Annotated in this window: 73 protein-coding genes and 1 pseudogene; 39 read left to right on the top strand and 35 right to left on the bottom strand. The window is 46.0% G+C overall.

The window, feature by feature from the left end:
• The first annotated feature begins 273 nt into the window (after nt 1–273).
• A complete protein-coding gene (locus tag QUB77_RS24700; RefSeq protein WP_333170330.1) occupies nt 274–654 on the top strand; it encodes a hypothetical protein in 381 nt (126 codons plus the stop codon).
• A 117-nt stretch (nt 655–771) separates the two neighbouring features.
• Here the strand turns inward: QUB77_RS24700 and QUB77_RS24695 are convergent, their stop codons facing one another.
• Both QUB77_RS24695 and QUB77_RS24690 read right to left on the bottom strand, forming a co-directional pair.
• Complete coding sequence (locus tag QUB77_RS24695) at nt 772–2,130, bottom strand: FAD-binding oxidoreductase (protein ID WP_333170329.1); 1,359 nt, start codon at nt 2,128–2,130, stop codon at nt 772–774.
• A 145-nt stretch (nt 2,131–2,275) separates the two neighbouring features.
• On the bottom strand, nt 2,276–3,025 hold the full coding sequence (locus tag QUB77_RS24690) for a class I SAM-dependent methyltransferase (RefSeq protein ID WP_333170328.1): 750 nt from the start codon (nt 3,023–3,025) through the stop codon (nt 2,276–2,278).
• Nucleotides 3,026–3,471: 446 nt separating this feature from the next.
• Here QUB77_RS24690 and QUB77_RS24685 point away from each other — a divergent pair, with 446 nt between their 5' ends.
• From QUB77_RS24685 to QUB77_RS24660, 6 genes are all read left to right on the top strand, one after another.
• Complete coding sequence (locus QUB77_RS24685) at nt 3,472–4,941, top strand: adenylate/guanylate cyclase domain-containing protein (protein WP_333170327.1); 1,470 nt, start codon at nt 3,472–3,474, stop codon at nt 4,939–4,941.
• Nucleotides 4,942–5,325: 384 nt separating this feature from the next.
• A complete protein-coding gene (locus QUB77_RS24680; RefSeq protein ID WP_333170326.1) occupies nt 5,326–6,738 on the top strand; it encodes an adenylate/guanylate cyclase domain-containing protein in 1,413 nt (470 codons plus the stop codon).
• 215 nt (nt 6,739–6,953) lie between these two features.
• Nucleotides 6,954–8,258 (top strand): adenosylmethionine--8-amino-7-oxononanoate transaminase, encoded by a 1,305-nt coding sequence (gene bioA / locus QUB77_RS24675; protein ID WP_333170325.1) that lies wholly within the window; start codon nt 6,954–6,956, stop codon nt 8,256–8,258.
• 17 nt (nt 8,259–8,275) lie between these two features.
• A complete protein-coding gene (gene bioB, locus QUB77_RS24670) occupies nt 8,276–9,319 on the top strand; it encodes a biotin synthase BioB (protein WP_333170324.1) in 1,044 nt (347 codons plus the stop codon).
• 219 nt (nt 9,320–9,538) lie between these two features.
• Nucleotides 9,539–10,150, top strand: coding sequence for a class I SAM-dependent methyltransferase (locus tag QUB77_RS24665; protein ID WP_333170323.1), 612 nt, complete (start codon nt 9,539–9,541; stop codon nt 10,148–10,150).
• Nucleotides 10,151–10,309: 159 nt separating this feature from the next.
• Nucleotides 10,310–10,984, top strand: coding sequence for an SDR family oxidoreductase (locus tag QUB77_RS24660; protein ID WP_333170322.1), 675 nt, complete (start codon nt 10,310–10,312; stop codon nt 10,982–10,984).
• Between the two features lie 190 nt (nt 10,985–11,174).
• Here the strand turns inward: QUB77_RS24660 and QUB77_RS24655 are convergent, their stop codons facing one another.
• Nucleotides 11,175–11,654 (bottom strand): hypothetical protein, encoded by a 480-nt coding sequence (locus QUB77_RS24655; RefSeq protein WP_333170321.1) that lies wholly within the window; start codon nt 11,652–11,654, stop codon nt 11,175–11,177.
• An 82-nt stretch (nt 11,655–11,736) separates the two neighbouring features.
• Here QUB77_RS24655 and petN point away from each other — a divergent pair, with 82 nt between their 5' ends.
• The 4 genes from petN to QUB77_RS24635 all read left to right on the top strand — a co-directional run bounded on the left by petN (nt 11,737) and on the right by QUB77_RS24635 (nt 13,030).
• Nucleotides 11,737–11,826 carry a cytochrome b6-f complex subunit PetN gene (gene petN, locus QUB77_RS24650; protein WP_071883976.1) on the top strand — a complete coding sequence of 30 codons (90 nt, stop codon included), beginning with the start codon at nt 11,737–11,739 and terminating at the stop codon, nt 11,824–11,826.
• A gap of 91 nt (nt 11,827–11,917) precedes the next feature.
• Complete coding sequence (locus QUB77_RS24645) at nt 11,918–12,517, top strand: DJ-1/PfpI family protein (protein ID WP_333170320.1); 600 nt, start codon at nt 11,918–11,920, stop codon at nt 12,515–12,517.
• A complete protein-coding gene (locus QUB77_RS24640; RefSeq protein WP_333170319.1) occupies nt 12,514–12,756 on the top strand; it encodes a DUF167 domain-containing protein in 243 nt (80 codons plus the stop codon). The genes QUB77_RS24645 and QUB77_RS24640 overlap by 4 nt, the downstream gene beginning before the upstream one ends.
• 85 nt (nt 12,757–12,841) lie before the next feature.
• The gene (locus QUB77_RS24635) at nt 12,842–13,030 is read left to right on the top strand and encodes a CsbD family protein (protein WP_333025464.1); all 189 of its coding nucleotides are present in this window, start codon (nt 12,842–12,844) and stop codon (nt 13,028–13,030) included.
• A gap of 247 nt (nt 13,031–13,277) precedes the next feature.
• On the opposite strand, the gene QUB77_RS24630 is transcribed toward QUB77_RS24635, so the two are convergent.
• The 4 genes from QUB77_RS24630 to QUB77_RS24615 all read right to left on the bottom strand — a co-directional run bounded on the left by QUB77_RS24630 (nt 13,278) and on the right by QUB77_RS24615 (nt 17,755).
• Nucleotides 13,278–13,532 (bottom strand): DUF4926 domain-containing protein, encoded by a 255-nt coding sequence (locus QUB77_RS24630; protein ID WP_333170318.1) that lies wholly within the window; start codon nt 13,530–13,532, stop codon nt 13,278–13,280.
• Nucleotides 13,533–13,542: 10 nt separating this feature from the next.
• Complete coding sequence (locus QUB77_RS24625; protein WP_333170476.1) at nt 13,543–13,815, bottom strand: DUF6883 domain-containing protein; 273 nt, start codon at nt 13,813–13,815, stop codon at nt 13,543–13,545.
• 360 nt (nt 13,816–14,175) lie between these two features.
• Complete coding sequence (locus tag QUB77_RS24620; protein WP_333170317.1) at nt 14,176–16,158, bottom strand: calcium-binding protein; 1,983 nt, start codon at nt 16,156–16,158, stop codon at nt 14,176–14,178.
• A 463-nt stretch (nt 16,159–16,621) separates the two neighbouring features.
• Nucleotides 16,622–17,755: a cob(I)yrinic acid a,c-diamide adenosyltransferase gene (locus tag QUB77_RS24615; RefSeq protein WP_333170316.1), complete on the bottom strand. Its 1,134-nt coding sequence runs from the start codon at nt 17,753–17,755 to the stop codon at nt 16,622–16,624.
• A 227-nt stretch (nt 17,756–17,982) separates the two neighbouring features.
• Here QUB77_RS24615 and fraC point away from each other — a divergent pair, with 227 nt between their 5' ends.
• From fraC to larE, 5 genes are all read left to right on the top strand, one after another.
• A complete protein-coding gene (fraC, locus tag QUB77_RS24610; RefSeq protein WP_333170315.1) occupies nt 17,983–18,501 on the top strand; it encodes a filament integrity protein FraC in 519 nt (172 codons plus the stop codon).
• Nucleotides 18,502–18,506: 5 nt separating this feature from the next.
• A complete protein-coding gene (locus tag QUB77_RS24605; protein WP_333170314.1) occupies nt 18,507–19,505 on the top strand; it encodes a DUF5357 family protein in 999 nt (332 codons plus the stop codon).
• Between the two features lie 246 nt (nt 19,506–19,751).
• On the top strand, nt 19,752–20,525 hold the full coding sequence (locus tag QUB77_RS24600) for an ABC transporter permease (protein ID WP_333170313.1): 774 nt from the start codon (nt 19,752–19,754) through the stop codon (nt 20,523–20,525).
• 161 nt (nt 20,526–20,686) lie between these two features.
• Nucleotides 20,687–21,508: a Uma2 family endonuclease gene (locus QUB77_RS24595; RefSeq protein WP_333170312.1), complete on the top strand. Its 822-nt coding sequence runs from the start codon at nt 20,687–20,689 to the stop codon at nt 21,506–21,508.
• Between the two features lie 137 nt (nt 21,509–21,645).
• Nucleotides 21,646–22,473, top strand: a complete 828-nt coding sequence (gene larE, locus QUB77_RS24590; RefSeq protein ID WP_333170311.1) for an ATP-dependent sacrificial sulfur transferase LarE — start codon at nt 21,646–21,648, stop codon at nt 22,471–22,473.
• A 243-nt stretch (nt 22,474–22,716) separates the two neighbouring features.
• Here the strand turns inward: larE and QUB77_RS24585 are convergent, their stop codons facing one another.
• Nucleotides 22,717–24,549 (bottom strand): polysaccharide biosynthesis/export family protein, encoded by a 1,833-nt coding sequence (locus QUB77_RS24585; protein WP_333170310.1) that lies wholly within the window; start codon nt 24,547–24,549, stop codon nt 22,717–22,719.
• A gap of 333 nt (nt 24,550–24,882) precedes the next feature.
• Between QUB77_RS24585 and QUB77_RS24580 the strand changes: the two genes are divergently transcribed.
• Nucleotides 24,883–25,578 (top strand): class I SAM-dependent methyltransferase, encoded by a 696-nt coding sequence (locus QUB77_RS24580; protein ID WP_333170309.1) that lies wholly within the window; start codon nt 24,883–24,885, stop codon nt 25,576–25,578.
• 16 nt (nt 25,579–25,594) lie between these two features.
• Here QUB77_RS24580 and QUB77_RS24575 read toward each other — a convergent pair whose 3' ends face one another.
• On the bottom strand, nt 25,595–25,948 hold the full coding sequence (locus QUB77_RS24575) for a DUF4864 domain-containing protein (RefSeq protein ID WP_333170308.1): 354 nt from the start codon (nt 25,946–25,948) through the stop codon (nt 25,595–25,597).
• 182 nt (nt 25,949–26,130) lie between these two features.
• Between QUB77_RS24575 and QUB77_RS24570 the strand changes: the two genes are divergently transcribed.
• From QUB77_RS24570 to QUB77_RS24560, 3 genes are all read left to right on the top strand, one after another.
• The gene (locus tag QUB77_RS24570; RefSeq protein WP_333323576.1) at nt 26,131–27,261 is read left to right on the top strand and encodes an endonuclease NucS domain-containing protein; all 1,131 of its coding nucleotides are present in this window, start codon (nt 26,131–26,133) and stop codon (nt 27,259–27,261) included.
• Between the two features lie 174 nt (nt 27,262–27,435).
• Nucleotides 27,436–28,074, top strand: coding sequence for a histidine phosphatase family protein (locus QUB77_RS24565; RefSeq protein WP_333170305.1), 639 nt, complete (start codon nt 27,436–27,438; stop codon nt 28,072–28,074).
• Between the two features lie 115 nt (nt 28,075–28,189).
• On the top strand, nt 28,190–28,957 hold the full coding sequence (locus tag QUB77_RS24560; protein ID WP_333170304.1) for a YebC/PmpR family DNA-binding transcriptional regulator: 768 nt from the start codon (nt 28,190–28,192) through the stop codon (nt 28,955–28,957).
• A gap of 9 nt (nt 28,958–28,966) precedes the next feature.
• Here QUB77_RS24560 and QUB77_RS24555 read toward each other — a convergent pair whose 3' ends face one another.
• From QUB77_RS24555 to QUB77_RS24520, 8 genes are all read right to left on the bottom strand, one after another.
• The gene (locus QUB77_RS24555) at nt 28,967–29,569 is read right to left on the bottom strand and encodes a Uma2 family endonuclease (RefSeq protein WP_333170303.1); all 603 of its coding nucleotides are present in this window, start codon (nt 29,567–29,569) and stop codon (nt 28,967–28,969) included.
• Between the two features lie 287 nt (nt 29,570–29,856).
• Nucleotides 29,857–31,731 (bottom strand): adenylate/guanylate cyclase domain-containing protein, encoded by a 1,875-nt coding sequence (locus QUB77_RS24550; RefSeq protein WP_333323574.1) that lies wholly within the window; start codon nt 31,729–31,731, stop codon nt 29,857–29,859.
• 133 nt (nt 31,732–31,864) lie between these two features.
• On the bottom strand, nt 31,865–33,298 hold the full coding sequence (locus tag QUB77_RS24545; protein WP_333323572.1) for a transposase: 1,434 nt from the start codon (nt 33,296–33,298) through the stop codon (nt 31,865–31,867).
• Between the two features lie 241 nt (nt 33,299–33,539).
• Nucleotides 33,540–36,848 (bottom strand): PAS domain S-box protein, encoded by a 3,309-nt coding sequence (locus tag QUB77_RS24540; protein WP_333170300.1) that lies wholly within the window; start codon nt 36,846–36,848, stop codon nt 33,540–33,542.
• Between the two features lie 377 nt (nt 36,849–37,225).
• A complete protein-coding gene (locus QUB77_RS24535; RefSeq protein ID WP_333170299.1) occupies nt 37,226–40,345 on the bottom strand; it encodes an SMC family ATPase in 3,120 nt (1,039 codons plus the stop codon).
• Between the two features lie 64 nt (nt 40,346–40,409).
• The gene (locus QUB77_RS24530) at nt 40,410–40,751 is read right to left on the bottom strand and encodes a type II toxin-antitoxin system PemK/MazF family toxin (protein WP_333170298.1); all 342 of its coding nucleotides are present in this window, start codon (nt 40,749–40,751) and stop codon (nt 40,410–40,412) included.
• The gene (locus tag QUB77_RS24525) at nt 40,744–41,019 is read right to left on the bottom strand and encodes a hypothetical protein (RefSeq protein WP_333170297.1); all 276 of its coding nucleotides are present in this window, start codon (nt 41,017–41,019) and stop codon (nt 40,744–40,746) included. The genes QUB77_RS24530 and QUB77_RS24525 overlap by 8 nt, the downstream gene beginning before the upstream one ends.
• Before the next feature lie 232 nt (nt 41,020–41,251).
• Nucleotides 41,252–42,361 carry a hypothetical protein gene (locus QUB77_RS24520; RefSeq protein WP_333170296.1) on the bottom strand — a complete coding sequence of 370 codons (1,110 nt, stop codon included), beginning with the start codon at nt 42,359–42,361 and terminating at the stop codon, nt 41,252–41,254.
• Between the two features lie 658 nt (nt 42,362–43,019).
• Here QUB77_RS24520 and QUB77_RS24515 point away from each other — a divergent pair.
• Nucleotides 43,020–43,559: a cyclic nucleotide-binding domain-containing protein gene (locus QUB77_RS24515; RefSeq protein ID WP_333170295.1), complete on the top strand. Its 540-nt coding sequence runs from the start codon at nt 43,020–43,022 to the stop codon at nt 43,557–43,559.
• A 135-nt stretch (nt 43,560–43,694) separates the two neighbouring features.
• Here the strand turns inward: QUB77_RS24515 and QUB77_RS24510 are convergent, their stop codons facing one another.
• Nucleotides 43,695–44,108 (bottom strand): hypothetical protein, encoded by a 414-nt coding sequence (locus QUB77_RS24510; RefSeq protein WP_333170294.1) that lies wholly within the window; start codon nt 44,106–44,108, stop codon nt 43,695–43,697.
• An 84-nt stretch (nt 44,109–44,192) separates the two neighbouring features.
• Complete coding sequence (locus QUB77_RS24505; RefSeq protein ID WP_333170293.1) at nt 44,193–45,053, bottom strand: FAD-binding domain-containing protein; 861 nt, start codon at nt 45,051–45,053, stop codon at nt 44,193–44,195.
• A 193-nt stretch (nt 45,054–45,246) separates the two neighbouring features.
• On the opposite strand from QUB77_RS24505, the gene ribD reads away from it, so the two are divergent.
• Together ribD and QUB77_RS24495 are read left to right on the top strand one after the other, a co-directional pair.
• Nucleotides 45,247–46,422, top strand: coding sequence for a bifunctional diaminohydroxyphosphoribosylaminopyrimidine deaminase/5-amino-6-(5-phosphoribosylamino)uracil reductase RibD (ribD, locus tag QUB77_RS24500; protein WP_333170292.1), 1,176 nt, complete (start codon nt 45,247–45,249; stop codon nt 46,420–46,422).
• Between the two features lie 52 nt (nt 46,423–46,474).
• Nucleotides 46,475–47,071, top strand: coding sequence for a hypothetical protein (locus QUB77_RS24495; protein WP_333170291.1), 597 nt, complete (start codon nt 46,475–46,477; stop codon nt 47,069–47,071).
• A gap of 415 nt (nt 47,072–47,486) precedes the next feature.
• Here the strand turns inward: QUB77_RS24495 and QUB77_RS24490 are convergent, their stop codons facing one another.
• On the bottom strand, nt 47,487–48,398 hold the full coding sequence (locus tag QUB77_RS24490) for a PPC domain-containing protein (RefSeq protein ID WP_333170290.1): 912 nt from the start codon (nt 48,396–48,398) through the stop codon (nt 47,487–47,489).
• Nucleotides 48,399–48,491: 93 nt separating this feature from the next.
• Here QUB77_RS24490 and QUB77_RS24485 point away from each other — a divergent pair, with 93 nt between their 5' ends.
• Nucleotides 48,492–50,195 carry an NAD(P)/FAD-dependent oxidoreductase gene (locus tag QUB77_RS24485; RefSeq protein ID WP_333170289.1) on the top strand — a complete coding sequence of 568 codons (1,704 nt, stop codon included), beginning with the start codon at nt 48,492–48,494 and terminating at the stop codon, nt 50,193–50,195.
• A gap of 48 nt (nt 50,196–50,243) precedes the next feature.
• Here QUB77_RS24485 and QUB77_RS24480 read toward each other — a convergent pair whose 3' ends face one another.
• On the bottom strand, nt 50,244–50,999 hold the full coding sequence (locus tag QUB77_RS24480; protein ID WP_333170288.1) for a Uma2 family endonuclease: 756 nt from the start codon (nt 50,997–50,999) through the stop codon (nt 50,244–50,246).
• Nucleotides 51,000–51,244: 245 nt separating this feature from the next.
• Here QUB77_RS24480 and QUB77_RS24475 point away from each other — a divergent pair, with 245 nt between their 5' ends.
• Nucleotides 51,245–51,727, top strand: coding sequence for an FxLYD domain-containing protein (locus tag QUB77_RS24475; RefSeq protein ID WP_333170287.1), 483 nt, complete (start codon nt 51,245–51,247; stop codon nt 51,725–51,727).
• A gap of 307 nt (nt 51,728–52,034) precedes the next feature.
• On the top strand, nt 52,035–53,762 hold the full coding sequence (locus QUB77_RS24470; RefSeq protein ID WP_333170286.1) for an ABC transporter ATP-binding protein: 1,728 nt from the start codon (nt 52,035–52,037) through the stop codon (nt 53,760–53,762).
• A gap of 119 nt (nt 53,763–53,881) precedes the next feature.
• Here the strand turns inward: QUB77_RS24470 and QUB77_RS24465 are convergent, their stop codons facing one another.
• Nucleotides 53,882–54,118, bottom strand: a complete 237-nt coding sequence (locus QUB77_RS24465) for a hypothetical protein (protein WP_333170285.1) — start codon at nt 54,116–54,118, stop codon at nt 53,882–53,884.
• Nucleotides 54,119–54,137: 19 nt separating this feature from the next.
• A complete protein-coding gene (locus QUB77_RS24460) occupies nt 54,138–58,631 on the bottom strand; it encodes a WD40 domain-containing protein (RefSeq protein ID WP_333170284.1) in 4,494 nt (1,497 codons plus the stop codon).
• Between the two features lie 455 nt (nt 58,632–59,086).
• Here QUB77_RS24460 and QUB77_RS24455 point away from each other — a divergent pair, with 455 nt between their 5' ends.
• Complete coding sequence (locus tag QUB77_RS24455; protein ID WP_190740317.1) at nt 59,087–59,443, top strand: hypothetical protein; 357 nt, start codon at nt 59,087–59,089, stop codon at nt 59,441–59,443.
• A gap of 52 nt (nt 59,444–59,495) precedes the next feature.
• Here the strand turns inward: QUB77_RS24455 and QUB77_RS24450 are convergent, their stop codons facing one another.
• From QUB77_RS24450 to QUB77_RS24440, 3 genes are all read right to left on the bottom strand, one after another.
• The gene (locus tag QUB77_RS24450) at nt 59,496–60,464 is read right to left on the bottom strand and encodes a YegS/Rv2252/BmrU family lipid kinase (RefSeq protein WP_333170283.1); all 969 of its coding nucleotides are present in this window, start codon (nt 60,462–60,464) and stop codon (nt 59,496–59,498) included.
• Nucleotides 60,465–60,632: 168 nt separating this feature from the next.
• The gene (locus QUB77_RS24445) at nt 60,633–61,409 is read right to left on the bottom strand and encodes a DUF3891 family protein (protein ID WP_333296101.1); all 777 of its coding nucleotides are present in this window, start codon (nt 61,407–61,409) and stop codon (nt 60,633–60,635) included.
• Nucleotides 61,410–61,507: 98 nt separating this feature from the next.
• On the bottom strand, nt 61,508–63,109 hold the full coding sequence (locus QUB77_RS24440) for a metallophosphoesterase (protein ID WP_333170281.1): 1,602 nt from the start codon (nt 63,107–63,109) through the stop codon (nt 61,508–61,510).
• A gap of 286 nt (nt 63,110–63,395) precedes the next feature.
• On the opposite strand from QUB77_RS24440, the gene QUB77_RS24435 reads away from it, so the two are divergent.
• A complete protein-coding gene (locus QUB77_RS24435) occupies nt 63,396–64,568 on the top strand; it encodes a DNA cytosine methyltransferase (protein ID WP_333170280.1) in 1,173 nt (390 codons plus the stop codon).
• A gap of 18 nt (nt 64,569–64,586) precedes the next feature.
• Here QUB77_RS24435 and QUB77_RS24430 read toward each other — a convergent pair whose 3' ends face one another.
• A complete protein-coding gene (locus QUB77_RS24430) occupies nt 64,587–65,165 on the bottom strand; it encodes a PIN domain-containing protein (RefSeq protein WP_333170279.1) in 579 nt (192 codons plus the stop codon).
• Nucleotides 65,166–65,184: 19 nt separating this feature from the next.
• Nucleotides 65,185–65,631: a helix-turn-helix domain-containing protein gene (locus QUB77_RS24425; RefSeq protein WP_333170278.1), complete on the bottom strand. Its 447-nt coding sequence runs from the start codon at nt 65,629–65,631 to the stop codon at nt 65,185–65,187.
• Between the two features lie 344 nt (nt 65,632–65,975).
• Here QUB77_RS24425 and purB point away from each other — a divergent pair, with 344 nt between their 5' ends.
• Both purB and QUB77_RS24415 read left to right on the top strand, forming a co-directional pair.
• Nucleotides 65,976–67,271, top strand: coding sequence for an adenylosuccinate lyase (purB, locus tag QUB77_RS24420; protein WP_333170475.1), 1,296 nt, complete (start codon nt 65,976–65,978; stop codon nt 67,269–67,271).
• A 300-nt stretch (nt 67,272–67,571) separates the two neighbouring features.
• Nucleotides 67,572–68,297, top strand: coding sequence for a M15 family metallopeptidase (locus QUB77_RS24415; RefSeq protein WP_333170277.1), 726 nt, complete (start codon nt 67,572–67,574; stop codon nt 68,295–68,297).
• Between the two features lie 73 nt (nt 68,298–68,370).
• Here QUB77_RS24415 and QUB77_RS24410 read toward each other — a convergent pair whose 3' ends face one another.
• Nucleotides 68,371–69,210 carry an SH3 domain-containing protein gene (locus QUB77_RS24410; protein ID WP_333170276.1) on the bottom strand — a complete coding sequence of 280 codons (840 nt, stop codon included), beginning with the start codon at nt 69,208–69,210 and terminating at the stop codon, nt 68,371–68,373.
• 245 nt (nt 69,211–69,455) lie between these two features.
• Here QUB77_RS24410 and QUB77_RS24405 point away from each other — a divergent pair, with 245 nt between their 5' ends.
• Both QUB77_RS24405 and QUB77_RS24400 read left to right on the top strand, forming a co-directional pair.
• Complete coding sequence (locus QUB77_RS24405; RefSeq protein ID WP_333170275.1) at nt 69,456–70,823, top strand: NACHT domain-containing protein; 1,368 nt, start codon at nt 69,456–69,458, stop codon at nt 70,821–70,823.
• A complete protein-coding gene (locus tag QUB77_RS24400) occupies nt 70,824–71,150 on the top strand; it encodes a hypothetical protein (RefSeq protein ID WP_333170274.1) in 327 nt (108 codons plus the stop codon).
• Between the two features lie 24 nt (nt 71,151–71,174).
• Here QUB77_RS24400 and QUB77_RS24395 read toward each other — a convergent pair whose 3' ends face one another.
• Nucleotides 71,175–71,750: a Uma2 family endonuclease gene (locus QUB77_RS24395; RefSeq protein ID WP_333170273.1), complete on the bottom strand. Its 576-nt coding sequence runs from the start codon at nt 71,748–71,750 to the stop codon at nt 71,175–71,177.
• A 194-nt stretch (nt 71,751–71,944) separates the two neighbouring features.
• Here QUB77_RS24395 and QUB77_RS24390 point away from each other — a divergent pair, with 194 nt between their 5' ends.
• From QUB77_RS24390 to QUB77_RS24375, 4 genes are all read left to right on the top strand, one after another.
• Nucleotides 71,945–72,928 carry an alpha-ketoacid dehydrogenase subunit beta gene (locus QUB77_RS24390; RefSeq protein ID WP_333170272.1) on the top strand — a complete coding sequence of 328 codons (984 nt, stop codon included), beginning with the start codon at nt 71,945–71,947 and terminating at the stop codon, nt 72,926–72,928.
• A gap of 151 nt (nt 72,929–73,079) precedes the next feature.
• The gene (gene secD / locus QUB77_RS24385) at nt 73,080–74,477 is read left to right on the top strand and encodes a protein translocase subunit SecD (RefSeq protein WP_333170271.1); all 1,398 of its coding nucleotides are present in this window, start codon (nt 73,080–73,082) and stop codon (nt 74,475–74,477) included.
• 188 nt (nt 74,478–74,665) lie between these two features.
• Complete coding sequence (gene secF, locus QUB77_RS24380) at nt 74,666–75,634, top strand: protein translocase subunit SecF (protein WP_333170270.1); 969 nt, start codon at nt 74,666–74,668, stop codon at nt 75,632–75,634.
• A 123-nt stretch (nt 75,635–75,757) separates the two neighbouring features.
• The gene (locus tag QUB77_RS24375; protein ID WP_333170269.1) at nt 75,758–76,138 is read left to right on the top strand and encodes a hypothetical protein; all 381 of its coding nucleotides are present in this window, start codon (nt 75,758–75,760) and stop codon (nt 76,136–76,138) included.
• A gap of 239 nt (nt 76,139–76,377) precedes the next feature.
• Here QUB77_RS24375 and QUB77_RS24370 read toward each other — a convergent pair whose 3' ends face one another.
• From QUB77_RS24370 to QUB77_RS24360, 3 genes are all read right to left on the bottom strand, one after another.
• Entirely contained in the window at nt 76,378–77,862 is a 1,485-nt protein-coding gene (locus tag QUB77_RS24370; RefSeq protein ID WP_333170268.1) for an ATP-binding protein, read from the bottom strand.
• Nucleotides 77,863–78,455: 593 nt separating this feature from the next.
• Complete coding sequence (locus QUB77_RS24365) at nt 78,456–78,578, bottom strand: hypothetical protein (protein WP_333170267.1); 123 nt, start codon at nt 78,576–78,578, stop codon at nt 78,456–78,458.
• A 191-nt stretch (nt 78,579–78,769) separates the two neighbouring features.
• Nucleotides 78,770–78,895, bottom strand: coding sequence for a hypothetical protein (locus tag QUB77_RS24360; RefSeq protein WP_333170266.1), 126 nt, complete (start codon nt 78,893–78,895; stop codon nt 78,770–78,772).
• A 398-nt stretch (nt 78,896–79,293) separates the two neighbouring features.
• Here QUB77_RS24360 and QUB77_RS24355 point away from each other — a divergent pair, with 398 nt between their 5' ends.
• Complete coding sequence (locus tag QUB77_RS24355; protein ID WP_333170265.1) at nt 79,294–79,692, top strand: DUF4342 domain-containing protein; 399 nt, start codon at nt 79,294–79,296, stop codon at nt 79,690–79,692.
• 157 nt (nt 79,693–79,849) lie between these two features.
• Here the strand turns inward: QUB77_RS24355 and QUB77_RS24350 are convergent, their stop codons facing one another.
• A complete protein-coding gene (locus tag QUB77_RS24350; RefSeq protein ID WP_333323570.1) occupies nt 79,850–79,984 on the bottom strand; it encodes a hypothetical protein in 135 nt (44 codons plus the stop codon).
• A 459-nt stretch (nt 79,985–80,443) separates the two neighbouring features.
• Between QUB77_RS24350 and QUB77_RS24345 the strand changes: the two genes are divergently transcribed.
• Nucleotides 80,444–81,286, top strand: a complete 843-nt coding sequence (locus QUB77_RS24345; protein WP_333170264.1) for a hypothetical protein — start codon at nt 80,444–80,446, stop codon at nt 81,284–81,286.
• A gap of 500 nt (nt 81,287–81,786) precedes the next feature.
• Here the strand turns inward: QUB77_RS24345 and QUB77_RS24340 are convergent, their stop codons facing one another.
• Nucleotides 81,787–82,239, bottom strand: a complete 453-nt coding sequence (locus QUB77_RS24340; RefSeq protein ID WP_333170263.1) for a transposase — start codon at nt 82,237–82,239, stop codon at nt 81,787–81,789.
• A 150-nt stretch (nt 82,240–82,389) separates the two neighbouring features.
• On the opposite strand from QUB77_RS24340, the pseudogene QUB77_RS24335 reads away from it, so the two are divergent.
• Nucleotides 82,390–82,891: pseudogene (locus QUB77_RS24335) on the top strand (ISKra4 family transposase); the annotation flags it as partial.
• Nucleotides 82,892–82,954 lie beyond the last annotated feature (63 nt).

Raw genomic sequence — 82,954 nt, 5'->3', positions numbered from 1 at the left:
GCTGGAGAAAACTGCTCAATCTCTTGGGTTTGAGCTCGTTTCTCAACCTCCGCAGTTAGATTGAGTTTCTGAGGAGGGCTTTCGCTATGAGACAGGGAATTCATTCCCGCTTAGGACTGCCGGGTGAGTGGCAGGAGTGGCGGACTAAAAGCTTAAGTTGACACCAATAGGCATTGCCGTGTCCTTAGCCCCAGCGAAGTAATATAATATTTACTCACAAGTCAGAATATTGTGTAGAGAGAATTGTTTTTTTGAAAGTTCAACTCATAAATTATGAACACCAAAACTTCCAAATCCGGCAAATTGATGATGGGGATTGCTGCAAGCGCGATCGCATCCTGTGCTCTGTTATCCCCTCAAGCAAGCTTCGCTCAAGCCAGCGGTTTAAATAATGCCCAACCGCTGCAAGACTTTCAAACTCAAGACAATACCGACCCATTTTCCGGCCGCAGCAGCGGCAGCGGAATATTTGATTTAATTCACAGATCCCAATTGGGAGGCGGCCGCAGCATGGAAGAATTTAATAGCGAACAGCGCCAAAATTTGAACGATGCGGCCGCAGAATTTCGGAACAAACAGCGCCTACTACTGGAAAAGCAAGCTGTACCTTCTGAAGGGGCGGCACCAGCAGAAATTACCGCACCCGTCCCTTAAATTTACAACTGCTGTTTGCTCATTTCTCAGTCCGCGTGAGCGAAGCCAGCGCTTAGGCGGACTTCGTTTCTCTAGCAGCGATTTCAAGATCCGAATCTTATCTAAAAACCATCGCCCTTAATCCCGTTCCAACCACGCCCGCATTTTACCCGGATTAAGCAAACCGTAACGATCGACCAACTCTTTAAACTGCAACTGTTCCACATTAATACTTTTCATCCCTCCATCTTCCAATATATAAGTGTGAGGATTAGCAATCAGTGCGCCTTGCTCTTCGTGATGGCGAATAATTTCATTGAGCCGTGATTCCGTAGTGTAGCGAACTATTTGCAAAGCTGCGGCGATCGCCCTCCCGTTCATCCGCAAAAACTCCAAGTGCATCATCACCTCATCCCCATAATAATTGTACAGTTCCTCAATTAACTTCAAACCTTTATCTGGGGGAAAAATCGTCTGCAAATAAGTCAGAGACGGGTCAGCACTGCGAGCGTGCAGAGTTGTATGATTCCAAGTAAATTCAGCAATTGCTGCGCCTTTGCTCGCTGCTTGCGCGTTTTTTTGATAGCAAATTGTGCCGCCATATTCGCGCACCAAATCTTGTAGCGGTTCCAGACAAGATTCAGCTACCATTAACAAAGCGCAGTGCTTACCTTCAGGAATTGCATCGCCGAAAGCAGCAAAATAAGCAGGAATCGGCCAAGCACAAACACAAATTAGTTTTTTGATAATTCCGTCAGCATCGCCCAAAGCTTGACCGAAGTTTGCCGATGTCATAAAATCGTCAAAAGCGACAATGATTTCCGCCCAAGGATAAGCAGGGGCCAGGGGAATTTCTAACTCGGTAATAATCCCATTTGTGCCGTAAGCGTGATTGACTTTTTGCACTTCATCGCCGCGCAATTCGATGACGCGGGGATCGTCTTCCATTGTAACGACTCGAACGGCATGAAGATTTCCCCGATCGCGCAATTGCCCGTAAGTTATCGAACCAATTCCCCCGCTACCGCCGCCAATAAATCCCCCAATCGTTGCGGTGCGATAGGTTGAGGGAACCATCCGCAATTCCCAACCGATTTCTCTGGCTTGTTTGTCGAAAACCGACATTTTCACCCCCGGTTCTACGCAAGCTAAACCCGGTTTGATCCAGCGGATACTGTTCATTTTGGTGGTATCTAAAATGACGCCGCCCTTGAGGGGAATGCACTGCCCGTAATTGCCCGTTCCTGCACCTCTAACAGTTAGCGGAATTTTGGATTTGACGCAGGCTGCTGCAACCCGCAAAACTTCGGCTTCGCTGGCGGGACGAACTACTAAATCTCCTGTTTTATCACTTAAGAGAGGTTGCAAAACTGGACTGAAGTGATAATAGTCTTGAGATAGCTTGACAACTTGCGTGCGATCGCTAATTATTTCAATTCCCGATAGTTCCGACGAAAAAGCATCCCAGTCAATACTTTGAATCGCAGTTGCAGTCATTTTGTTTACTCCATGTTGGCAGTATTATATATTTTCTCAAACATAACTTAGTAACATAAAATACTAACAGCAATGTTTCTTTAAGCAGTAAGGCGCTTATTCGCGCACCCTACACATAGAAGTTCTGCCTCCTAGACTGCTTTTCTCAATTAACAAATCCCCCAAACACCGCCATACCGTAGTATTTCCAAGGCACTGCAACAGTCTCAAATCCCGATGAAACCAGCATTTCCAAATGTGCCGAAAGTGTAGCTAGGCGATCGGGATTAGAATACCCGTAAGAGACACTCGTCCCCACATTTGCGCGAATTTGTGCTAAGGTTTCCCCCTGATTTCGCGCCCAATCTTCTCGCGCCGCTTGATAAATATCTTTCATGACTGCTGATTCTGCTAAAAGAGGATCGGCATTCCAAAAACAGCCCCCAGCATTTAAACTTTCGCGAATCCGTTGAAACAATTTCAGCTTCATCTCGTCCTCAAGATGGTGAATTGCCAGAGATGAAATGCAAGCATTGAATTTATCGCCCAAGCCTGATAAATTTGGATTGTTCGCCCATTCTCCAAAATCCATTTCTATGCCAGTCCACCGGGCTGCGTATCCTGCCGACTCTATTTTGGCGCGGGCAAAATCAAGCATTCGTGGCGAGTAATCGACAGCAACTATTTCCGCAGACGGGTAGCGTTGGAGAACTTTTAAACTCAGTTCTCCCGTACCGCAGCCGAGTTCTAAAATGCGGTGGTTTGTGTTAGCAATGCAGCGTGCTACTACATCCAGCATTTCGTCATATTTAGGTAAAAGTCGCCGAATGCCGGGATCAAAATCCGCAGTATTGACGAAAACTTCTCCCGGAAAAATTTCGTTGTTAGGAGGTGAGACAGTAGAGTCAGAATTCACGATCGCCAACCATAGACTACAATTGCTATCCTAACCGAAATAGAACAAAAAATGCGTGAGCTAGGAACACGGTACTACCGTGTCCTTACTCGATCATCTGTACTTCACTCAACAGAAAACCACTATCAAGTTATGCGTATTCTTACGGATAAGCGAAACACTCGCGGTAAACAATAATTAACCCTCCCTTGCACTCTCCAGTCTGGCTTTACCCCTGACAAGCGAATTTCAAAGGTGGTACCCGCCACCTGATTTATCCGTGGAATCAATCCCAAATCGAAAATCTCAAATCCTCAAGCCCCCGCATTTATCCGTGGGGTCGCCTCTAAAATCTAAAATCTAAAATCGCGCAATCGATTGACTCCAGCAAAACAGTCTGAACAACCAGTGTTATGTTAGTAGTGCATAAATTGAAATAAAGATTAAACCTCATACTTGAGGATACCATGCGCCAGTTGATTTCTCGCAGTCGGGCTGCCATCAGCCAATTAATTTACAAGCGAATTCTCCTTGCGGTTACAATTTTATTTTGTGTAGGTGTAGGAGTAGCGATGGCAAATATGTCTCGTCTTTCCTCCACCCTAATCGAATCGCAAGCCCTCCAAAATGCCACCCTCTATGCCCAAGCTATTAAAGAAGCCCGCACCCTTTACAGTTCCGATGTTGTCAATCCTCTTAACACCGCTAAAATAATTAACTTTACCCACGACTACAAACCGACAAAAGTAACAATTCCCGTACCGGCCACTTTCTTAATAGAACTCGGCCAAAATATCACCAATAAAAATCCCGAAGTATCAGTTCGTCTCTACAGCGACTACCCGTTTCCCTGGCGGCAAGAAGAAGGCGGCGTCCGAGACGATTTTGAACGGCAAGCTATTACCTATTTGACTAGAAATCCGACAAAAAATTTTTTCCGAGTTGATAATTATCGCGGCAAGCCAGCCTTTCGATATGCCGAGGCAGATATTCTAAGCTCTAGCTGCGTTAACTGTCACAATACTCACCGCGACAGTCCTAAAACTGATTGGAAAGTGGGAGATGTGCGGGGGATATTAGAAATCACTCAACCTCTCGATACCATCACTCAAAATACTCAAAGTGAACTTAAAAACCTGTTTTTACTGTTAGTAGGACTTTCATTTTTAGGCGTTACAGGATTAACTTTAGCTATCAGCCGCTTGCGCCAAAATGCTAAACAATTAGAACAGCGCGTCAGGGAACGCACAGCACAATTGCAAGAAACTAATGTAGAATTGCTGAAAGAACAGGAAAAGAGCGATCGCCTGCTGCTCAATATTTTACCCGAGTCCATTGCTGCCAAGCTAAAAGACGGTCAAAGCAGTATTGCTGACGGCTTCGCAGAAGTCACGATATTGTTTGCGGATATCGTAGGCTTTACTGTACTTTCAGCACAAATATCTCCCGAAGAATTGCTCGATTTTCTCAACGAAATTTTTTCAGCCTTCGATGGTTTGACGGAAAAGTACGGCTTGGAAAAAATCAAAACAATTGGAGATGCTTACATGGTAGTGGGAGGTTTGCCAAATCCCAGCACCAACCACGCCGAAAGCATTGCGGAAATGGCTTTAGATATGCAGGAGGAATTAGCCAAATTTAATGCCAAACATCATGCAGGAATTAACATTCGCATCGGCATCAATACCGGGCCTGCCATTGCCGGGGTTATTGGTACTAAAAAATTCATTTACGACCTCTGGGGCGATGCCGTCAATACAGCAGCCCGCATGGAATCCCACGGGATTGCCGGCGCGATTCAAGTCACACAATCAACTTACGATATTTTGCAAAATAAGTATTTGTTTGAAGACAGAGGAATTATCGACATCAAAGGCAAGGGCGAGATGAATACTTATCTGCTTGCAGGCAGGCGAGTCAGCGCACTTTCGGTTTAAGTTGTTTATTATATTATTAAGGGGTCTGCTAGTTAGTCCGAAGTCAGTCAATTTTAGATTTTAGATTTTAGATTTTAGATTTACTGCACAGGTGAATCTGGGAGCTTGAACTTTGGCCTAAAATTTTTATATCTCCACGAGTTAAGTCGGGGGCTGGTATCCGTTTTTGGGTGGGTCATCAGTCATTAGCCGTTAGTGCTTAGCCAAGAAGTAACGCTTAATGGCTGCTGGCTATTGACTGCTGACAATTACAGGAATTACACAGGGGATGTGAGAAACGCGGTTTCTGCGCGGTTGCTTCGTTGACCCACCCTAAATTGATTGCGAGAAACCGGGTTGATTTTCCTATGTCCTACATTAGCCATTTGCCAAATAGTAAATCTTATGTTATTGCGGATTTTATCATTTTTGAAATTTTTCAAATCTCGCTTGTCTAGGCAAATAGCTTTGTGGGTATTTGCTAGCATTCTTGTCATAGAGGGAATTATTTTAGTTCCCTCTTATTTTAGGCGAGAAAATGAACTTTTAAGCCAACTGGAACAGGTATCTCGGGCGACTGTTGATTCCCTAGAGTTTTTGCTACAGCAAGATATTTCCGATCGCACTTTCTTGCAAGAAGAAGTAAAAAATATTACTAAGGATTCTCAAGTAGTGTTAGGACTGTCTATTTACCAAGCTAACGGTGAGCTAATATATACACTTGGCGAACCGCCAGAAATTAGTTTAGAGCAACTAAAAAAAGCTCGTATAGTTCACCATCACAATTTCGATGGCAAGCGCTACGATATTGCTTGGACGGAGCGACATTTTGGAGGCGAGTACATCTTAATTGTGCGCCACGATGCTTCCACGGTTCAACCGGAACTGTACGCATTTATCGGACGCGTTGCTGTTTTAGTCATCATTATATCAGCCTTTGTCACTTCTGTGACTATGTTCTTTTTAGGGGTGACAGTAATTGTACCTATATTGAGATTGCGCGATGACTTGATCGCTGCTGGAGACGCTTTGAGCAAAGATCGAGAACAACCTGATTTCTACTCTCTGTCTGTCAAGCGCGATGACGAGTTAGGAGAACTCATGGTGGCATTCAATCAAATGTTTCACCGAGTTTACAAGGAAATTGCACAGCGGAAGCAAGCTGAGGAAGTATTGCGCGCCGAACAAGAAAAGTCGGAACGTTTATTACTAAATATATTACCAGTAATGATTGCCGATCGCTTAAAACAAGGTCAGATAAATATTGCGGACGGATTTGCCGAGGTTACTGTTTTGTTTGCTGATATTGTGGGATTTACCGAAATATCTTCGCGCACGTCTCCTGAAGAATTAGTCAAGTTGCTTAACAAAATATTTTCATGTTTCGATAGCTTGAGCGAGCAATACGGCTTAGAAAAAATTAAGACGATAGGCGACAATTATATGGTAGCAGGCGGTTTGCCACTTCCCTGTACAAATCACGCCGAATCTATTGCCGAAATGGCGCTGGAAATGCAGCAAGAAATTATGAAATTCCGCGACGAATGCGGTCAACCTCTCAATATCCGCATTGGCATTAATACTGGGCCTGTTGTAGCAGGTGTCATCGGCACTAAAAAGTTTATTTACGATTTGTGGGGAGATGCTGTGAATACAGCAAGCCGCATGGAGTCGCAGGGACTTCCGGGTAAAATTCAAGTTAGCAACTCAACTTATGAGTTGCTGTGCGATAAGTATTTGTTGGAAAAGCGCGGTAAAATTAATGTTAAAGGCAAAGGATCTATGACGACTTATTTGCTCAAAGGCAGAAAATTGTAACTGACAATTTTAACCATCGCCCGCGAATACGTGGTATGGGGGCTGACGTTTCCAGGCAGCGCCCATCGACACCAAACTAGATTTTTTGTGAACGAACCGCGAAGACGCTAAGGACACGAAGGAAGAGGAGAAGAAAGAATTAAAAATAAAAAGTTCATAAGTGAGTTAAAATTGCTATATTAAAAGGGGAGTTGATATTAGTTACATGGGTAAAAATGACGGCGAATCAGGAACATAATTCTGCAATTTCACCGATTTGGCAGCCCTTCACGCAAATGAAAACGGCTGCCCCGCCGCTGAAGGTAATTCGCGGCAAAGGATCGGTGCTGGAATTGGCAGACGGGCGGCAAATTCTCGACTGCATTTCTAGTTGGTGGGTGACTGTTCACGGGCACAGCCATCCGGTTTTGGCGGAGGCTCTTTACGCACAAGCTCAAAATTTAGAACACGTAATATTTGCGGGGTTTACTCACGAACCTGCTGAGAAACTTGCAAGTAAATTGCTAACTCATACGCCTGCTTCTTTAACGCGGATATTCTTTTCTGATAACGGATCGACTGCTGTTGAAGTTGCTCTGAAAATGGCATTTCAATATTGGCAAAATATCGGAGAAACTAACCGCACTAGCTTTATTAGTTTTGAGGGAGGTTATCATGGCGATACTGTGGGCGCGATGTCGGCTGGCAGAAGTTCGCTGTGGTGGGAATCTTTTGCACCTTTAATGTTTGCTGGGGATGTTGTTCCTTTTCCGGCGACTTTTGACGGCGATGAGGAGGTGGAAAGCAAGGAGGCCGCGAGTTTAGAGAAATTGGAGTTTTTGTTAAAGCAGGGCGGCTATGCGGGAATTTTTATCGAACCTTTGGTGCAAGGTTCTGGGGGGATGCGAATGTGCCGCCCTGAGTTTTTGCAGGATCTCGCACAACTTGCCCGCCAGTTTAATGTATTGTTGATTTACGATGAAGTAATGACGGGTTTTGGTCGCACGGGCGAACTGTTTGCCTCTGTTAAATCTGGAACTTCACCGGATATCCTGTGTTTGTCTAAAGGATTGTCTGGTGGCTGTTTGCCAATTGCTGTCACAATGGCGTCGGAGGATATTTATCAAGCTTTCTGGCGAGATGAATGGGACAAAGCTTTTTTTCACGGTCATTCTTACACCGGAAATCCCTTAGCTTGTGCGGTGAGTGTAGCATCGATGGAGCTTTTGGAGCAAAACCCAAATGTGTATCAAGGGATGGAAAAACTCCACCACAAATATCTGAATCAATGGCTGAGAAATCATCCTAAACTCGAACGGATTCGGACTTGCGGCACCATCGCAGCAATGGATGTGAAAACGGAAAGCGTTTCCGGTTATTTTAATGACATTGCTCCTGTATTGAAAGCCAGATTTCTCGAAGCGGGTTTTTTGCTACGCCCCTTGGGAAATACGCTTTACTTGATGCCTCCCTACTGCATTTCTCCTGATGAACTAGAATCGATTTATCGGGTAATTCGTCAGGTTTTGGATACTCTGTAAACCCTTTAATTTTAGTAATGAATTTACCCAATTGGAACGATTTGGCTGACGAGGCGCTGGCGGGCAAATGTCTCTCTCGCGAGCAATCTTTAGCCGTATTGCGCGCACCGGATGAGGTTTTGCTGGAACAACTAAACGCAGCTTATCGGGTGCGCCACCACTACTGGGGAAACCGAGTCAGGCTGCACTATTTGTTAAATGCTCAAAGTGGCCTTTGTCCTGAAGATTGCCATTATTGTTCTCAGTCAAAAATTTCGACTGCGGAAATTGAAAAATATCCGCTTTTAGCTAAGGAGAAAATTCTGGATGCCGCCCAACGCGCAGCAGATTTAAAAGCAGGTACGTTTTGTTTGGTGATTTCTGGCCGCCAACCCAGCGCATCTACTTTCGATCGCGTTGTGGATGCTGTTGAGACTGTGAAGGCAAATTATAACCTAAAAATTTGCGCTTGTTTGGGATTGTTGAGCCAGGAGCAAACTCACCGGCTGGCTAAAGCTGGAGTCGATCGCGTAAATCACAATCTCAATACTTCCGAATCATATCACTCGGACATTTGCACGACTCACACTTTTGGCGATCGGGTGGAAACCGTCGAACACGTAAAAGCAGCGGGAATCACAACTTGTTCCGGCGGAATTTTGGGGATGGGCGAATCGGATGATGATGCGATCGATTTAGCGCTTTCGCTTCGCAACTTGGGCGTTACCAGCGTGCCGGTCAACTTTTTCATTCCGATTCCCGGGACGCCATTTGCAGATGTGAACAGGTTAACTCCCCGCCAATGTTTGCGAATTCTCTGTTTGTTCCGATTTTTGCTTCCCAGTCAAGAAATTCGGATTGCTGGGGGACGGGAGGTGCATTTGCGATCGCTGCAACCTCTGGGACTTTACCCTGCTAATTCTATCTTTGTTGGGGATTATCTGACAACGCCCGGACAAGCTGCCCATCAAGATTGGGACATGATTCGAGATGCGGGATTTGCGATCGAATCCCCCGAAGGTTCTCTCTTAGAAGTTGATTCAGCAGTTACCAAATCCGAACAAAAAACCCTGGTTGTTTAACTCTTATACCAGAAATAGAGTAGGACACGGCACAGCCGTGTCCCTACCCAATATCTATATTTCACGTTTACGCATGGGAAGAGAAACCGGATTTCTGAGGTAGCAAATGCGTCAGCCGTAAGTTCTTAGATTGTAGTCAGAAACCCTTATTCTCCGGTTGACATTCTTCAATCTAAAATCTAAAATCTAAAATCTAAAATCATACAAGGGGGGGAAATTGTGGACAAACGCGAAGAAATTACGATCGCAGAATACCAGCTAACTGCCGAATCTTTCCGAGAAGGAACTTGGCATCACGACGTATCCCAAAATCGCTCCGCATTGACCGCTGCCATGCCCCGCAATCCCGGTAAAATTCTCGATATAGGATGCGGGCCGGGACGAGATTTAGTAGCGTTCAAGAGCCAAGGACACACAGTTGTAGGCTTAGATGCAACTCCCGCTTTTGTAGAAATAGCAAAAGAGTTGTCGGGATGCGAAGTTTGGCAGCAATCTTTTCTGAATCTCGACTTGCCCAAGGCAGAATTTGACGGTATTTTTGCCAATGCTTCCCTGATTCACGTTCCCAGCAATGAGATGGTAAAAGTGCTGCAAAATTTGCACAAAACCTTAGTTGTTAACGGGGCAATTGTCATGTCAATGTGCCGGGGAAATTGGGAAGGATACGACGAGCGGCCGACGGGAAAACGCTATACTGCCGGATGGGAATATGAAACTTTAGCGCCTTGTTTGGAACAAGCAGGATTTGCAATTGTCGATCGCTACTATCGCCCCCCCGGCTTACCCCGCGAAGCTCAATCTTGGGTAGTAATGGTGGGTAAAAAAATCTAACGTAAATGGGACATGGAGAATCGGTAATTGTGAATCATTCTCCTCTCTTCCTCAGCGCCCTCAGCGGCTTCTGCGGTTAATAAAAAAACTGATTCACCAATTAACAGAAGATTGTTGTATAATTACCCTGTCAAATAAACCACTTAAATTCCAATTAATATGACCGAGAAATTCCACATTTTTTTAGCGGGTGCTAGTCGAGGAGTAGGCTTAGAAATCGCGAAATGTCTGATAGCACAAAATATGCAAGTAACTGCACTTTTGCGATCGCCCGCAACCAGCACCGAATTAGAAGCAATGGGCATCAAAGTCGTGACTGGCGATGCTTTGGATGCTGCGGCTATGGAAGCTGCGATGGCTGGCGGTGAGTCAATTTATGCCGTAATCAGCACAATTGGCGGCTTGCCAAAAGATGGAGAAAGAGCCGATTATTTGGGCAACAAAAACTTGATTGATGCGGCTGTCAAAGCAGGCGTGCCAAAATTTATTTTAGTTTCATCAATCGGCAGCGGTAATAGTGTGGGCGCTTTGCCGCCCCAAGCTTTAGAAACTTTGCGCCCGGTTTTAATTGAGAAAGAAAAAGCCGAAAATCATTTGATAGCAAGCGGGATGATTTATACAGTGATTCGTCCGGGCGGACTCAAATCGGAACCTGCAACAGGCAACGGTATCTTAACAGAAGATTGTCGAGTTGCTGGAACTATTCACCGGGCGGATGTAGCCCAGCTAGTTTGTCAGTGTTTAGTTTCTGATGCTGCTAACAATAAAGTTGTGTCGGCGGTAGACAGGCAAATGCTTTACGGCAATCCCGAATTTGAGGAATTAAATTTCTAAGGGCGGGTTTTACCAACAATAATTGCCTAAAACCGATAATCTCGTAAACCCGCCCCCACTTGGGCGGCGATCGCGCGGGGTGGGGCGGGTTTTTGAGTCTTTGGGTATCCTTTGAAACTATTGGTGAACCAGCCCCTACAAGTTTTTGACGGAGGGCGATCGTAAACCTGTCCCCAACCAACGGCAAATCTCAAGAATCAAAGGGCTTAATCCACGATCGCCCGATCGCCCAATCCAAAACCAAACCCGCGATCGCAAACAATACCACACTCTCCACACCGCGAACCGCAAACGGCAATAACTCCTGTAGTGCGGGCATCTTTCCGCGTTCAAAAAACAATCCAGCATCCAACTGTCCAAAAGCCCGCACCAACCCAAAAGCCAACACCGCACCCGATTTAAGCTGCGGGTTAACATCTCGGCGAATCGCATAGCGGTAAGTCACGCCGAACAAAAAACCGCCCAAAAGTGCGATCGCGCCTCTAAAGGCAAAATTTAGGTCAATTTCCCTTATCTGCAAACTCGCCAGAGAATCGAACCTAGGCGCCAGAATTAAGCTATTACCAAGGGCGATCGCCCCAAAACCCAGCAAACAAGAAAAAGCAGCAACACTCCCTGCCTTCAAAGATTCTACCCGTTCAGCCGCACTAAAATTTGACGAATCCTTCACTGTGCCCTCATTTCAAAAATGGCTCAAATTGACTTATCATATGGTTTGGAGTCACTTTGTACAGTTTGTTCAATAAATAGCTATGGATATTTTGTCACTCGGTTGGGTTTCGGTGCTAGTTCTGTTCTCCTTCTCAATTTCAATGGTCATTTGGGGACGCAACGGTTTCTAGATTCCAGAATAGCTTGCGGGGCAGGCTTTTTAACTGTCCCGCATTTTTTTTAATCCTATTTAACCCAATCAAAATAACAGGAGTTGTCAACATGAGTGCCAAAAAAATCTTAATGTTAGTCGGCGACTTTGTAGAAGACTACGAAGTAATGGTTCCCTTCCAAGCACTGCAAATGGTAGGTCATACCGTCCACGCAGTCTGCCCGGACAAAGCAGCAGGCCAAACAATTCGCACCGCAATTCACGACTTTGAAGGCGATCAAACCTACAGCGAAAAACCAGGTCACAACTTCACTTTAAACGCGACTTTTGACGAAATCAACCCGGCAGACTACGACGCTTTGATTATCCCCGGAGGACGCGCCCCAGAATACATCCGCCTCAACGAACAAGTGCTGCAAATTACCCGCTACTTTGCCAACAGCAAAAAGCCGATCGCATCTATTTGTCACGGCTTACAGGTTCTAACAGCAGCAGGCGTACTCGAAGGCAAACGCTGCACCGCATACCCCGCTTGCAGCCCCGACGTACTCCGGGCCGGCGGCAAATATACAGAAGTTCCAGTTACCGAAGCCGTAGTCGATGGCAATTTAGTCACCGCCCCCGCGTGGCCAGCACATCCTAACTGGCTGGCCCAATTCCTGAAAGTTTTGGGAACGAAGATCGAACATTCAGAGAAAGTCGAAGTGTGACTATTTTCACAGTCAAAGTTAAACCGAATTCCAAACAGCAAAGCATCGAAGAGCAACCAGACGGCAGCCTCACAATACATCTCAAGTCGCCGCCAGTCGATGGTAAAGCCAATCAAGAATTAATCATGCTGTTGGCGAAGAAGTTTAAAGTGCCGAAATCTGCGATCGGCATTAAATCCGGTTTTTCTTCGAGAAATAAACTTGTGGAAATTCCAATGGAACTTTTTACAGACAAATAAAGGTAATAACAAATCTATCTAAAGAGGGATATAGACTCAACTTTAAAAGTATATATTAATAGTTGTAGAGTTAGAATAAAAAATTATGAGCATTGAAAATAGAGTCGAAGCCACAGCGAAGAATATTGAAGGCAAAATCCAAGAAGCTGCTAGCGAAGTTACCGGGAATCAGAAAGATAAATTAGAAGGTCAAGCCAAACAGGATGAAGCATCAGCAATTCACCTGAAAGAAGACCTCAAAGATAAAGCAAAAGAGATTGTAGACCGAGCTTAGTAACAGTATTCGCTACAAGTTTCCTGCCTACTAAATCCCGCAAATTATGTGTTTGCGGGATTTTTTTATTATGTAGGGGCGGGTTTTACCAACCATAATTGCCAAAAATCAACTATCTCATAAACCCGCCCCCACCCCGCCCAAAATTCCGAATTAATTGAATTAAACGCTTGGGCGACGATGCTGAATCGGGCTTATTCGTTGGCTGAGGGCGGGTTTATCAACATTATTGGTAGCGTGGCAAAATTCATCGGCGAACCGCCCCTACAGATTCTAGTAATTCATAATGCAAAAGCATTAATTTTGTGGCTGCAATTGTTTCCCTTGCATAAGTTGTGCCATCTTGATGAGAAAATTCTACCTCAAAAGCACTGCCATCAAATTCCATCACGACTGTTCCTACTTGTCCTTTATATAATTTAATGATTTGTTGGGTTTCAAAATGGGTTGCTTCTAAATCTTCAGTTAAAGCCACAATATCTAGGTCTTTAATTGTTTTCATTGTTTTTACCTCACTTTTTGACGGGATAACAACTTGTTAATCTGGGTAAAGTTTCACCTGAGCGGACGATCCAAGCTGCTAGAATCAGAAATTCACCTACTGCGGTTTTTAGCCAGAATTTCATGTTGTAATGTGTTGCGTATTCAGTGTTTTTTTGAATAACAACATCTTCGTTGATAGCAGCTTCTTTTAAAGCCTGTTTGAGCATTTCAGCATTTTTTAGGGTAATGCCTAACATACTGGCCAACAAAATAGCTTTATTTTTTCCTTCTTGGTGATTCAGATTTAGAGAATATTATTCTATTTTATTGCCTAAATCTGCTAAATGACCATTGGGCAGTTTCACTATTGATAACTTTTTTTGAAGGACAAAATAGAATATTAGTCTGCTACGATAATCGACTTTTACTCATCTGTCAATTATATGGTCTTTGAGTTGGGGGCGGGTTTATCAAGATTAATGGTGGGTGGCAAAATTCATCGGCTAACGGCCCCTTCCTTTCAATGCCCAATGCCCAATCCCCAATTCCCAATGCCAATAAAAAAGCCAGGGATGGATATCCCCAGCTCGAAACATACCACAATTAGTTTTGAGAGTTGGTAGGGCGATGTTTCAGAATCGACCCCACCCACTTTTACCAAATTAAATCAGGGTAATGTCAGCAGCCGTAATGCCCGGTCTGCCATTCAGAATTGCCAGCGTAACGCCTGGGTTAGAACCAGCAATACCGTCAGGGTCAAATCCTAGTCGTCCGTCTGCATTCTGATAAAAGACGAACGGCTCTGTCGCGCCCGCCCCGGCTGGAGCAAACTGGCTAGTGTAAGTCCCACTCTCAAGCGCCAAGAACGCCTGCGAAGAAAGTCGATTCGTATTTGGCACTCCCCTCAAGTTGGGGAAGCCGTTGGAGCCATTGACTTGGAAGATAAACTTGTCTTGTCCGATCGTAAAATCGCCGATTTGGTCTGGGTCAGTACCCACGGCGCCCTCGCCGAAGTTGTTGTAGTAGAAGCTGTCATTACCCGATCCGCCAATCAGCGTGTCAGCACCAGGCCCGCCGCCAAGAGAGTCGTTACCGTCGCCGCCGATCAAATAGTCCTTCCCAAAGCCGCCCAGCATCGTGTCGTTTCCGGCACTGGCATTTAAGGTATCGTCCCCGGCTCCTCCAGCGGCGTCGGTAGCATTGGATGAGTCGCCGAACAGGATGTCATCCCCGTTACCAGTAGTGATCACATCAGTGCCGTTGCCACCAATAATGAAGTTGCTGCCTAAGGTATCAGTAATCAAGTTTGGCGCTGTAAAACCGGTAAAGCTGACGCCGCTAGCGTAGGAGATGAAGTCGTTACCCGCAACGTTGCCAATCACGCGATCGCGCGGAGTGCCAAAGATCAGGGTGTCACTTCCCTCGCTACCGTTAAAGAGGTTGGTGACGGTGAAACTGCTGAGAGCAGGATTGGTGTAGCCAATTAACGAATCGTTGCCCAGCCCGCCTTCGAGAGTAATCAAAGCAGTACCAGTACCAGCAAAACGGGCAGCCGTAGCATTGATAGTATCGTTGCCATCTCCACCGGCTGCGTTAGTAAAGGTACCGCTCAGGTTGTCGTTGCCTTCGCCGCCGATCATTGTATCAGTCGCAAAAGCTGCAACGATCGTGTCATTGCCTACTCCGCCGTCGAGCAAGTTGCGACCCGCGAAGCCTCCAAATGAACTCTGGGCACCTCCGCTCAAAGTTACATTCACCGTCGTCCCTGACGAGATGAAGTCGTCGCCGGCACCTCCCAACGCGGTATCCTGCGTAGCAAAAACCGTGATCGTGTCGTTGCCGTCGCCGCCGTCCAAGAAGTTTTTGCCGGCCTCAAACTCGGCGATACCGCCGACGAGAGAATCGTCGCCGGCACCGCCGAGCAAGGTGGTTTTCTCAACGCCAATGGTGACCAAGCTGCCTGGAGCAAACTGGTTCGGCTGGCTAGAGTTGCGAATGACTAAAGTATCGTTGTCAAGGTCGCCGGACAGATAGCTGTTGCTGGCCACACCGTACAGTGTGTCGTTGCCTTTACCGCCGAACAGAGTATCTTTTTGATTGATACCTACAACGTAGTCGTCGCCCAAGTCGCCCCGCAAGAAGTTGCTACCTGCATTGCCACCGGCGCTTGCCCCGACGGGAATACCGAGGTTGTTGCCGCCGCCGGAGATGAAGAAGCCGAGGGAGTCATTGTCCTTGCCGCCGTAGAGCGAGTCTCTTCCGAGGGCGCCTCCGAGCATCGTATCGGTGCCCTCATTACCAAACATGAGGTTGCCATCTACTGTACCTTGGAGCAAGTCTTCTCCCGCACCGCCGTACAGGGTCGTATTCCGGCTTTGAGCGATTACGGTGTCACTGCCTGCATCGCCAAACATCAAAGCCCGCTCGCGCTGGGCTACTAATGAATCTTCGTCCTCGCCGCCGTACAGAGTATCGTTGGGGCCGACGGAAGTCAGAGTATCGTTATCGCCTTGGCCAAATATTAAACTGCCGCCGAGGGTAGAAGTTGTAATTAAATCCGCCCCAGCTCCAGCGAAGATTGTATCCGGGCCCAGTCCCGGAGTGTTTAAATTAGTTTGATCGGAATTGTCAGTTAACGTTGTCATAAAGCTTCACTCCTCTACTTGTTGGTCATCGCTGGTGCGACTACAGACACTGCCTAGAACACCGAATGTTTGGATTCCGCTGTAGTTTAACCTGTTTGCCAGCCGCAAGTCTAGCCTACTGGCGTTAACCCTGTCTAGACTTTCTCCCTCGCGGATTTTTTGCTTGTAAGCTTTTATATTCAATGTCTTCACCCTTTAATAATCCTGGTGCACTGTCTCAGGTGCTCACGCTCAATAAGACGCGGCTCATATTCTTAATGTTCCATTCTGGATTGGCGGTCGGGGATCGCGTCCAGGGGAGGAAATTAAAGATTAAAAAAGGCAGATCTGGGTGATCGGGAAGACAAGGGAAATTGGGAGATTTGTTACTTGGTAACAAGGCTTTGTGGCAATTTCCGGTTTTCCAGGCAGGGTCGTCATTTAATAATTCTGGCCCCGATCGAACCGAGTACCGCTCCGGGCTTTAAAAGTCTACGCCCCGCTTTAGTTCTACGCCCCGATCGCCGTAGTGTTTGTGACAGTATACCTCGGAGTGTACGCTTGCCAAGTCAAAGTAAGCGTGGGGTTTGTGGCAGCGCCCGGTGATAATAATTTCTGTATCCCGCGGCTTGCGTAGCAGGGCTTCGACGATCTGCTCTACCGGCAGCAGTTCTAAGTCTACTGTGGGATTGAGTTCGTCGAGAATAATCGTTTTGTACCAGCCGCTGGCGATCGCACATTTGGCGATTTCCCAGCCGCGTTCTGCTTCTATGCAGTCTAGCTCTTGCTGTTGCCCCCGCCAAACTATAGCATCTCGGCCGCACCGCTGGTGGTCTACTAGCTGCGGGTAGCTTTGGCGCAAAGCTGCGATCGCCGCATCTTCTGTATAACCGGTGCCACCTTTTAGCCACTGCACGATTAACACTCGGTGAGATTGGTCTTGACTGATACCCCTACCTATTGCCTGCAAAGCTTTGCCCAAAGCGCTTGTAGACTTGCCTTTCCCCGCTCCGGTGTATATTTCGATACCCGAAATATGATGCTCTGCCGCTGCGGGGTGATAGTGGGGCTTCATTTCTGAATGCAAGTCGGCAATCTCCAGCAAAGCTTCCGGGGCCGCTCGGCCTGTGGCGATGACTTCTAAATATTCTGGTTTGTTTTTGAGGGTTTGGACTACTTCGTCAACTGGCAGCAAACCCAAGTCCAATACGGGGTTTAGTTCGTCTAGTACCACGACGGAATAGAGTTCGCTGGCGATCGCTCCTTTGGCGATATCCCAGCCTCGCTGAGCTTCGGCGCGATCGAAGCGGGTGATTGCTTCGGTCCCAAAATATTCGGCTCTGCCGGTACGCACTTGGTCGATCAAGTGGGGAAACGCCCGTTGCAAGGCTTCTATTGCCCCGTCTTCGTCGTAGGAGCGGCCGGGGCCTTTGAGAAAGCGCAGCAACAAGACTCGCGTGGGCGAGTCTGAATTGATACCCAGCCCGATCGACCGCAACACTACTCCCAAAGCTGCTTGAGACTTGCCTTTACCAGCGCCGTCGTAGACGTGAATCTGACCCGCGGCCCGTTCCGACCGGGATGAGGCTGTCCGAATACCAATGCCATTCCTTACCATAATCAGCAGTTGTTTGAGTCTGTATCGGGGTGGGTATTCGATCGCGCGCCTTGAATGTTTAATTTTTCCATTCTGTTGGCGGATCTCAACCGATTATACGATAAGTTCTAACACCCAATCTTTTAAGCAGCGATTTAACGCAATCAGGTGTTCAAACCTCCGGTTAAGATTATTGCGTTTGTGCTGTACAATTAAAATTTAACACGGACTGATATACCTAAAGGCTTATGATTGCGAGTGTTTTCCCATTTCGGACTGTTTTGGTTCAAATTTTAATTATGTTTTTGGCGATCGCGATCGAATCGTGGTTTTTGCAAAAACTACTTAAACTCGGTCCCAAAACCAGCATTGAATATACAGCCATCCTCAATCTATCTTGCACTTGCGTAGGCTGGTTAGTTTTCTTCGGGATTGAAAGCGTTCTTAGCAAAGAATTGCGGGAACAGCTTATCGGTTATATTTTATTAGGACGTGGGGATAATGTTTACGCTCCAATAACTCTGATAGCACTCTCAGTATTAGCAGTAACTTTTCTAGCTAAATGGCAGGGATTAGAATTCATAGAAAACATGGTTTCCGGCAATAAAAAAGCTTCCAAACCTCAGTTTTTAGGACCACAAACCCTCACCCGCCGTGCCCCCAAAAGAACTTTTCAGGTAACTACCCAGTTTGGGGGAATTTTAATCGCCCACACTGTTAGCAATGTCGTTATTTTAACCGTGTTGTTTTTGCAAAGCGTCTATTGAAATTTATGATGAAGCAATTTTTTGATGTCACTCAGCAACTCACTAAGCTGACGAACAACCTTTGGGAAACCAATAAAAAAATCCAAAAGGCGATGATTCCGCCTAAAGTTGTTCACTGGAAGACTCCTTTACTACTCAGCATCTTTTTAGCTTTGCTGACAGTGGCGGCAGTCACTGACTGGCGGACGAGAACTCTGCTTTTTGATATGAGCTGGTTATTTTTTACACTTTCAATGGGTTTGCTGACCAGTCAGCAACCTTTTGTGATTAAAGGAGTAAGTCTGAGTCCGTGGGTGACAAGCATCTTAATTGGCTTGTGGTTGCTGGTAAGATTGCCGTCAGATAGGAAGGAAATAGCGTGGATATCCGGCCCACTGATAGCAGTAGTAGTTCTTGCTATAATAGAGGTTTGGAATAGCGAGTCAAAACGGGAAGGTATCAGGTCGTTGGTACGCCCTCAGTTTTTGATCATTACTCTAGTTCACCTGCTATTTTCCTGTTGGTTTGCTTTTCACTTTTTAATTCAAGGTTGGATACGACAGTATCCGAGCGTTTTATCTCAGGATTTGAGGCAAAGCGATTATGTGGTGACATTTCAACGGCCAACTATTAATCGCTCCCGAGGAGTTGTTATCCTCAATGCAATGGAGGGATACTTGCGAAATGAAGCCCGCACAAAACCGTGGGCGCAGGTAGAACAGATGTTAATAGATATTGACAACGAGCGATTTTTTCTGCGGAATCAAGCCTTAATAACAACTGGGGTAGTCGCAGAAGATGCGAGGTGGGATGTCAAAACTTCGATCGTCCAAGGAGATTCCCGCTATCAGTTAGAGATGCAGGCAACTTGGCTGGGGCTGGTTTTTAGACCGGAAATATATTCGTTTACCAAATCTTGCGAGGTGTTCAATATAGGCAATAGGGCGACTGTAACCTGCGATGCGATCAAACGCTCTCAACCCGGACAGAAAAAAGATGGAACGGCGGGGGACAGTCAAGTTTAATTCTGTCTCTGTTAACTAATTGCGATCGGTATAGCGGGAGAGTGGGAGAGCCTGAGAGTGGCAGCGTCTGAGAGTCTGAGATGGAAAATAATCCTCTTTCTTCCCTCTCCCTTCTTTCCTCTTCCTTCTTCCTTCTTCCTTCTTCCCTCTTCCCTCTTCCTTCTTCCCTCTTCCTTCTTCCCTCTTCCTTCTTCCCTCTTCCTTACACTAAAGTATGGCGAAAGTTTTCAGCGGGTTAATAACTAGATGAATTTGAGAAGAATCTTGACAGTTGCGACCAATGTATTTTGGGAAGTAATTCGCGATCGCATCCTTTACTTAATTATTATTTTTGCTCTGTTGATGGGCGCATCGGTACGGTTGATACCGGAATTGGCGGCGACAACCGAGAAGAAAATCATCTTAGATATCGGTTTGGCTGCTATGAGCCTCCTCGGTCTAATTGCCACAGTCTTTGTGGCTACCGGACTGGTCAACAAAGAAATTGAAAAGCGGACTGTTTATCTGTTAGTTGCTAAGCCGATAAGTCGGGCGGAGTTAATTGTGGGCAAGCACTTAGGGCTGTCGGCGGTGCTGGCGGTGCTTGTAGCAGCAATGACTGTTATCTATCTGGCTATTCTGAGTTTGAGCCGCATTCCTTTCCCTTTGGAAAGCATTTTAATCGCTTCGTTGTTTGTCTGGTTTGAGCTCTGTCTCATGGCTGGTGTCGGGATATTATTTGGGGTTTTTAGCAGTTCGCTGCTGGGAACTTTACTGACATTTGGCGTTTATTTAATGGGACATTCGACGCGGGATTTAGTGGCTTTGGGTAAGTTAACTAAAAATCCTGGCCTTGAACAATTGATGATGGGACTTTATCTGGTTTTGCCGGATTTAGCCAGATTCAATTTGAGAAACGATGCTGTTTACGGACAAGTTCCTTACTTGGCAGGTTTGATTACAGATGCTGGCTACGGTTTGCTGTATGTGGTGCTGCTGCTGTCAATTGCGATCGGCATATTTTCCCGTAGGGAATTTTAAAAAGCGCATTCCGCACCTTCAGGGTAATTGTTTGTAGTGAAGACTAAAATCCTCACTACAAACAATTTTATTATCGACTTAGCGCGCTAAGATATAGAGAAGGTAATCGAGTACCAATCTCGACTAAAACTATAATTTTTATTGGTAAAATGAGGTGACTTATGAATACTGTAATTCACAAACCGATATCGCAGCTCAAGATTACTTGGCCGCTGCTACCCGATGATTTCATCCTACCAGACGACCCCGTGGAAAATATAGAACATCCTTTAATCTCTAACGCTTTGCGCCAGTCGGTAGTGGATTCCCCGGAACTAATGCAAGACGCACTAATAGTTTCTAATTTTGCTTTGTGCGCTGCAGTGGACGATCGCACTATTTGCAAAGCCCCAGACTGGATGTACGTGCAGCCGGTGCAACCTTGGCCTCACAACTATCCCCGCCGCAGTTACACCCCTCATACCGAAGGAACAGTCCCTTTTGTAGTGATGGAATTTCTATCAGCTACTTACGGCGATGAATACTCTGTAGAACACACAGAAGAAATCGGCAAGTGGTTTTTTTACGAACAAGTAATCAAAGTTCCTCGCTATGTCATTTTTCGCCCGCATACAGGCCGAATAGAAGTTTATGCGCTTGAATCAGATCGTTATGACAATCAAAATCCTGATGAAAACGGCCGTTATTTAATACCTGGATTAAATCTATTTTTGGGTGTGTGGCAGGGAACTCGCGAAGGTAGAACGGGATATTGGCTGCGCTGGTGGACGGCGGCCGGAGAACTGCTTTTGTGGCCGGAAGAAAGGGCAGAAAATGAACGCCAGCGGGCAGAAAATGAACGCCAGCGAGCAGAAAATGAACGCCAGCGAGCCGATCGCCAACAGCAAGACAAAGAGTTAGCCGAGACGCTGCTGGAACAGGAAAGACAGCGAAATCAAGAACTTTTGGCTCGATTGGCAGCCCTCGGTATCGATCCAGAATAGCATTAGAAGTCCGATGTCCGTCGGAAGAAGGAACAGGTTCAAGGGAAGAAGGGAAGCCGATCGAGATATGCTTTCTTCATCCTTGCTTTCTTTAGTTTGCTTTCTTACTTCTCTGTTGGTAACAAAAAGTTGAAATTATGTTAGTAGAAAAACTCGAACAATTAAAAGATATTTTCGCACAGATGGAACGGGCTTTGATTGCCTACTCCGGCGGAATTGACAGCACTTTGGTGGCAAAAATCGCTTTTGATGTGTTGGGCGATCGCGCTTTGGCAGTTACTGCTGTTTCCCCGTCTTTACTGCCAGAAGATTTAGAAGATGCCCGCATTCAAGCAGCAGAAATTGGCATTGCCCATCAGGAAGTAGAAACTCAGGAAATGGCAAATCCCAATTACACTTCTAACCCGGTTAACCGCTGCTATTTCTGCAAAAGCGAACTGCACGATACTTTGAAACCCCTAGCACTAGCAAAGGGTTATCCTTACGTGGTGGATGGGGTTAATGGTGATGATTTAAAGGATTACCGTCCCGGAATTCAGGCTGCGAAGGAACGCGGCGCGCGATCGCCATTAGCCGAAGTAGGCATGACTAAATTGGAAGTGCGACAATTGGCAAAAGAATTGGGTTTGCCTTGGTGGGACAAACCGGCTCAACCTTGTTTGAGTTCGCGCTTTCCATACGGCGAAGAAATCACCGTTGGAAAGTTGCAAAGAGTGGGGCGCGCCGAACGGTATTTGCGACAGTTGGGACTGAAAAATTTGCGAGTGCGATCGGACGGAGATACGGCGCGGATTGAGTTACCCGCAGAGGAGATTCAGGATTTTGTGGTAAATACGGATTTGCCTGCATTAGTCGCGGTGTTTCAGGAGTTTGGTTTTGTGTACGCGACTTTGGATTTGGAAGGGTTTCGCAGCGGCAAATTAAATCAGGTTTTGCAGCCACAGTTGTTGCAGGCAAAAGATTGATTAATTTTCCCGAATACAAAAAATTTCTCATGATTGATGTAGTGTGGCACATCGACAAAGGGGAACCATGTCAATCGAACCTTTACCTTTGTTGATGTGGGAACTTATACCTTTCGGCGTTGCTTAATCAGGGTATGAAAAAAATCACTTGAAAATCCAAAAGCTTTGTGGATACTGGTTTCTATGACGGGCATATTTAACGTTTCATACCGTAAATCAGCAACGCCCAACGCCCGAGTCTTATCAAGGAGTAGTTGGCTGAATTTGCTGCGGCTGCTGATTTTGGAGCTGAAGTTGCTGCTGCTCGATCTCGAGTCGCCGATTGTCAAGATCGATTTGTCGCTGTCTGTCTTCGAGTTGCAAGCGTCTGTCTTCAAGTTGCAGCAATCTGTCTTCAGCTTGCCGCTGTCTGTCTTCACGTTGTAGCTCTCTGTCTAGCTGTCTGTCTTCACGTTGTTCGCGAAGCTGTCTGAGCTGATTTCGCCGCTGGAAATCTCCTCCCAAAAATAAGTTTTCAAAAGCGTTGATAGTTGTTTGAAACCCAGTAAAAACACCGCTAACAGCGCTGATCCCAGTTGCTACTCCTGTTATTGGCTGCAAGAAACTGTTGATATTGTCTGCTACCCTAGCATACCCCGATCGCGCTACCAGAATCACATCGTCGTTGCGCAGAGTGGGGTTATTATTAGGATTCAACCCTTGAGCAAAATCCACCTCGATCGTGCGGCGAGAAACAGTACCGTTGGGGTTCAATCGCAATAGCTCCACTCTGTCTTTTTTAGCCCGCAATTGATTGAAACTGCCTGCGGTCAGTAAAGCTTGGTGCAGGGATGTACTAGGCCGCACCTGCAAAGCCCCAGGCCTAATTACTTCTCCTACAATATTGATGCTAATCGCGTTCGGAGAAAAACTGCTATTTGCTACTTGAGAAACTTCAGCTAAGTCTACAGTAGCTGCTGTCGGGATAATTACGCTATCTCCTTCTTGCAGCAAAATATCTTGAGTTGAGTCGCCTTTTTGCAGCAAGTCCCAGAGATTTACCATGATAGTTTGTTCATTGCCACCTCTGACTCGGCGGCGGATTTGCACGCGGCGAATGTCAGCTTCTGTAGTGATACCACCAGCAATTTTCAGTGCTCTAGTTATTGTTGGTAAGCCCACAACTGCTCCTTGCTGTTGGTCGATAGATACAAAACTCAACTCTGTTTGTTGGTTGCTCGATCGCACATCCGAAGCAAATACAGTATAAGGCCCCGGCCGGTTTACTTCCCCGACAATTACCACGCCAATTGGTTTAGTAATATCAGCGGAAAAATTAGCACTGGCTCTTTGACGAACTTCTTGAGTATTCAGGGCCCTTGCTGTCGGTACAAAAATTGTATCTCCATCTCGAATGGTGACATCTTGACGCAAATTTCCCGTGTCTAAAAAATCCTGCAAATCAACAGTAGTAACTTGCTCCGGCCCGCCTCTGCGGGGACGGCGAATTTGGACATTTCGCATATCTCCTCCTGATGTCACCCCTTGTGCAAGTTGCAGCATTTCCATCAAAGTCGGGAATTTTACTCCTCCTCCTTCTCTAGTGGGATTAATCTTGTAGGAACCCGGGCGAGTAACTTCACCTGCAAGACCTATATTTAGGGGGCGAGCGACGACCAGAGTTACGGTAACAACGGGAACATTGATGAAGGGTTCGTATCGCTGGGTAATCACATTAGCAGCTTGTTGCAGCGTCAACCCTTGAATTGAGACGCTGCGAATGATGGGCAAATTGAGCGTCCCGTCAACTAACACTTGATATTCCTTGCTGAATTCAGGGACGCCGAATATCTCTAAAGCAATGCGATCGCCCGACCCTAAAGTATAAGCTGCTTCTTGTGTCAGGGAACCAGAATTGCCGCTCGGCGGCAAACTCGAACCCGGAAGAGGTGGCGGCGGTACTCTGGGTCGATTTGGGGTAGGAGTGGCTCCAGGAGTTCTGACGGCAGGCAACTGAGCTATACTGGGCAGCGAACTCAATAGCACCAGGAGTGCTGACAAACTCAGACTTGTAGCGGTTTGAATGGTATGTTTCATCTTTCTTCCCTGGTGGCAGCCTGCCATTGAACAAGAGCCATTTAGCTAGTTGATTTTAGTTCATTTTCCCTGCTGTCCAGTGTAGCCTCGCTTCGCTCAAAAATCCACAGGTGCAAGCATAAAAATTGTGCGATCGCACTTAACTATTTTGCCCCTTGTTTGTAAAGAAACTGTAAAGCCCGCCAACTGTTGTCAGGATTACGAGCTCGTTTGAGCAAAATTCTTCATACATAACTCGGAATACAAATCAACCCGCCACAGAAAGGAGATAGGAAAAAAACACCGTGATTTGAAGTATTATGTTAAATAATTCTCTCTGCAGGACAAATACAAGTGTCGCTAAAACTGGATCAAGTAATTCCCTGGGGACGCTGCTTGGATGAATACATAGGAATGTTTAGCTTGACATCAAGTGACCTCAAGCTAAACATTCTTGATTGTGCCGCCGGCCCGGCAAGTTTCAATGCCGAAATGACTCGCCAAGGTAAAAACGTAATTTCTTGCGATCCAGTTTATCAGTTTACTGCGGTGGAAATTGGCGATCGCATCCAAGAAACATATCAAACTGTGATTGACGGTGTTAAGGCCAATTTAGACGGCTACCTGTGGAATAATTTTGAATCGCCGTACCAGCTAGGCGAAGTGCGAATGAAGACGATGCAGGAATTTTTAGAAGATTTTCCATCAGGTTTGCAGCAAGGTCGCTACCTGAATGCTGAGCTGCCAGTTTTGCCTTTCGAGAACTGTCAATTCGATTTAGCTTTGTGCAGCCATTTCTTATTTGCTTATTCTCACCTGCTTTCCGAAAAATTTCATCTAGAAGCAATTACAGAAATGTGTCGGGTTGCGACGGAAGTCCGGGTATTTCCTCTGTTGCAGAGTTTTAGCGGTGAGGAATCAGAGCACTTAAATCCGATTATCACAGAATTGAAAAAGAGAAGTTTTAGTGTAGAAATTCAAGAGGCTCCTTATGAGTTTCAAAAAGGCGGGAATAAAATGCTGCGAGTTAGCAAAAAAAGCTCAGCATAAAAGTAAGCCTAATTTATTATGCTGTTATGGAAACCAAATAACAGCCATTAATTCGCCAACTCTTATCAAACTGTTTTTCCATGAGATAAATGGCTCGGATTGGGATGCCTTCGGAGTCCAGCAACAGCACCGACTGAGCGGGAATCCCTTCTACAGTGGTGAGGTTTTCAAATAATACCGAGCGCGGACGGTAAACAGCTTCATAAGCAATTTTTACCATGTTCATAAAGTTTTCTGCTGTGCGAAACTGCTGCTGAATTCCGGGACTAGCGAAGGCAAAAGCCCCAGCAGCATCGTCTTTTTGAAATGCTTGTAGTTGCTGTTCTACGACTGAGCGAATGGTAGCGCGATCGCTTTCACTTATAAGCATATTTTTAATGATTTGTCAAGAGATGGGAGTGTCGAATAGTTACTATTATAGCGCTCCCACTTAAAGGCGATTGTCTGGCGGGATGGCTGGGAAGCTGTCAGGGCGATCGAGGTTTATTTAAACCCCCGGCGGACTACAGACATTAGTGGTAAAATTGGTTAAAGACTTTAAGAATTGTCAAAATGCTAAGCAGCGCCGCATTGAGGAAAACAGGGTCGGGGTGGGAATTTGCAAGTGAAGAAGCGTTAGAAGATTTTGTCGAAGTTCACTTGCAAAGTTTGCTCGGTTTGACAGTCATCAAGCGGCAATTCACGGTCAACGAGCAAAGATGCGATATTATAGCGGTGGACGAGAATAAACGGTTAGTTGTGCTGGAGTTGAAAAACGGCGAAGATAGATATGTCGTTCAGCAGTTAACCCGTTATTACGATGCTTTGTTAGAACACAAACCTTTTGCCGATCGCGTGGATTACGCTCAACCCGTTCGATTAATAGCAATTGCGCCCAAATTTCACAGGGATAATTTTACAGACAGGAAGTATCACGGGCTATTTTTTCAGTTTTTGCAATTTGCGATCGTTCCTGACGGGGAAAAATTATATTTACAATTGAAAGATGTAGATGCCGAACATATTGCGCGAGTAGAGATTACATATCGAGAACAATACAGCAACGAAACTCTATCTGAACCGCCAAGGTTGCTTTTAAAATTTATCAAGCAATGTAATGAAACTGAACGCGAAGGAGTTTTGAGCGTTCGCAGACAGATTCTAGGCTGTGATAGACGGGTCAAGGAACTTACTGACTCTAGTAGTATTAAGTATGGTCTAGGTAAAAATAAATTGATTGCTGAATTTAGATTTGATCCCAGACGAAATAGCCCTGCAATGTTTTTATGGCTCCCACTTCCCAGAGGATACAACAATAATAAAATCCTAGCTAGAATGAGAATTTGGACGAATTGGGAAATAGTCACAGATACAGGTTATATTCGCAAGGGAATTGGCATAATGATTAATGAGAGTGAGTACAAGCTGGGTCTGGTTTCTCCTTCAGCTAAGTTAATGCCTGATACCTCCTATAGGGCATTAGGTGCCAGGGATAGATTTGTGAACGATCCAGCATACAGAGACAATTATGTTATGAATAATTTGGCATCTTATGTGAGCAAGTATGGACGAAGCTACCGTCACGGTTCGCCATTAGCGATGTCCATAACATACTATTTCAAGATAATTGGAAAAAGTGACGAATCCACTTCTTTAGAAAGAATAGTTAATTTAGCTTTAGAATCAAGATTGGTAAAACTATAAGGGAGAACTAACAAATACGATCGCACCCCATCACCCCTTACCCAATCCACGATCCATCTGCGTCTATCTGCGTGCATCTGCGGTTAAAAAAAATCAAATCAATAGCTTCGCAACAAATCAAATTACCAAACTTTGATATAATATTACACCTAGAAGCAAAACTCAAACCAACTCATGCCACAAACAGTCTGGATCGCACGACACGGAAACCGCATCGACTTCGTTCACCCCGACTGGTTTCTCACCGCAGAACGCCGCTACGATCCTCACCTTTCCGAAGACGGTCACGTTCAAGCTAAACAACTCGCCAATCGCCTCAAAGGTGAAGGAATTTCTCATATTTTTGCTTCCCCTTTTCTGCGAACTGTCCAAACAGCAAATCATGCGGCAGAAGCTCTCGATTTGTCAATTAAACTAGATTGGGGATTGTGCGAATGGCTGAATCCTGAATGGATGACAGAAATGCCGGAAACTGAGTCCGTCGAAGCTTTGTGCAGCCGCTTTCCCAGGATTGATGCTTCCTACAAAGGCGGTATTGCTAATTATCCCGAAACTGGGGAAGCTTGTCTCAAAAGGGCGGGGGAAACTGCTAAACGCCTCGCGGCAGAGTTTCCCGAGGATATGTTATTAGTAGGTCACGGTGCGTCGGTTTTAGGAACTGCGATCGGGCTGGCTGCCTGTGCTGAAACGGAAATTAACGCTTCTTTGTGCTGTTTGGTGAAAGTGGTGCGGGATGAGGGAGAATGGTCGATCGCACTTAATGGCGATACTTCTCACCTGACTGACTCTGAAACCGTGATCCGGTTTAATTAAAGTTGAGATTCGTGCGAAAAATCGCATTTTATGCTATGTGTGTAAGGTGCGCAGTGCACACCCTACGTTTATTCGATCTCGATCGCACATTTTAAATCGAAAAGCTTAAATCGGTATGGCAGGACACAGTAAGTGGGCGAATATTAAACGCCAAAAAGCTAGAGTTGATGCCGTTAAAGGCAAGGTTTTTGCTAGAATATCTCGCGAAATTATTGTCGCGGCCCGCAGCGGAGTTCCCGATCCCGCTGGCAATTTTCAACTGCGGACGGCTATAGAAAAAGCGAAGGCGGCGAGTATTCCTAATGAAAACATAGAAAGGGCGATCGCCAAAGGTGCTGGCTTAGCCGGGGGAAGTTCGGATTTAGAAGCTATTCGCTACGAAGGTTACGGCGTTGGCGGGGTTGCTATTCTGATTGAAGCGCTGACAGACAACCGCAACCGCACGGCGGCTGACTTGCGAGAAGCTTTTACTAAAAATGGTGGCAACCTGGGCGAAACTGGTTGTGTGGGCTGGATGTTTGACCACAAAGGGGTTTGTACGGTACGCGGCCCGATTGATGAGGAACAATTGTTTGAAGCGTCGCTAGAGGCGGCTGCGGAATCTTATGATTTGATATTAATTGATGAGGATACTGAAGGTGCAGAGGTATTTACAAGTGTGGCTAATTTGGAACAACTGGCTGATGTTTTGAAACAAAAAGATTTTGCTGTTTTGCAGTCGGAAAATCGCTGGATTCCCAGCAATACAGTGGAAATAGACACTCCTGAAAAAGCTCGATCGCTCCTTAAGTTAATGGATGCACTGGAAGATTTAGACGATGTGCAAAGTGTGACGGCGAATTTTGAAATGACAGATGAATTGATGTCTTTGAGTATGGTATAACGCTCTAAATCACCAGATTTTTGCCATCCGCAAGACAAATCCCGGTAACTCTGGATCGGCGCTGACTGTTTCAGGATTATCTAAGATTTCAGGTTCGCGATCGGGACGGTAGATGTAGACTTTTCTATTTTTGCGATCGAGCAAAAAGCCGAGCGATACACCGTTCTCAATATATTCTTGCATCTTGTTTTCCAATCCCTTGAGAGTGTCACTAGCCGACCGCAATTCAATCACAAAGTCTGGACAAATCGGTGCGAATGAGGCTTTTTGTTCTTCAGTTAAGGCATTCCAGCGCTCTAGTTTAATCCATGAGGCATCGGGGGATCGGGTTGCTCCATTCGGCAAGGTAAAGCCTGCACTAGAGTCAAACGTTTCACCTGTGCCATCTTGTTCTGCCCAGTTCCCAAGTTGCTGAGCAATCTTACTGTTTCGATTCCCTGTATCTGAAAAGGCGGGTGACATAATGATGACTTCCCCACTGGCTGTACGCTCAATTCTCAAATTGCGATTAACTAGACAGAATTCATAAAACTGTTCAACAGTCATCGATTGAATCGCAGGGAAATTGACCGTCAGTGGGACGCTTTCGGTTTGAATTAGCAGCGTCGTCATGGTTTTTCCTTTTTTTGGTGCAGGGGTGATAGAATACCTTGAGCTTACACTATTTTAGCTTGGCGATCGCAAGTCTTAGTCGATCGCGGATTCGGAGTCTTGTATCCGTTTTTGGGCTGGGTCAATCGATTTTAGATTTTAGATTTTAGATTTTAGATTTTAGAATTGAAGCATTGACCCCACGGATAAATTCGGGGGCTTGTCGATCGGATACAGGTTTTTTATTTCTGGGTCCTGAGTCTGCGCGTTGGAATGAATCCGGGGGCTTGTACCCTGGATGCTTTCAGTCAATAATCTTTTTTCCCAGTTAGCAAATAAGTAACCATGTATCCCTTGCCCTTAACTTGAATGGCGCCGCGCTTCTGAAAAGTATATTTATCTTTTAATATCTCGTAGGTTTCGGCGGTGACTTGAATGCAGCCGGTAATCCCGTGGGATTCCATGCGCGAAGCAATATTTACTGTGTCGCCCCAGAGGTCGTAAATAAACTTTTTTAAGCCGATAACGCCGGCAACGACAGGGCCACTGCTAATCCCGATCCGAATGCTGAAAGGTTCCGAATGTTCTAAACTCAGCAGCCTAATTTCGTGCAACATATCGATCGCCATGTTCGCAACCGCCTCGGCGTGATCGTCTCGGGGTGTAGGCAAACCGCCGACAACCATGTAAGCGTCACCAATAGTCTTAATTTTCTCCAAACCGTGGCGATCGGCCAAGTGGTCAAAAGCGGAAAAAATATCGTTGAGCACTTCCACCACCGCCGTCGCTGAAATTCTCGACGAAAGTTCTGTAAACCCCACAATGTCGGCAAACATCACAGTTACTTCCGCAAAACTTTCGGCGATATTGTGTTCATTGTCCTTCAAACGCAGGGCGATCGCTGCGGGCAAAACGTTTAGCAGCAATTGCTCGGATTTAGCTTGTTCGAGTTCCAACTGTAGGTAAGCAGCCTGCAACTGTTCGGCTTGGCGAATTCTTTCTCGGGCTAGCTTTTCGATTTGGGCCGTCCGGCTCAAAGATGTCAGCATATATGTCACCGGAATCAGAGTCCACAGCATCCCCATCGTCAGAGTTCCCCAAGAGCGCCAGTGCTTGCGAAGCCTGCGAATTTCCGGCGTTGCCGACACGTACATAGACCACTGGCGGCCGCTAATTTTCAGCCGCCTTCTGCAAGCTGTATAGTTCGGGCCTGGATTGTCAAGAATCGGGCAGTTTTGTAGGAGAGAGGGTTTCGCAGCGGCTGATGCTGGAAGCACTTGTTGGCTGGCGGATTGGAACTGCACCGCAAATTGCTGAATTTGGCGCTCAGCAGGGAGATTTTTGAGAACCGGGTTCCCCGTTTGCGGTAACAGCGACCCTGCTTCTTGCTTGTCTGGAGCCTCGCTAACGAGATAAATATTGAGGTAGTCGGTATTGCGTCCTTTTAAAGAGGTTTGGAAAATATCTTTGCCTCGAAATACGCCCAGAACAAATCCTTGTAGCAGTTGGCGACGGGATTCCAGGGTAGTCGGTTTACTGCTGTTTTCGTAAATCGGAACTATAGCCAAAAGGCCCTGTTCCGGGGAATTGCCCTGAGTTAAGCCGATGTAGTTGGTGACAATCATTTCTCCTGTATCGCGCCCTCGATCGAGCGCGAGGCGGATTTCTGGGTGGGAGGCGAGGTCAAAGCCTAATACTGTCTCGTTTCCGGCTGGTGGTTCGACGTAGAAAGCCGGGAAGTATTCGGAACGCTGGAGGGCCTTGCGGAGTTCTCCTCGCGGGCCGCGCTCTGTAATCTCGAAGCTGGGATCGGTTTCGCTTCTAGCTTTAGTTTCGTAGTCGCGCCGCTGGGAATTGGGGACACGGGGGGCCCAAGCCAGGAGTTGCAGGCTGGGGTGGACGGATAGGGGACGGGCGACAAACCGAGCAAAAGAGGAACGCTCGACGGCGCTGAAGGCTTTCATGTAGTCGCTGAGGGCGAGAACAGTATCTAAGTCGGAGTTAAGCTGGCGTTCGATGCCGATCGAAATATCGTCAATGCGGCGGTGCATTTCGTAGTCGCGGCGCTTGTCTTCCCAGTCCCAAACCAAGGCGAATGTCAGAAGCGACAGTCCCACACCCAAACCCAGCGTCAACCCGGCTGGAATGTAGCGAGACCAGGATAAAGGTAGTTTTTTCAGCATAATTGCCTAGCGAATAAGGGCTGCAGATTAGCACACCGCTGAGTGCGATTTGTTCCGGCCTCTGAGTGCGGTTAATTCAAAACCCTGATAACTCAAGCACCGACGGCAATTGGGAAGTGAACTAACCTGACGGTCAACTGAGTACAGTTAGACCGCAGGCTTCTTTTTCCTTTTTTGCAAAGGCTTTTTTGAGTGACGAAGTTCCCCCGCCACTTTGGTAATCCAGTCCAATCTTTTTGATAAGCTTGGCTGAATTTTCATCTCGATCCAAAGATTCTCCACACTGACAAGAATGCCACCGATCCGACAATTCCTTCGGTACTTTATTGAGGCAATTCCAACAATACTGAGAAGTTCCTTTGGGGTCGATAAATAAAACGCTTTTACCTAATTTCCAAGCAATATATTTGAGGACGCTGGCGAATTTACCGTGAGCAGCGTCAAGCATTGATTTGTTCAGTCCACTTTTAGCAGCTTGACCATTTGGCAAATAAACCAAATTGCCATTTTCAATATCAGTTTTAGGCTGGGCGCGTCTAGTTAGATTCTTTATACTCAAATCTTCAACAATCAAAACATCACACTTGTCAAAAAGTTCATGCGCTGCTTTGAATTGAAAATCCAGCCTTGCCCTGACTACAAATTGATGGAGTTGGGAAATCTTGCTCTTGATAATTTGCCAAGGTTTAGAATTCTTGACTCTATTAGCCAGTTTCGATTGAAGTCTTGCTAGCTTCTCGGCAGATTTCCTCAAAAACCTGGGATTTTCGATTCTGTCGCCAGTGGAAAGATAGACATAATTGGTGATTCCCCGATCGATACCGAGACTGTTTTCTTCGGTCGGTTGAATTTCTACAACCGTTACTGGAACCGTTTTATCTTCTAGAGTTAGGGAGATATACCACCCATCCGCTTCTCTAATAACTGTTCCCGTCTTAACCTTGAAACCTTGGGGTATTGAACGATGAAATACCATCGGCACTTGACCTATTTTTGCAAGGTCAATACAAATTCTATTTTGCTCATCCTTGACAATATCAAGATTGTCTAATTGAGCGTAAGTAAAAGATTTGTAGTAGTGAAAACCTTTAAACTTAGGTTTTCCCCTACGATTTCCGTTTTTGTCCGGTGTTGTAAAATTCGAGAAAGAAGTTTCCACTCGATTAACCACATCCTGCAAAACCTGAGAATCCAAGTTCTTATATTCAGGAAGTAGTTTCTTAGTGTTTTTCAAGTCGGCTAGCTGTATCGTTTGCCATTGAACGTAACCGCCCTCAATGTTTGAAAAAACATCACCCTTCAAGGTCAGAGGATTGCCCAATTCATCCTTTTTCCTGCCATCCCTAGTTTGCGTTCTAGTTAAGGGGATGTTTTGGTAAATCTCCTCAACAGGGACTATAGATGCAGTTAAAGGACAAGCATTGATTGGGGTTCTCGTGGACTCCCACCATCTAAATCTTTCGCCCAGTCGATAATTGTACTGTCTACGACAGAGTTCTAGATGTTTTTCGATGGTTACTAACTGAGCTTTTGTGGGTTTGATGCGGTATTTGTACGTTAATTGCATTAGAAACTTCCTTTTTTCGACCTTATTATAGTATAGTTAACCTGTGCCGAAAATACAACACTAATTCAAATATAATTGTCGGTCTACGTCCGCGACGACCGACGCTTCTGGACATCCCTGCTGTGATTTATTCGGGGTACTTCGCTTACGCTCAGATTTATTCCCTCTAAATACACAGAGGGACTTCCCGGCTGTTAGTTCAAAGTTATATCTTGAAACTTTTAGATTAATGGACGATCGCTCAGCAGGGGATTTCAATCCAAAATTCCGCTCCCTGTCCGGGCGCTGAGATGCACCGCAGGCTTCCCTTATGTTTTTCTACCACAATCTGATGGCTGATGGATAATCCTAAGCCAGTTCCAGCCCCTACGGGCTTGGTGGTGAAGAACGGGTCAAATAGTCGCTTGCGAACCTCTTCGCTCATTCCCGGGCCACTGTCGGCGATGCAAATTACAATGCGATCGCAATCACTGAGCTGGTTTTTACTGTGGCTTTTCAAACCAGCTTTTTTCATGAGGGTGCGAATCACGATCGTCCGAGGTTCCGGTTGGTTTTCTAGAGCGTCGATCGCATTGCTGATAATATTTAGAAATACCTGGTTTAACTGACCCGCACAACAGTAAATTTTGGATACTTTTCCGTATTCTTTAATAATTTCAATCCCGTTTTTTATACTTGCCTGATGCAATCTGTGCTGCAAAATTAACAGTGTACTGTCAATTCCTTCATGCACGTCTACCAACTTCATTTCTGATTCATCCAGTCGCGAAAAGTTCCGCAGCGACAACACAATATTACTGATTCTTTCTACTCCTACTCTCATGGAATTTAGCATTTTTGGCAAATCTTCCTTCAGAAAGTCTAACTCTAACTCCTTAACTTTTTCAGCAATCTGAGGCACTGGGGACGGGTAGCATTCCTGGTAGAGACTTAAGAGTTCTATTAAATCATGAAAATAGTTGTATGTATGACAAATATTGCCGTTAATAAAAGTTGCTGGATTGTTTATTTCGTGTGCGATGCCAGCCACCATCTGACCGAGACTCGACATCTTTTCGGATTGAACTAATTGGATTTGAGCGTTTTGTAGCTTTTCGTAGGCTTCTTGCAATTGGGCGGCTTGTTTTCTTAATTGAGATTCGGAAGCTTGGAGTGCGGCGGCGGAAATTTTGCGGTTCGTTATATTTTCAATCATCCCTAAGTTGTAAAGAGGTTTTCCTTCGCCGTCTCGAATCAAAGTTGCTGTCACATTTACCCAAACAATTTTACCTGTAGCGGTAATCTGACGGAGTTCGATTTGATAGTGAGTAATTTCTCCCCGCTCAAGAGAATCAGCAACTTGGATATTTTTTGGAGAATCGTCGGGATGCCCAAGTTCTATAAATGTTTTGGCGAGCAATTCTGATATGGTATATCCCAGCATTTCGCAATAAGTTTTATTGACCCGCACTAACTGGTTATCATCTAAATTAGCTAAGTAGATAGCGATGGGTGCATCTTCAAAAATTGTGCGAAATAGTTCTTCGCTGGCACGGACTTTAGCTGCTAGCGAAAGCCTATCGGTGATGTCTTCAAAAGTAGACAAAATGCCGACAACATTGCCGGAATTGTCGTGTAAAGGTATTTTATTTGTATCCAGACAGCACTGGGTGCCGTCGGCTTGCATTTTGGATTCTATGATGTGATATTCTGGGGTGTTGGTTGCCATGATGCGGCGGTCGCAGGCTCGAAAAAATTCAGTTTCTTCCGGTTTCCAGGGCATATCGAAGTCGGTGAGACCGGCGATTTCACTGGGGTGATTGAAACCTGCGACTTTGGCAAAGTTTTTGTTGCCTCCCAAGTAAACTAAATCTCGATCTTTCCAGGCGATTAACTGAGGGATGTTATTGATTACCAACCACAGCATTTTTTTGGAGGTTTCCAAGGCTTCCGTGCGTTCTAGGACGCGCTTTTCAAGTTCTTGATTAGCTTGTTGCAGGGCCATTTTTGATTCGCTGAGGGCGATTTCTGCTAGCTTGCGATCGCTGATGTCGATTGTCACCCCTTCCCACAGTATATCGCCCCCCGGTTGCAGTTCAGGGCGAGCGATGCCGCGAATCCATTTCAGTTTTCCCGATCCGGTTACGATCCGCCCTTCATATATCCAAGGTTTTAGAGTTTGGCCTGAAATTGCGATTGATTCTAACAGATTGTTTAGGTCTTCTGGATGCACCATTGACCACATTAAATTGGAGTTTTGTTGAATTTTTTCAGGCTCTAATTCGTAGAGTTCCCAACAGCCGGAACTCACATAAATGAATTCATTTGAACCGTCGGGATGCAGCAAGTATTGATAAATCATTCCCGGCACGTTGGCGGCCATTTTTTGGAATCTGGCTTCGCTTTGCTGCAGTGCTGATTCTGCAAGTTTGCGATCGCTAATGTCAATCAACAAGCCATCCCAAATAATGTTATCTTTTTCGCCCTGTTCTGGCCGCGAAGCCCCGCTAATCCACTTAATCCGATCGCCCGGAAAAACAAATCTGCCTTCCCACCGCAAAGGCTCTAAAGTTTTAGCTGAGATAGCAACAGACTCCCGGAAGCTGGGCGCATCGTCTGGATGAATCATTTCGATCGCGGGAATAGCTGAGTTTTGCAGTACATCTGGTTCTAATTCCCAGAGTTCGCGGCAGCCGGAACTGACGTAGGGGAATGACATAGTGCCGTCTGCTGCTAACTGAAATTGATAAATCATCCCGGGAACGTTGGCGGCTAGCTTTTGAAACCTCGCTTCGCTTTGCCGTAGTGCTGTTTCTGCTTCTACGCGATCGGTAATATCGTAAAATGCCGATAAAATTGCGGCTTCGCCGTTAAAATTAATCGCTCGCATCGAAATTTTTACCCAAAAAAAACTGCCATTTGCTTTCTTGAGGCAGATTTCTTCGCGGTCGGCCAAGCCGTTTTGTTTTACTAATTCTATCAATTGACTGCGGTCTTTAATATTGGCATAAAGTTCATTTTTTTTGCGTCCGATAAGTTGTTCTGGACTCACATCTAAAGTTTCTCCGAGGGCAGGATTTGCATACAAAATGACGCTATCTTCGAGGCGCGTAATTGACATGGCAACGGGAGTCACAGTGGCGATCACGCGCAATCTTTCTTCGCTTTCTTGCAGGGCTGTTTCTGCTGCTACTCTTTTGGTAATATCGTTCTGAACTCCGATAAAATGAGTTAATTTTCCCTCATTGTCTAGGATGGGGGAAACCATTAATTCATTCCAAAAAGGAGTTTTGTCTTTGCGATAATTTTTGATAACTACCTGAATTTCCGTTCCCGCTTGCAAGCTGCGGCGGAGTTTGTTTAATTCGGTCTGATCGGTATCGGGGCCCTGCAAAAATCGGCAGTTGCGTCCAATAACTTCTTGGGTACTGTAACCGGTCAGTTTCTCAAAAGCAGGATTGCAGTAGATAATAGGTGTGTCAGGCTTGCGAGCATCGGCGATGAGGATGCTGTTACTCGATGCTGCGATCGCCCGTTCTAGGAGAGACAGGTTGAAAGAGTCGGTTGTCATCTGTGGCAATATCCAAATTCCCAGGGAGGGGACAGAACAATAAAAATTTATAAACAGCTTGAGCCATTCTTATTGTATAATTTTATTTTCAATTTCGCTTTTTCAACAAAGTCAGCAGCCCAAAAAAGCCGACGTGGGAGACGACTAATACCATTTTAGATTTTAGATTTTAGATTGGCAATGACCGATTCCATTGTGGTTTGGGGAACGGGCATACAGTTGCCTCCTGGTTTAAAAGTAGTACCACCGAAGGAATTCGGTACTTATCCAGAAAACAGAAGGTGAAAATACCGAAGGCGGCAAGAAAACAAAAGGTGAAAATACTGATATTTTCAACTTTTTTTCTTCTTTTCCTTCCATCCGGCTCGTCAACCCTTTTAAATTGACAAGCTGATGCAAGAACCCTGAGCAGTTTTGCTTACTTCAATCCTGGCTTGAAAAGCTTCTTTCAGGTGGGGCATATGGGTAACGGTGAGGATGCAGGCGAAGTCGGAGGCGATCGCATTAATTGCAGCAATCAGCCGATCGCACCCTTCAGCATCCTGAGTTCCGAATCCCTCATCAATAATCAACATTTGCAAAGCCGTGCCCGCCCGCTGAGACAGCAGTCTCGCCAGCGCCAGCCGAATCGCAAAATTAATCCGAAAAGCTTCACCGCCAGAGTAAGTTTCGTAGGCGCGAGTACCGCGAGCATCAGCAATTAAAATGTCTAAAGTGTCAATCAATTTAGTTGCTTTTTTAGAAGCAGCAGCCCGCTGAGTAATAAATTGAACGTGCAATTGATTCGCGCTCAATCTTGACAATATCTGATTGGTTTCAGCTTCAAGTTGAGGCAAAACATTTTCAATCATTAAAGCTTGAATGCCGTTTTTACCAAAGGCTTGACCCAACTCTTGATAAACTCGCTGCTGGCGTTTGGCAACCTGCATTTGCTCTTTTTGAGCTACTAGCTGAACTTGCAGAGTTTCCAGATTTTGCTGCTGCTGCTGGAGGCGTCCGAGACTTCCCAAATGTTGGTCTAGCTGCTGGCGGCGGCGACCCATTTGCTGTTCGATCGCACTTATGCGGGCTGTGGGATCAGGATGTTCTTGCAATTGCTGGTTCATCGCGGCAGTTTGAGCGCTGACAGCTTGCAAATCTCGATCGCGCACTGCGATGGAATTTGCTATTTCATTAACCCGCTGCTGCACTTGCGGGTACTGCACAGTTGCCGATCGCAGTTTTTCGGCGCGGGCGATCCAAAATTGCGATCGGCGCATTTCGCTGCGGACGTGTTCGTGCTGTTCCAAATTATAGCCAATTTCCGCAATGTATCTATCTAAAGACAGAATTTGCTGCTGTATTTCCGAGCTATTTTTTTGCTGTTCTAACTGTTGCTGTACTGTGGCTAATTGAGTTTGCAAATCCGGGCGACGGGCATTAATTTTATTGAGTTTCTGCTGAGCGTCTTTGATTTGAGCTTGCTTAATTTCCGCCCACCGCAAGCGCTTTTCATCGCTGCGGGCGAGGGAGTGGCTGCGATCGCTGTAATTGAGCTGTTGCAGTTGCTGTTCGATTTGCTGGAGTTCGCCCAAATCATCGGCTGCATACTCGCCGGTGCGTAGCAACCGCTCTATTTCTGCAGCGTCTTGACGCATACTTTGCAGTCGGTTTTCATCTTGACCCAGGCTATCTAATTGTGCTTGCAAATGGCTGCGGCGTTCGCGCAATTCTTGGTAGGGCGCTAATTCCTCTTCTAGTTCGCGGTATTCATGTCTGAGGACTTGAATTTCGCGCTCGGAGACGGCCAACTGTTCGCGCACAACCCACAGTTGGTTCCAGATTTCCTGCTGTTGGGTGTGGTGTTTTGTGACTACTAAATTCCAGTAGTGTTCGTCTAAAGGTCGATCGCACAAAGGACAATTGCCAAAATTTGTATCTCGCACCATTAAAGGCGAATTCGATGGCTCGTTTTCCGCAAATTTTGAGGCTTTACCTTCGCCTGCGCTAGTTTCTCCTTCATGTTTCCGCAGCAGTTGCAGTTTTTGGTCGATCTCGGCGAGTCTGGTTTGATAGTCGCGGCTTTTGGCTTGCAGGTTTCCTAGAAAGTCGTGCCTTTCTTGACCTTTTTCGCGGACTCGCTGCTGATAAACTCGCTTGTTTTCCAACTGCAAAATTTGATTGGCGATGGCCGAGATTTCCTGCTGTAATTGCGGTTGTCGCTGCTGCTGCTGAACTTGCACCTGTCGGTTGATTTCCTCTAAGCGGGCGGTTAAACCGGCGCGGGCGCGATCGAGCTTTTGTTGTTTTTGCTGCTGCTGTTGTAGCAGCGGCGAAACTTGCAGTTGCAGTTGCTCTAGTTCGTTGAGGCGCGATCGAACTGCTTGCAACTGTGCGAGTCCTTTATCAACCTCCGGCTGCTGTTTGAGAATTTCCAGAACATCTTTTTCATCTTGTTCTAAAACCTCTAATTGAGCTTGCAACTGCTGAATTTTGCTTTGCAAAAAGCTCAGTTCTTGCCGTTGCTGTTCTTGCAATTGCTGACGCTGATTTTGGGCTTGTTGGTTGGCTTTGAATTTGCCAGCCAGAGTTTCTTCTGTGGCTTGCAAGCTATGGAAATACGCGATGCCTGCTGTTATTTCATTTTCTTGCTCTAGGAGGGCTTGTAGCTCATTTTGCTGCTGTTTGGCTGCGCTGAGTTCTTGCTGCAAGCGGCGGCATTCTTGAGAGATATTGTAGTGCTGCTGCTGGTGGCCGGCGAGGAGTTTTTGCCAAGTCTGGCGGTTGTGGTGCTGGAGTTGCAGTTGCTGCAACTCGGTTGTGTCGGCTTGCTGCTGCTGCTGAAGCAAATCGGTTGCTTGCTGCAATTGAGTTTGTTCCGAGGCGATGGTCTCTTTTTGTTGCAGTTGCTCTTGTACGGTTAGCAAACTCTGTTTGAGCACTTCGACTTGAGCTTTAAATTGTTTGGACGTATCTTTGGCTTGGTCGGATAAAGTATCGTATTGATCGAGTTTGAGCAGGTTGGCTAAAACTTGTTTGCGTTCGATCGGCTTTTTGAGCATAAATTCATCAGCTCGCCCCTGCCGCAAATACGCCGAGTTGATGAAAGTATCGTAATCGAGTTTGATGTGTTCGAGGATTTTTTGCTGAGTTGTTCTCAGACCCTTGTCTGTAAGCGTGCGAAAATTAAGTTTTTCCTCGCTGTCGGCAGAATTTAAGCTGACTTGAAATTCCAAACTTCCCGATTGTCCGCGCCGGCGGTTGCGAATCACCCGGTAGATTTGACCGCCTGTGGAGAAAGTGAAATCAACGCGCACATCTGTTTCGCCGATATGGATGATATCGTCTTCCGTATCGCTGCGGCAACAGCCCCAAAGTGCCCAGGATAGGGCTTCTAAGAGGGAGGATTTGCCAGCACCGTTAGGCCCGCAAATGCAAGCGGTGTGCAGGCCGCGAAAGTCTAAAGCAGCTTCGCGATAGCTGAGAAAATTTTTGAGTGTAAGTTGTATAGGAATCATTTAGGCCATCGCGCCATACAATCTATTTATAAATAACACTATTTGTACGCTGTTGCCTAGTTATTCAATCCAGATCCAGAACAATTGTCAGTGCTTCTGCAATTTCTTCCATAATTGTCTCGGACAGGGTTCCGAGTTGTCGGACAAATCTTTGTTGGGAAACGGAACGGACTTGAAAAGTATCAGCGGCGGAGAGTTTCGCCAAGCCATTTTCGTCGCTGGGTTCTAGTCGAACCATCCAATTTCTCTCGGTGTATCGCTCCTTCCAGTCAGTGATGGGAACAATAACTTCAAGCAGCAAAATTCCAACCGTTTCATCACTGACAATTAGTACCGGACGGGTTTTGCCGATTTCGGCGCCCACAGTAGGTTCAAGCGCAACCAGCCAGATTTCGCCTCTACGCATTAGTTTTTATCCCTGCGTTAAGGCATTCTTCCTCCGAGTCAAAATAGGGTTCGCTCTCAGCCGACCACAAATCATGTAAAGCACCTCCCGGCATATAATCTTTGACTGCTGCTTCTGCTGCGGCTCTGAGTCTCCGCTTTCTCTCAACTTTGCGCTGGGCTTTTTCTTCTATTTCTTCGCGCATCATCCGCGAAGCTGTTTCGATGATTTCTAGGCGTTCTTCTGCTGTCAGATTTTTGAGCGCTGCTAAGATTTCTGTTTTAGTCACGGTTTTTTGGGGTGGTTTGTGAGAAAGTACGATCGCACCATCATTATATCTTTCACAAAAATCAATATCGGCGCTCTGTGCTTATGACGCAACCTACATTACCGGTTTGTGCTGATGGTGCACCCTACATCGATAGCACAGGCAGATTTTCCATCATCAAAAAGGGTTGACTGTATTTTTACAGCCAACCCCGCGCCTATTTATTTGTCCTGCGTTTGCTCAAACAGCAACACTACCGGGCAATATTCGGGAACGTATAGCCGACACCGACTAACAATCCCACTTCAGCTCCATCGACAAAACCAACATTCAGTCCCGCTGTTGCTGTAAAATTTCTCGACAGCGGCACATCTACACCGCCCGAAATCAGGAAGCCAAAAGTACCGTCATCGCCGGTAGAAATTAGCACGCCAGCACCTGCATAAGGAGCCGCAGTAATCACAAAATCCTCGCTAACTTCGACGGTCTCTTGAGATACAAAATCGTAGGTAACAGGAATTAGAAAAGCTAAGTTGTCGCGGAACAAAACAGTCGGTCTCACCGAGAAATTGTTCGTCAAACCGATTTTGCTAATAATGGCAAATGAACCGTCGCCTAAAGCTGAATCTCCGCCAAAACCTAGATTGCCGCCAATGCCGATGTAGCTGGGCCCAGAACGAGTAGCTCGGCCTGGTCTGATTTGAGTTCCTTGAGCCACTTTTTCAGTAGGTTCTGAGGGAGTTGCGGGTTTTTCAGCAACTTTCGGTTGGTTTGTCAAAGCTGAGGCGGAAGTGCTGACAGGATTGCTCAACAATTCTTGTGCTGTTTGGACTTCTTTTTCTTCCTTCGTTGCTGTTACTTCCAGATTATTGCTTTGGGCAACAATTGAGGTAGGTCGATCGCTCTTTTTGGCAGTCTCGACTGTTGACTGCACTTTGACGCTATTATCAGCAATTTTAGCGGTTTCTTCCGACTTTTGGGTCTCAGCAGCAATGGAGGTATTTTGCTCTGTTTCTGTCTCAGCAATATCTGAAATTGCTGTTTCTGATTTTTCGGGTGCAGCAATAGATACTTGCAAGTTGGCGGCCGGTTCAGAGGCTGCTGGCTGTGCTGCTTCTGTTAGTTCGCTCCAACTGATCGAATCAATTTTTTTATTACTAGCCGTTGTTTCTGCGTCGGGTTTAACTGCTGAAGTTGCTGTCGGCTCAGAAATTTGGTCAACATTTTGAGCGGCTATTGTTGCAGTTGTAGCGACCTCGGGCAAGTTGCCAGTTTCAGCTTTCGCTGACATGGTACTGCAACAAACAGCTAAAGCTGCAAGATTTATTAACGCAAAAGTAGACTTGGAAAATAGACTATTCATAGAAACTCCTCAATGAAGGGTGTGTTAAAAGTGTAAGTGTTTGAGGGCGACCGTCGAGAGCTTTGCTAAAAAAAGACACAAATATGAGTTGTGTTGTTCCTAGATTGCCATTTTACCCTTGAATAGTCAACTCTCAAGCTGATTAGATTCAAGAACGGACGGTGGGTTTAGAGGCTAATTTTAATTTACAGATCGATCGACTAAAAATCAATCCTAGGGGTGATTTCACCATTGATCCTGTTTAATTGAGGGGTCGATCGTGCGTTTCGCTTGCATTCTACAATACTGTACTTGGGGGCGCTGCACTCGCAGCCACGCCGAAAAAATCCGGTTTTTGAGAGGGCATCGGCTCGAAACCAAGAGACAACAAGCTTTCAAAACAGTTTTGGCAGCCCCGCCGTCCCAAGCAAGTGCAGTTAAAACAACCTGATCGGCTGCTGTACAGTCCCTGACAAGTAATGTAGAATAATACCACCGATCCGAGAAATATTTGTGGGTCGATCGTGTCAAAATTACTGAATATTATGAAAATTGTGTAAAATTTAGTGTTCTATTTGTAAAGTTTAGCCTTCGCTTTCGCTCAGGGTCTGACCATCTCACAACAGCACGCAAGTAAACAAGTAAAAAAATACAAATTATCTGATCTCAACCTGACTTTATGAGCAAAGTTCTAGTCATATTAGGCGAATTGAGCGATCGCGACATCGATTGGATGCTCGCCAACGGCACCCGCACCCAAGTCCTCCCCGGCACAACCCTGATCGCCGAAGGTAAGCCCTTAGACGCCCTGTACATAGTTCTGGAGGGAACTTTGAGCGTTGTTGTATCATCTTTAGGCGACAAAGAAATTGGAAAAATTATTTCCGGGGAAGTTTTGGGCGAAATGTCTTTTGTAGACGGGAGGCTTCCTTCTGCTAGCGTCACGGCAATTGAAGAGTGCCTCATCCTGTCAATTCCCCGGCGGCTGCTAACTGAAAAACTAGAGCAAGACGTGCTTTTTTCCCTGCGGTTTTATCGGGCGATTACCAAATTTCTGTCGTCGAGACTGCGGGGTACAGTCAAACGCTTTGGCGATGATAATGATGGTTTAATCTATCAAGATCCCGACGACGAGGACGCCATCGGGGAAAATGTCGAAAATCCAGATTTGGCTGAATCGAGATTTCAATGGCTGTTGGAGCGTTTGAAGGGGAGTTGAAAGAAGAGGGAAGTTCGGCAACGGATTCGCTCCAGGGATGTAATGGATTTCAGGAAGAAGGAAGAGGGAAGAAGGAAGAGGGAAGAAGGAAGAGAAAAGAACACCTATTTCCAATTACCAATTCCCAATTCCCAATTAAAAAACATATTTTTCAGCGACGCGCCAATAGCGAGAAAAACGCTTCAAATCAATGTAACCATCGTAGCGGACAAAGGGTTCGGGTGGCAAAACTTCTACAGGGTGCGATCGCTTAATTTGTCGGCAAATATCCTGAAACCGAGGACTGGGACTTTCCGCAGTTACCACTTGATTAGCGCCGGATTCGATCGCAAAAGCGATAACTTCCGCAGCCACATCGCCCCGCCGAATAACTACCGGCAACTCCAGCAAACATTCGTAAATAAACACCATTCGTTTAAGACTCAACTGCCATTCATCAATGAGTGCATCATCCCAAACCCAGATTGCCGGTGCCTCTGGGTGCGCTTGAAAAGCCGGGCCTTCAGGACTCAAACAGTCGCCGTGCAGCCAAATAATTGGATTGTTCATAAATTAGTAATTGTTGACTGTTGACTGTTGACTGTTGACTGTTAACTTATGACAACTGACAACTGCCTACTGACAAGTGACTTTTTAATTTGTGCGACGTTTTTTAGGGCGTTCCCAACTTTTAGAACCGCCGCTGCGATCGACCTTTTCTCCATGAGGAAACAACTGCCATTCCAAATATTCGTAAGTTCCCTCAAAATCGCATTGCCCATAAAAAGGACAATCGCGACAATAAACCGCCTTAGTGTAACGCTCCAAATTTTCGCGATTAAAAAAATAAGGTTTGTGACTAAAAGTGCTGGCTACCCACTGCCAAGAAAGATTGTTGCTTGCCGGATCTCCATCTAGCAAATGTTGCAAAAACCAGCGAGCTCCGGCTTGCCAGCGCACGCGGCGCCAGTGTACCAGATAAGCAGCCATCCACATCCGCTGATGGTTGTGCAAATAACCAGTTTCTCGCAACTCGCGGCTGAAACTGTCGATGCAAACCAAACCAGTCGAGCCCTCGATGACATCCTCCGGCAGAGTTTCGCTGTAATCTTTAGCAGTGTAACCAGTTTTGTAAGGTTCCCGGTCTTGCCAAATCCCGTTGCCCAATTCCGCGTACAGTCGCTGCCAATAATCCCGCCAACCCAACTCGTTGACAAGTTTTACGGCCTCTTCTCGATGCCGCACCTTCTCCAGTACGGCATCCCGGACTTCCGCAAGACTCAAAACCCCGTAGCGCAAATAGGGCGACAAGCGCGTTACCGCACCGTTGAGGAAATTGCGGGTTGAGCCGTACTTGCCGGGGTCTATTTGTTGCAGGGCTGTCTCGGCTGCTTTCCGCCCGCCTGGGGTTGGGGGTACGCTGCTGTCCCGGGCGGCGGCTTCGGGGAACTGTTCACGCACGTAGGCAATTAATTCGTCGCGGCTGGCAAATTCCCGCTTCATGTCCTGACTCATTGTTTTTTCAAGCGCCTGCTATTCTTTCCTCATGTTAAAGCTATTCGATCGGGCGTGCCTGGTCGATCGCCCTAAATTGCCCTTCACTCCTGATAACGTACAGTTTGCCCCAGCAGCAATTGATCATCGGATCGCAGCCAAAATTAGTATCAAAGTTCAGTACACTCAGGGATAGATATCATACCAAAATCTTATGGAAACTTTTCCGGCGGACGCTCAAGCGATCGCCAGCTTAGCTAACGGACAGCAGCAAGGTACAAAACAACTCGACAACAGCGAAATTCAAGAGTTCGATCGAGCCATGATGCGCCGCTGCATAGAATTGGCTCGCCGCGCTCTCGGCAAAACCGCACCCAATCCCCTTGTCGGTTCTGTAATTGTCCGAGATGGCAAGATTGTCGGCGAAGGGTTTCATCCCGGTGCGGGTCAACCTCACGCCGAAGTTTTTGCGCTCCGGGAAGCGGGGGAACTCGCCGAAGGAGCGACCGTCTACGTGAACCTGGAGCCCTGCAACCACTACGGCCGGACTCCCCCCTGTTCTGAAGCTTTAGTCAAGGCCAAGGTGGCAAAAGTAGTGGCTGGCATGGTCGATCCGAATCCTTTGGTAGCTGGAACTGGGCTAGCTCGGTTGCGAGAGGCTGGCATTGAAGTGGTGGCGGGAGTGGAAGGGGAAGCTTGCCAAAAACTCAACGAGGCTTTTGTGCACCGGATTTTGTACCGCCGGCCTTTTGGAATTTTGAAATATGCAATGACTTTGGACGGTAAAATTGCTACCAGTAGCGGCCACAGCGCTTGGGTGACAGGCGAGGAGGCTCGCAGCGAGGTTCACCGGGTGCGCGTCGGCTGCGATGCTGTGATTGTTGGGGGAAATACGGTGCGTCTAGACAATCCCCTACTGACAAGTCACCAGCCTGATAGGAATAATCCCCTGCGGGTGGTGATGAGCCGCACTCTGGATTTGCCAAAGTCGGCGTGGTTGTGGGAAACCTCTGTGGCGGCTACTTTGGTGCTGACTGAGCCTGGGGTTAACCCGGAATTTCAGGAATTTTTGATCGCAAAAGGGGTGGAAGTTGTGGAACTCTCGCCTCTGACACCAACTAATGTTATGGCTTATTTGTACGATCGATCTTTTCTTTCTGTACTCTGGGAGTGCGGCGGCACTTTGGCGGCTCAGGCAATTACTGAGGGTGCAGTTCAAAAAATTATGGCTTTTATTGCTCCTAAAATTGTCGGTGGCCAAGGAGCTCCAACTCCTGTAGGAGATTTGGGGTTTTCGGCAATGACTGATGCTTTGACTTTAGAGCGGGTTTCTTGGCGCGCAGTGGGTGCAGATTGTGTGGTGGAAGGCTATTTAAAAATTAAAGATTGAAAGTTAAAAGCGAGTCTTTTGAGTTTTTGATTTTTAACTTTTAACTCCTTTTATGGTTGAAATTCTGATTTGGAGTTTGATGATTGGCAGTCTCGGCTTGGAGGCTGCGCTTGTGGGTTTTTTGGTGAACCACGAGCAATTGGATGCGGGGCAAAAATGCGATGAAGAGGAGGAAGTTTTGACTCGGCACGAATCTCAAGAGGATAATTTTAATGCGCCCGAAAATGCGCGTTCCAAGGGCAATCCCAAATCAGAGTCCAATCCTGCTGATTTGACGGTTTGGGAGTACAAGATTGTGCGGGCTAGCAACGATTTGTTCCGCAATCCGGCGATTTTTCACAAGCTATGCCAAGAAGAGGCGCAAGTGGGCTGGATTTTGCTCGAAAAGCTAGACGACAGGCGGGTACGGTTCAAACGTCCGATCGCGCTCCGGGACGCCCCGATGCCTAATTTACCAACGTTTGACCCTTACCGCACTCATTACGGCCCGATCTCGAATGCGATGAGTTGGGCTGCGGCGATCGTGTTTCTGAGTGCGATCGTGCTTCCTGCTATTTTGGGCTATGCTTTGGTGTCTACTACTCTAAGCAGAAGTCGCTCTAATTGGCCTCCGGCACCTGTTCAATCTTTGCCTTCTCCCCGGGGGTAAGAAACTAATAAGTGAAAGAGCGGCCCAATGGAAGAGGGAAGATGGAAGAATGAAGAGAGAATTGTTTTTTTTATCTCAAGTCCGGTCAACAAATTATAATTAAGTTTGTAGTGAGGAGTTCCGTCCTCTATTCTCTTAAAAAGCTGACAACAAACTATTATATTATAAGCAATTAACCGGAAAACTTCCAACTGATATCATTTCCGGTTACACTCATACATGATGTTGACGGTTGACTGTTCACTGTTCACGGCGTCAACAGTCAACCGTCAAAAGTGAACTCAAATTTACTATTCCGATGCTAACGGATTTGATATGACAAACCAGCAGAATTATTGAATTATAAATTTTTTTTAATTCTGCCTTCTGTCTTCCACCTTCCAATTTTTGCTGCCTTCGACTGTAAACCATCCTGTCATACAAGCGGCGTGGGAGAAGGAGTGGCTAGCAATCTCAAGTCATAATTTGTATCGCCTTGAAATTGAGAAACGCGGACGAAATAAATCCCCGCAGGTAAAGGCCCATTGCTGACAATTGTTTCTGAAGCCGTGCCTAAATTGTTAGACGAAGCAATAAGGTCGTCTAATCCAACTGCGCCGTTGCCGTTGAGATCTTGAATTAATTCAACATCAACATCTGCACTCAAACCGTCAACAGTTACACTGAAAAGGCTGGGAGTATTGAGGATAAAACTGTAAATGTCGGCTGGTTCTGCATCTCCCACAAAATCGCTCGCAGTTTGAATTTCTGTGAGAATGCCCAGGCTTTTTGCTGCGTTCAAATTGTCGGCGGGATCGGGGAGAGTGCTCAACAGTCCTTCTTGTTGACCGAATTGAATGTAATGGTCGATCGCACTTTTAACTGCGCCGCTTTGGACTGCTGCTGCTACCAGCGGATATTTTTCTAGATAAAAGCTGGGATCGAAGAAAACGCTGGCTTTGCGGTTTTCTAATTGACCGGCTTTGAAGTAGTGTTCAAATGGGGTAAATTGATTTGTTTGGACTGCTGTCTGCACATCTGGGTTGTTTGCTAAATAGAAACCAACATCGAAGAAAGGGTTGGGGTTGCGTCGTTCAAATTGACCGAATCTAATAAAGTGATCGGCTGCTGAAAAGCCATTGAGTTTGGCTGATACCGCTACATCTGTATTGGTGTCTAAATAATAGCTGGCGTCGAACAGGGCATTCGGGTCGCGATTTTCAAATTTGCCAATTTTTCGGTAGTGATCGAAGGGACTCGATACCGTGCCTCTGGCAACTGCTACGGCGACATCTGGGTTGTTTTCGAGATAAAATTTTCTGTCGAACAGTGTTCTGAGGGTTAGCATTATTAAAAAAATCTCTCTGGACTTTAGTCTGGAAAGTGCACGATCGAGAATCCAGTTTACATCAAAGTTTTGTTTTGTGAGGATGTCTTAATTATGGCTAAATCTGGACTGATGGCAATGCTGCGCCGCGCTGCGAGTATTGCTCAGAAATCAAGGGAAACGGGCATTCCGGCTGATGAACTGCTGGGGATGCTGAGCGCTGGCATTCCCCATTCTCCCATATCTCGGCGCCGCTTGCTGCACGGAGGCTTAGCTGCTGCGGGGGCTGTGGCTGCTGCGACTTTTACCAGGGAGGGAGGGGGAGCTTTTGCTCAACAGGGCGGACGATCGCCCATTTTGGTTGTGGGTGCAGGGATTGCGGGTTTGACGGCGGCTTATCGCTTGCGTCAAGCGGGCGTGCGCGCCGATATAATCGAGGCAACTAATCGCGTGGGGGGGCGGATACGCACGGTTCCCAAGGCGGCTGGAACGCTGATTCCGGCGGATGTGGGAGGAGAATTTATTGACACCGGCCACACTAATTTAATCTCGCTGGCGACGGAATTGGGTTTGCAGGCGATCGACTTAGCCCAAGTGCAGAGTGGACTGGTGAAGGATACTTTTTTCTTTCAAGGACGCCGCTTTTCTCTTGAACAATTAATCGCGGAATTTGCACCGCTAGCGAGTAAAATTACTGCTGATTTGGAGGCGGTTGGCGATGAAATTAGCTATCTTGATTTTACAGAAGCAGCGGAAAGATTGGACAATCTTTCCATCGCTGAATATGTAGATCAAGCTGAGACTAGCACGATTGTCCGGCAGTTACTCCGCATTGCTTACACGACGGAATACGGTCGAGATCCTGAAGAACAGTCGGCGTTAAATCTGCTGTTTTTAATCGGTTCTGAACCTGGCAGTTTTGAATTGTACGGCAACAGCGATGAGCGTTATCAAATTGACGGCGGTAATAGTCAAATTATTAACCGTTTGGCGGGTCAATTGTCTGGTTCGATCGAGGCGGGGACGGTTTTGGAAGCGATTACTCTTTTGCCGGATGGCCGCTATCGGGTCAATTTGCGATCGGGACAAAGCGCGTTCGAGCGCACTTACGAGCGGGTTTTGTTAACTTTGCCGTTCAGCACTCTGCGAGACGTTAACATTAACGTACCTTTGCCTCAACCAAAGCGTAGGGCGATCGAGCAATTGGGTTACGGTACTAATTCTAAGTTAATTACCGGCTACCGCAGCCGAATTTGGCGGGAACCTTATCAATCGACTGCTTCTGTTTATAGCGATTTAGGATTCCAGAATACCTGGGAAGCTACGCCTTTTGCTCCTACTCCTAACGGTTTAGTTACTAATTTTACAGGAGGAAAGCAGGGTTTGTCGATCGGTGCCGGAACTCCCGAAGACCAAGCACAAAGATTTTTGAACCAATTTGAAAGAGTTTTTCCCGGAGTGAGAAATTTGCGATCGGGCAAAGCTGTGCGGGCTTATTGGCCGGGAGAACGCTTTTCTAAAGGTTCTTATGCCTGCTATTTAGTCGGACAGTGGACGCAAATGTACGGGGTTGAAGGCGAACGAGTTGGCAATTTATATTTTGCCGGGGAACACACTTCGCTGGAAAATCAAGGTTACATGGAAGGCGGTTGCGAAACTGGACAAAGGGCGGCTGTTGAAATTTTGCAAGACTTGGGTTTGATACCTTCTGTTGATGCTTTGAATGCTCGAACTGCAAGCAGTTTTAACAGTCGCCGTCCCAGCAGGAAAATTCCCGGAGCGCGGAATCTTGGCAATAGAAAGCCGAGTATTAGATAATAACGTAAGGTGCGCATTGCGCACCCTACAAATATCGCGTACAACTTATCAAATAATCTCGTCCGGGTTAATTCCCCGATCGCGCAAATATTCAGCCAGTCGTTCGGCCCGTTCACGTTCGCGATCGGCCCGCTGGCGTTCTGCTGCTAACTGTTCTACACCCCATAAAAGCAAATTTCCTGCTTCATCCCACCAGCGCAACCAATAGCCTGAACGCTGTTCTTTCTCCCCTCGCCACGTTCCTAAATACAAACCAATATCTGCCATCCAGTGGCGACCTTCCGCGTCGGGAAATTCTAATTCGTATTTGCCATTTTGCAAGCGATATACTTCCAGCAAGCCAGTTTCTGGGTCAAAAATGATGTAAGTTGGTACTTGCAGAATTTGTTCGTAAAAAAACCACTTTCCCGGAGGAAAAGTACGTTTGACAGAATATTCACCGCCGTCTGTTTCGGACAAGAATTCCATGACAATGGTGGGAATTTCTCCTTCCAAGTTTGGGGTATAACTTTTGCGGTCTCTTCTCGATTCGGCGGGCAGTACCGACGTTACATAAACCCAATCAGGTGCTTTGATTACTAACTCGCCGTTGACAGTAGCGCAAATGCCAAAGTTGCTGGCTATCAGCATTCGTGGCCCGATCAATCCTCTCAGTTCTAAGATTTCTCGCAGCGCTCCAGCAATTAGCGGTTGACCTGTATTCTCCACTGGTTTTTCTTCTAATTGGAAGTCGTCTGGCAACTTCTCCCACGTTACGATCAGTTCTAACCTTTTTTGTCCTGGGTTATCTTGAGTAACGACCATGACTTTACTTTACTTTCTCAAGTTTGATGTCTTATCATAGCACAAGGCAGCGTGAGCGAGGCGCGCCCTACATAGTCGTTGTAAGGTGCGCATTGCGCACCCTACATAGTCGTTGTAAGGTGCGCATTGCGCACCCTACATAGTCGTTGTAAGGTGCGCATTGCGCACCCTACATATAGATATGCCAGCGTAAATTATATGTGGATTATATTGTACAATTAATTTCAGGAACCGCCGCAAAAAATATGAATATTTTACATTTAACATTAGCTTTATCAAGTTTGCTAATCTCGCCTATCTCGCATCGCTCTTTGCTTGTATACTCTACAAATACAATTGCCCAAAACTCCGAAATTGACGAGCCATTTTGCTACATGAAAACCCCTGACGGCAAAACAGTAGACTTGGGCAAGTTATGCGAGAAACAGCCAGGTTTAGGAACTGCCCAAACTTGCATTCCCGGTTCCAACATCGCTGCAAAAGTGTCAATTGCGGCGACTAATTATGACGGCAACTTTTTCAGCGGTCAACTCCTTAATCAAGGCTGCAAAATAATCAAGAATGTCAAAGTCAATTATGAAGTTTTGGACGAGTCAGGCAATTTAATTGACAACGGATTTATCTACGCTGAACCAGTTAATCTTGCGCCCGGACAGTCAGCCGCCTTTCGGGGCGCAGTTGTCGCGGGGGCTAAAGTACAGGCTACTCATGCCGACGGTCAAGAATGATTTTAGATTTTAGATTTTAGATTTTAGATTGAAGAATTGGACAATGAACCCCACGGATAAATCCGGGGGATTTCTATCCCGGATGCTTTCGGTGAAGAATGATTGTTGAGATTTGTCCGATCGCTGTTATCATGTTTTGGCTCAGATATCTCTATGACTTACGCAGAGATCCCCCTAAATCCCCCTTCAAAAGGGGGACTTGGAATAATAATCTTGTTCCCCCCTTAGTAAGGGGGGTTAGGGGGTATCGAAGTTTGAATATTCTTGCAGAGATCCCCAAAAACAGAATTTGCGAGGGCAAAATATCTTGAAAGCTCGATCGACATACTGGCAAATCTTACCCTACCTCCGTCCCCAAAAACAAACCATCGGTAAAGCATTAGCTTGTACCGTAGTATTTACCATATTTTGGCCAATTATAGCCTGGCTGGTTGGCGAAACAGCCAAATTTATAGGAAATGGAGATTTACAAGGGTTTGCTCAAATTGCTGCACTCAGCGCCATTATATTTCTACTTCGCGGTACAGCCCAGTACGGTCAAGATACGCTGATGGCAAAAGCAGCTTTGACTATTGCTTTAGAAATCCGCAAAAAAGTCTACTCCCACCTGCAAAAACTCAATATCGGCTATTTTGAAACTGCCAAAACCGGAGATTTGTCCTACCGCCTCACCGAAGATATTGACCGCATTGGCGAAGTCGTAAATAAATTTTTTCATCAGTTTATCCCTTGTGTTTTGCAGCTAATTGCGGTTCTGGGATATATGATTTATCTCAACTGGCAATTAACCTTGGGTGCATTAATTATTGCACCGCTGATGGCTATTTTAATTGGCTGGTTTGGCGAGAAACTGCTAAGTTACTCGCGCCAAAGTCAAAATCGCATCTCTGATTTATCCGCTTTGCTGACAGAAGTATTCAGCGGCATTCGTTTAATCAAAGCATTTGTGGCTGAAGATTACGAAATTGCCCGCTTTGCAGAAGAAGCAGAACAAAACCGCCGCGCTAAGTATTTGTCAGAAAGAGTAAAAGCACTTCAGTTCGTTGTAGTTGGCTTTTTGGAAGCGATGAGCGTGATTTTGCTCTTTTTCCTGGGAGGTTGGCAAATTTCTCAAGGAAATCTCACAGGTACTCAATTTATTAGTTATATCGCAGGGGTGGCACTTTTAATTGACCCGATCGCTATCACAACTGCTAATTACGGGGATTTTAAGCAGGGAGAAGCTTCTAGCGATCGCATTTTTGAACTATTAGCAATTCAACCCACAGTAGTTGAAAAACCGAGTGCAATTGAACTTCCCCATGTTACAGGCAAAGTCGAATACCGCAACATTAATTTTGCCTATAACTCAGAGACACCCATTCTCCAAAACATGAGTTTGTTGGTGCTTCCCGGAGAAATGATTGCCCTTGTTGGTGCATCGGGCGCGGGTAAAACTACTTTAGTAAATTTGCTACCCAGATTTTACGATCCGCAAGCCGGACAGATTTTAGTTGACGGTATTGATATTCAAGATGTCACCTTAAATACTCTGCGGAGGCAAATCGGAATTGTACCGCAAGAAACGATTTTATTTTCGGGTACGATTGCTCAAAATATCGCTTTCGGTCAATCTTATTATGAACTGAAAGATGTGCAAAAAGCGGCGGAGATTGCTAACGCTCATCAATTCATTAGTCAGTTTCCCGAGGGCTATCAAACTTGGGTAGGAGAAAGAGGTGTAAACTTATCTGGCGGGCAAAAACAAAGAATTGCGATCGCCCGTGCAGTTTTGCTTGATCCCAGAATATTGATTTTGGATGAAGCGACATCGGCGCTGGATTCGGAATCAGAAGGTTTAGTGCAGGAAGCGCTGGAAAGATTGATGCGCGATCGTACTGTGTTTATTATCGCGCACCGCTTGGCTACTGTGCGGAGAGCTGACAGAATTTTAGTGTTGGAAAAAGGCAGAATTGTGGAATCTGGGACGCACGAGGAGTTGCTGGAAAAGGGCGATCGATATGCTGGCTACTACGCTCAACAGTTTAGTCAGTAGGCTACGTTAGAAACCGGGTTTTTGGTCATTTCTGCTGGCCTCAACGAAGTATTCTCGAAAAAACCAGGTTTCTGACCACCCGTGGGTAAGTCCTGTTCGCGATAACTCTAGTAAAAATCTCATTCTAAAGCCTCTCTCGTCTCCACAGAAGGGTGAGTCCTGACTCGCATAAAATCGTCCGAGAACATATTTAAACTATCAAAAAAAGTTTTCCAAGGATTTTCTTTGGATCTCGGGAGCTTTTCTGGTATAATCACAAACACTTCTACTTCTTCACCCACAGATCCAGGCGGCAGTTGAATTTCAAGTTTATTTCCTGCAAGAACTTTGGTTGTAATCTGTATTGCTGACTGCATACTTCCTCCTTTGCGATGATTAATTTTCAACAGCCCCTAAAGCTTTGAGCGTGGCTTTTTCAACTTCAGTTAAACCCGTAACTCCAGCAATATTCATGTTTTCATAAGGTCTGTCACTTTTAAGTATTTTGAGGCACTCACCCGTCTCAAAATCCCAAAGTCTAATTGTGCCATCCCGACTGGAAGCAGCAATGATTTTTCCATGTGAACAGAAGGCAACTGAGTTAATTCTACTGGTATGACCTTGCAAAATTTTGAGACATTCACCTGTACTGATATCCCATAATCTTACCGTTCCATCGACACTTCCACTAACAACTATTTCACTAGAAGAACTAAAGGCAACTGAACGTATCCAATCAGTATGCCCGTGAAAAATATTGAGGCATTCACCGCTGTTGATATCCCATAGTCTGACTGTTCGATCGACACTACCACTAGCAAGTATTTCACCGTTGTGGCTAAAGGCGATCGCGCGCGCCCAACCCGTATGCCCCTGCAAGATTTTGAGGCATTCACCAGTATGGATATCCCACAGCCTTACCGTTCCGTCATAACCTGCACTGGCAAATATCTCGCCCAAAGGACTGAAGGCAGTCGAGTGTACAGAATTGTTAGGCCCCTGCAACGTTTTGAGGCATTCGCCAGTACCGATATCCCACAACCTCACCGTTTGGTTATAACCTGCACTAGCAAGTATTTCACCCGAAGGACTGAAGGCGATCGATCGTGTTTCATTGCCAAATTCTGGCAAAGTATGGAGGCATTCACCACTGCGAATATCCCACACCCTCAATGTTTCGTCATAACTGCTGCTAGCAAGCCTTTCACCATTTGGACTGAAAGCAACCAAGTTTACCCGATCGAGATGCCCGTGCAAGATTTGGAGGCACTTACTGCTGCTGACATCCCACAGCTTGACTGTTTTTTCGTCATCGCCGCTGGCAAACATTTCACCGTTTGGACTGAAGGCGATCGACCTTACTTGATTGCTATGCCCTTGCAGCGTATTCAAGCATTCACCGCTGTTGATATCCCACAGCCTCAGCGTTTTATCGTAACTGCCACTAACAAGTATTTCACCGTTTGGACTGAAAGCGACTGACCCTACTCGATCGTTATGCCCTTGCAAAGTATTCAAGCATTCACCGCTGTTGATATCCCACAGTTTTGCAGTGCGATCGAAACTTCCACTTGCGAGTATTTCCCCCGAAGGACTAAAGGCGATTGACCGTACTCGATCGAAATGTCCCTCCAAAGTTTTGAGACATTCACCGCTACCGATATTCCACAGCCTCACTGTTTTGTCGCCACTTCCACTAGCAAGTATTTCACCAGCAGAATTGAAAGCAACTGAATACAGGTTTTTAGTATGTCCCTCCAATATTTTCAGACATTCACCACTGTTGATATTCCATAGCCTTACTGTGTTGTCGCCGCTGCCACTGGCCAACATCTCACCAGCAGGATGGAAAGCGACTGAAAACACATTTTCAGTATGACCGTGCAAAATTTGCAGGCATTTACCCGTGCGGATATTCCATAACCTTATCGCGCGATCGAAACTCCCGCTAGCAAGTATATTCCCATCAGGATGGAAGGCGACTGACATTACTGATTCGGTATGTCCCTGCAAAACTTTTAAACATTCACCAGTCTTGACATCCCATAACTTGATTGTATTTTCATAACTGCCACTAGCAAGTATCTTACCGTCAGGACTGAAGGCGACAGACTCCACCACGTTGGTATGTCCTTTACAGGTCAATATTTCTCTGCCACTGCTAGCTTCCCACAAGCTAACTACGCCATCACTATCACCTGTAGCTAACAGTTTGCCATCAGGACTAAATATTACTGACCGAACACTGCTGAAGATTTTAGTAAAATCAGAATTAGCTAAATTTGCTTCAGCAAAATTGACGCGGTGCAAGCTAGCATTTGTAAAATCAGCACCTAAAATAACTGCACGAGAAAGGTCTTTTCCTTCTAACGCAGTGCGATCGATTTTCACCAACAGGGTCGCCGCATTCCCTCCCACATAACCTACCTCACTTTCTGTTTTTCCCCGCGTTGCTTCCACAATTTCCAATAATTCCTCCGTAGCTGCCGCTACATCGAGGCAGGGCCGGCACGAGGACACCGCCCCTACCATTGGTAACAACAAATCCATCACTGCTTTTGTCAGCGGCGCTTGTCCGAAACTCTGAAGAAGTTGGCCTAAATTTTCAGCAACAAATCCCTGCAAGGGGGCGATAAGTTCGTTGTTATTTCTCTTCTGGGCTTGAAGCTGACAATAATTAGACCAAGTGTACGATCGAGGTTCTAAATCAGGATTGACACAAGACTGTTCCGGCGCAACTAATTCGGTAAAATCTGCCGCCAAAACTCCCAATTCCGCTGCAAATTTATAAGCGACAAAAAACTCTAATAACGAACGGTGCGCCGGAGCATAATCGCCATCTGCATTGCGGATTAGCATCGTTTGACCCATCATGTCATAATGCCAGTGGTCTAAGTCTTTTTCCTCTTGTACGACGGAACCAAACAGGTTGCGAATGCGATCGGGAAAACCGCGATAATTGATACTCATTTGGTTGGTAGACAGCATTTCCCAAGACAGTTCGCACAAAAAGTAAAGCTTATCTGCTACAGAAGTAAAAGTACGTTCTGCTTTGATATCTCTCTCTATCTTCCGCCGCACCGCATACAGATAAATCCGCGACATATCGACTGGTTTTCCTGCTTCAATATCCGGCAATGCTTCCAAAATTAACTCCGTCATCACCGGGCGACGCGCTAAATCCAATAACTGCGGGTTTCCCATCACTTTTTCGACTGTCGCCGCTTCTGTTTGAAATGACAGCGCTTGCCCAATTTGCTCGTCGTTAAATTTCTCTAATTCTAAGACTTCAAATTGGGGAGTTTCGCCTGTTAAAATGGTTGTTGATGCTTGCAGTTCTGCATTGAACAATGCCCGTCCTTCCTTGCCTTCAGGAAAGTGTTCGGTACGGCAAGTGAGGATGACTTTTGCGCCGGGAACGACGGTTTTTGCTAGTTCCCAAAAGTTGTTGATGGTTTCTTGCCGATCGCACTTAGCGGCCATTTCATCAAAACCATCGAAAATTAGCAGAAACTTGCCCATGCGATTGAGTTGTTCAAAAGCCGAATAACCCGCCAAAGGTATCTCGTGTTTCCGAAAGAAAAACTCGGAAAATAGCGACTCGACACTAACTGCTTTGGCGTAATCCCGCAGCGGAATTACTAACGGCAAACGCGGACGTTCTGAGCCGCGTTTTTGAGCATCTCGGTAGCGTTGCAGGGCCATCCAAGCATAGTGCATCGCAAACCAAGTTTTCCCCGTCCCAAATTCTCCTAAAACTGAAATATGTTCTTTAACTGGGTCATCTAACCATCGGTCAATATAACCTTCGATCCAGCCATCTCTATCGCCATAATGACTGACGCCTATCTTGCGGTGAGTATCGGGGTCGATTTCTTCTTTTGTACAAGCTAGCGGCACATATTTGGTATCAATCTCTCGGCGGGTAATTTCTGTTTCTAGCCAATCCAAATAAGCGGTAAAATCGGCATCTTGGTCGAGCAATTCATCAAACGTATAGCAAGCTAAATTACGATTTTCATCTTTTTCTACTTCATCCCGGGCCGCGCGACTGATGCGGCGGGCGGTGACTAACCAACCTTCATCGGTGCGCTGTTTTTCCACCGACTCGCGCAAAGCTGAGATATCTCTGAGTCCCGCTTCTCCGGCAATTCCGCGCACTAAAATGCGATCGTACCGATTGCGTCTGACGGGAACATTGATAATCCATTCAAAATAGTTATCTTCCCAAATTTCATATTTCTCAAACCGATAACTTAATGTTTCAAACCAACCTCGAACTTGTTGCGATAAAATAAAAACTTTAGACTTTTGAAAATTGCTTGATTCTGCTGCTGGAAGTGCGGGAAAATCTTGATCTTCCAGTCGTGCAAATTCAGTGCGAATTCCTTCGATAGTGGGGAGGCGTTCGATGCGATCCATTACCATAGATAGGCGTTTTTGCAAAGAGGCGATCGCATTTCCCACCATCACATCTCCCAGCGTCCGCGTCCGCTTTGCTACTTCCATAAACACAGCGGCAAATGCCATGAATTCCCGTCTGGGGTCAATGCCTAAATCTCGAATTTCTTTGCCTAAAGCACTCTCATTCAGATATTCATCGCCTGCTTGAATTAAAATGGCTGGGCTATCGGACTCGAAAGCTTTGCGAAATGCTGATTCAATCTCTTTTTGGCGAAACAGTTCTAAAATCTGCTTCGGTTTACCAGCGCCGTATTCTACTAAAGTATAAACATAAACTCCGCTAAAATCTGCGGGCGGAGCATCGGGGTCGAGGTTAAATCTTTTTAATAATTTGATGACTGTTTCGTTGCGCTGAAACTTGTCTTTGACGGTGCCGAAGGGAATTGCCGTCAGGAGGCTGATCACTAAGTCGAGACTAATTAGCATGATTTAGGCTTTCCTATTTTTCCGTTGAAGTAATGCTCAAATCTAGAATCGGTACGCTATGTCCCTGAAAAGCGCTGCGGGCGATCGCAAACTGCTCTATTTTTATGTTAACCCATCACTTAGACACTCCGACCAAAAAAACCGGGTTGTTACCAAAAGACGCGCTGTAGCCCGAAGCTCCCGTAACAACATGGTTTTTGGGTTCCCATGCCCTCCGACTCCTCGAAACCGGGTTGCTACCAAAAGACGCCTTGCAGCCTGCAGATTCGCTAAAAAACGCGGTTTCCGAGCCACCATGCTATTACCACAGATATTAGCATTTTTTACTAAATGTGACCACTATAATACCGAGTAAAAACCGACACATATTGTAGTAAGGATAGCTCTAATTTAGTTGTCATATCTGATTTTTAAAAGTTAAAATATAGATAACTAACAAATAAATATTGCTAACTATGAAAATACAATCTTCTGTCTTAGTCCACCTGGGATTTGGCAAATATGTACGCTCCGATCGAGTAACAGCAGTAATACCAATTGAAGAAGAACGCGGGCCCGGTCGGCGCACTTTTGTGCACGTAGACGGCGAAGCAGACCCGATCGTTGCTTCGCGCGCCGAAGATACAATTGTTCGCGATTTGGTGCAGGAACCGCGCGAAATAACTCAAGCTCGGCAGCAACAAGAAATCCTGCAAGATTTGCTGGCAGATTTGAGCAATGTTAACGTCACCGTGCGCCGCATCAGCCGCGATGAAGGCGGACTCGATCTCGAACGTTTGGAGCGCCGCATTCGTCAAATTTTAGAAGCATAAAAATAAAAGACCGCTCTGGCGGTCTTTCTTATTGTTTGTGTCGCTAAAAATTTTAAGTTACGGGTTTCAATGTAATTTCGATGTCTGCTAAACCGGTGAGTTTTTCCACCACTGGCTCTTCTTCCACTCGCGGTACAAAAATAGTTAAACCTCCCGGAACGCACTCAATAGAAACCGGAGTCATGCCGATGATTTCGCCGTCTATAACCACTTTTTGAGGCGGATCGGCACTAATTTTTACTTTTTTTGCCCGCAAATAACCGATGTCGTCGCGATCCGTAGGATTGCCGCTCAATGCTGTTTGCAATAGGTGATAAGAAGCTGCGATCGCCCCAGCTTTATTCTGAGGCGCCACCAGCGTCACGTCCAGCAAGCCGTCATCAAAAATAATCCCCGCCGGGCCTTGAGCTAAAATGGAAGTAGGCGGCGCTGCATTCGCCACGGTGACGGCCACAGCAGTAAGGCTGATAATTCTATCTTCGGTTTCGATTTCCGCTTCAAATCTTTCTAAATTGTTTAACTGTTTAATTCCTGAAAGAATGTAAGCCAGCATTCCCCAGCGATTCTTCATTTCGCGATCGGCTAGTTCGACAGTTTCTGCCTCAAAGCCCACTCCAGCTAACAAAACCATCGGCATTTCACCGTTGCAAGTCGCCGCATCCACCACCCGCGTCAACCCTCCCAAAATATTTTCGCAGGCGGCTTCAATTGTATTCGGAATCTCTAAAGCATTAGCAAAAGCATTAGCAGTTCCCCGCGAAATAATTCCTAAAGGAATATTGGTGCCCACAATCGCCCCAGCAACTGCGGATAATGTGCCGTCGCCCCCGCAAGCAATAATTGCCTCAACTCCTCTATCAACTGCTTCGCGGGCGATTTGATCGGCGTCTAATTCTGGGGTTGTCAGGCGAATGTCTAAGTCAATAAGAGGCTCTAAAAGTTCCTGAATTCTAGCTAAGTCTTGGTCGGGGTCGCTGTGACCGGCGACGGGATTGAAAATTAGGCAAGCTGAACGTTCCATATTTGGTAATTGGTAATGGGTAATTGGTAAGGACTCATTGATAATATTATGTCCGGTAAATCGCCAACAATCAAATTGGTTTGTAGCGAGAACTTCATATAAAACTCGATAAAAGTGAAGTTTTCGCTACAAACCTAGAACGGTGCAGTATTTGTGGTAGAGCTTTAATTAAGACTTCACAAAAGTCCACTCTAAGACTTCGCGCCGAGCTGTGTGCAGCGCTTCCTTGATTTCCTGGTTGCTGTCGAACTTGACTTTATCCAAAAGGCACGCTTCGACGTTAACAGTAAACTTATCGTCTTCAAAAGGCCAAGGAGTTACAGTCACGAGTTCGTTGCTGTGCTGTACAATATCGTAGCGCTTGCCGTCGGGACCGACACTAATTTCTAAGGCTCGTTCTCCGGCGGGTAACTCGCGGCAGCAAAGAATTAATGATAGCCGATCGCACCACTGGAAAAAAGCATAAGCTGCCTTAGCATCATCCTCGGAAATATTCAACTCTTTTTGCCATTTTTTTTGATTTTCCAGTTGTTCGTCCAAAAACTCGTCGAGTTCCTTCGACTCTCCCCGCTTTCCTTCATTGAGATAGCTCATGTGCATAGAAATCAGCATTGCTACCCACCTACCGCGATATAGGGAATTCTCCGTCATGGCTTTAATTTTAGGCAGAGAAGTTTCCGTCTGCAAGGTAAAATCAAAGGGCGCGCCCGCTTCAGTCAAAATATTTTCTTCCCACTCTTTCTCCAAATCATCGTGATGCGAAATAGCCGCTATGGTTTCATAGAGGCGAAGCGGAGATTTCGAGCGCTTCCACTGTCCGCCAAGTTGCGCCGCGAGCAAAGCGTGGGCGCGGTGGTAAATAATTTCCCAGCCGGTGGCGGTTAAGTTAGCAATCATTGAATTTTTCTCCTGAATTAAGTTAATACGAGTATTGTGTGCCAGCATTCGGATCTCGATCGCCCCGGCGCCTTAAAAAGGGGGGAACCGGAATCGGTCAAAGTCCAGATTTTTAAGGGCGATCGAGACTTACAGAAAAACGAAAGTTAAATCACAAAAGGTTCGATCGAGATATCCTGCCATTTCCCCTCAAATCGTTCGACAACCAAAGGTCGGATGCGGAACTTCGGGGGACACCCGTCGAGAACATCTATCCGCAAACACGAATAAGGACGGCGTTTGTAGGAACCTTGACCGCTGCGGCCGACAAATAGCAAAGATTCCGCTACCCGCCGGCTGGCTGTTTCGGAACCAGACTGCCGCGCCAACCGATAAGCTTCAGGACTCAATGCTTCCTGCAACATCGGCCCTTCCGGGCGCTGGCGGCGGAGACTGTGGCCGCTTCCCCCGCAGACAATCCAATTAATCCCAGAGTCGCCGTGTCCGGTATTCCCAGTCCGCAGGTATTCCAAACAGTGAGCGTGGCCAGTCAGCACCAAATCTACTAGCGGACGCCCCCGCGCCACTTCCCCAACTGCATCGGCCACCCCGTCGAGCACCTCGCGCAATCGCAACCGAACCGCCAAAGTTTGAGCTTGATTCCACTTTGTCGCCTCTGTCACGTAGGGGGGATGGTGCAGGTAAATTACCCGCCCCCGCACCTCGGAATCGCGCCAAGAGTCAATCAGCCTTTTTTTGAGCCATTCGAGCTGTTCAAAGTCGGTGGCGGCTGTGTTGTCGGGCGACAGTTGTTTGTCAATATCCATCAACATTTCGTCAACTTGCTCTAACTTGGCGGTCAAGTCGTCTAGCTGTTCGTCTTCCTCGGGAATTTCGGGCTTGAGCCGATCGCACATTTCGAGCATTGCCAATTTTTCTTGTTCCAATTTCTGCCGATCGAGTTCCAAATTCTGGCGGCGAATGTCGCCCTGTTTGGTTTTCGGGATCGGTAACGGTTCGTTGAAGGTGTTGGAGTCAAGGGCGAAGAAGTCGATGCCGCCGCTGCGGAAGGTGTAGTAGCGGTTGGGTAAACGGGTAAAGCGTCCGGGTTGGTAGCGGAGGCAGCGGCCTGTGCTGGTGCTGGCGGTGTAGTGGGCGTCTAGGTGGCGATCGAGCTCTCCCGGCATTTTGTGAGCTTTGAGGTAGTCGAGAAAGGCTTTGGCGTAGGTATTTCCGCGATCGGAACCGTGCCAGCCGACATCGAAATCTAACTTGGAACCCAACAGCCGGCGCAGCGGCAAAGCTGTCGCCGACAGAAGGCCGTAGACTATGGGCAAGTCGTAATAGTCGTGGTTTCCCGGTACGGGCAAAAACGGAAAATTAAACACCATGCGATCGTAGGCAATCCGAGAGGGATGATCGCCGCCGACGATAAATTCTCGGTAGGGGCGAATAAAGTTTTGCAAGTAATATTCGCTGGAACCGACGAGATAAACTACATCGCCCGTGTGGAGGACGAAACGGCAAGTTTCGCGCTCAGAGACCATCTGTTCGGCAATCTGCCGCTGGGGATTGTAGCCGCGGTGATTGCCCGTGCCGCTGTCGCCTACCACTAAAAACGAAAACTCTGGAGAGTCGGTGGTTGGAGATTCCAAAACCATCCGAGTTTGGTCGATTCCCCGATCGACGATCGACTGTTCTTGCCACCGCACCCGCTCTTTCATTTTGCGGATTTTGACTGTTATTTGCGGGTCGGAAACGAATTTCAATTCACCTCTTCTCCAAAATTGCTGAGTTCCTAGTTAATAGTGTAGCGATCGGGGAAGTTTTTACATCTCTCTAAAAGCTGAAAATCGAGGCGCGGGCAGTCAGAAACCGGGTTTTGGACGAGAATACTGCCTGACAACTGATATATTGCCCCTTTCTCCATAAGCCTTTTAAGCGAGAATGGTGCAATATGTGAGACGATCGCACTCCCAGACTCCAAGGGCGATCGAGCCCTACGCCCTGCCCCAAGTGGGCAACATCAGATAGAACGCAGTAAACAAATATAAAATGGAAGCAATACAACTGTCTTTGTTCTCAAATGACTCCGAACCAATTCCTGCCAAAAAGCAGAAGAAAGCAAAATTAGGGCGTTACGAACGCATCCAACGCGAACTAGAAGCAAATGACTGCGACCCCTACAAGATATTCATGGATATTGAATCTCAGTCAATGCCAAAATCAGACTATACATTTGTCGATCTTTTTTGCGGTGCTGGCGGCATGACCCAAGGTTTATTGCAAGCAGGTTTTCGACCAGTAGCAAGCGTTGAAATTAATCCCATCGCCTCGGCCACTCATACAAAAAACTTTCCCGATTGCCATCACTTGTGCGACGATATAAAAAACTTAAATCCCCAAAACTTGCTCGCTGAAATTGGTTCGTCCGAAGTTCATCTTGTTGTAGGTGGGCCGCCGTGTCAAGGCTTCTCAGTTGCAGGAAAACGCGACCCCAATGACCCTCGAAATCGCTTATTTAGAGAGTTTGTCCGCGTTGTCTCTGAAATACGTCCTTGGTATGTTGTCATGGAAAACGTACCGGGAATATTGACTATACAAAAAGGAGCTGTTAAGCAAGCCATTTGCGAGGCTTTTCAGGAAATTGGCTATCCTCATATGTCCGTTGCTGTTCTGGAATCAGCAACCTATGGAGTCCCACAAATCCGGCCGCGAGCCATTTTTATAGCTAACAGATTTGGGATGCCAAACCCCTATCCGAAGCCGCAATTGTTGCCGGAACAATACAAAGCGATTGAGTCAGCAATTGATGATTTACCAGAGTATACTCCCATACCGGAAATTAACCACGAATGGACTCGTCATTCTGTTGAGTACATGGAAAGACTTGCTAAAGTTCCACCAGGCGGTTCTTTGTATGAAAGCTACGCTGATGCTTTCAAGCGACAGTATCCGGGAAAACCGAGCATGACTGTTAAAGAAAATCACGGTGGCACTCATATTCATCCTTATCTCAATCGCGTTATTTCCGCTCGCGAAATGGCTAGATTGCAAACTTTGCCGGATTCATTTATTTTTGAAGGTTCAATGAAAAAGGCAATGTGGCAAATTGGAAATGCCGTGCCACCGCGCTTGGCGGAGTGTATCGGATTGGCGCTTATTCCATATTTGACTGATATGGCTGTGAACAAACCTAGTAAAGTTACTCTTCCCGACAAAGCCTAAGAATTAGCAAATAAGATATTACTGATTTTCGTCGCGACGCTGAACTTTTAATAATATATTACTGGCAAACTTTGGTGTACCTGCTTTTTCACCTAAAAAATTAATTAATTCAGTAAAAGTCTTTGGGGGATTTTTGTACTTTTGAGACTGTTGCTGTAATAAATCAACTATTGAGTCCGGGTATTCGTCCAATAAATCGCTCAGAAACTCATCGGGCGACTGTGCTATAATATTCCAAGGAGCTAAATCGTTTTCTCTAAAATCCTTGAGATTAGGGGTGACAATGATATCAGCTCCAGCAGTTACGGCTGTGGCAAGAACGTGACGGTCTTTAGGGTCGTTGGTCATTGCTTGCTCTAGTGCGACAGGCACTTCAACCATCGCTTCAGGAAAAGCTAATTTGATTTGATTTTCAAGATTCTTTGCTTTCTCCTGCGAAAGCTTTCCTCCACCGATCAGGTTGTCTATTGCCTCATCGAGGATTTTCTGAGACCAATATGGTAAATACAAACCTTCATCAGCAGTGGAAAGCAGAGTATCGCGCAAATACATCGGGAAAAGGACGCAAGCATCAAGTACAACACGCAGCTTAGTCATATTAGAGGTTAAATTAGTCCTATTCCTCGTACAAGCCAGCTTCCTCAGTCATCTCAATTAGCTCATCCAAGAGTTGGCGGCGCTTGACTTTCCGCTGTTCCTTATAAATCATTAAATCTTGGAAAAGTATGCGCCGATGGGAACCAACTTTGATATGGGGAATTTCTCCGTTTTCCAGTAATTTGACTAGAAATGGTCGCGATACATTCAGGATATCAGCAGCTTGCTGTGTTGTCAGTTCCCTATTGTGAGGCACTATGGAGATAACCTGACCTGATGCCATTGCGCGCACAACTTGACCGAGTAAACTGTAAACTGATTCGGGAATAACAATTTCTTCTCCGTTACTTGCCACTAATCTTAGTTGTGAAGATTCGAGGCTGAGAATCGGCTCTAATTGCGCTATTGCTTCGGTTTCTTGTTCGGGAATCAAAACTGACTCTGACCACTCTTTTTGCTTCAACATACCAAGTCTCTCTTTTGATGTGTTTTTGTCTGATTTATGCAGTCCTGGACGCACTCCGACTCCTCGAAACCGGGTTTTTTCCCGAATCTGCGGGCTGCAACGATGTATTTTCGTGAAATACCGCGTTTCTGGCTACCCGCGTCTAAGTCTCCGGCACATACTCGGTGGTTTTTTTCACGATAACACTTTTGGCCCCTTTAACCTTCTTTAACCCCTTTGGCCCCGATCGCCCTTTTAACCCCTTATAACCCACTTTTACCCGATCGCCCGAAATTCCCCCTCCCGACTGAAGACGGATGCCTCGCAGATGTACAATAGGACGATCGCATTCCCCAACTCCCACCGTGATAGAGCGCTACACCTTGCCCGAAATGGGCAACATCTGGACTGAAACCGCCAAACTCAAAAGCTGGCTGCAAGTAGAAATCGCTGTCTGCGAAGCTCAAGCCGAACTCGGCTACATCCCCGCCGCCGCAGTCGAAGAAATCAAAGCTAAGGCTAATTTTGACCCGAAACGAGTCCTCGAAATTGAAGCCGAAGTCCGCCACGACATGATCGCATTCTTGACAAATGTCAACGAATATGTAGGCGATGCCGGCCGCTACATTCACCTCGGCTTAACCAGTTCCGATGTGCTCGATACTGCTTTGGCGCTGCAATTAGTCGCTAGCGTCAATATCTTGTTAGAACGTGTCGAAGAATTGAGTCAAGCTATTCGCTATCAGGCTCAACAGCATCGCAATACCGTCATGGTTGGTCGATCGCACGGAATTCACGCCGAACCCATCACCTTTGGCTTTAAACTAGCAGGATGGCTGGCGGAAGTGTTTCGCAGCCGTGAAAGATTGGTGAATTTGCGATCATCCATTGCAGTCGGCAAAATCTCCGGTGCAGTCGGAACCTATGCTAATATTGACCCGCGAATTGAAGCCATCGCTTGTCAAAATCTCGGACTCGAACCCGATTGTGCATCGACTCAAGTCATTTCGCGCGATCGACACGCCGAATATGTCCAAACCTTAGCACTGTTAGCAGCATCGATCGAGCGTTTTGCAGTAGAAATCCGCAACCTGCAACGCACCGACGTTCTCGAAGTCGAAGAATTCTTTTCCAAAGGGCAAAAAGGCTCATCCGCCATGCCCCACAAACGCAACCCGATTCGATCGGAAAGACTCACAGGGATGGCGAGAATCGTCCGCGCCAACGCCGTCGCAGCCTTAGAAAATGTTGCGCTTTGGCACGAACGAGACATCTCTCACAGTTCCGTAGAACGGATGATTTTGCCCGATAGTTCCACTGTCACCCACTTCATGTTAGTAGAAACCACAGACTTAGTAAAACACCTGCTAGTCTATCCCGAAAACATGAAGCGAAACATGAACCTTTACGGCGGAGTCATCTTCAGCCAGCGCGTGATGTTAGCCTTAGTAGAAAAAGGCACCAGTCGCGAAGACGCCTACAAAATTGTGCAATCTTGTGCTCACGAAGCTTGGAACAAACCGGGCGGCAATTTCTACAATTTAATTGCTAAGGACGATCGGGTAACAGCTAAGATGACTACCAAAGAGATTGATGATTGTTTCGATCCGCAGTATCAATTGAGGCACTTAGATTTAGTGTATCAGCGCTTGGGAATTTGAGGACAATTAACAATTAAAAATGACTCCGAGAGAGAAGATAGCGAGCGTTCTCGCGCTTGTCCCACAGTCCGCCGGGGGTTAAAACCCCCGTCTCATAGCTAAAGTCGGTTAAAACCGACTGAAAGACTCATAAAATAAAAGTTTTAGAGAAATATTTCAGTCCTCTTCAGAGGACTTTAGCTATGAGACAGGGGTTTCAACCCTTGTCGGTCTGGCGGGCTGGCAGACAACACGAAAAGCGCGAAAATTCCCCAAAATATGAAATGTAAAAACTCTATTAAATATCCACTTAACAGAGCTATGAAATTCAACCGATTTACAAAATATTTAATTGTATTCGCTCTAATATTACTATCTACAACCATACTGAATTATACAACATCTATTCGCGCCCAGGAGCCGCCACAAGTGCAAATTACCCAACCAGAACCAAACCCAGTATTACCTGAAAGTATTTTCATGAGTCAACTTCCCCCTGCAGCGCGACTGGTTGACATCCGCACCGTAAATCCCAACATTCGCCTCGATATCCGATACGCCACTACTAACAATTTCTTGAAACGAAAACTTTACCCTATATCGAAATGCGCCTTGAGAAGTTCTGTTGCTCAAAAGTTAGCGCTGGTTCAAACAGATTTGGAAAAAATCGGATTGGGTTTGAAAGTTTACGATTGCTACAGGCCTTTCTCTGTGACTAAGCAAATGTGGCAAGCTTGGCCAGATCCTCGCTATGTTGCTAATCCTGCTAGGGGTTCGCGGCACAATCGCGGTGCTGCTATTGATTTGACTTTAGTCGATCGCACCGGCAAAGAATTAGAAATGCCAACACCTTACGATGATTTTACCGAAAAAGCTCACGGAGATTATCAAGGCGGCAGCGCAGAATCTCGGAAAAATCGTCAAGTGCTTAAGGATGCGATGAAAAAACACGGATTTATGAGTATCACAACTGAATGGTGGCACTTTGATTCGGAAGATTGGCAGAAATTTGCAATTCTTGATATCTCGCTTGGGGCTATTCCTTAATTATACTATTAATTAAAAGTCGCATATCCGGGTAGGGACAGGGCAGTGCCTGTTCCCACAGATGTCAGAGAAATTAGCGCAATTTAACCGAAAATTCGTATTCGTATCCCCGGAAATTAGAGTCTAATTGTAATGTGTAATTGCCTGTTACTGGCACTTTTCCACTCCACTCGGTTTCATTGCCTTGATAAGGATCTCCGGCTAAAAGTTTGCCACGAGGAGTTATAATTTGCGGGAAAACTTCTTGCCGATTCGTAACAGTCATTGTTTGACCTTTTCGGGCGCGAATCTGGTAAGAGTGGCTGCCGCCGCCGATTATTCGACCTTTGACGATCGCCTCATCTCCTCCCGGCAGAAAATTAATCTGCTGGTTGACGTTAGAACAACTGCTTTCGGTGCGGTTTTTGGCAATCCAACCGGGAGGATCGGTAATTCGCAGCCAACCGTTTTGTTCTTCGGCAACTGAAACAAAGGTATTATTTTTAAGTTTTCCTACTATGTTGCTGCCCTTTACTTGCGGGATCGATCGCACATTTAGCGGTGGATTCGGATCGCTGACTACAGCCATACTGATTCTGCAACCCGAATTTGGCGGTGTGACAACTACTGGCTCAACTTTTCGCCCAGAAACTCCTGCAACTAGCGAGGATTGAAGTGCTGGGTTTTTTGCCGGTTGGGGTTCGGATTTCGGAGATTGTGCAGCCGAGGTTTGTGCTTGCAGAGGTTCTGGTTGCCGAGATTCAGGGTTGTTCGTCGGCCCTGCAATCTGGTTTCTGGTGGATGCGGGCGATTCAGCAAGGGAAGGATTGGATTGTTTCATCGCACCCGACTGTATAGTTGCAACAGCCACTCCCACCGCTGTTGCCAGTCCTGCTAAGCTTACTGTGATGATTTGAGCCTTCGTAAATGACATAAAAAACCCTCTCTGTATCTATACTAATAATTTTTGTTTGGGAGTTGAGGCGATCGCCAGTTAATTTATAGTGGAAATACCTAGTGCTGCCCACAGGGTCAGGATTTTTAGATAAAATTTCAGAGCCATAATTGTCGCAATAATTTGAGTCAATATATACTGGACGCCTATACTGATGGTAATCTTGCTCTGGGGTATTTGCGCGCAAATTTGCGAAGGTAAGCGTTCAGCGCGAGGTACATAAAATGTCAAAATTGATTCCTCTGAGATTAAAACCTCCCCGCGATCGATTGTTGGAGGAGGTGAAGCAGGAAGTCCAAGCAGGGCTCGCGCAGTCTTTGCACGCGGCTGTGCTGGCTAACCTCAGTCAAGACTCGCCGCCTCTTGGTGTTAACCGCTGTTGGGATGTGGAAGTGAAAGCCGGCAACCGTCCGAGTTTTCGGCTTCCTCCCAAAGCCAGTATTGCTAAAGTGTTCGATCGCGCCGGCGGCAAATTGGTAATTTTGGGAACCACGGGTGCAGGCAAAACTACGACGCTGCTAGAATTAGCTCGCGTGTTAATTTCCCGCGCCCAAAAAGATGCTAGTTTGCCAGTACCAGTGCTCTTTGAACTCGGATCGTGGAAAGCAGAATCTGGGGCGATCGCAGATTGGTTAATTGCTCAACTGCAGTTCAAATACGGCATCTCTCCTGCTGTCGGCAAAAAATGGCTTGCCGAACAACAATTGCTGCCTCTCCTCGACGGATTGGACGAAGTAGAAACCCACCGCCAAAATAGCTGCATTCAAGCAATTAATCAGTTTGTGGAAAGCGAATTTAAACCCAAACATTTAGTAGCTTGCAGCAGTTTTGAAGCTTACAAAAACTGCGAAACTAGATTTCGCCTGCAAGCAGCGGTTTTATTGAAACCTTTAAGAGAAACTCAAATTCAAAATTATCTGCAAGAAGCCAGAAGCCGCGAACTTTGGTACAGCATTGAGCACGAGCCGGAGTTGTTGAAATTGGCAAAAGTTCCCTTGCTTTTGAGCATGATGGCTTTGGCTTACGACGATATTTTAATTGAAGCTTGGAAGCGCATCACTTCGGCAGAAGAACAACGCAAATATCTGTTAACTGCCTATATCCGCCACCAAGTCACCGGGGAAGTCAAGCAGTATTCCAGAGGAAAGGAACTGCGGCCGGAACAAATTCGCCACTGGCTGGGATGGTTGGCCAGAAGAATGGAACAACAAGGAATTCAAGAATTTTACCTCGATCGCATACCCTCTAGCTGGCTGCAAACAGCCGATGAACGGCGCAAGTATCAGTTTGGAGTTAAGCTGCTTGGCGGGCTGATTTGGGTGATTGTAGGATTAATTGTTACCCTAGTCTCCGGGTCGATTTGGGGAATAATTGCGGGTGCTGTTGCTGCGGTAATTAGTGCTTTGTTGCCGGGAATTCCGGGGATTGAAAGGTTTATATTGCGCCTGGTGCTGTGGTCTAACGGCTACATTCCTTGGGATTACAAGCGTTTTCTCGATGCTGCGAGCGATCGCCTGCTGCTGCAAAAAACGGGCGATCGGCGCTATCGATTTATTCACGATTTACTGCAAAAACATTTTTCGGAAATCTAAATGCCGGAACTTGACAAAAACAAATATAATGGATGTAACTGTGAAGGAGATTCCAATATTCGACAAGCAAAAGGAAACTCAATGACATTAAAATTCATTCTGAGCGAATACGTTGACCAAGCAATGGCTTCAGCCATGTATGACAAACTTGAAGATCATAGCTTTGTAGGTAAAATTCCCGTTTGCAAGGGAGTCATCGCCTTTGGTTCAACTGTAAAAGAGTGTCAAAATGAGTTGCAATCTACTTTGGAAGACTGGATTTTGCTAGGGTTGAAATTGCGACATCGCTTGCCCGTCATTGACAATATTGATTTAAATATGGGATAGCTTGTCAACTACCACACACTCATCCTACAAAAAAGTTGGCGGTATTTTTGCCATTTGAAATATCTGTTCCGCCGTAAATTCTAATTTCTCAAAAAGTGGATCTTTTAATAGGGTATTTCCCATATAAGTTTGCGGTGCTGCATCGGGGTAAAAAACTGTAATGCTTCTCGCCTTGCTATCTACTACCCAAACCCGCAATACCTGAGCATCTAAATAATCTCTCGCTTTAGCAGCTAACTGACCGAAAGTTGGTTCGGGTGAAATAATTTCTATGACTAATTCCGGCACTACAGGACAGGCTTCATCTTGATTCCAGTCAGGAGATAAGCGTTCGTAAGAAACATATAAAAGGTCGGGTACTGGCACCCAGTCTCGCCCCTGGCGGGTTAATTTCACCGCCCATTCTACACCAATTTCTCCCCGTTCGTCCCCCCACTGTTCGAGGAGTTTTATGAGGCTTCTGGTGAGGCGAGAATGAAATTTTTTAGGTGACATTTTCGGTACTGCTTGCTCGTCAATAAGTTCGTAGGTAATATCGCCTTCTCCTTCGGGAAGAGTGAGAAACTCTTCCAGAGTGAGTTGAGTTTTTGTCTGGAGCATAATATTCCTCTGCTGTGGGCAGGCAAGTTAGTATTATTTTAACTTAAATATTCATTGACATAATACAAATGTTATGATAAAGATTGGCAAATTCTCAGGTTTTAACTGTCAAATTTGCGATCGACTCCTAGATCGACACCCCCGAAAGGTTAAGATTCTAATCTGACCCTCCTGCAATCATTGCTTCACCTCCTATGGCAGAAACCTTATTGTTCAACGCCCTCCGCGAGGCGTTAGACGAAGAAATGGCCCGCGACTCCGCCGTATTCGTACTCGGCGAAGACGTAGGTCAATACGGCGGTTCCTATAAAGTCACCAAAGACCTCTACAACAAATACGGCGAACTTAGAGTGCTCGACACCCCGATCGCCGAAAATAGCTTTACAGGCCTAGCAGTAGGCGCAGCAATGACGGGACTCCGGCCGGTCATCGAAGGCATGAACATGGGCTTTTTGCTGCTGGCCTTCAACCAAATTTCCAACAACGCCGGAATGCTGCGCTACACATCCGGCGGCAACTTCAAAATGCCAATGGTAATTCGCGGGCCAGGCGGCGTGGGCCGGCAACTCGGCGCGGAACACTCCCAGCGCCTAGAAGCATATTTCCAAGCTGTACCGGGTTTGAAAATAGTCGCCTGTTCGACTCCCTACAACGCCAAAGGACTCTTAAAATCAGCCATCCGCGACGATAACCCGGTTCTGTTTTTCGAGCACGTTCTTCTTTACAACCTCAAAGAAAATTTGCCAGAAACAGAATATTTAGTGCCGCTGGACAAAGCAGAAATTGTGCGATCGGGCAAAGATGTCACCATCCTGACTTATTCCAGGATGCGGCACCACGTCATGCAAGCCGTGCCCGCCCTGCTCAAAGAAGGTTACGATCCAGAAGTAATCGACCTGATTTCTCTCAAACCCCTGGACATGGAGACGATCGGCGCATCCATTCGCAAAACTCACAAAGTAATTATTGTAGAGGAGTGCATGAAAACAGGAGGCATCGGTGCCGAACTAATTGCTTCGATTAGCGATCGATTTTTTGACGAGCTCGACGCACCAGTTTTGCGCCTGTCTTCACAAGATATTCCCACACCTTACAATGGGAATTTGGAAAGACTGACAATTGTCCAGCCTACTCAAATTGTCGAAGCCGTCCAAAAAATGGTAGCTTTGCGAGTATAAATAGTGATTAGTCAGTAGTCATTGGTTGACTGTTGACTGTTGACTGTTGACTGATGACTGTTGACTGATGACTGATGACTGATAACTAAAATCTGCCAACCGCCAACTGCCAACTGACAACTGCCAACTGACCAATGACTAATAATTAAATATGCAAAAACAACGTTCAATATTAGCCCTAATTTTTGTTTTAATCATCGCCGCTATTACTGTAATAGTAACAATTCCGACGCGGCTGGGATTAGACTTGCAAGGAGGGTCGCAACTCACAATTCAAGTAAAAACTACCCCCACAATTCCCAAAATTGACCAGGGAATGTTAGAAGCAGTGCGGCGGATTGTCGAAAACCGCGTCAACGGTTTGGGTGTTTCCGAAGCATTAGTCCAAACAGTAGGAGAAGACCAAATTCTCGTGCAGTTGCCCGGAGTAAATGACCCGCAGCAAGCAGAACGAGTTTTGGGCGGCACGGCAAAGCTAGAATTTCAGGAACAACTGCCCGGAACAGAAGCACAATTAGCCATTGAAAGGCAGTTGCAGCAGGAATTACTCGCCAAACAAGCAGAATTGAAAACTAGCAACAATGAGGCGGCTATTAAAGAAAATCAGGCTGCTTTGAAAAGAAGCAATGAGGCGATCGCCAAACTCTTCAAAAGCAGCGGACTCGGTGGCGAAAACCTCAAAGACGCTCAACCTCAACCCTTGGCCTCTGGGAACAACTGGAACGTTGCTCTTGTTTTCGATACCAAAGGAGGCGAACTCTTTGCCCAACTCACTAAAAATTTAGCAGGTACCGGACGCAGCATCGGTATTTTCCTAGACGAAAGAATGATCAGTTCTCCAGTCGTCGGCGTTGAATTTGCCCAGGCAGGAATTACTGGTGGAAGTGCCGTAATTCAAGGCAACTTTACAACGCAAGAAGCCAACGATTTAGCAGTGCAATTGCGGGGCGGGGCTTTGCCGGTGCCGGTCGAAATTGTAGAAAACCGCACGATCGGCGCTAGCTTGGGTAAAGACAGCATTCAAAGCAGTATTAACGCAGGTATCGGCGGCTTAGTTTTAGTCTTGATTTTCATGGTTGCCTACTATCGACTTCCCGGCGTAATTGCTAATATTGCGCTGTTAATTTATGCTCTGTTAACTTGGGCAGCTTTCGTGCTTTTGGGAGTGACATTAACGCTGCCGGGAATTGCTGGTTTTGTGCTCAGCATCGGGATGGCAGTGGATGCTAACGTGCTGATTTTTGAGCGCACGCGGGAAGAGTTGCGGGCGGGGAAATCGCTTTATCGATCGGTCGAATCGGGTTTTTACCGCGCTTTTTCCAGCATTTTAGACGGCAACGTCACAACAGTTATTGCTTGTGCTGCTTTGTTCTGGTTGGGCGCTGGTTTAGTTAAAGGGTTTGCTGTAACTCTGGCATTGGGGGTGGGAGTGAGTATGTTTACTGCGCTCACTTGCAGCCGCACTCTGCTGTTCGTAGTATTGAGCTTTCCAGGATTGCGGAAACCTCAGTGGTTCTGTCCCGGTTTGTCGAAAACTGCTAATAGTTAACTGTTGACTGTTAACTTCTTCCTTCCTTCTTACATCCGTTACATCCGTTAAGCTGAGGCGCATCTAAATTTGACAATCACATTCGAGCAAATTCCTGTGGGGTGGGCGTCCCGCCCGCCCAAAAATACAATGCAAGATGCGTAACAGCTTACACGATCCGTTGCCGAACTTCCCTCTTCCTTCAAATTATGAAATTTAGTGTAATCAAATATCGATCGCTCTGGTGGAGTATTTCCGCCGCTATAATCCTCGCAGGTATAGTGTCGATGGCGATTTCTTGGACTCGTCCCGACATCCGCGCACCGCTGCGCCCAAGTTTAGATTTTGTCGGTGGCACTCGGCTGCAATTTGAACTCGACTGCACGAAACCGGAAAATTGTAAACCCATCGATCTTGCTGCTGTCCGCGAAGTCCTGGACGCCCAAGGTTTAGGTGGCAGCAGCATTCAAGTTATCGGCAAAGAACAGCGCGGTTTATCGCTGCGAACGAAAACTTTGGATGTCGAACAGCGGACTAATTTGCAAACAGCTTTGAGCGAAAAGATAGGCGCTTTTTCTCCTCAATCTACTCAAATTGATACGGTTGGGCCTACCCTCGGCAAACAGTTGTTTACTTCGGGATTGTTGGCTTTATTTCTTTCTTTTGCCGGAATTACGGTTTATCTAACATTCCGGTTTCAGTTGGATTATGCCTTTTTTGCTTTCGTTGCTCTATTTCACGACGTGTTGGTTACTCTTGGTGTGTTCTCGCTTTTGGGTTTAGTTCAAGGAGTGGAAGTTGACAGCTTATTTGTGGTCGCTCTCTTGACAATTATCGGTTTTTCTGTTAACGATACAGTGGTAATTTACGATCGCGTGCGCGAAGTAATTAAGCTAAATCCGGGAGAGTCGATCGATCAAATTGTCGATGATGCGGTCATGCAGACGCTGGGAAGGTCAATTAACACAACGTTTACCACGCTGCTGACATTGTTTTCAATTTTTTTGTTTGGCGGCGAAACCCTCAAATACTTTGCTTTAGCATTGATTGTCGGTTTTATCGCTGGTGCGTATTCGAGTATTTTCATTGCCAGCACGCTGCTAGCTTGGTGGCGCAGTCGGACCGGCCACTCCATCCCCGTCCCCACAGAAGGAATCAACCAGTCAGAGGAAGTTTAATTGACTGTTGACGGTTAACTGTTGACGGTTAACTGTTGACGGTTAACTGTTGACTGACTAATAATAAATCATCAATAACCAATAACCAATAACCAATGACAAAGGACAAATGATAAATAACAAATGACTACTGAGGAAACTTTTCAAATTGAAGTCCAAAGGCTTCACAAACTAACAGTTTACGGCCGCTGGTTAACTGTGATATTGCTGTGGATTAGCGTTGGTTCTTTGAGCATTTGGGGTTTGCGCCGCGAAATAGCTTTGTGGTTAGAACACTTCACTTGGGTGGCGGTGCGCTACGGTTTATCTTTTCATCGCTGGCCCACTCTCGGTTTGGGTTTGTGCTTGGGAATGACTTTAGCAGTGCTAACTTGGCAAAGTCGCAATATGGTGCGAGGATTGCCCCTGCGGGAAAAACAGAGTTTGGAACAACAAGTTCGCCGCATTCGCCAACAGGGGCCGAGTCATCCTTTGTGGAAGTGGGTTTGCAAAGGTTCGCGGTAGCCGACGGGCTTTATTCTTTAGTCTCAAGCCAGAGGAACGAAAGTTTGACTCTTAAGCGGTTTCAACAGCCGAGTCCCTAACTTTTATTGCTTCTTCCTTCTTCCTTCTTCCTTCTTGCTTCCATCCGTTACATCCGTTACATCCGTTACATAATCCGTTGCCGAACTTCCTTCTTCCTTCCATCCGTTACATCCGTTACATCCGTTACATAATCCGTTGCCGAACTTCCTTCTGTTGTATCACGCAAAGCGAGGCAAAATCTGTGCTACGGGAGACTGTTGAAGTGGAATTTCGATCGCAAATTCTGCTCCTTTTCCCGGTTCCGAAAAGCACTTCAATGCGCCGCGGTGTTGGTTGACAACAATTTCATAGCTAATCGACAGTCCCAAACCCGTTCCTTGACCGACCGGCTTAGTAGTAAAGAAAGGGTCAAACAACCGCTTCCGAACATCTTCTGTCATTCCAGGGCCGTTGTCAGAAATTTTAATTAGTACCTTTTTTTTCTCAATTAACTCGGTGCGAATCCGAATCGTAGGAACCAGGCGGGTAGACTTACAAACTGATGATTGAGTCTTTGTACAAGACTGCTTTTCTTCACCGGATTGCGACTTCTTCACGCTTTTTTTATCAACATTTTCGTGTTTATTAGACTCAACCAGAGCGTAAATTGCATTAAGTAAAATATTCATAAATACCTGATTGAGCTGTCCGGGATAGCACTGCACCAGCGGCAAGTCGCTGTATTCTTTGTGAATTTCGATCGCCTCCTGCCCCGGTTTCCCTTTAAGCTGGCTTTGCAAAAGCATAATCGTGTTGTTGATACCGTCGTGAATGTTGACTTGCTTCATTTGAGCTTCGTCTAATCTGCAAAAATTCCGCAGCGACAAAACGATGTCGCGGACTCTTTCTGCACCTTGCTGCATGGAATTTAAGACTTTTGGCAAGTCTTCCACTACATAATCGAGTTCGATTTTTTCTGCTTCCGCTTCAATTGCTGCGATGGGTTCGGGACAGTGCTGTCGGTAGATATCGAGCATCCGCATTAAACCTTGCGTGTACTCTTTAGCGTGGTGCAAATTGCTATAAATAAATCCTATCGGATTGTTGATTTCGTGAGCTACTCCTGCTACTAACTGCCCCAAAGAAGACATTTTTTCGGTTTGAATTAGTTGAGTTTGAGTGCGCTGAAGTTCCAGCAGGGCAAGTTCGAGCTGTTGGGCTTGATGTCTCAATTGCGCTTGCGACTCGCGCATCGCTACGGTTGATAACTCGTGAATTTGCAACTGAGAAAGCAGCAGTTGGTGTACGTCTAAAAGTTTGTAAGTTTCCGGTTCTACTTGGACTACAATTGGTTCGTGGATTAGTTCGGGCGATCGCTCCAAAGACTGCCGCACTGCAGTCATAATTGAGGTTTCGCGATCGAGAACCAACATATCAGTTTTAGTAAACCGGTAGAGTATGAACAAAGGCTGTTGAGAAAATAACTCCAAACTGTAGGGGCGGCTCATGTGTTCAAAATAACGCCGCCGCGAAATCATCCCGATAAACTTTCCTTGCTGAGTGATGATGATGCCGGGAACTAAAGGGTTTGCTTGAAAAATTTTAGCAACTTCGTCCCCCGGACACTCAGATTCTAGGAGAAAGTCGTACAGGGTTAATTCCTGTAGAGTCGATCGCAAACCAAGCGGCGATTTTAGGGGACTCAACCCGTCAGTTTCATACACTGCTCCCTCCTTTGGTAATTGGCAGTTGCGGTTGGCTGCTAGAGTCGGGCCTACTATTTAGCAGGCTTTTTCAACTCTTTTTATAGCTTAGTCATCAACTTTCCTCTGCTCCCTCGAATCCAGTTAATTCAGCAGGATTATTTTTTGCCTTAAATCGTGCTGGTGTCCCCCGAAACGATATTGCAGGTTAAATTGATTTAACAGCAAACACCCCTTTGAAACCTGACTATGTATTGAATTTTATATATCCAAGATTTTACTAATCCGAATATAACAATCATAACTATTTTTAATGTTTGATGACATTAATTTGGTTCAGATGGATAGACATCTGCGACCTGTGGCAGTACATTTCGTATTACCCCTTGCGTAAAATTATATTACAATAAGACAAGAATAGCGACAACTCTGCAGGCGATCGCCCGATTTGAAAATTCAGGCAAAACAGGTTTCCGGCAATTGCCAATGAATCTCAATTGTCAGTTTTTTTGCACAAATCCCGATCGCACTCAACCCGAAGATTGTATTGTAGGTAGTCTCCGAGCTAAGGAGAGCCGATGGCGAGCAATTTGTCAACTTCGGCAGCTTATAGTTTAGCCGCATCGACGCTCCAAAGCTTCACCGACGAAATTTTTACCGTCAGATGCTAAAGTTGTGCGATCGCAACTAAAACTCACATTCCACACATCCGCTTCATCTGCCTTAAAATTTTCCACAAAAGTACCGTCGGGCCACGAACTTGAGATTCAAACTCTGTCGCTGGCAAATCCGACACGGAGAATCAAGAGGAAGCAGAAGCAAATAATTCTATTTTACCGGACTTTTCCCCAACTTCAACATCAATTTGAGGAAGTTGGTTTGGTTGCGATAATATTTCGATCATTATTACTTCTCCTCCCCCTTGATTTTAGGCAATTCTCATTAGAAACTCTAAGATGTTGATTTGAGGAACATCCGGGGGTGGGGTTTGGTTGGGCGATCGCACTGAGCTAAATTCAAATGACATTTGAGGAAAGTAAGCGACGGTTTCCATGTGCGGTTTCCCGAACTATAGGTGGTAATTGTATACACGGCGGGACGATCGTACTTTCAGTACAATGTCAGTATTTCAACCGGTACACCTGTTGAGTCTGAGTCTGTGAGAGTGTGAAAGTCGCTCTCATCCTTTCCTTGTCTGGATTGGAGGTTTTTCAAGGGTGGGGTGGTGCGAGAACCAGAAGCAGACAGTTAACTAAACGGCACAAGGAGATAGGGACAGATGGGATAAGCCCAGAAGCGAGAGAGTGAGAGAATTTTCATCATCATACCTTCAGAAAATCACGACAGCAGCAGCAAGATCACCCAAAAGAATGATTGATTCAAAAAATGTGGTATGTTATATTTCAATATAATTCTATACAAAAATACTTTTACCTAAAAGGAGAACAAAAAATGGACACACCTACAGATCGCGCACAAGAACCAGTCGGGACAAGAGAACTCGAATCAATACCTGTATCTGAAAAAGTTTCGTCCCAAAAAGTTGCTGAGGTTAATTTTGAAACGACTCCTTTAGAAACCCCTGCTTATACTCAGGAAAAAGTTAGCGTCGAGGAGGTAAAAATTAACGGCGACGATTTGGTTGCTAAAGTTAAAGAATTGATTCACGAAGGAAATATCCGCCGCATCATTATCAAAAATGAAGATGGACGGATTTTGGTAGAAGTTCCTCTGACGGTTGGAGTAGTCGGTGGAGTAATCGGTGCGGCCTTGTTTCCAGTCATTGCAGCAGTAGGAGCGATAGGTGCATTAGTCGCTCACATGACCATCATCATTGAAAGAACAGAATAAAAAAAATTCAGTTATTAGTAAGGCTTTTGTCCGGTTAATTTCCCGTAATAAAGCTTGTTGGTAGTGAGTACGACTATCCTCTCTTGATGGATGAGAAAAAACTTGCCTTTATTACTAAAAACTTAATTGTGGTTATTTAACCGGACTTAAAGAAATTTCAAGCATAAACTCGCTTGATAAATTGAGCTCTAGTAACTGTTACTACTCCCTTCTCTTTTTTCCAGATTTCTCTGATGAATAGTCTTCCCACTCCGGCCGTAAAGTTCCCACTTTTAACGGTGTCATGAATCATCTATAGAAATCCTCGCATCATTTGTGTATTTATTACTCCGAGCGAGCGGGTTCGGGGATGGTTGGGGTGGGCTCAAAAATTTACGACTTATTAAAGATTGCGAGATGCTTGCACAGCAAGCATTATAAATAACTCATTTAGCCGGTATTCTTTGTTGAACTCCGGCTAATTCTATTCCTTTGGGGACTTGGGCAATCACTCGGGGGGTAGAGCCTGGTTAATATCTTAACGAGTTAGATTGGATACAAATGAAGGAAAAACCAAAAGTTCTCTAAACTCCCTAAGCAGAAAGCTGTTAAGCATTTAAACTGGCATGAGCCAAACACCCAACGCTTACACCTGAATCTTGACAGTAAATCGAAGTAAGTGATTCAAATGCTCAACAGCTTAGCTCAAGTTTTCAAACCAGAGCATCTCCTACAGACAAATATTTTTTGAATAGTTGTGGCGAAGATAATTATGAAACCTAACGAAGAAAATAGCTCTAGCCGTGAAATTCATCAAGAAGTTCACACCGATGCAACTAACGGCCACGTCAGTACAACGCGAACTACTACAAGTGTTCCGAGTACAACTGCGAAGGCTTCTAAAGAAGCAGCTCATCACCAAGGTTATGTACAGGGTCAAATGGCGGAAAACCACCGCCAACTTGGAGTCCAAGAAGCCCGCGATAATGAGAATGCTGGTCGCGGGTTACTGTTAGGGATTCTTCTTACTTCTTTGGTAGGCTTAGTTCTGGGCAGTGTATATTACTTCAATCGGGCCCAGGAGGCTCCTACTCCTACTGCTGATCCTGTGATTGTTGTACCCAAAGCGAATCAGCCTTCAGCAACACCAGCTCCGACTCGGACTATAGAGAGAGAAAAAACAATCATTCAAAAGATTGTTCCGGTTCCGGTTCAACCATCTCCTGTTCAAAAAGCTACGCCTGCTCCTCAACCAAGTCCAGCTCAACAGGCAACTCCGGCTCCTCAAGAAAGTCCGGCTGCCAATATCAATATTACGGTTCCAAATTCACAGCAGCAAGATGCACCCGCTCAGCAAGCAGCGCCGTCTCCATCTTCGCCGTCAAATAATAGCAATACTACGGTTCCGACTCCGCAGAATGAGCCAGATTCCACTCCATCAACTCCAGCACCTGAGAGTTCAGCTACTCCATCTCCAACTCAAGATGAGGGCGCTCCTGGAGCAGGTACGAGCGACGAAACTAATACCGAAAGCCAGAGCGGTTCTAATCCTACGGGTACGGCTGTACCTGATAGCAACTCCGGCGCAGAGGGTGCGGCTGGTTCACCGCAATAGAAGTTTGATGTTGAATGAGTCCGCCAGGGGTTCAAACCCCAAACTCATAGCGAAAGTCCTCCTCAGAAACTCAATCTAACTGCGGAGGTTGAGAAACGAGCTCAAACCCAAGAGATTGAGCAGTTTTCTCCAGCTTAGAAACGATCCGTTGTCGGTATTTCTGTTCGTAATAATCACCACCCGCATCGGCATAAGCAGTTTTTGTACTAAGCGAGATGATAGAAGATGCGAGCTAGCTTGTGGGCAGCAGCAGTATGAGCGCTAACGGCACCCAATCTCGTCGATCGCAAGCGACGATAAAAAGCCCCCAAAGCTGATTGAGAGCGAGATAAAGATTGAGCAGCTAAACGGAAGGCATTGGCAGCCCGATTAACTACTCGACGGGTGTGAGAACTTTTGGGCGTTGCTTAATCAGGGTATGAAAAAACTAACTTGAAAATCGCGAATTTTGGTAAATACTGGTTTCTATGACTTGCATATTTAGCCTTTTATACCCTAAATCAGCAACGCCAACTTTTGACATTACCGCCAGTAATTTTTGTAGAAGGACACAACCCTAACCAGGAACAATAGTGCTTCACTGTGGGGAAACCAGTAGCATCTAATCCGACTTCGGATAACAGGGTTTGTACTGTGAGGGCCTCAAAACCAGGGATTTGGGTAAAATCTACTCTACTCATCCGATACAAATGGTTGCGCAAGTTAAAATTCGGTTCATGACCTCTGGGCTTTCTGTTACCGCGTTTGGGAGGAGCTGGTGGGGGATTGTCTTCTCGAGCGGCAACGCTGGCTAAATATCGATCGAGCTCGACATCGCAGTTAGCAATTTGTCCTTGATAGATATCATAGAGTTGTAACTCTTGTTTTAACACAAATATCTGCTCGGCTCGATAGTCGCAAGTCTTGGCTTTAGCAATATCGGCGGTACTACTTTTAATCCGAGAATTTTTCAAGCCAGCTAAGGGTGCATCTCACTTTTGCGAATATGTCAAAAAATGGTTAAAATGAAAAAGCTAGTAAAATCGCCAAATAAAAATGAGGTAAATAAAATGACACCATCAGACCAATAACAGCTAAAAGCCCACTTAAAAGCGGTAGCAGAAATTTTTTACAGAAATACAGATCCAACCGAGTTAAAAAGTTTTGAAAGTATAGAAAAATCACTGCGCCAGAAAATATTATCAGAAGTTGGTCCAGAACTAGATAGCTTTTTTTTCAGCAGTATCAGGAATTAAAACAAGAAAACCCCAAAAAATAAAATCAATAATCGGCTCGCTCGACATTACAGATAATCAGGCAAAATATTTTGACTTAAAAGCTTACAGTCAATTTAGTCCACTCATGGAAAATTCTTGTCTTTTAATCAGTGCGAATGAATCTTATCAAATGGCAGAAAAAGATTTGGAGAAATTTACGGGAATCCAAATTTCTCACAGTACATTACAAAGATTAGTCAATCGACAAGAATTTGAATTGCCTACATCTCAACAAGTAGTCAAAGAAATTACATTGGATGGCGGTAAAGTCAGACTACGCAAGGAAAAAAAGGGTGAGAGCTGTTACTGGAAAGACTATAAAGCCGTGTGTTTAGATATAGTCATTTCAAATAAATGTGAGACAAATGCAAGATGATGTAAAATGAAGAAAAATGGTTAACTCGGAGCTGAA

Source organism: Microcoleus sp. AT9b-C3 (genome assembly GCF_036705485.1).
Classification (GTDB): domain Bacteria; phylum Cyanobacteriota; class Cyanobacteriia; order Cyanobacteriales; family Microcoleaceae; genus Microcoleus.
The sequence above is the reverse complement of the archived record's forward strand: the minus strand, read 5'-3'. Positions and strand labels throughout refer to the sequence as shown.

Bases quoted from the DNA above. Each gene is read 5' to 3' on its own strand.
- QUB77_RS24700 (WP_333170330.1), top strand. From the start codon at position 274: ATGAACACCAAAACTTCCAAATCCGGCAAATTGATGATGGGGATTGCT.
- QUB77_RS24695 (WP_333170329.1), bottom strand. From the start codon at position 2,130: ATGACTGCAACTGCGATTCAAAGTATTGACTGGGATGCTTTTTCGTCG.
- QUB77_RS24685 (WP_333170327.1), top strand. From the start codon at position 3,472: ATGCGCCAGTTGATTTCTCGCAGTCGGGCTGCCATCAGCCAATTAATT.
- QUB77_RS24680 (WP_333170326.1), top strand. From the start codon at position 5,326: ATGTTATTGCGGATTTTATCATTTTTGAAATTTTTCAAATCTCGCTTG.
- bioA (WP_333170325.1), top strand. From the start codon at position 6,954: ATGACGGCGAATCAGGAACATAATTCTGCAATTTCACCGATTTGGCAG.
- bioB (WP_333170324.1), top strand. From the start codon at position 8,276: ATGAATTTACCCAATTGGAACGATTTGGCTGACGAGGCGCTGGCGGGC.
- QUB77_RS24660 (WP_333170322.1), top strand. From the start codon at position 10,310: ATGACCGAGAAATTCCACATTTTTTTAGCGGGTGCTAGTCGAGGAGTA.
- petN (WP_071883976.1), top strand. From the start codon at position 11,737: ATGGATATTTTGTCACTCGGTTGGGTTTCGGTGCTAGTTCTGTTCTCC.
- QUB77_RS24645 (WP_333170320.1), top strand. From the start codon at position 11,918: ATGAGTGCCAAAAAAATCTTAATGTTAGTCGGCGACTTTGTAGAAGAC.
- QUB77_RS24635 (WP_333025464.1), top strand. From the start codon at position 12,842: ATGAGCATTGAAAATAGAGTCGAAGCCACAGCGAAGAATATTGAAGGC.
- QUB77_RS24630 (WP_333170318.1), bottom strand. From the start codon at position 13,532: ATGAAAACAATTAAAGACCTAGATATTGTGGCTTTAACTGAAGATTTA.
- QUB77_RS24620 (WP_333170317.1), bottom strand. From the start codon at position 16,158: ATGACAACGTTAACTGACAATTCCGATCAAACTAATTTAAACACTCCG.
- QUB77_RS24615 (WP_333170316.1), bottom strand. From the start codon at position 17,755: ATGGTAAGGAATGGCATTGGTATTCGGACAGCCTCATCCCGGTCGGAA.
- fraC (WP_333170315.1), top strand. From the start codon at position 17,983: ATGATTGCGAGTGTTTTCCCATTTCGGACTGTTTTGGTTCAAATTTTA.
- QUB77_RS24605 (WP_333170314.1), top strand. From the start codon at position 18,507: ATGATGAAGCAATTTTTTGATGTCACTCAGCAACTCACTAAGCTGACG.
- QUB77_RS24600 (WP_333170313.1), top strand. From the start codon at position 19,752: ATGAATTTGAGAAGAATCTTGACAGTTGCGACCAATGTATTTTGGGAA.
- QUB77_RS24595 (WP_333170312.1), top strand. From the start codon at position 20,687: ATGAATACTGTAATTCACAAACCGATATCGCAGCTCAAGATTACTTGG.
- larE (WP_333170311.1), top strand. From the start codon at position 21,646: ATGTTAGTAGAAAAACTCGAACAATTAAAAGATATTTTCGCACAGATG.
- QUB77_RS24585 (WP_333170310.1), bottom strand. From the start codon at position 24,549: ATGAAACATACCATTCAAACCGCTACAAGTCTGAGTTTGTCAGCACTC.
- QUB77_RS24575 (WP_333170308.1), bottom strand. From the start codon at position 25,948: ATGCTTATAAGTGAAAGCGATCGCGCTACCATTCGCTCAGTCGTAGAA.
- QUB77_RS24570 (WP_333323576.1), top strand. From the start codon at position 26,131: ATGCTAAGCAGCGCCGCATTGAGGAAAACAGGGTCGGGGTGGGAATTT.
- QUB77_RS24565 (WP_333170305.1), top strand. From the start codon at position 27,436: ATGCCACAAACAGTCTGGATCGCACGACACGGAAACCGCATCGACTTC.
- QUB77_RS24560 (WP_333170304.1), top strand. From the start codon at position 28,190: ATGGCAGGACACAGTAAGTGGGCGAATATTAAACGCCAAAAAGCTAGA.
- QUB77_RS24555 (WP_333170303.1), bottom strand. From the start codon at position 29,569: ATGACGACGCTGCTAATTCAAACCGAAAGCGTCCCACTGACGGTCAAT.
- QUB77_RS24550 (WP_333323574.1), bottom strand. From the start codon at position 31,731: ATGCTGAAAAAACTACCTTTATCCTGGTCTCGCTACATTCCAGCCGGG.
- QUB77_RS24545 (WP_333323572.1), bottom strand. From the start codon at position 33,298: ATGCAATTAACGTACAAATACCGCATCAAACCCACAAAAGCTCAGTTA.
- QUB77_RS24540 (WP_333170300.1), bottom strand. From the start codon at position 36,848: ATGACAACCGACTCTTTCAACCTGTCTCTCCTAGAACGGGCGATCGCA.
- QUB77_RS24535 (WP_333170299.1), bottom strand. From the start codon at position 40,345: ATGATTCCTATACAACTTACACTCAAAAATTTTCTCAGCTATCGCGAA.
- QUB77_RS24530 (WP_333170298.1), bottom strand. From the start codon at position 40,751: ATGCGTAGAGGCGAAATCTGGCTGGTTGCGCTTGAACCTACTGTGGGC.
- QUB77_RS24520 (WP_333170296.1), bottom strand. From the start codon at position 42,361: ATGAATAGTCTATTTTCCAAGTCTACTTTTGCGTTAATAAATCTTGCA.
- QUB77_RS24515 (WP_333170295.1), top strand. From the start codon at position 43,020: ATGAGCAAAGTTCTAGTCATATTAGGCGAATTGAGCGATCGCGACATC.
- QUB77_RS24510 (WP_333170294.1), bottom strand. From the start codon at position 44,108: ATGAACAATCCAATTATTTGGCTGCACGGCGACTGTTTGAGTCCTGAA.
- QUB77_RS24505 (WP_333170293.1), bottom strand. From the start codon at position 45,053: ATGAGTCAGGACATGAAGCGGGAATTTGCCAGCCGCGACGAATTAATT.
- ribD (WP_333170292.1), top strand. From the start codon at position 45,247: ATGGAAACTTTTCCGGCGGACGCTCAAGCGATCGCCAGCTTAGCTAAC.
- QUB77_RS24495 (WP_333170291.1), top strand. From the start codon at position 46,475: ATGGTTGAAATTCTGATTTGGAGTTTGATGATTGGCAGTCTCGGCTTG.
- QUB77_RS24490 (WP_333170290.1), bottom strand. From the start codon at position 48,398: ATGCTAACCCTCAGAACACTGTTCGACAGAAAATTTTATCTCGAAAAC.
- QUB77_RS24485 (WP_333170289.1), top strand. From the start codon at position 48,492: ATGGCTAAATCTGGACTGATGGCAATGCTGCGCCGCGCTGCGAGTATT.
- QUB77_RS24480 (WP_333170288.1), bottom strand. From the start codon at position 50,999: ATGGTCGTTACTCAAGATAACCCAGGACAAAAAAGGTTAGAACTGATC.
- QUB77_RS24475 (WP_333170287.1), top strand. From the start codon at position 51,245: ATGAATATTTTACATTTAACATTAGCTTTATCAAGTTTGCTAATCTCG.
- QUB77_RS24465 (WP_333170285.1), bottom strand. From the start codon at position 54,118: ATGCAGTCAGCAATACAGATTACAACCAAAGTTCTTGCAGGAAATAAA.
- QUB77_RS24460 (WP_333170284.1), bottom strand. From the start codon at position 58,631: ATGCTAATTAGTCTCGACTTAGTGATCAGCCTCCTGACGGCAATTCCC.
- QUB77_RS24455 (WP_190740317.1), top strand. From the start codon at position 59,087: ATGAAAATACAATCTTCTGTCTTAGTCCACCTGGGATTTGGCAAATAT.
- QUB77_RS24450 (WP_333170283.1), bottom strand. From the start codon at position 60,464: ATGGAACGTTCAGCTTGCCTAATTTTCAATCCCGTCGCCGGTCACAGC.
- QUB77_RS24445 (WP_333296101.1), bottom strand. From the start codon at position 61,409: ATGCTGGCACACAATACTCGTATTAACTTAATTCAGGAGAAAAATTCA.
- QUB77_RS24435 (WP_333170280.1), top strand. From the start codon at position 63,396: ATGGAAGCAATACAACTGTCTTTGTTCTCAAATGACTCCGAACCAATT.
- QUB77_RS24430 (WP_333170279.1), bottom strand. From the start codon at position 65,165: ATGACTAAGCTGCGTGTTGTACTTGATGCTTGCGTCCTTTTCCCGATG.
- QUB77_RS24425 (WP_333170278.1), bottom strand. From the start codon at position 65,631: ATGTTGAAGCAAAAAGAGTGGTCAGAGTCAGTTTTGATTCCCGAACAA.
- QUB77_RS24415 (WP_333170277.1), top strand. From the start codon at position 67,572: ATGAAATTCAACCGATTTACAAAATATTTAATTGTATTCGCTCTAATA.
- QUB77_RS24410 (WP_333170276.1), bottom strand. From the start codon at position 69,210: ATGTCATTTACGAAGGCTCAAATCATCACAGTAAGCTTAGCAGGACTG.
- QUB77_RS24405 (WP_333170275.1), top strand. From the start codon at position 69,456: ATGTCAAAATTGATTCCTCTGAGATTAAAACCTCCCCGCGATCGATTG.
- QUB77_RS24400 (WP_333170274.1), top strand. From the start codon at position 70,824: ATGCCGGAACTTGACAAAAACAAATATAATGGATGTAACTGTGAAGGA.
- QUB77_RS24395 (WP_333170273.1), bottom strand. From the start codon at position 71,750: ATGCTCCAGACAAAAACTCAACTCACTCTGGAAGAGTTTCTCACTCTT.
- QUB77_RS24390 (WP_333170272.1), top strand. From the start codon at position 71,945: ATGGCAGAAACCTTATTGTTCAACGCCCTCCGCGAGGCGTTAGACGAA.
- secD (WP_333170271.1), top strand. From the start codon at position 73,080: ATGCAAAAACAACGTTCAATATTAGCCCTAATTTTTGTTTTAATCATC.
- secF (WP_333170270.1), top strand. From the start codon at position 74,666: ATGAAATTTAGTGTAATCAAATATCGATCGCTCTGGTGGAGTATTTCC.
- QUB77_RS24375 (WP_333170269.1), top strand. From the start codon at position 75,758: ATGACTACTGAGGAAACTTTTCAAATTGAAGTCCAAAGGCTTCACAAA.
- QUB77_RS24360 (WP_333170266.1), bottom strand. From the start codon at position 78,895: ATGGAAACCGTCGCTTACTTTCCTCAAATGTCATTTGAATTTAGCTCA.
- QUB77_RS24355 (WP_333170265.1), top strand. From the start codon at position 79,294: ATGGACACACCTACAGATCGCGCACAAGAACCAGTCGGGACAAGAGAA.
- QUB77_RS24350 (WP_333323570.1), bottom strand. From the start codon at position 79,984: ATGATTCATGACACCGTTAAAAGTGGGAACTTTACGGCCGGAGTGGGA.
- QUB77_RS24345 (WP_333170264.1), top strand. From the start codon at position 80,444: ATGAAACCTAACGAAGAAAATAGCTCTAGCCGTGAAATTCATCAAGAA.